Genomic DNA, 94,829 nt, shown 5'->3' with positions numbered 1-94,829 from the left:
GCCTTAAGGCATTTAAGAGATGTTCCGGCAGCGACCTACTTTCCCAGGGGTAGCCCCCAAGTATCATCGGCGCTGGAGGGCTTAACTTCCGAGTTCGAAATGGAGTCGGGTGTGACCCCTCCGCCATGGCCACCGAAACAAAATGTATAGTTAATAAGGGTAAGTTTTTTAATAGTTAGGTTAAGACTCACGGACTATTAGTACCGGTTAGCTGAACATGTCGCCATGCTTACACTTCCGGCCTATCTACCTGGTAGTCTTCCAGGGTCCTTCAGTCACATCCGAAGATATGAAGGGAGACCTTATCTTGAGGCTGGCTTCCCGCTTAGATGCTTTCAGCGGTTATCCGTACCGATCATAGCTACCCTGCTGTGCCGCTGGCGCGACAACAGGCCCACTAGAGGATCGTCCATCCCGGTCCTCTCGTACTAGGAACAGACCCTCTCAAGTCTCCTACGCCCACAGAAGATAGGGACCAAACTGTCTCACGACGTTTTAAACCCAGCTCGCGTACCACTTTAAACGGCGAACAGCCGTACCCTTGGGACCTGCTCCAGCCCCAGGATGTGATGAGCCGACATCGAGGTGCCAAACCGCGTCGTCGATGTGAACTCTTGGACGCGATCAGCCTGTTATCCCCGGCGTACCTTTTATCCGATGAGCGATGGCCCTTCCATGCGGAACCACCGGATCACTAAGACCAACTTTCGTTCCTGTTCGAGATGTCTCTCTCACAGTCAAGCTCCCTTATGCCTTTGCACTCAACGGCTGGTTTCCAATCAGCCTGAGGGAACCTTTGCACGCCTCCGTTACTCTTTAGGAGGCGACCGCCCCAGTCAAACTACCCGCCAGACAATGTCTCCCGCCTGGCTTCACAGGTCGGGATTAGAACTCTAGAATACAAAGGGTGGTATTTCAAGGATGGCTCCACAATCACTAGCGTGACTGCTTCAAAGCCTCCCACCTATCCTACACATCATAGCCCAAAGTCCAATGTCAAGCTGTAGTAAAGGTGCACAGGGTCTTTCCGTCTTTCTGCGGGTACTCGGCATCTTCACCGAGATTTCAATTTCACTGAGTCTCTAGCCGAGACAGTGCGGCGATCGTTACACCATTCGTGCAGGTCGGAACTTACCCGACAAGGAATTTCGCTACCTTAGGACCGTTATAGTTACGGCCGCCGTTTACCGGGGCTTCGGTTCAATGCTTCGGATTGCTCCTAACATCTCCCCTTAACCTTCCGGCACCGGGCAGGTGTCAGTCCCTATACGTCGTCTTGCGACTTCGCAGAGACCTGTGTTTTTAGTAAACAGTCGCCACCGCCATTTCGCTGCGACTTCCCCTGGCTCATAAAGTAAATTCAATCACCAAAAGAAGCACCCCTTCTCCCGAAGTTACGGGGTCATTTTGCCGAGTTCCTTAGCTAGAGTTATCTCAAGCGCCTTGGGATTCTCTCCCCACCCTCCTGTGTTGGTTTGCGGTACGGTCCACTAATTGATCTCGCTTAGAGGCTTTTCTTGGCAGCATGGGATTAGTCACTTCCGTCTATAAAGACTCGTCATCACCTCTTGGCCTTAACGAAGATCCGGATTTGCCTGAATCTTCAGCCTACTGGCTTGAACCGGGATGTCCAACACCCGGATGACCTACCCTCCTGCGTCCCCCCATCACTCAAACGATCAATCAGCAGGTACAGGAATATTAACCTGTTTCCCATCGACTACGCTTTTCAGCCTCGCCTTAGGGGCCGACTAACCCTGGGCAGATTAGCTTTACCCAGGAAACCTCGGGTTTACGGCGAACGGGTTTCTCACCCGTTTTATCGTTACTCATGCCAGCATAATCACTTCTCTTAAGTCCAACAGACCTTACGATCTGCCTTCTTCCCATTAGAGAACGCTCCCCTACCGCGCCATGTAAACATGGCACCCGTGGCTTCGGTAATGTGCTTGAGCCCCGGTACATTTTCAGCGCAGAACCACTAGACCAGTGAGCTATTACGCTTTCTTTAAAGGATGGCTGCTTCTAAGCCAACCTCCTGGCTGTCTGAGTAGTCCCACCTCTTTTCCCACTTAGCACATATTTAGGGACCTTAGCCGACGGTCTGGGCTGTTTCCCTTTCGACCACGGACCTTCTCACCCGTAGTCTGACTCCCGGACTTTAAACTTACGGCATTCGGAGTTTGATAGGGTTTGGTAACCTGGTGGGGCCCCTAGCCCTTTCAGTGCTCTACCTCCGCAAGTGAACATCCGAGGCTATACCTCAATATATTTCGGGGAGAACCAGCTATCACCGAGTTTGATTGGCCTTTCACCCCTATCCACAGGTCATCCAAAAAGTTTTCAACCTTTACTGGTTCGGGCCTCCACTTGGTTTTACCCAAGCTTCACCCTGCCCATGGATAGCTCACTCGGCTTCGGGTCTAATCCAAAGTACTTATCGCCCTGTTCAGACTCGCTTTCGCTACGGCTACACCTCCACGGCTTAACCTCGCACTTTAAATTAACTCACTGGCTCATTATGCAAAAGGCACGCTCTCACCCGTCCGAAAACAGGCTCGAACTGCTTGTAGGCAATTGGTTTCAGGTTCTAATTTCACTCCCCTAACAGGGGTTCTTTTCACCTTTCCCTCACGGTACTAGTTCGCTATCGGTCGCCAAGGAGTATTTAGCCTTGGAAGATGGTCCTCCCAGATTCCCACGGGGTTTCACGTGCCCCGTGGTACTCAGGTACCTCTTAGCGTCACTTTCGATTTCGAGTACAGGGCTTTCACCTTCTATGGCTTACCTATCCCAGATAATTCCTCTATCTACTAATGAATCACTATATTGAGGCCCTACAACCCCCCGCACTTACTTTATTACCGACATGCTTATATTATTAAACTCAACAGTCGGTCATAAAGTAAGTGCGGGGTTTGGGCTAATCCCCGTTCGCTCGCCGCTACTTAGGGAATCTCTCTTGATTTCTTCTCCTCCGGGTACTGAGATGTTTCACTTCCCCGGGTTCGCCTTCCCACTAAGTGGGAATACCTGAACATTACTTCAGGTGGGTTGCCCCATTCGGAAATCCACGGGTCAAAGCCTGTTTGACGGCTCACCGTGGCTTATCGCAGCCTTCCACGTCCTTCTTCGCCTCTTGGCACCAAGGCATCCACCAATTGCCCTTAATATCTTAACCTTTACTTACTTAAAAAAACTTACCCCTATTTAACTGTCAATGAACCTGCAGACCTTAAGCTTGAACCATGCGTTTAATCATGACCAAACACCTTACTATCTGCGTCAAGGAACTTCTATTAAAGCTCCATGTTTTGCATCATTACATATAATAAAAAACATGAAACTCTAATAACTACATAATCAATCTTCCAACGCCGTTTAACTGGTGGAGGTGAACGGGATCGAACCGATGACCTCCTGCGTGCAAGGCAGGCGCTCTCCCAGCTGAGCTACACCCCCATTTAGCCTACTTGGCCTGATGCGTGGTGGGCCTAGGTGGACTTGAACCACCGACCTCACGCTTATCAGGCGTGCGCTCTAACCGAAACTGAGCTATAGGCCCGATTGATTATATGTCACTGATCATTAAAAATGTTCCTTGATGTTAAATAGTGAGTCAGCCTTATTCTTTCCGTAAAGGAGGTGATCCAGCCGCAGGTTCCCCTACGGCTACCTTGTTACGACTTCACCCCAATTATCAGCCCTACCGTGGACGCCTGCCTCTCTTGCGAGTTAGCCCGGCGGCTTCGGGTAGAACCAACTTTCGTGGTGTGACGGGCGGTGTGTACAAGGCCCGGGAACGTATTCACCGCGGCATGCTGATCCGCGATTACTAGCGATTCCAACTTCATGCAGTCGAGTTGCAGACTGCAATCCGAACTGTGATGGGGTTTTTGGGATTAGCTCCACCTCGCAGTCTCGCTGCCCTCTGTCCCCACCATTGTAGTACGTGTGTAGCCCTGGACGTAAGGGCCATGATGACTTGACGTCGTCCCCACCTTCCCCCGAGTTAACCTCGGCAGTCTCCATAGAGTGCCCAGCTTTACCTGATGGCAACTAAGAATAGGGGTTGCGCTCGTTGCGGGACTTAACCCAACACCTCACGGCACGAGCTGACGACAGCCATGCAGCACCTGTCTCTGCGCTCCCCGAAGGGCACTTTCGTATCTCTACAAAATTCGCAGGATGTCAAGTCCAGGTAAGGTTCTTCGCGTTGCATCGAATTAAACCACATACTCCACCGCTTGTGCGGGCCCCCGTCAATTTCTTTGAGTTTCAACCTTGCGATCGTACTCCCCAGGCGGGATACTTAACGCGTTAGCTACGGCACCGAAATTCTATCCCAGCACCTAGTATCCATCGTTTACAGCGTGGACTACCAGGGTATCTAATCCTGTTTGCTACCCACGCTTTCGCACCTCAGCGTCAGTAAAGGCCCAGGTGGCCGCCTTCGCCACTGGTGTTCCTCCCGATATCTACGGATTTCACTCCTACACCGGGAATTCCGCCACCCTCTACCTCACTCAAGCACGGCAGTTTCAAATGCAATTCCCAGGTTGAGCCCGGGGATTTCACATCTGACTTGCCGCGCAGCCTACGCGCGCTTTACGCCCAGTAATTCCGAATAACGCTCGCACCCTCCGTATTACCGCGGCTGCTGGCACGGAGTTAGCCGGTGCTTCCTCTGAAGGTACCGTCAAACATACCACATATTACTTGGCATGCACTTCTTCCCTTCTGACAGAGGTTTACGATCCGAAAACCTTCTTCCCTCACACGGCGTTGCTGGGTCAGGGTTGCCCCCATTGCCCAATATTCCCCACTGCTGCCTCCCGTAGGAGTCTGGACCGTGTTCCAGTTCCAGTGTGGCTGATCATCCTCTCAGACCAGCTACTCATCGTCGCCTTGGTAGGCTCTTACCCCACCAACTAGCTAATGAGACGCGGACTCATCTCAAGGCAATGGCTTAAATCAGAGGCCATCCTTTACTACATATGTAATAAACAAATGCAGACCATCCGGTATTAGCTCCGCTTTCGCAAAGTTGTCCCGGTCCTTAAGGCAGATTATCCACGCGTTACTCACCCGTGCGCCGCTTTACTCAAGAGCCGAAGCTCTCTTTCTCGCTCGACTTGCATGTGTTAGGCACGCCGCCAGCGTTCATTCTGAGCCAGAATCAAACCCTCCAGTTAAAATAACTAGAAAGCTATATATACATAACTCTACAAAACTAATTTGGACCCGTAAGCTTCTTCCTATTTCAAAAAAAACCTACTGGATTATTTGGCTGACTCACTATTTAATTGTCAAGGAACATCCTCGCGGAAACAAATATAATTAATCGTCCCCAGCTACTTTGTCAATCTTTATTTTTCTTTTTTCTAAAAAACTGAAAAATTATATTGAACCCTCCAAAAAAACAAACCCGACCCTTCCGAGCCGGGAAGAGAGTATTTAAATGCTTGTTACAGACTTGTCAACAAAAAAAATATCTTTTTCAAAATAATTAATTTATCAATCAGGAATTGAGGTTAACCATTGCCCTGTAAGGATTTTTTCTGTATAAATAATAAGTGTGCCTGGACGGTGGTACTCGGTAAAAATATAAACTTGTGTGATAGGTCATAGATATTTTTAGATTTATAACCAGACTGTGACAGCTTGGCACGGGTACTGTACCAATTTAGAAAAGTGACAGTATCCTAAAGTTACTCGCTGGTTCGGTCCCGGGCCGCCCCGGTGAGGAGCTAACATGGTTCTAAAACCATCCATTCTAAAGGAATGATTATGCCTTTCATAAAGCCTAAAAAAAATAAACTTAGAAAAGAACTAACTCCAGAGGAATTTTTTGTAACCCAGGAAAACGGGACTGAGCCTCCATTCAATAATAGGTACTGGAATAATCATGAAGAAGGCATATATGTAGACATCGTCTCTGGAGAAGTTCTTTTCAGCTCCACTCATAAATTTGATTCTAACACAGGCTGGCCGAGTTTTACCATGCCTGTATCAGAGGAAAATGTTACCGAGCATGAGGACAACTCTCTTCGTTCCTTAAGGATTGAAGTGAGAAGCAGGCTTGCTGATTCGCATTTAGGCCACGTGTTTGACGATGGCTCGGGCAAATCAGGGCGTCGCTATTGTATCAATTCGGCAGCTTTGCGCTTTATACACAAATCTGAAATGGTTGAACAAGGGTATGGGGAATACATGTACCTCTTTCAGGATAAATCTGAGCAGACTTGATCATACATCAAACCAAAGCTCCTTTCATAAATCCTCTGACTGAGTTTACAAGATATATTCTTTTACAAAATTGCAATTCACTTACTGATATTATTTTTTCCTGAATAATACCTGATGAAAGAAGAAATTGTCTGTAAGTCCCTGGCAACAAGCCTGACTTAACTGGTGGAGTATAAAGTCTTTCACCAAAATCAAGCACAAGATTAGCTATTGTGGTCTCAGTCACTTCACCTTTTTCATTCCACAAAATTATATCGTGAGCTGATTTCTTCCTGGGTTCAGCTTTTTCATAAGCTTCTCTGCAAGTTGTTTTGTGGTATAAAAAGACGTTTGAGGAGCTGACTGCTTCTTTTGCAAGACTGACATTAATTACGTCAGGCAGACCCATTATTGGCTTTTGTTCAATTATAACATGGCCTGATTTACTCAGTTCAAGCCTTACCTTGCAAGCACTGATTAGACTTTCAACAAATTCGTGCAGAGTGCATTTGACCTTTAACATGTCAAAGTTGAATTTAAAGAAGTGCGCCGAGGTTTTGAGTCTGGCAAGATGTGCTCCGAGAAGGTGGTATCCTCCCTGAGGAGTCCAGAGAATTGACTCAAAAAGATTGAACTCTGGACGGATCCTGTAAAGAGCCTGACTTTTAATTTTACACTCCTGCCATTCAGAATGGGCGTCTGAATCCCAGACTATTCCACCTCCTACTCCATATTCAGCGGAGTTATTTTTTTTATCAACCAATACCGTTCTGATAGCAACATTAAACTGACACTGACGATCAGGTCCCATATATCCAATGCTTCCTGTATAAATTTTTCTAAGAGCAGTTTCAAGTCGAGCAATGATATCCATAGCAGCAGCTTTAGGGGCACCTGTAATGGAAGCCGGTGGAAAAAGTGCATTAAAAACAGCTGGAATGTTAGCTTTAGATTTGCAAGTCACCTCTGAGACCATCTGCCATACAGTAGGATACTTTTCCACTCCAAAGAGGGAGCTTGTTTCTACACTCCCGGGCTCTGCAATACGTCCAAAATCATTGCGAACCATATCAGTGATCATAACATTTTCGGCCATGTTCTTTGTGCATCTTTGCAGCTGTCTGGCAAGCATGTCATCTTCCCAGGCAACCAAACCACGAGGCGCGGTCCCCTTCATGGGTCTGGAAATAAGTTTTTCTTTATCCATTTGGAAAAACAACTCAGGAGAGAAACTGCAAACAGAAAAGTCAGGGTAGTCTAAATAGCAAGCGTATGGTGGGTCATGGGCAAGAGCAAGGTTAACAAAAAATTGCCATGGATCACAAGCAAACCTGGCATAAAGGCGCAGTGTATAGTTAATCTGGTATGATTCACCTGCCTCAATCAGATTTTTTATGGATTGTATGCGAGACTGGTAATTAGCGAAGTCAGTGTTAGTCCGCCATGCAGGGAAAGCCCCCTGCTGCCTGTCACAGACAAGCCTGTGCAGCGCTCTGACTGTGTCAAATATACCAAACCGCAAAAGAGGAAATTTATCACCAGTTTTTACCTTGAAGCAAGGATCAAAAGCTGGCGATGACTCATAGGATAGGAATCCCGCAGCATACTTACCTTTGTTTTGAACAAGATCATCAATCTCTAACAGGCAGTCAAAAACCTCTGCGGCACAATACGATTGTATAAAACCGACGGGATTCTCAAACAAAAGCCAGGTATTTTGAGGGTAAACTCTGATGACTGCCTGATGGTTTTGAATGGAATGTTTATGCATATCAATCCTTAAACACCAATATCAGGCAAGAAAATCAAAGTCTTGAATTAAAAGATAGAAAACAGATCTTGTTTTGCATTCAGTTAAGTATAACCAGTCCAAGATTCAAATACGCAGCAAAGCCGACCCACAGGGCGTAGGGAACAAATAGAAGTGATGCTTTTTTACTTACTGGATACGAGTATTTAATATATAAAACTATCAGAATCAATAGAATAAATATATTAAAAAAAGCTATAAGCGGGCTCTGCAAGCCAAAAAACAACATTGACCACATAGCATTAGTTACAAGTTGCAAACCCCATGTGAGCATAGCCTTATTTTTTATGCTTCTGGTCTTAATCCAGGTTAACCATCCAGATATGGCAATCATAACATACAAGGTGAGCCATACAGGAGTAAAAATCCATCCAGGGGGAGTCAAAGCAGGTTTTATTAATTCGTCGTACCATGGGCCGGGTCTGAAGAAAGCTCCAAACAGGGATGTTAAAAAAACCATACTTAGAAAGACCAGGAGTGCTTTCATTAGGATATTACCAGGGTTTAATTTTCATTAATATTAAAGCGACTTAAAAAATTATAACAGTTTAGACTTTTGGGTGTAGCACAGGACTGGATTTACCAAAAGTCTAAACTATTACTAATTCATAACTGTTATGACACATGGATAGTAAAGGGCTGCACTGTAGCTTCAACACCAAATCGCAGCCCATTCAAGATTTTTGGTTAACGATGAAGCTGACCCTTTAGAGCGGCAATACGCTTATCAAGAGGTGGATGGCTCATAAAGAGGGCTTTCCAGTCATAACCTTCAGATTTTCCATTTATTCCAAAAGATGACATTTGATCAGGCAAGGGCTCATGGATGGCTTTTTTCAACTTTTCCAGAGCAGATACCATTTTTTCAGTGCCAGCTAACCTTGCCCCGCCAGCATCAGCTCGAAATTCCCGCTGACGGCTAAACCACAGTACAATTGTGCTGGCCAGAATACCAAAAACTATTTGAGACACTAAACTGGCAACAAAAAAACCAATACCATGCCCTTCCTCATTTTTAAAGATTACACGATCAACAAAATGACCAACAATCCTGGAAATAAAAATTACAAAAGTATTCACAACACCCTGAATGAGAGTCAGGGTTATCATATCCCCATTTGCAACATGACTGACCTCATGTGCCAGCACAGCTTCAACCTCGTCTTGATTCATAGTTCTAAGCAGGCCGGTACTAACAGCAACAAGAGCCTTATTTTTGCTCATTCCTGTGGCAAATGCATTAGGTACTTCTGAATCAAAAATGCCTACTTCGGGCATACCTATATTTGCCCTTTGCGCTTGTTGTCTTACTGTCCTGATCAACCAGTTTTCGAGTTCGTTAGCGGGTTGTGTGATTACCCTGGTACCAGTAAGGCGCTTGGCCATCCACTTAGAGATAGCCAATGAAATGAAAGAACCTCCAAAACCAAGTACAGCAGCAAAAATGAGCAGGCTGGAATAATCTATGCCAACTCTCTGCTCATCCAGTATACCGGTGACTCCTAACAAATTGAGCACAACAAACAATACTGCTAAAATTGCTATGTTAGTTGCAAGAAACAAAAAAACTCTCTTCATCTTCAAATTCCTCCAGATATTTCTGTTTTATGTTTTTTTATATTTATTTTAATTGTCACGGTTTTTAACTTGTAATCTGCCAACAAAAAAGTATCATATTTACGTCTTTCAAGACATAAGAGAAAAACATCACATTGCCATATTCATGCAAGATCTTGAGCTGACAGCACTAAATACTCCTGAGATGTACAAATTCTTACAAATTCTGTTGAGCAGCTACAAATCAAGATGATAAAAAAAATGCAACATATAAGCTTTTAATTATTATGCAGGTAAAGCTGATTGTCAATATTTTTAGACGCTTGACTCTAACTTGCAAGCGTCTCACCCGGGCGGACCGGGACCGAACGTGTGAGTAACTAAAAAATCAACCTTAACACGAGATTGCTTCGCTTCGCTCGCAACAAGGATTGCCGCGCTCGAAGACTCGCTCGCAATGACAGCTGAGCTGTCAGGGATGTAGTTGCTGAAAACTTGTCACCCACGAGGGAGCCTAAGCGACCGAAGTAATCTGTATGGCAAAACCATAATACTTTGAATTTATTACTTATTTGGTTTTAGTTACTTAGAAGCTTCTTGTTTTTTTACCTCATATAGGATAACCTGTAAGCAGATTGATTGTAATACAACCTTACAGCTTGAAATCAAGTCTTTGCAATCCAAAAGCGTTGAGTGCTGTTATATAAAGCTCCATGCATACTAAGCTTAACACATTAAAGAAAGGAGATGAAATATGATCACCAGGGATGAGGCCGTTGAAATCCTCCATGAGCACCTGAAAGAGGATAATCTGATCAAGCATTCTATTGCCACAGAGGCAGTTATGCGTGAACTGGCCAAAAAACTCGGCCATAATGAGCATGAGTGGGGGCTGACTGGTTTACTGCACGACCTTGACTACACATTGACAGCAGATGAGCCTTCAATGCATGGAGAGAAAAGCGCACAAATGCTCTCAGGAAAACTGCCTGACTACAGTGTTTCAGCCATAAGGCTGCACGCAGCTGAAATGAACAACTCCGGCACACCGGCCACAGAATTTGACTATGCCCTACGTTGCGGCGAAACTGTAACTGGTTTGATCATGGCAGCTGGTTTGGTCCGCCCCAATGGTTTGCAGGACATGAAGCCCAAAAGTTTGAAGAAAAAAATGAAGGATAAGGCCTTTGCTGCCTCAGTGAATAGAGATACTATAAGGGAGCATGAAAACATTGGTCTGGATCTAAATGAATTTTTGAGTCTTTCCATCACAGCCATGCAATCTGTGTCCAAGGAACTTGGTTTCAACGATCAAGGCTGACACGCATAAACTTCATCAAGTATCTCTCGACCGCCGCCATCAAGTACTTTCCTGGCAAGCTCAACACCTATTTTATGAGCATCTTTGGGCTTGCCAGTCTTGGTGCGGCGTATTACGGTAACACCTTTTATGTCAGAAACAAGACCAGTAGCGTAGATTCGATTATTTTCCTGAATACACAGGCAGGCAATGGGAACCTGACATCCGCCTTCCAGTTCAGCCAGAAAAGCCCTTTCACAGGTTACACAATACCTGGTGCTGGAATGGTCCATAAATCCCAACAACTCATCCATTTCAGGTTTATTGGATTGGTACTCTATGCCAAGGGCACCCTGACCTACTGCAGGGAGAAAGTATGGCGGTGCAAGCTCACTTTCAAAGGTTGCATTAAAACCAAGCCTTTTCATGCCTGCCTCTGCAACAATAATGGCATCGTAAAGACCTTCTTTGAGCTTGTTGAGTCTGGTATCCAGATTGCCCCGCAACATTTCTATCTTAAGATCAGGCCTTAAATGAAGCAGCTGTGCCTGTCGTCTGAGGCTTGATGTACCTACAACTGCTCCATCAGGCATTGAACCGAGATCCTGATACTTTTCTGATAACAGCAGGTCGTATCTGGATTCTCGCTTTGGAATAATGCCAAGTTTTAAACCTTCAGGCAAAACAGCAGGTACATCTTTCATGCTGTGAACTGCAATATGCGCCCTGCCATCAAGAATGGCCTCCTCAATTTCCTTAACAAACAACCCTTTGCCACCAACTTTGGCCAAAGGAACGTCCAGAATCTTGTCACCAGTAGTTTTGATTTTGAGCAACTCGACATCCAGCCCAGGATATCGTCCCTGGAGACGTGAGGAAATATGCTCTGCCTGCCATAAAGCAAGCTTGCTGCCTCTTGTGGCAATGACGATCTTTTTCATATAATATCTGCTCTGATGGTAATAAATTTATTCCGTTTACTTATTTTACACTGACTGTAGAGATACTATTGAAAGCCTGCGACAAAGAAAGGTAAATTTAATATTTCTACAAGATTTCAAAGCCCCAAGTTCAAAGCCCCAAGTCCAAAGTCCAAAGTCCAAAGTCTAAAGTCTAAAAATCTAATGATCAATACCTTCAATCGTCAGCCTTCAGCCTTCAGCCTTCAGCTGTCAAGTTTAAACCTGAAATTAGGCATATTTATGCTGTATCACAAGGTATAAAAGCTTTCCTTGGCGGTAGTTCAAGTTTTTGCCCCTGATCGCTGACCCTGACAAAGGTTATATCGTTGGCAAAAACATATTTTTCCTGATTTGCTCCAGGTTCGTCAGAATAAACAGCAACGCTGTAAGTAGCTGATGTTACTCCCTGCCTGACAAATTCGATATTAAACCTCAGGATTGATCCAAGAGGCACCTGATGAGCAAACCTGATTTCATGCATGGCAACTGTCACCAGTTTACAACCGCGAAACTCTTTGCTTGCTGCCAGCCATGCAAACTCATCCACCCATTTAAGCATCATTCCACCAAACAAAAAACCATGATGATTCAAATGTTCAGGGCGGACAAGTGTATAGTTGTTCATTGAAAAGGCCTCACGCTTGGAAAAAACTTTTAAAAAACTACGCCACTTATAAAGTTGCTCTTGAAAAATAGAGCTCTCTTCACTTTTTTGGCAGAAAGGCTGAAAAATATTTGAAAAGAGTGGAGGTTGCAAGAATCCAATACTTACAAGCTTGCTTATTTTTCTAATGTCCCTGCTGTGTTGAGATAACACCCCTTAAGAAGACCAAAGCACCCGGCCAGCATCATATCTCCACCGGGGCACAAAAATTCACAATCAAAATCCTTTAATAATTTCCGCTTTGGTCCCAGCACAAAGGTTGGAGTGAAGTCAAGCCCTTGTGCAGAATCTAATACCAGGCACCCATGCCCATTATCGTCAAAGATATCCTTGTTGCTTAATTGCCCTTGCTTAAATAAAGATAACTGTTTCCAGAGCTTTTGTCCATTTAAAAGACCGGTGTGATGTTCCATTATACCATGTACCCGGTTTTGGAAGGCAAGAAAAGCTATTGCATGGCTGTTGCCAACGTTTACAACGCAAATCCCTCGTTGATGAGAAAGTTTTTCTACCTCCTTAACGAAAATGGCACCAAGAAATGCGGCTGAACCGGTATCCGCTACCCATCCGGCACCAATGGACTCTCTTAAACTTATCAGTCTGGTCATTTCATCAGGAGGTTTTGAAAAAATAAGCTTTTCTATATGACCGTCATGGTCCAGCAGAAACTTTTTCCAGATTTTGAATCTTCCGAGCCTGTTGCTGCTGTCAGGATGAAAACCATGATCCTGGGCGCATGCAAGGATCATTTCCGGATATTCCAGGCCGGACATGGCAAGATATGTTTCCCAGAAACCTGGATCATAGTCAGCAAGATAAACCGGGCAATATCCTTCGGGGCACTCTTCATGAATTTCAAGCCCTGTCCCTCTCACCCAATCGAGTCTGTCTGACAGGGAAAAAGCTGCTTCAGGGTGAATAGCACCTTTTAGTCCTGTATCGAGACATTGCTTCAAAGACCTGTAAAAGCCACCGCCCATATTTTGGCCATAAAAAAATATTTTTTTTCCAGCCTGATGCAATCTTTTTATTTTATCAGCGATACGCATCGCTGGTGAAGGCAGAACAAATTTCGGGCAATTTTCCAGCTCTATATCAGGTCTAAAATACAGTACATCCTGAGTTCCACTGCCTATATCTAAGCACAGGATACTCTTTTGCTCAAAGTTCAAAACATCCTCCAGTCAGACTAATTTCCAAGGATTATCTGCAGTGTCAGTTAAATTTCAGTATCTGCTTAGCGCTTTTAAGGAAAGCAGGGGACAGGCACTCCGGGACCCACTTGATCATCAATTTGTGCTCAAAATGACTCATTTTTGGGACAAGTGGGTCCCGGAAGAGCCAGTCCCCCTCCGGGCTGTATGCCTCCGGGCAGGAAGCCGTGCCACATCCAAAGCGCTAAACAGATACAAATTTCAAAGTCACTACTTGCGAATAACCTGAAAATTCGAGTACATGAACTACTTGCATGTTAGATCCCGGGTGGCGATGATAAAACTCTTCAAAAAAGACAAAAAGGGCAGGCCTAAACCTGCCCTTTTTGTCCCTGTCTTGTCCAGAGTTTATTGAGTGGAAATTTTAAGACTTGAATCCTCCATTTCCACAAGTACCTTTTGACCATCCAGCAACCTTCCGGAAATTATTTCCCTGGCCAGAGGAGTTTCAATTTTCTGCTGGAGGTATCGTCGGAGAGGGCGAGCACCATAAACCGGGTCGTAAGCTTCTCTCGCTATAAACTCCTTGGCCTCCTGAGACAAATCAAGCTCAATTTTACGCTCATCAAGCCGAGACTGGATATGAGCAACAAGAAGATCAATAATTTTTTCAATTTCTTCCAGTAACAAGGGTTTAAACATTACAATTTCGTCTATCCTGTTTAGAAATTCAGGTCTGAAATGAGACCTTACAGTGCCCATCACCTGATCCCGGGTTTCTTCTCTGAGTTGACCCTCCCTTGAAATGCCCTCCAGCAAAAACTGAGACCCAAGGTTTGAGGTCATAATAATAACAGTATTTTTAAAATCAATGGTTCGCCCCTGGCTGTCAGTCAATCGACCGTCATCCATAATCTGAAGCAAAACATTGAAGACATCCATGTGTGCTTTTTCAACCTCATCAAAAAGCACAACACTGTAAGGTTTTCTGCGCACCGCCTCTGTCAGCTGTCCGCCCTCATCATAACCGATGTAGCCTGGAGGAGCACCAATCAACCTGGCAACCGTATGTTTTTCCATATACTCAGACATATCAATGCGGATCATGTTTTCTTCGGTGTCAAACAGATTATGAGCCAGGGTTTTGGTCAATTCAGTCTTACCTACTCCAGTAGGACCAAGAAAAAGAAAAGAACCTATGGGCCGGTTGGGGTCCTTTAGTCCTGACCTTGCTCTAAGCACTGCGTCAGCAACGGCATCCACTGCTTCATCCTGGCCAATAACTCTTTCATGAAGAATATCGCCAAGCTTCAGCAGTTTTTCCCTCTCACCCTCCAGCAGCTTAGATAAAGGTATGCCCGTCCACTTGGAAACGATTTCCGCGATGTCATCCGGACCAACCTCTTCCTTGAGAAGAGTTTTACCATCTGTATGCCTTGTGAGATCTGCTTCCTTTTCAGCAAGTTCTTTTTCCAGCTGGTTAAGCTTGCCGTATCTGAGTTCTGCAGCACGATTCAAATCATAAGCCCTTTCAGCATTTTCAATTTCATACCTGGTTTTTTCAATGCTTTCTTTAAGCCCCCGCAAGGAGTTAATGGCACCTTTTTCCCGGTCCCACTGGGTTTTAAGGGCTGTCTGACTTTCTCTAAGCTCTGCAAGTTCTCTCGCCAGCTTTTCTAAGCGGTCTCTGGATGCGTCATCCTTTTCCTTTTTCAAAGCTTCCTGCTCAATTTCGAGCTGCATTATTTTTCTGTTTATTTCATCAAGCTCAGTGGGCAGGGAGTCAATTTCACTTCTAATCTTGGCAGCAGACTCATCAATCAAGTCTATTGCCTTATCCGGCAAAAACCTGTCAGAAATATATCTGTGAGACAGGACTGACGCAGACACTAATGAACTGTCGCTTATGCGCACCCCATGATGCACCTCAAAGCGCTCCTTGAGTCCTCTTAATATTGAAACTGTGTCCTCAACACTTGGTTCATCCACCATTACAGGCTGAAATCTTCGCTCTAAGGCAGGATCTTTCTCAATATATTTCCTGTATTCATCGATTGTGGTGGCACCAACACAATGCAATTCCCCCCTGGCCAGCATGGGTTTGAGAAGATTGCCTGCATCCATTGCGCCTTCTGCCTTGCCTGCACCGACAATGGTATGAATTTCGTCAATAAACAAAAGGATACGCCCTTCTGACTTTTGAATTTCTTTAAGAACAGCTTTAAGCCTTTCTTCAAACTCACCTCTGTACTTTGCCCCCGCAATCAGTGCGCCCATATCCAAGGCAAAAACTGTTTTATCTTTAAGCCCTTCAGGAACATCCTTGTTAAGAATTCTCTGGGCAAGCCCTTCAGCAATAGCTGTTTTTCCAACACCAGCTTCGCCAATCAAAACAGGATTGTTTTTGGTTCGCCTGGAAAGTATTCGCACACAGCGTCTTATTTCGCTGTCCCTGCCGATTACAGGATCAAGCTTACCCGCCCTTGCTTCTTCCACCAGGTCACGGCCGTATTTCTTCAATGCATCATAGGTATCCTCAGGATGCGCTGAGGTAACACGCTGGTTGCCCCGGACCTGATTCAATGAAGACAAAATTTTATTTTTATCCAGCTTTAATTCACTTATGACCTTTCCGGCACCAGTTGAAGGTGATTCATCCATAATAGTCAACAGGATATGCTCTACACTGACGTAATCGTCCTGCATGCTTCCTGCCAGATCTTGTGACTTGAGAAGCAGTCCGTTTAGTCTCTGTGTGATATATATCTGACCAGGCTGGGTTCCTGGACCACTGACCCTGGGAACTTTGCTAAGCTTCTCTTCAATGCTTTTAAGCACTTCAGCAGTGTTATACCCGGCATGCTGAAGAATCTTGGGAGCCAGCCCATTGTCCTGCTCCAGCAAAGCCTTGAACAGATGCTCAACATCAACCTGTTGATGACTGCTGCGCAGCGCAGTTTCCTGAGCCATGGACATGGCTTCTTGTGATTTTTGAGTAAATTTATTTAGATCCATAGTTATATCCTCCTTAAAATAACACATAACGCTCGGAATGTTAGCATCGGAACATATCTCTTTTTGTGGCTCCAGCCACATTTTGAAGAAGCGACTGGAGCCGCAGGAGAAAAACGTCCCCAGGTTGAGCCTGGGAACGAGGGGTGTAAGTTACTCGCAGGTTCGGTCCCGGCCCGCCAGGGCGAGAAGCTTATAAAACCAATAAAGTCTAACAACCCAAATCTTCAACCTCCAGCCTTCAACCTTCAGCCTTCAGCCTTCCACATTAAGCCTGAAAACGACAGCCGACCTCTAACTAAACAATACTTGATTAAGTGGGGTTGCGGAAAAAATCTGCCTTAAATCAGACTTCTCAGTTGAGTGATTTCTTTCTCCATGGACTCGATTCTTTCCAGCAAGTCCACAATAATAATGCCGCCAATAGTGGGTAACTCAAAATCACGGCATACACGCATAAGTTTTTGTACGCGAAATATCTCTTTTTCAGGAAAATGATAATTATCCTTGGAAGTACTGACTGTTTCCACCCACCCCATATCTACAAGTTCAGTCAATCTATATGGACAAACCCCGGTCTTTTGAACAAATTGCGACCAGTGAATTAAATTGGACTTAATCAGAGAAGAACTGACTTTTTTCTGTATACTGTAATCCTGCATATTATTCTCCTTCACCGGCTAAGATCTGGGCGAAAAAACGGAAGTGTCTTTCAGTTGCTGCCAGAGTTCTTTTTCATTATCAGGTACATTTTTGGGAACTTTAATCATAATCCGGACCAGTTGATCTCCTTTAGAAGCTCCTCTTCCCATACCCCGGCCTTTAATTCTTAATTTTTGACCACTGTTAATTCCATGTGGTATTTTCATTTCAATATTACCTTCAAGGGTGGGAACGAGGATATTAGCACCAAGCACTGCTTCCCAGGGTGAAAGAGGCAGGTCATATATGATATTGTTTCCATCTAACTTAAAGTGCTCATGAGGCAGAATATTTACCCGCAGGTACAAATCTCCGGACTGTCCTGACCCCATACCCGGAGAACCCTGTCCACTCAGTCTGATCTTGTTTCCGTCCTTGATGCCTGCAGGAATATTCACGTTAAGAGTCTTGTTTTGAACAGCAGGACGACCGTCAGCGCCAATAATCTGCTCTTGCAGAGTAATGCTTTTTGATCCGCCCTGATACGCTTCTTCCAGTGTAAGTTCCAACGCTGCCTCAGCATCCTGTCCTTTACGAGCAAAAGATCCTCCGGAAAATGGATCTCCCTGAAATCCCGATGTGGAGCGTTTAAACCGTTGCCCTCCACCAAAACCACCTCCAAAAATAGTTTCAAAGAAATCGCTGAAATCAAATCCTGCACCTCTTTGATCCCCTTGAAAATTAAAATGAACGTTATCATAGCCCGGTGGTGGCTGAAAATTCTGGCCGTGTTGCCAGTTGGGCCCAAGAGAATCGTAAAGTTTTCTTTTTTCCGGATCTTTCAACACCTCGTAGGCTTCGTTGATCTCCTTAAACTTATCTTCTGCCTTGGGATCGTTGGGATTTAAATCCGGATGATATTTCTTGGCCAGCTTCTTAAAAGCCTTGGACATCTCTTCTTTAGATGCCTTTTTGTCAACTCCCAGGATTTTGTAGTAATCCTTATATTCCATATAGCATGATCCCCCTTACAATTATTGTATCAGCTCAGCAATTCAGTTGTGACCCTGGATAAAATCCTGAACTAAATCTCACTACAGCGACATTTTGTGCTAATTACTGCCTCGGTCACCGGGGACAGTCGCTTTTGCCGATCTTAAAGCACAAAACAGATGGACTATCCAGCGGCAAAAGAGCCAGCCACCTTACAGCTTAAATAAGATGTCACTGCAGTGGTATCTAAGCAACCTGATCATTAATCAAACTTATTTTGAATTTATGGTTTCTGTCTGATACATCTTATGGTCAATTTTCTGACATTGTTAGTTAATTCAGATTCATTCTTAGTCAAGCAGTAGAGTAAATTTTCATTATGATAGCAGTGCAGCAAAATGCAAAAGGAACTTTATCAGATCCGGCGGTTGCTTTCATCTGAAAACTCAGATCTTCAATCGTGTCAGACTGATAAAGTAAATATCGGAAAAGATTACGCGTTTCCGAATAGTGTCAATATGAGCAGTTTGTGATGGCTATTTTTGGATTCAATCTGGTTTAGACAACCTGGAACAGGATCAGCTCCTGGCTTCTTGACTGTCCCCAGTCGGCTTTTCAAAAAAATGTAATACTCACATTTAGAGGCTTAAAATAACAACATAACGAGAGCCAGTCCAGTAAGCCCGGCAAATTGTGCAATCCTTGCCGGGTTTCGTCTCAGGCGCACTTTATTAAGCATAAAAATGGGCACTGTCTGCAAAAAAGATATAAACATCTGCCACCTGAAATCAAACCCCATAAAGGCGGAATAATGCACAAGCACTGGAACAGCCAAAGCAACTCCAAGGAGAAGAACTTCCAGGCTACCCGGCCATAACACCCTGACACGCCTTGTATTGAGAACTCTACCCAGGGTCCAGAGCATGGCTGCCCCGGAAACCAGCAACAATATTCCACGCATCCAGTCATCACCGGCAGACGCTACATTGATAGCCAATATAAAAGAATAAAGTCCAAAAAAAATAACTGCATGGGCTATCCCCATCTGTTTTATTCCACCTTTCCATGGATAATAGACCAGGCCGAACAGAACCACAAACAATATATAATATTTGAAAGGCGCAGGCATTTCAGGAGCCAACAAGGCACATCCCAGAAGAGATGCCCATATGAAGATAAAAAAGAGCCAGGATTTTTCAGCTGTCCAGAAGAGAACTTTTCTCAGAAACTGATTGGTCGGATCAAGACGTAGATTAAATCCCACCTGTTTATTTTGAGAGACAGTTCTGCGCTCGGCAAAGTAAATTGCTGCGTACAGGCAAAAATAGACAAAAAGTACGGTATAAAACTGCACCCATTCAGGTAAAGGTCTGACAGTCCAGGCAAGAATACCCATTCCAAGCATGAAGCAATATATTCCGCTGACTGTAAGCTGATGGCTGAAGCCAATTGCCATGAGGCGATGATGGATATGTGTACGATCCGGATTAACAGGACTTTGCCCTTTCATAATCCTTCGGACCATCACAAATAAGGTATCAGCAACTGGCAGACTGACAATGATTAGAGCTGTAACCGGCTGGTAACCCTTTTCGGCTGGACCGGCCTGTGTCAGAAACACAGCTGCAGCAGCCATTACAAAACCCAGCAACAGGCTTCCGCTGTCACCCATGAATAACTTGGCAGGATGAGTGTTGAACCTGAGAAAGCCCAAAATCACTCCCATGAGACAGACAAGAATGGCCATGTAGGCCCAATTGCCCTGGGCGTAGGCAAAAGGGATAAAAAAAAGGCAGGCTATAGCTGCCATGCCTGCTGCAAGGCCGTCCAGCCCGTCAGACAGGTTAAAGGAGTTGATCACTCCGGTCATGGCAAAAACAGTTAAAAGCGGACCAGCCCAACCCAGGATTATTGGTCCTGAACCAATAATATCTCCCAGATCGGTCAAATATACTCCACCCACAAGCATGAAGCAGACTACTGCTACTATTTGGAAAAAAAACTTTAATTTGGGCGATAAATCTTTTCCATCATCAGCAAGACCAGCACAAAAAATAATGCTCGCCCCAGCCAGCACAGCCCAAAGTTCCCTGCCCCATCCGGCAAAAACCACGACCCCGGAAAAAAAAGCAATAGCCATGGCCGCTCCACCCAGGCGGGACATGCATTGATCATGTACTTTTCTTGTGCAGGGTTGATCCACAAAACCCAGCCTGGCTGAAACACGCTCTGCTATGGGAGTAAGCAAAAGCGTGAAAAAGAGGGAGGTAAAAAAGGCAAGAGCCAGAATTGCGATTTCAGAAAATTCAGACTGCTGATACATATTTGTTCAGATACCAGTCCACAGTCTTTTCCATTCCACTCTCAAAGCTTTCATGGGCGTGCCATCCAAGTTCTGTCTCAATCTTGGAGGCATCAATGGCATATCGCAAATCATGGCCGGGCCTGTCTGCAACATATGTCAACTGTTCTTCATAACTGCTGCCATCATTTCTGGGACGTTTGATATCAAGATTGCGGCATATCAGCCGGGCAATACTGATATTTTGCCATTCATTCTTTCCACCAATATTATATGTTTCACCACTTTTGCCCTTTCTGAGAGCCAGTTCAAGCCCTCGGCAGTGATCTGTTACATAAAGCCAGTCTCGTACATTTTTTCCGTCTCCATATATTGGAATTGGTGCACCTTTCAGTGCATTGCGGATTATGGTGGGGATAAGCTTTTCATTATGCTGTCTGGGACCATAGTTATTGGAACAATTAGTAATAACAGTATTCATGCCATATGTATGAAAATAGCTGCGAACCAGCATATCTGATGCTGCCTTGCTTGCACTGTAGGGGCTGTTGGGGGCATAGGGTGTAGTTTCAGAAAAAAGACCGGTTTCTCCAAGACTGCCATAGACTTCATCTGTACTTACATGCAGAAATCTGCACTTTTCAAAGCCTGGTTTGCATTTAAAAGGTCCATCCATCCAGTACCTGAAAGCTGTGTCTAACAGAACAAAAGTACCGTAAACATTGCTTTGTATAAAAATTTCAGGACCGGAAATGGAATTATCCACATGGCTTTCTGCTGCGAGATGCATGACTGCGTCAATAGAAAATGACTCAAAAAGATAATTGACCAGTTCACTGTTGCCGATATCTCCATGGACGAAATTATACCTTTCATGCCCCTGGATATCGGCAAGGTTTTCAGAGTTGCCTGCGTAAGTAAGCTTGTCAAGATTCACAACACGGCAATCAGGATATGTATCCAGAAGATATATAATTAGATTGGAACCGATGAATCCGGCCCCGCCCGTTACCAGTATTGAATTCATTAATATTCTCCTTGTTTCGTTGGAGCAACAGAAGATCTAATCAAAAACATCAGCATTTTTTAACAATGGATTCTCAGCATCCTTGCCGGACACAACAATCTCTTGCTGTTTTAAGATCCAGTCAATGCCCAGGTCAGGATCATGGAACAGTATGCCTCGATCGTGTTCCCGGGAGTAATAGTTGTCTACCTTGTACTGAAAAAGAGCCTTCTGACTCAGAACTATAAATCCATGGGCAAAACCTTTGGGTATGAACAACTGGCACTTATTTTCCTGGGATAACTCAACAGCCACATGCTGACCAAAATATGGACTGCTCCGGCGAATATCCACCACCACATCCAGCACCCTGCCCTGCACCACTCTTACCAGCTTGCTTTGTGCCATGGGAGGCAGTTGGTAATGAAGCCCGCGCAGCACTCCTCGCATGGACAAAGATTCATTATCCTGAACAAAATTTACTCCAGGTATTTCCTGGTCAAAGATATCCTTTCGGAAACTTTCAAAAAAATACCCCCGCTCATCACCAAAAACCTTTGGTTCAACAATGATGACTTGGGGAATTTTTGTCGGTGTAAAAAGCATTCTTACTCCTGAATCATTTCGCTGTCTTTGATTAATTCTTGAATCACTCCGGGAATGGTATAGTCATCAGGCATAATATCTGATTTAAACCCAAAACCTTGCAGAGTTTTATCAGTTACCGGGCCGATGCAGACCAGTTTTATACCTTTATCAAGATTTTTGGCGATATGTTCCGGAGCAACTAATGAAAAAAAGTTTTCTACTGTGGAAGAACTGGTAAAAGTTATATAGTGAATCTCACCCTTTTCTAAAGATGAAACAATTTCGGAATCATCTTCCTGTGTCAGTCCGGTTTCATAGACCGGAACGATCTCCACATCCGCCCCGGCCTTCATCAGTTCCTGGGGTAAAACCTCGCGGGCCACTTTCGCTCTGGGTATAAGTACCTTCTGCCCCATAACCCCGAGCTGCAGCATACCCTGAACCACTGACTCAGCCACATACCTTTCCGGAACAAAATCTGCGTTAATGCCGCGCTGTTCAAGAGCTTCAGCAGTGGCAGGGCCAATGGCAGCCACCTTATTATTGCCCAGGGCCCGGGCATCAAGCCCTGCTTTAACAAGCTCCTGCCAGAAAAATCGAACCCCGTTAACTGAAGTAAAAACAACCCAATTGTACTGATGAAGTTTACTTATTGCATCATGCAATGGCAAATAGTCATCAAGAGGATTGATTTGAATGGTTGGAAATTCAAAGCAACAGGCTCCAAGATCAGAAAGCTGAGCCAGCAGAGAACTGGCCTGCTCACGAGCTCTGGTCACCACTACTCCCTTACCAAGCAGAGGCAGTTTTTCAAACCAGTTCAGTTCATCTCGCAAACAAACCACTTCACCAACTATAATTAAAGAAGGAGGCTTAAATCCTTGCCGGGCAGCCTCATCTGGAATATCCTGCAGAGTTGAAACTAAGGATTTGTGTTTACATGTAGTACCCCAGCGCACTAAGGCAACAGGCATATCAGGGCGCATTCCATGCTGTATGAGCATTTTGCTGATATGAGGAAGGTTCTTGACTCCCATAAAAAAAACCAGAGTGCTGGTTCCGGTTGCCAGGGAATGCCAGTTATGAGCGCTTTCAGGTTTGTCCGGATCTTCATGGCCGGTGATGAACGATACTGAAGAAGCGTACTTTCTGTGTGTCAGGGGTATTCCAGCATAAGCAGGAGCTGCAACCGCGGAAGTAACTCCTGGAATAACTTCAAACTCAGCTCCAGCTTCCAGCAACTCCTGAGCTTCTTCTGCGCCGCGACCAAAAATATAAGGATCACCACCTTTGAGCCTGGCCACAATTTTTCCATCAAGGGCCTTTTGCACAAGAAGTTCATTAATTTGAGCCTGAGGAAGTGTATGATCGCCGCCTTTCTTGCCAACATAAATAATTTCAGCATCTTCTCGGCAATTTTTTAAAAAAATCTTGTTGGCCAGATAATCATAAACCACCACATCTGCTTTTGACAGCACATCTCTGGCTTTTATGGTCAGAAGTCCGGGATCACCCGGACCAGCTCCAATAAGATAGACTTTGGACATTGTTTCCCCTTGTGAATACTCAATTCCTGTTGTTGCAGTTAGATTTATTGTAACTGGACAGTCAAAGGTTTTATTGTAATTAAATTTTTATATTATCTTCTAAATATTACCCCATATCAACAAGGCGTTGACGCAGAGACGAAAGCTTAGTTCTCTTCTCAGTAATCTCTAAGGATTTATTTTTCTCCTTTTGAACTATTTCTTCAGGAGCATTATTTAAAAAACCCGGGTTGGCCAGTTTTTTCTCAATCATGGTCAGTTCTTTATCTAACTTGCCCAGTTCTTTATCAAGTCTTTTAAGCTCACCCTCAATATCCACAACCCCCTTTAATGGAACAAACAGTTCATACCCTTTAACCACCGCTGATCCACATCCTTCAGGTTGATTAACTTCTTTGCCGGCCTGAATTTTTTCCAGACCAGCCAGAGCCTTGATAAGCCCTGAGTGCTCGTCCAGAAAAAGCTTGTCTTCTTTGTCTGCCTTCATGATTAAAGTAAGTTTGAGAGAGGGTGCAATATTCAGCTCTGATCTAATATTGCGCACCGCGCTGACCACCTGCTGCAAAAACGCCATCTCCTGTGCTGCCTTGGGAAAAATAAAAAAGGGCTGCTTTTCCGGATAAGCAACCTTACTTAAGTCCTGCTCTTTTCTACCCGGAAGAACAGACCATATTTCCTGAGTAACAAAGGGAATAATTGGATGAAACAGGATAAGGGTTTGAGAGAGTACATCTAAAAGGACTTCCTGAGCAATCTGTCTGGATTTTTCATCATCTCCATATAGATCCTGCTTGATGAGCTCAAGATACCAGTCGCAAAAGGAATGCCACATGAACTGGTAAAGTATCTGGGCAGCATCATTGAATCTATATTCATCAATGGCATCCTGAACCTGAGCCTTAACTTCTTCCAACTCATTCAGGATCCATTTATGGGCAAGCCCTTCAACATTTTCAGCATCAAGGTCCCGGGTCTGTTCATTCAGGTTCATGAGGCTGAAGCGTGCCGCGTTCCAGATTTTATTAATGAAATGACCGTAACCTTCCACACGGTCTTTGCTCATTTTTATATCGCGCCCCATGGCTGCAAAAGCTGTCAGTGTGAATCTGAAAGCGTCTGTTCCATACTCATCCATGACAACAAGAGGATCAATCACATTACCCTTGGACTTGCTCATTTTCTGTCCCTGAGCATCACGAACCAGAGCGTGAATATAGACATGATGAAAAGGTACATCCTTCATAAAATGGATGCCCATCATCATCATTCTGGCTACCCAGAAAAACAGGATGTCAAAACCTGTTACAAGCACAGAGGTCGGGTAAAATTTTTTAAGTTCACTAGTCTGTTCCGGCCACCCAAGTGTGGAAAAAGGCCAAAGGGCTGAGGAAAACCAGGTGTCCAGAACATCTTCATCCTGAACAAGCTTGGAACCTTTACATTTTGAGCAGGACTGGGGCTCTTCAACTGAAACAATCAACTCTTGACAATCCTGGCAAGTCCAGGCTGGAATACGATGCCCCCACCATATCTGGCGTGAAATACACCAGTCACGAATGTTATCCAGCCAGTCAAAGTATGTTTTCTCCCAGTGTGTTGGAAAAATCATTGTTTTTTGATCTGCCACAGCATTGCGGGCCTTGCGGGCCAGTGGTCCAACTTTGACAAACCATTGTCTGGAAACATAAGGCTCCACAACAGAGTTGCACCTGTAGCAATGCCCGACGCTGTGTTTATGCTTTTCAACACTTTCCAGAGCACCCTGGTCTTCAAGCACCTTGAGAATATTTTTACGACATTCAAGCCTGTCCTGCCCTGCAAATAATTCACCTGCCTCCTGTGTCATCCTGCCCATATCATCAATCACCTGAACCACTTGCAGATTATGTTTCTGCCCCAGATCAAAATCATTGGGATCGTGGGCTGGAGTCACTTTCAAGCAGCCTGTGCCAAACTTCATATCCACATACTCATCCCCGATAACCGGAATTCTGCGCTTTAGAATTGGCAGTATAACATACTTTCCAATAAGATGAGAGTAGCGATCGTCTTGAGGATTCACTGCCACTGCAGTATCTCCGAGCATTGTTTCAGGCCTCGTGGTTGCCACTACTACTGATCCTGTTCCATCCTCTAAGGGGTAGCGTAAATGATGAAGAGCACCCTCCACTTCACCATGTTCCACTTCCAGATCAGAAAGAGCAGTATGACACCTTACACACCAGTTGATTATATAGTTCCCCTGGTAGATCAGGCCCTGTTCGTAGAGTTGGACAAAAACCTGGCGCACAGCCTTGGAAAGCCCTTCATCCATGGTGAAACGCAGCCTGCTCCAGTCAACGGAAGCCCCGATCCTTCTGACCTGATTGAGAATCTTGTCCCCGTATTCTTCTTTCCATTCCCAAACCCTCTGGACAAATTTATCTCTTCCCAGGTCTTCTCTGGATTTTCCATCTGCTGCAAGAGACTTTTCCACAACATTTTGAGTGGCAATTCCAGCGTGATCAGTCCCGGGAACCCAGAGCACATCAAATCCCTGCTGACGTTTATGACGGCATAATATATCCTGCAAGGTAAGATTAAGGGCATGGCCCATATGCAGCGTTCCAGTTACGTTGGGCGGGGGAATCACTATGGAATAAGCTTTCTGGTCAGAATCAGGTTTTGGGGTGAAACTCTGGTTTTCATCCCAGAATCTGATCCACTTTTCTTCCACGTCCCTGGGTTCATATCCTTTTGCAAGTTCTTTTATGGCCATTTGTCCAACTCCGTAATTCATTCAAAAATTGCGTAATGCTCCAATTTCAACACCCTGGATCAATGAAGAAAAACTAATTATATCTAATACTCCTGGGCGTCAAATCGTATCTGATGCGACTATAAGTATTTTCCAGAAAACTGCCCGAAAATGAGGTTTTTAGGAGCAACATTTCTTATCTCAACTGAACAAAGCTATTCCCTTACTGGTTATTTTTTTGGGCATCTAAACATTGACAAATTTTTTTTAAATCCTTTTTTGATTCTACTTCCATTTTGGTATAAATTCTTTGAATATAAGTTTTTACGGTCGATTCTGCTATCCCTATTTCTTCTGCAACTTCACGGTAAAGCATTCCTTTGACAATCACCATCTCCAGAATCTGACACTCTCTCGGTGACAGCTTATCTGTTATCCATTCCGGAATACAGACAAACCTTTCACTGCCCTTCTCTGCCAACTGGATTTTTTGCTCGACATCCGCATCCTTGGAAGGTCCGAATATTATTTGAGAAGATGAACCGTGGATTACAGCTCCACTCTTCTTATGCCTTTGAATAAACATCAGTAGAAAAATCCCTGCAGCCAATGTAATATTTCCAAGGAAAGCTACAATAGTAATAATTTCAAAATGAGTTTGGCTGAGCATAAAGCCAATCAGTATGCCCAGGCACACTGTCGCGGAGTTTAATCCCACGGCCCTGGCTGGAGAAGTTTGACTTACTGCCAGGGCAAGAGCAAAGTAATCAGCAAATCCCATTGAAGACTGCATAAAATACAGACCGCTTACGAAAAATGTTTCAGTAAGACTGTAAAGAGCAGGCTGAGAAAGAATTGCAAAAGCTATGGCAAGATAAAGTAAACCATTAATATCCTTTGCAAAAAAATACCAGCCCAAAGTGATGGCCAGAATATAAAAGAAAATTTCACTGCCTGGTAAAGGCTCAGTTGCATAATATCCAGGCATAAGAAAACCATACATTATACCAGCCATGGTATACAGAACCAGCAACATAGGCTGATAAATGTACAAGTCTTTAAGAGAGTCCGACCGAACCCGCATTTCAGCAGAAAAGGAGAGAGAAAGAGCGATTGCTACTGCAAAATAAGACCAGACTCCTGAGGGTAGGTTAATGACAATCCCGGTCGCAATATTACCAGCAACTAAACCTGAAAAAACCTGAAATAGCTTGCCATTAGTATCACCAAGCATCCCCCCTATTCTCATTAAAACAGGAGCAGACCCTATTCCTGCCAGAATCATAAAAATGGCTGCATAATCACCGGAATAGAAAAAAAATACTGTAGACAGAGCACTCAAAACTATGCCTGAATCGGCAATAATCGTGATATCATAATCATACCGGACCAGAGAAAGAACATATAGTGCTACTATATGCGGAATTATAAAATATAATAGTGCATTCTCTATCCCAGAGTGACTTACTAAGGGGCCTTCCATGGCAAAGGACAAAAGCCAGCTAATAAATCCGGCAAAAATAACCCATACAGGAATTTTCATTATAATCGTTTATGAAGTGATAAAGGTTGGAAATCTAACTAATCTTGAGACTATAGTTGAGGCGTTCTGGACACAACCAGGTTTCTTCTGGATACAAACAAGTGGCCAGCTTTTTCTATTAAGCTATAAATGGATGTTTGGCAATATCCCATAATTTAAGTCGAGTTTATTGTTGTAACTTTAGATTTTTTTATCATGAAAAAAGAAGCTAAAACACACCTTTGCATTTCTATTTAGCTTTGTAAAATGCCAAGGTTTACACTAAAGACGACGAAATTTCCTAAAAAGTTTACAAGGCAGACGACTTTACAGAATTTCACTGGAGGCTTATTTATAAATTCATTAGAGTAAAATAAGCAACGTTTATGAAGAAACCACACAAATCTTATGATCGATCTTATGACTGAAAAGCAGAATTTTTTATTTAACAATCATGCATATGAATGACTACTATCATATTTTTTGGCAACAATTAATTTTGATATGGCGTACTTTATTTCCAATCTCATATGGTTCTTGAAAAAACAAAAAATCTACTTGCCTTGCCCTTAAATAAGTTGTAATTTTAAATAACATTGTATCTATTCACCATGCTGTGAGGACAGCCTGTATCCTTATTGGTTTCCTGTTGCTGCAAACTCCCGGCATGAGCCCGTAAGTCAAAGCCATTAATTGTTTCAAATATTCCAGAAGCATTCCCTGTCCATAGTTATGACTAACGGGCTCGAGACTTGTCAAACTAGCAGCAATGCCAAAAAAACAAGATGCAGGATTTATCTTAAAGTTGAATAGTGTTAAAAAACTTATTTAGTACCAGACCAGCATACTTCATGGACTGATTGTATCTGTTTAGCGCTTTGCATGTGGCATGGCTTCCTGCCCGGAGGCATACAGCCCGGAGGGGGACTGGCTCTTCCCGGACCCACTTGTCCCAAAAAATGAGATATTTTAAGTACAAAATGATGTTCAAGTGGGTCCCGGAGTGCCTGCCCCCTACTTTCTAAAAATGCTAAACTGATACGACTGATGATGGGGTGTCAATCCATGAATTCTAAATATTTACCAGTTAAATGAATTTATAAAGCTACAGAACAAGAACCAATGCTGTGCTTTGTAGCACTTGTAACTTAGAAAATTAATTTTACACAAAAGCTAATGGAATTCATTTTTTCCCAATGCAGTGACAAAGGTAAGGTCCGAGATCAAAACGAAGACTTCCATGGTCACGCTTCCAACCCATATATTGATGCACATATTTTTTGCGTCGCAGACGGAATGGGGGGATATGGAGCAGGAGATATTGCCAGTAAATCTGTGATCAATTCTGTTACTACTGAATTCAAAAATATAAAGCGTTTTACTGCCGGTGCTATCAAGGATTCCATTGCAAGCCTTTTTCATACTGCCCAGCAAGAATTGGCCAGCATAAGACAATCAAAAGGCAAGACTATGATGGGCACAACCCTGGCTATCCTTGTATTCTATGAAAGACTGGTTATAAGCGCCAATGTTGGGGACACAAGAATTTACTGCTTTGATGGACAAGAACTCAAGCAATTGAGTTATGATCACACTGTAGTTAATGAAATGCTGAACAACAAAACCATAACACCCGAACAGGCAATACTTCATCCTAAAAAACATATTTTAACCAAAGCTTTGACAGGCGAAGACAATCGCGTTGAACCTCATATAAATATTTTAACACACTTCGACCATAACATTTACCTGATATGTACAGATGGACTTTACAACATGGTTAATGATAACTTCTTGCGCATCAGACTCAAAGGATCATCAATTTTTGAAGCCAAGGACCAACTTTTGAAAGAAGTCTATGTCAATGGTGCTCGAGATAATGTAACCTTTCAAATAATTAAAGCTTTCGACAATGAAGCAACTATAGCCTGAATTTAATATTTAAGGCAAGTATAGCCCAGGAATGCCAGTCAAAACCCCTCACGCAAAAGTCAAAGCTGTAATAATTTTGAATTTATACATACTATATACAGTAAACAAATATTATTTTCATACATTAAAGTCAACGTGCGTAAGAAACTTATTCATTACCAATCTTAATTCATAGTTTTGCGTAAAGAATGCATCAATATTCATAGGGTAAAATTGATTTCAACTCTTTTTAGCTTTGGTACTGCGTTGCACATGCAATAGGCTTACATTTAATATTTATTTTTATATTGCTAATATTTATAGTAAATTTTTTCAGGAAAATATAAATATGTTTTCAACAATAACTGCAATTAAATTTTCTAAATGGAAAAATTTTCGTGTCAAGTTGATTAAGAACTTACAGATAATATTGACTAAATATCCAACACAATACGGAGCTGTCGCTGTAGAGTACGCCTTGGGTATGGTCCTGGCAGCAATGCTTTTTTCTGGAGTTTTTATTCTTTTCAAAGACCTGGCAATAAGAGTTTCCAATCATTTTATTACAATAGTATCATCATTTTCAACATTTTAACTTCTCAACATTAAAGGAGAATGGCATGAAAAACACCAGGCAGAAAAAAGAAAAAAAAATTGTTGGGCAAGAAAGCATGGAATTAAGACATAATGATGTTTCGTACGGAAATCAAACTGGAGCCACAGCTGTTGAATATGCGCTGGTAATTGCTGTTGTCCTTGCAGTTGTTATTGCTGCCGCTACCTTTATGGGAGATCCTTTGCAGGATTTTTTTGAAGCAGCTGTACAGCAAGTTCAGGGATGGATGGGAAGACAACCTTCTGCTAACTAACTTATGCTGGAATAATCACTGGGAGCATTGCTTTTTTCAAAATTTCGACATCTCTCATGATCTCAGTGAGAGCAGCTTACAGTACCAGTAATGCTCCCCAATTATTTTAATAAAATAACTTCCTAAAAAATGACTAACTGCAAACAAAATATAAAAAGTACCAAAAAGATGACATCTGAAAAAGGCATCGCAGCAGTAGAGTTCGCTCTGGCTCTCATGGGCCTCCTGCTTTTTTTTGCAATATTTATACAATTTTTTATTTTCTTTGCTGCAAATGAACGGGCAACATTTGCAGGGTTTGCAGCTTCCAGAGTATTTTCTGTACAAGGGATAGGACCTGCAGTAGAAACTTCAGAAAAAATTGATTCCGACTCTATAATGACTTTTGAAACAAACAGGGTAGCTGTTGCAAGACAGATACCTATGCCTTCTGGAATAAACAATTTCCTAACGCAAGGAAGAGGTTTCAGCATTGAAATTGAAATCCCTACGTTTAATGAACTTGATTATAAAAACCGTCTTGAGCAGGACGATAATGATTTTTAGGCGCATCATATAAAACAGAGAATCCACTATGCACTCTATCAGTAATCATAAAAGACACTCTAAATCAAAAGAGCAAGGATCAATTACTGTTTCTGTGGCTTTTTTGCTGCCGACAATGGTACTGATGATTGTGCTGATCATCAATATAAACCAGCTTGTTTTTACTAAAATAAAGCTTCAGAATACTGTAGATGCCTGCGCCCTTTCTGCTGCTGCAGTTCAAGCTACTGGGCTGAATGAAATTGCTGATCTGAATATTGAAATGGCAAAAGAGCATGAAAATCTTGTAAAAATCATGCGCAGTGGAACATGGTACGATTTTGGCCAAGCCGCAATTGCCCTAAGTTACTTCTTTAATGGAAAAACTGGGGTAATTGACAATATATTTGCTTATCAAAATCTTTTCAACGAATTATATGCAGCCATGGCCGAGCATGTAGCGCAAAATGTAAAAGAAATGAACATGCCATTAAGCACATTGTCAGCAGCACACAATACACAAGTTCTTACACACCTGTCGGCAGTGCAGCGACCAGTTTCATTCAGTTTTTATACAGCAAGCTATTCCCTTGGCTCTCCTGTTGCAAATCTGTTCTGGTCTGATCCTGGAGACCCAAGGTTTGCCGGAAACCATGATGGCAGTTTTTATTTGCTAGCCAAAAGGTCAGTTAGTTTTTCTACAACAACTGTAATCCGTGAACGGGTCCGAAAAGTTGGGCCAACATATGTGTTGTATGAACTTGAACTTCCAGCCCAGAACTTTCTTATCGCTGAAAGAATCTTTGGAGCCATGCCGACTCTCACAGCCAGAGCTATGGCCAGGCCTGCCGGTGGACATATTTACGATGGAAAACCCTATTACCAGGCATTGTTGATCAGGTAGGCAACCATGAACCGCATATTATCCACGAAGATCAGATTATCTACAAATAAATCAGATCAGTCAGGCTCCCAAAGAGGGCAAGCGGTAATGGAGTTAGCTCTAATCATGGGTTTTCTTGCATTTATTCTTCTTTCTATGATGATTATAGCTGAATTTACATCTAAAAACAATAAGGCACTGAGTGAAATTCGTTACCAAATGAGAGTATCAATGGCTCAAAATGCAGCAAGCCCGTTCTCTCATGCTTTTAAGGAAGAACATGTACATGTACAGGTTCCTGGAAGAATGAAGGATGTATTTAAGACGCCAACGATATCCCAAACCCAGAGAATAGACTACTATGAAGGATCTTATCATGGTGAAGGGATAAATTTTTATCGGACCCGGGGAAGATTTGTCAGACAGATTGAAATACAGGATTAAGGTGTAATAATGTCAAACACAAAAGCTTTACTCATTTCTCTTTTAGTTGCTGTTTTTGCTGTAATAATGCTCATGAACTATATAAGCAGCAGAGAAAGAGCTATTCTTGAGTTGGCTACCCCAGTTCAGGTTGTTGCTGCTTTGAGAGATATGCCTGAAGGAACCAGGGTAGAGCCCGGAATGATTGAGTTGGTGACAGTACCGCAAAAATATGTCCAGCCAGGAGCATTTAATGATATTCAAAGAGTGGTCAACAGAAGCGTCAATGTCCCTGTCTTAAGAGGAACTCAGGTCTTGGAGTCGATGTTTTTTGATGTAGAAATTGAGGGCATTGCCCCAAAAATTCCTACAGGGAAAAGAGCATTCAGTATTTTTGTCACAGATGTAACATCTGTTGGCCAGCTTATCCAGCCCGGTGATATGGTGGACATCATGGTGACAGTTGAGATCGGCTCATTCCAAGACGGACGGGCCGTAAGCGAAGAAGTCATTACCAAGACAGCATTGGAAAACATACTTGTTCTGGCAGTAGACCAGACATCAAGTGTGCGCAGAACCGGAACTGCATCAGGATCAAGCCAACAGGCTCCTGGGAGCGTTTTCAGTGCCGGAAACACCGCTGCAGGAAGTAGAAGCACCCAGATAAAGACTCTTAGCCTGTCTGTAAGCCCCAGAGAAGTTCAGATACTTAATCTTTCTCAGGAGATTGGTACATTGTCAGCATCTTTACGCTCGAGCTTTGATACCGGGCAGGTAGAAAATCTTCCTCCACTGTCAGCTCAGGATTTTCTTGGAATAGACAGGCCGATAATTCCGAGGTCCAGCCCTGCCTGGGTGGAAATCAGAGGTGCTGACTTTTTTTCCAGATTTTAACAAGTTCAGTTGGTCTTACCAGGGAGGTTTGAAATATGATGCAATTTATCACAAAAACATCCATATGCACTTTGCTTTGTGTATTTTATGCTCTTTCTGCCAGTGCCCAGTTGCCTGAAAGAATTGAAATGGTGGCAGGAGAAAGCAGAGTATTTAATACGGGTTATAATATTGATAGAATAGCCATAGGAGACCCTGATATCCTTGGAGGTGTCAAAACCAGCGACCAGGAATTGCTAATAAACGCTAAAAAACCAGGTCAAAGCAATTTTTTTATCTGGGGAACAGCAAATCAGCAAGCAGAAATTCAAATAACTGTACGCAGCAGGGAAATTGATGCTGCTGCCTCTGAAATCAGGGAGGTCATTCAGGACATTGAAGGAGTCAGCGTCAGGGTTGTTGGGAGCAGAGTGTTTGTTGAGGGTGAGGTTTTTACCCATAACTGCCTGAAAAGAATTGAAAGGGTAATTGAAGGTTTGCCCAATGTTGTAAACTTAGTAGAACTCAGCCCTGTAATGAAAGATATCGTTAAAGAGGAAATTGAAAAGGCCCTTGCAGCGCAGGGTATGCGCAACGTTGAGGTATCCGTCACCAAAAACACCTTCATGCTTACCGGACACGTAAGCAGTGATGACGAATCTGGCCGGGCTCAGAGGATTGCTCAGGCTTTCTCGCCGGAGATTGTCAATGCACTGGCTGTCAGAAAGCCTACGCCCAGGCCGCAGCCAGTGGCAGCATCTGCCCCAAAACAGAAAGAGCAGGCTCCCCCCCCTCCCCCTAGACCAATTCTTATCGAAATGTCTGTCAATATAATGGAAATAGAAAGAAATGCTCTGCGTGATTTCGGAATTCACTGGAATCCAGGTGGTACTCTTGGTGCTTCAGGAGTTTATTCTGGTGCCAGTGGTCAGTCACCAGGACTTGCAGGATCTCTTGCGGGGACATTGTCTAACCTTCTTCCTAAAACACGAAGAATAAACGAAACAGGCCAGGGTCGCTCCCTTATGCAACAAACTTTAATCACCAAGAGTGGAGATTCAGCAGATTTTTTTGCTGGTTCAGAAGTTCCAATTCCTGTCACTCAGCAGGGAGGTACCATGTCTGTTGAGTTCAAAAAAATTGGTGTCAATTTGAGCTTCAGCCCTACAATTGACTCTTATGACAACATCATAAGCTCAATAAGAGTTGAGTCCAGCAATGTAACCGGAGAAGGCCCCGGTGGTGCGCCGATAATAAGCTCAAATAATCTAAATACTGTATTAAGCGTTCAAAGTGGTAACAGCATTGCTTTGGGTGGTCTGATAGGCCAGAGAGACCTCCAGGCTTTTTCAGGTTCCCCGCCAGGTGGTAGCGCTTCGCTTGCTCAGGCCAATAGAGCTGAAAGAGCTGGAACTGATACCAGGGAAGTGGTAATCTTTGTGACTCCCAGAATACTGTCAGATACTCCAGTTGACACAGTAGAAGTCCAGAGGAGAGTAGAAAGAGACTTTATGCAACAGGACCTTGAAACTTTACGCCAGCAAGTTCAGTAAGATTGACTTGTTCTCCCCAAGGCATCGTTAAGGCATTTGAATGAGCGGACACCTAATATCCATATTCAGCTCGAAAGGAGGCACAGGTAAAAGCTTTATTGCTGCCAACCTCGCAGTAAATATGCACCTGGATACCAGAGAAAAGGTTTTGCTCATTGATTTTGGAAGACCTTTTTCCACGGACATCTCATTCTTTTTAAATCTGAATAATGTAAAAAACTTAAGCAAAATCCTGTCTATGGCAGACAAAATAACCCCTAACCTTCTTAAAGGGTATTCAACCAGTCACTCATCTGGCATACAGGTTTTAAGCTTCAACAGCGGATTTTCCTGTTTCCATGAGAGAGTTGATCCTGTAGCCATATCCAAAGTGATTTCAAGTCTCAAGACTGTTTATCAATATATTGTCATAGACACTGGCTCATACTTCGATGAAGCCATCGAAAGTTTTTTTGATCACTCAAGCGCCGTCCTTATCCCCATGGTTCCTGATTATCTTTCTTTAAGACAAACTCAGAATGACCTGAAGCTTCTGCAAAGCAAAAATTTTCCAAGAGAGTTGATCAAAGTAGTCTATAACAAACATGAAAAAAATAGCTTATTCGATCCTGACTCTTTGCCTACTCACATTGGTAGAAATGTAGAAGCAACAATACCTTTCGACTCAGAAGCTGCTTCTATACTTTTACAGGGCACCTACCCTGAAGTCCAGCCAAGACATCAGTTAACTCAGGCTCTGGACAAACTTGTTTACTTGCTCGTCCAGCACCTAAGAACTGTTAAGAAAGATAATACCAACTTACTTCCACCTGAGAAAGAAGAGGAAATTGATCTTGATGCTGTTAAAAGGTCGGTTCATGAAAAACTGCTTGAATCCATAGATTTTAAAAAACTCGATACAGAGGTTGGGCAGAATGACGAGAAAGCTGAAGATCTGAAAATGACTGTTTCACAAAAGATCTCTGAAATCCTTGACCTCGATTCTCCAGTGAAAGACCGGGCAACCAGGGCAATCATTGTTAAAGAAGTTATGCAAGAGGCTATGGGGCTTGGACCTTTAGAGGATATGCTTGTCGATTCAAGTATTTCAGAAATTATGGTTAATGCCTGGAACGATATTTATGTTGAAAAAAAAGGCAGGCTTCAGAGAATCAACAAGAAGTTTTTCTCAGAGCAGCATCTGTTGAATATAATAACCAGAATAACTGCTCCTCTGGGACGTAAGGTGGACACCAGCACACCCATGGTAGATGCCAGACTCAAAGATGGATCAAGAGTCAACGCTATCATTCCTCCCCTTGCAGTCAGAGGTTCTTGTCTGACCATAAGAAAATTCTCCGAGGATACCATCGGCATGCCCGAACTACTTAACTTTGGAACCCTGAACAATCAGATGGTAGAATTTTTAAAAGCATCAGTCCAGGCCAAGTTAAATATCCTCATCTCTGGCGGTACAGGATCAGGAAAAACAACACTGCTGAACATTCTCTCAAGTTTTATCCCGGAAGATGACAGAATTATTACCATTGAGGATGCTGCAGAACTGAGTCTGCGCCAACCTCATGTAGTCACCCTGGAAAGCCGGCCTCCAAACATTGAAGGAAAAGGAGAAGTAGTTATCAGGGATCTGGTGAAAAACAGCCTGCGCATGAGACCCGACAGGATAGTTGTGGGTGAATGCCGTGGAGCTGAAGCTCTTGACATGCTTCAAGCCATGAACACCGGCCATGATGGATCACTTACAACCATACACTCCAACTCATCTCGAGAGGCTATATCAAGGCTTGAAACCCTTGTACTTTATGCAGGCTTTGAGCTGCCCATCAAGGCCATCAAAGAACAGATCGTCGGGGCAATAGATATCATCGTCCAAATCAGCAGATTTAAGGATGGTTCCAGAAAAGTGATTCAGGTTTCAGAGGTAGACGGGATGCAGGGAGATGTAATTACTTTGGGAGATATCTTTATGTATAAGCAAAAAGGGGAAGAGGCAGGTCGAGTACTTGGAGAATTCTCTGCAACAGGATATGTTCCTAAATGTATTGAAAGATTTGAAGAAAGAGGACTTCATATCCCAAGAGAAGTTTTCTGGGCCAGCAACTAATTTTTGACGTTACTTTGAAGGATTCCTGATGAATACAGCAATAATTTTATCATTAATACTTTTTGTGTTGTTTTGGGGATCTTTATACTTTCTCCTGCGCACCAGGCCAAAAGATGAACAGCAAACTAATGAGTACACTGAGCGCCTCCATAGCGCCTTGTCTGAAATGTTTTATAATGTTTCCAAAACTCAGATTTACAGAACGGTAATTGGCTTGACAATAGCAGGCGCTTTGCTGGGTTTTTTTCTGCCTGGGAAGGTATCTGAAATTGAGTACAGAATGAGTATTGAAAGGGCTGTGGAATACAACCAGAATCAGATGTACTCTGAAGCAGTGCTGCAGCTTGAGAGACTGAGAGGGATTGATTCTCCACTGGTTCATAATGAACTTGGTGTTGCTTATCTTGGACTCAGAAACTACGCACAGGCTGAAAAAAAACTTATGCAGGCAATCAGGCTTATGCCCCACTATGGAAAGGCACACCAGAACATTGCTGAACTTTACACATTGATGGGCAGACATAACGATGCATCCTTTGCTGAAGCCAGAGCCAGAGAATCCGACAATTTTGTCATCTCTGAAGAAAGGCTCTACAACCTTTCAAGCAATATAACCGATCAGCTTGGAATTAGATTGTTTCTTGCAGCACTGCTTGGCTACGCAGCTTTTAACTTTCCAAAAGGAACAGTTGCATTTCTTCGCTGGAGAAGATCAAAAAAATTTGAATCTCAGCTGGCAGATGGCCTGGTAATGATTTCCAATGGCTTAAGGGCAGGTTTAAGCCTGGTCCAGGCTATTGAAATGCTTGCCAGAGAAGGAAAGCCCCCAGTCAGCCAGGAGTTCGAGCTGGTTTTAAGAGAGCACAAACTTGGAGCAACTATTGGCGACTCACTTAAAAACCTTGCCAGGAGAATGCCTGGTAATGATACAAGAATTATGGTTAATGCAGCACTGATTCTTCTGGAATCAGGAGGCAACCTTCCAGAAAGATTTGACAGCCTGGCCAGCACTATGCAGGAAAGAAAAAAAGTACAGCAAAAAATCAAAACCATGACAGCTGAAGGAGTTACTCAGGCATGGATACTCGCTGTCTTGCCTTTGATTATAGCTCTTCTATTAAATACAATGAATAACGAAGTATTCAGGCTGATGTATACCACCATTCCAGGGTGGATGGTAAGCACTCTTGTTGCACTTATGATTGGAACTGGAGTGTGGTGGATGATGAAAATTGTTAAGGTAAAGATATAGAGTTAAAACTTTTGAATGCTAATGATTTACTTACAACTAATTCATGCTGCGAAGCAAGCCAGAAGGTCAATACTAATTATATCTTTTTTTTTGTGCATAAATGTTCAGCCAGCAGATCCTTATAGAGTAGTTCACCATGCTAAAGATGTGAATATTGATGATTCATGGAATATATACGGCAATTATAAATATTTATTTGAAGTACTTACAGTCAATGGATTTAGAAACATATCACTATTTATAGAAACAATCGAAAACAATGCAGACTTGGAACTAACTTATAATGGAAGATTAGTAAACAATCTGCACAACTTCAATGAACAAAATTTGAAAAACAAATTAGAGTTATCACCCATTAACATCGGGGTTGACTTTCAAACCAGTGTAAAGTTTACAAATTTTGAGAAATTCTTTGCAGACTATTTAGACTTAAGCCTTCAATATCCGGCAGATCACATTTCTTATTCATTACAGTTTCCTGAAAAAATGGATTTCAAGTATAGAATAAGACATGAAGGTTATAAATTTGAAGAGATAGTAACAAGAGATTATTTCGCATGGGACGCTTCAGAAGTATACGATGTCAAGCTGATGATCAGCACTGTAAATAACTGGGATGATGTTTCCCGACATTACACATATCTCTATTCATCTCAATACTCAGGCTTGAATGCCTACGATATTTTGCTATCGGGCAAGGAAGTTTCAGCTTTAGGAATACATGAAAAAATCAGTCTGGTTATCAACTACCTTGCTGAAAATATAGAATATCGGCCGGCCACTTGTGGTGACAGGCAAATGGTTCCTTACCATTCAAACTTGGTAATTGAAAGAGGCTATGGAGATTGCAAAGATGTTGCCCTTTTAGGAACTGAACTTCTTATTTCCCTTGGCGTTGAAGCCTATGTAGTGCTTACGGGAAAAACAAGCACTGAGTGGGCCTATCAGCTTCCCGATCCATTTATCTTCAACCATGCTCAGATAGCAGCATCAATAGACGGAAGAATTTTCTTGTATGATGTTTTTGATGAAGACTCTTATGGTAAAGAAATCTGCCAGCAGCAAAACATTTTAATACTTGGCAAGAAATAGTAACCAGACACATTGAGTGGGATAATGAACAATTCAAGTTCGCTTTCATGGGAGGAGAACAAAGATGCAAACTAAACTCTTAAATAAATCAATCCTGTTTTTTACCTTATTTTTGTTTGTCTTCCAGACTATGTTGCCTCCTGTACTGCTTTCTTCCACGCAGGCACCAGCTAAAAATAAAGCGCTGGAAATTCTTATTGAAGATAAACTTTTTGATGAACATATGACTTTCCCAGAGAAATTTCTAATTTCTCAGCTTGTTCATTATGTGTTTAGCTCTATGCCTTTAAGAGAGGCATTAAGGGAAACAGCAGACCATCTGAATAAGATTATTGAAAAAGATCAATTCTGGTTTTCAATGCAAATATCAAACCCTGACATGGCAGATCTTGTTCAGGACGCCAATATTTCCAGAAAATTTCTAATTTCTGACACAAAAGACATGCAAAGCCATATACACTCTGAACAGGAAAGACTGGAAGCAATACTGGCAAAGGCTTACACAATCATTGAAAGAGATGGTGCTGTCCCAGATGGATTTCTGGAACAAATCAGAAGCCTTTCATATCTGTATGATCTTCAGGATGATCTCTGGGGCATAAAGATGCAGATGCTTTTCCATATCCAGGCAGTTTCTAAAAATCTATCAATGAACTACCTTTCCAGGAGTCCAGTCTATAATGAAAGAAAAAATAGTGTTGACCAGGCAGCTAACAAAATAAATGAACTGACTGGCCAGGCAACGTCATTACTGCAGCAGCTTTCAGTTCTTAGAGGTGGCTTTGAATACTCACAGGTTTACTACCATGGGGCCATCGCAGCTGAAATGAAAGAAGATCTGGCCAATACTAAAGAGCTGATCCAAGTCATCAGCAATAGATCTGATTTTTTAATGAACTCAGGTGGTTCTAATTCAATCCGCCATGCCAAACTTTTGCGCATGATCAATATTACTCTGGATGAGCGGCTTGCCATAGTAAATAATAAACTTGGATCAATTGGAGCTTTGGAAACCTTTGCAAACCCTTTGCATATACCATCAGAATCAGGAAAAAGCTCTACAACAGCTCCATTGGCAAACGAATACAGAGATATTGTTAAAAGGCTTTTAGGCAACACCAATATAAAGCTTAACAGTGCCCGCAAGATCAACCTTGCTCTTTCAGGCGTCAAGCAAAGTATTGCCCAGGAACTGGTTTTTTTTCAATCCCTTGCCAGTGAATCAGGAGATTTTTCACGGTTTGATCTTCAAGCTGTAAACTCCGCAAGCGCTGACTCAGAGGCAGAACTGAGAGACAGCCTTGCTATTATTGATTCAACACTTAACCGGATCATAAACCTTGGTAACAGGCTGAACTTGAATAATCCAGAATCAATAATGACCAGTGAACTTCAATCATCTCTGGCATTCAGACTTAATCGAGAAATTGAGACACTGGTTATGCAGGGCAGAGAGATCGATCAACTGGTAAAAGCTTATGATCTGAAACTGTACGCACTGCTCATTAACGCAAATCATGAACACCTGGATCGTCTGAACTCATTCAGTACGTTGGAAAAGGTAAATGTAGAAAAGTACAAAGCTCTTGATATTATTTCCGAGGCCATGCTCGATATTCAAAAGGCCATGAATTACGATGCAGAACTGGCAGAGCAACTGAAATCTCTGGGAATGAAAATAACTCTTCTTGGGCATGATTTTTTTCAAAAAAAGTCATCCAGGCTTGCTGACCTTCTTAATCAAAGCAGCATTACTTCAGAAAACCCTTACTTTGATTTTCTTGTTGGTGTCCAGGAGGAACTTCAGCACCGATCAGTCCTTCTAAATGAAATAGTTTCATTGGCCAATGATTTAGAACCGCTTTCAGTTGAGCCTGTACTTTGTCTTGACTGCCCAGGGCTTGAATTTATCTGGGAAGAAATGGCTATGCTGGACGATTCACTATCTGATGCCCTTTGGCAGATTGACAGTCTGACCGACATTGAATCTTTTTACACCAGCCAGGCAATAAACTCTGATGACAGGTTTACGCATGCCAGCAACATGTTCGCCATCATGCATAATCTTGGGGAGCAGCCTCATCTCTTCCTTAATCCTCAAAGCATTGATGTTGCCTTTACAGTTGGCTCAAAGGTAGTTGTTTTGAAAGGTGTGGGCGACCCTGATGATCTAATACTTGCAGGTCTGTCAACTGGTATAGATCACCTCTTGTATCCGCCCTATATAGGCCAGAGCAGATGGATACCGCAACGACTCATTAACGTTTGGGATAGACATGTTGTCCCTGCAGGTCAGTCTATTTCTAAGTCAGCATCAAATTTCCTGGAATCAGCTAGCGAGACCGCTGGAAAATATAGAGTGACCTTCAGACAAGGAGCACAACGAGCAGCTCAGAACATTAGAAACGTGGTTGATACTGTTGCTGACTTTGGATCCGCAACACTTACAGGTGTCAGAGACTGGGCATCAAACACATGGAAGGAAACTTCCTGGCTAAAGATAGCAACCTACTCAATTAGTGGCGTTGCATGTGGTGTAGCTGCTGTAAAAACTATGGGAACAGCCCTGATAGCCTGCAAAAAAATCCTTGCTGCTCTAAAATCTGACGCTTTGCTCTCTATAGGCAAAGGTTATATCCAAACTCTTTCACAATATGGAACAATATCTGATGAGTGGGCAAAAACTCTCAAAACTGGACTTACATGGGCTAAATTTTTACATGGTGGATACAAGAACGTTTTAGGAGCTAAAAACTGGGCTGGCATGTCCAACCTTCAAAAATATATGACATTTATGGGGCTTAAGCCTGGAAAAGCTGCTAACTTTTTCCACAGACTATCACACATTGAATGGAGTAAGGTTAAAGACAAGGTGCAATTGATTGCATCCTTAGGGCTGACCCTCAAAGAGTCCTTGGATGCTGCTTCTGGCACTTATGACTGGATGAAGGACCAATGGAACAATGCTACATTTTTCAGTGGGTTGCTACCAAGTTTTTCTAACCTCTTTTCATCTCTCAAACAACCGTTCATGATTTCACCTGGATTTGATAGAAATCCTTTTTTTCCATTTGGCAACCCCTTTGGTCCAATGGTCTTTGATACTGACTTCTCTGTTCTGAATGAATATTTTGAAGGCTTGAAACAGGGGCTTGGAGATTTCTCAGGCTGGCTTAAAGATAACCTTCCGGGACTTACAGGCCCCATCCCAAGCTTAAAGGATTATTTTTTTAAAGATATGCCATTTTATTACAACCCCCTTATGCCATTTAACAACCCTTTTTCACCTTTAAATAATCCTTTTTTGCAAAGCTTTACTCAGTCTATTCTGGACTCAGCTTCTGGAGTCCTGCTTCCTGCTGGAAGCTCTTCCGGTCAGGATGACTCGCCGGGATTTTCCCTGATCCCAGATACTAAGGAAGAACCTGCTGCTCATCAAGTAGACAGAGATCTCTATCAAATTGATCAAAGGCTTTATCAAATAGATCAGAATCTATATCGCATTGATCCCAGGCTTTTCCGAACAAGATAACAGATAATATCAATAACATGGTCAGGAGTAAGGCATGAAAAAAATCAATTCACTTTTATTTTTTTTACTTGTAGCGACTTTCATTACTGCCTGTGCGCCCAAGGCTCCGGAACCGGTTCGGGTGGAACCAGCGCCCGCTGAAGTCATCACAGTAAATCATCAAACCTTTACCCGGGAAATATCTAACTATTCCGGATCAGCCATTGTAATTTTTTATAACAACCAGTTCTGGCAATCCATGGACATGCTCAGAAGAATTGAATGGCTGGCATCGCAGTATGGTGGTCGGGCCAAATTTGCAAAATTTCACTGGCAGGTCCATGATGACCCTTCAAGATTTAAACTTGAAATGCTTCCAACTGTAATTCTTTTTCGCAATGGGTATGAAATTGACCGCATCAAGGGCATACCGCCTGAGGAAAGCGTCAGAAGAGACTGGAATGATGATATTGAACTCTGGTTTCTGGTCAACGCCTTACAGCTGACTACTGATCAATATTCCGGAAACTTTACCTACTTTTTCAACAATGACTATACCTTAAAGATTGGCAACTACTGATCCATCATATAGTTATCAAGTAAGCCAGGGAGGGCTGTGTTGAAAAAAGAACTGATGGTCGAGTTTAACAAAAAACTTTTTACTGCATTCCAGCTCAGGGGAATCAGGATAGGGGCTGTTCCAGATCTGAACAGCAGGCTTATCTCTGACTACCTGCTGGATCAGGGTAAAGTTGATGCCAGTGTTGTCAATTCCGTGCTGGAAGAGATTACTGGAATACAAAGTCTTGATCCAACCTTTGTTTCTTTTGATGCAAAATTCATAGAGCATATTACCACTTTGCTCCCCTGGAAAACAGCCAAGGAGGAAACGGCTTTTGCAGTTCGTCATGAAAATGAATTTCTTCATGTAGCCATGTCTTTGCCACAGGACAGTGCATCCATAAGCAGGCTTGAGGCTGTTACAGGCTGTAGGATTAAGCCATACAGCTGCAATACCCCGGCTATAACAAACTGCATTCAAAAATATTATGAGAATAAAACAGATGTTAAGGAACCTTTGGAGGAAGAATTTGGCCTGCTTTCTGATAAAGCACTCAAATCACTTAATCTGCTTTTGACCGGGTCCAGTGGCCCTTTGGCCATGATTAATGATGCTTATCTTATCCGTGTGTTGCAGTTCATGCTCAATACTCTTGTAATAAATGGTTCCAGTGATCTGCATATGGAGCCAAGAGAAATGGACTTCCGGGTAAGATTTCGTAAAGACGGAGTCATGCAGACGGCCTGGATACTCCCATCCATTTTCAAACAGGCCATTCTGCCCAGGCTAAAAATGCTGGCCAGGATGGATCTTGAGCAAAGCAACCTTCCTCAGGATGGAAGCATAAGCTTTGGTATTATCAAAAACAGGGTCGTTGATATTCGAACTTCATCCCTTCCATCTCTTTATGGTGAAAAAATTGTAATGAGGGTGCTGGAAAGAGATAAAAAGCAGCTTTCGTTGACTGATCTGGGTATGGAGAGCAGAGATGCTAAGTTGCTGAACGCAGCCATGAGGAAGCCTACTGGGCTGATTCTGGTTACAGGCCCAACAGGAAGCGGCAAATCTACCACCCTGTATGCTGTACTTAGTGCGCTCAATACGGATCATGTAAACATAGTTACTGCAGAAGATCCTGTTGAATACAAATTGGATGGACTAACACAGGTCAGCTGCACTTCAGATACCGGCCTGACCTTTAATGAAGCCCTTCGTTCATTTTTAAGGCAGGATCCAGATATTATTATGGTTGGTGAAATCCGTGACGTACCAACAGCTGACATTGCCCTGAAAGCGGCAATGACCGGTCACCTGGTATTAAGCACTCTGCATACAAATGATGCACCGGGAGCTGTCAGCAGATTGATTAACATGGGGATTCCGTCATATCTGGTAGCTTCCGCCCAAATGACCATAATTGCCCAGAGGCTCATGAGAAAGCTGTGCGAAAAGTGCAAGGAAGAGTATTTTCCGGAACAGGAAATATTAAAACCAATGGGACTGGACAAAAATAATTTGCAGTACTTCAAACCAGTAGGCTGCTCACAGTGTGCGGGAACTGGATATAATGGCAGGATTGGCATTTATGAGCTTATGCAGATAAATGACCAGTTAATCGAATTAATCTTGAACAATCAACCATCCAAAATCATTAAGGAAGCAGCTGTTGAAGATGGTATGGTGACTCTGAGAAAAGCTGCTCTGAACAAACTAAAATCCGGTCGCACAACCATTGAGGAAGTTATCAGAGTAACAATGGATTAAGTCTGACCAGGTCGAAAATTGAGTAGATTACTCATCAGCAGGGGATAAATATATGGACAGCTTACTGGTAAAATTTCTGGGGATAATTATCTTTTTTTCTTCAGTTTTTATCTTTCTGTACTTAAGCATTTCAAAGGCTAAGAAAAAGGGCAGCCCCCGGAAAGAAGAGCAGCTGTTTGAAACTGAAGAAACAAGGTTTATTTTTGCCTTCAGACCATTGTATCAGCTGTTGTTTCCTGTAATAGATAAACTGCCTTTTCCGAAGTATAAAAGCCTGATTAAAAAACATATTATTACTGCCGGACTGGAGGGACAGATTACTCCTGCTGATATTATCGGATTTCAGGCTACAACCATGATTATCTTTGGCTTTATAGGGTACACTTTCTTTTCAAACTGGGTGTTCATCTCAATTTTTATTATAGTGGGACTTGGCTTTCCATATATCTGGCTCTTTGAAAAGAAGAAAACAAGGCAGGAAGAAATAAAGCGCACCATGCCGGATATAGTTGATATGCTTTCTCTTTCTGTTGAGGCTGGGTTGGCCTTCAACGTGGCTGTGCAAAAAGTCTGTAATATTTTTAAGGAAGACAAGGATCCTTTTGTTGCAGAACTTTATCTTATGGATCAAAATATAAAATTAGGACGATCAAGACAGGAAGCATTGAAAATCATGGCGGAAAGAGTAGATATTATGGAAGTTGACTCTTTTACATCAACATTAATACAGGCTGAAAAAATGGGATCTCCCATATCTTCTGTGCTGAAATCTCAGGCAGAAAGGATGCGCTCAGAAAGGTTCATGAAGGCAGAAAGACTCGGAGCACAGGCATCTCAAAAACTTCTGGCTCCTATGATGGTCTTAATCTTTCCAACAATATTTATAATCATATTTGGACCATACATTATTCAATTTATTGTCAGCCCATAAAATCAAAACCGGGAGCATTACCCGTTTGTAAATGACAAAACCGGATCAAAGCCTGAAACTTTATGCTTGGCAAAGGGCTCTCCTGGCATTTATTTTTCATATTTATTTCTTGCTCAACAAAAAATAAGTGCCAGGGTGCCTGTCCCAAGCATCAAAATGGTTCTGTTTACAAACGGGTAATGCTCCCATCAAAACCTGTTCAACCAACAATAAGCAGCAATATGTCTCAGGAAATAATCATACTCAAGCAAGGAAAGTCAGAAAGAACTATCCATCTTGAAGATGGAAGTTATACAATAGGCAGGTCACCTTCATCTGATATAACTCTATCTGACAGTGCTGTTTCAAAAAAACATGCTGTACTGGAAATTAAAGGTTCTGAATTTATCATTAGAGACAATCAAAGTGCCAACGGTATTTTTTTCAGAGGCAAAAAAGTTATAGAAAAAAAATTCAATAACTCATTTGAATTTGAAATAAAACCTTATACACTCAAACTCAAAAGTGAAAATCAACCTGGTAGTATTAATAAAGAATCCAGATTCAGTGACATTATTGCAAAAAACTTCAAAGTCAGCATTATTATTTTCATGATGTTTTTTGTACTCTTAAGCACATTGGTTATTTACTCGCCCATGAAAAAAAGAGTCAACAGCATATACACCCAGGAAACATTAAAAAATGGAATACTGTTAAGCAGATACCTGGCAGAGATGAACCGGACATTCATTGAGTCTGGAGAGCACTCAAAAATCCGCATCTCTCCAGTCACAGTTGAAGACGGTGTGCTATACGCCTTTATTGTGGACAGCCATGGAAAAATAATTGCCCCCCGTGAAAGGCAGGGGGACTTTTTTAACTGGCCAGAGCTTGCCCAGGCTCTCAGAGGAGGGCAATTAATGATAGACCAGGTGTCCTCTGGAGAACGTATCATCTTCAACCCTGTTCATAGTCATGGACAGTTAAGTGGAGCAGCTATTATTGGTTTTTCACCTGGATCAGGAGATGTTCAGGGCTTGGGAGGTACTGTTTTTTTTATCCTTATTTTTTTAACAATTCTTGTGTTAGTTGCAAGCCAGGTTATTGTGAAAAGTTTTCATGACCCTTTAAAAAGATTTTATGAAGAAGCAGAGCTCGCCATCAAGGAAGGGAAAAGCAGTATAAATTATTTCGCTCCAAATCCTGAAATGGAAAATATCAAAGTAGCATTCAATCGAATTCTTCTCAGACAACCGGGTGGGCTCAAGGAGAAAGGCGTTGAGGAAAAACCCGAAATGTCCTCAGAGCAAAAAAGTGGGAACAATGACGTTAATTCTCAGTCAGTTAATATTTACGATTCTCTACAGAAAAACCGTGACGAAAACATGATTAATTCAAAAGATATAGAGCATCCATGGTGCATCATCAGCAGAGATGAATACTGTCTTAACCAGCTATCTGACAACTTTTCGAGCGAACTTCAGATAGACCATTGCAAGCCTGATACGCATATCATTGAAGCTTTTGACTCTGAGTTGATCCAGGCTGTATCAGAGTTGATTGAAAATCAAATGTCAGAACCAGTTGAAATAGAGTATCTGGGACAGAAGTTTACCGTGGAAAGATCTGACAAGCTTTCGGATCAAAATTCGGTACTAATTATTTTCAGGAAATTATCCTAATGAAAAATTCTAACAAAGACATTTATAACATATTGATTACAGTCCTTGAAGGTGTAGACAGGGGTAAAAAATTTACCCTTAATCCTGGTGGGGAGTATTCACTTGGCAGATCTGCTGAGTGCGATATTCGCCTTGATCAGTCCGACAAGACTATATCCAGGAAACACGCTCTGATTAAAGTTGAAGCCAAAAGTATACTTATTGAAAACTTAAGTTCTACCAACCCTGTTCAAGTCAAAGGTAAACCTGTATCCAAGGCAAGAATAGGTTCAGGCAAGCAGTTCCAGGTTGGCAACTCCCTATTTGTCCTTGAAGTACCCGGAAGGGACAAGATTTCAGGACGAAACAGCAATAAAAAGTTAATTATTCTCTCAGGGCTGCTTGTTTTATGTACCTTTATGATTTTTATCGGCCTCTCCGGAAAAAAAGAACAACCAGATGGCAGCTCTCCTTTAACAAGACCAGCAGAAGTTGAGGAGACCAGCCCTCCTGTGGTGTACGAAAGGCTGGAATCACTACCGGTACCAGAAGAGATTGAAGTATCTTCGGAAAATCAACTCAGATCAGACCAGCATTTCAGACAGGGAATGTTTTTTTATGATACCGGCAATACTTTAAGAGCTGTTAATGAATGGGAACAGGCCCTTAGCGTCAACCCAAACAATGCTGACGCAAGAGCATGGTTTCTAAGGGCTGAAAGAGAAATTGAAGATCAGGCCAGGAAACACTATCAAAATGCCATGCTTCACTACAAATATATGCGTTATACTCAAGCAGAACATGAATTCAGGATGGTACTCCAACTTTCAAGAAACAAATCCAGTGATCAATATATCAACTCTTTGAGGTATTTAAATGAACTCCAGTCCCGATAGCAGCAAGTTGAAACTGATTATCCATGAAGATGCTCAGACTTCTTACGAAAAAGAGTTTTCTCCTGACAAGGAAATAAATGTAGGCCGCAACGAGCTTTCTGACTTGATACTCAGAAGCCGAAGAGTTTCAAGAAACCATAGTAGAATTTTCTTTGATAAGGGTCAGTGGATAATAGAAGACCGCGGCAGCCAAAATGGAACCAAGCTTAATGGAAAAAAGATTGAATGTGAAAAGCTAAAAAATGGTGATAATGTTCAGATTGGAGATTACCAAATAGAGATAATTTGGAAACAGGACCAGGATGAAGAAGAGACGGTGGTCAGGGAAGATGACCGGACTGTTGTCCTGGAAGATGATCAGGACTTAGACAAAACTGTGGTCACTGGACCATTAATCACCCCTCAGCCTGCTGACAGTCGTATTGTAGACAGAATAATTGCCCCGATTAAAAAAAATAAAATTATTGCAGGAGTAGCCGCAGGAGTATTTTCACTATTTCTGATTATATTGATCATGCCTTCATCTAAAAACGATGAACAGGACTCTGAAGAGACAGTTTTGTCCAGAGAACAGGACAGAACAGAGACCATGCTTGACCTTGAGAGCCAGCATAGACTTTCAACATATTTGCAAAGCGGGAAGACCCAGTTTGATGCAGGAAACTTCAGCGAGGCATTGATCAGATTTCAGGCAGTTCTGGAGCTCGACCCGGAACATACTGAGGCACTTGAGCTTTTGACTCAGACTAGACAAAAAATTGTTGAAGCTGAAGAGGCACGCCGTTTAGCTCTGGAAGAAGAAAGAGAACGTATGGACAGGGTAAGAGCCATTTCCTCGAGAGCCAGGCAGGCCATGACTGCCAATAACTTGGAACATGCCCGGGAAATTATTGCTGAGGCAGTTTTTTTGGAACCTGAAGATCCTAACGTCATTAAACTGAAAGATGAAATCGAAAAGGCCATTCATGAACAGCAAATGACAAGAGAGGAGCAGGAGCAGCAAAGAGCTGAACAGGTTGCTCTGCTCAGGCAGCATTTTGAAGCTGGACAGAGATACTATGACCAGGAAAATTTCCTTGCAGCACTCCAGCAGTGGGAAAAAGTTATCGCCATGAACATTGAAAGTCCTGAAACGGCTCACATTAGACACGCAATACCCCAGCTGAGAAAATTGCTCGAGGAGGATATTGCTGAAGATTACAAAAAGGCTATGCAGCACTACGAAAAAGGAGATTTTACCAGTACTTTGGACTACCTTCAGAAAGTGGTTATTGTATCACCCGATTACAGGGAAGCTCAGCGGATAATGGCTGAAGTTTCTGTTCAAGTAGAATCTAAGGCCAGAAGGTTGTATCAGGAAGGGTTAGTTTATGAAGGATTGGGGCAGCGCTCCAGAGCCATTGAAAAGTGGAGAGAAGTACTTGAAGTAATGCCCTTTGAAGACAACGATTATTACCAGAGAGCTTTGGGAAAGCTTCGTTGAAATTTTAAAACCCATATCAGTATTTTTGTAAATTTGTAAAAATTTTCGGAACATAACGATTTAAGACGACACTTTTGCATTGTTGATTTATTCATATTCCAGGTTAAGCGGACTCAAAAACAGCCTTTTCCATGAAATGTTTCGGTCATGCTAAAAGTTCAAACTGCAAATTTAGAAATAAGAGAGTCAGATGAGCGACAGTCAGACATTGATTCATAACGCCTTGGGCGATAAGTACGAAATTAAAGAATTGATCCAGGCCGGTGGCATGGGAAAGATTTTTTTGGGCATTCATAAAGCTCTGGGCAAAAAAGTTGCCATAAAAATTATTCACCAGGAACTGGTAAAAAACGAACATTTTAAGGCCAGGTTCTACAGAGAGGCCAAATTGGCTGCCAGCCTTGATCATCCAGGAATAATCGACATTTATGACTTTGGAACCAACGATGAATTTGACTATATAATAATGCCTTTCATTGAGGGAGAAAACTTCCAGGCCCGCATCAAAAGAGAGGGTGCGTTTGAAACTAAGACAGCATTGGAATTAATGTTAGAAATAACTGAAGCCTTGGGTCATGCCCATCAGCGAAAGGTGATACATCGAGATATTAAACCCTCAAATATAATGTTTGACAGTCGGGGAAAGGTAGTAATCACTGACTTTGGTATTTCCAAAGACCTTGGTGACAATGATTTGACTGCTCCAAATACAGTTCTCGGTTCACCAAGATTTATGAGTCCTGAACAAATCAAGGGCGATCCAGTTGATGCAAGAAGTGATTTGTATAGCCTGGGCCTTGTTTTTTATGAAATGGTTACAGGCAAGCATCCTTTTCACGGCAAAGACACAAGTGCCATATATTATGCCCAGGCCCACGAAATACCAGCAAGGCCCGAAGCAACAACCCCGGATATTCCAAGGCAGCTTGGCAATATCATAATGCGGTTACTGGATAAAGTTCCTGAAAATAGATATCAGAGTTGTGAGGCTCTTCTTCATGATCTTCAGGACTTTCAGACAGGCAAGCTGCAGTCACCTGATCAGGATCAACATCCACTTCAAGACCTTGATGATGAGAAAACCATACTTGATGACCAGACAGTAATCGATTCTACAATACTTGAGGAAGATAGAACAATATTAGACTCGACAGGTATTTCTCAAAGCAGAGAGGAAAATCAGTCAGACAAAAAAGATCAAAAGCTTTCTCCAGCTAACTTAGTTGATGTCTTGATGAATAAAAAACTTTTATTCCTCAGTACGATACTTGTTGTTAGTCTGGTCATCGTGGCAATCCTTATTCCTTTAGGAAAACAGGAGGAAGAGCTTGCAACAGCGGAGATAACTCAAAAAACTGTTCCGGATGCACAGGTAGATCATGAGCTTTCTGAACAAGAACCTCCATTGGAGATTGCATCTTTGCCTGAACATTCACCTCAGTTTGATCCAGATCCAGTCAGCCCAGATCCAGCACCTGTACAGGAAAAATCACTTTTCGACATCATACTGAATATAGGAAATGAACAATCATCTGAAAGTTTTTCTGTCTGGACAGACAAAAGTTCATATCGAATTGGAGAGCCCATAAGTTTTTTCTTTGAAAGCACTGAACCTGGTTATTTAACAATTCTGACTCTTACCACCAAGGGGGAAGTTATACAGGTTTTTCCCAACTATTTTTCATCCAGTCAGTTCATACAGCCTGGGAGAAGGTACTCTGTTCCCAACGAACAAATGGGCTTTGATTTGCAGGTGACAGGCCCTGCAGGCACAGACAAGCTGGTAGCCCTCATTTCATCCAGACCTTTTGACCTGATGGGCTCATCATTCAGCCAGACAACCCCTTTTCTCGTGGTAGGACCAGAAGATTCCAAGAAGTCTACGCAACTGATTTCAAGGCTTGAAACCCTGCAGAATCTAAATATTGAACATACAACTACTACATACTTGATCCAGCAATGACAGCCATGTATGTCACAAACCTTTTTCATCAAGGAGGATCCATATGAAAAAAATATTTTTAATTACAATATTCATCATTTTTTTTGCCTTGCATGCTCAAAGCGTGGTTGCTTCAACTCCTAAAATACTAATCAATGTTGTTCAGGAAAGAGGAGACGAAACCAGTTCATCCCTGATTAAAGAAACCGAAATGCTCATAGCGAGAAACCTTCTCAGGCAGGACTTTGAAGTAATGACCTCCGATGATATCTCTCCAATGAGTGGACTTTCCAGACAGGAAGTAGAATCAGCCAGGTCTGGAGCAATGTCCGAACTTAGAAAAGCAGCAGTCCTGAACAACGCAGCGTTTGTTGTCAGCGCAAAAGTCAGAACTCAGGTCTCCCAGGAAGAAGTTTTGAATATGCAGATGAGCAGGGCTGCTACTTCAGCTTCATACAGAATCGTGAACGCTGCAACCGGAAGAACAATTGACATGGACAGCCTGTCATTTACAACTGCAAGCCGTTCTGGACAGGAAGCTTCCCATTCCAATTATCAGAAACTGTCTCAGGAAATAGCCCAAATTGCATCTCGAAAACTGCCCTCCAGCCTGACTGCACAGGATAGAAGCCAGTTGTCAACTTATAAATCATCTCTTACGCCGAGACCTGCCCCAAGACCTGCCCCAAGACCAGAGCCTTCAGCCCAGCAACCCGAACCAGCAGACACACAGCCCACTCAAGCTGCGGCTTTGCAGCCTCAATCAGCAGAGCAGCAGGAAGAAGCAGCTCAAGCTCAACCTGCTGGCACTAATGGTCCTGAACTGGTCATCTTGAATCCCCCAGCCACAAGAGGCTTTATTCCAGTTGCCAGACAAAGAGAACTGACCATCGAGGGAATGGCCATCGACTCTCGAGGCATAACTGAGGTCAGGATTAATGGTGAAAAGGTAGAGCATGATAACGATGGAAGATTTCAGCATTCTGTGGAACTTGGATCTGGGGAAAATAGATTTTTGATTATGGCAGTCAATACTGTCGGACGAATGTCAACAAAAGATCTGGCAGTAGACAGAGGAAGCGATACAAGCCCTCCTGAACTGGTCTTATTGCGTCCTGAGGTCACGAGAGGTTTTCAGATAGCCATGAGGCCTGAAATAAAAAGCACTATAATTGAAGGCATTGTCCGTGATGAAAGTGATATCCTTTTTGTCCGGGTAAATGACCAGGACGTTCCTTTTTCAGATACTGGCCACTTTATGCACGAACTCGCTCTGGACGACTCCACCAGCACTATTTCCATCCAGGCCGCTGACATTCATGGCAACATTACCAGAAAGGCTCTGGAAATAGCGAGAGGCGAATCAGGCTGGGCTGCTGCCTCTTCAGGCTCACTCGGTCCTGTATCACCCTCAGGCAAGCCTGTTTTCTGGGGGCTTGCCATTGGGGTTTCCAAATACACCAGTTCGTCCATCAGTCTTAGATACGCTGACCAGGACGCCCTCAAGCTGGAACGATTTTTCAAGGCCCATGAAGGCAAATCCTTTTCTGAAGTTCATTTTAAGACTCTTGTAAACGAGGATGTGACACGAAACGCAATAATTGAAGCCATTACAACTCATCTTGGTAAGGCAGCTCCCAATGATATTATTTTTATATTCATGGCCGGTCATGGTATTAAGCATCGCCAGTCAGGCTCATACTATTTCATGCCCTCTGACTCTGATTTCAACAATCTTTTATCTACTGGACTGAGAATGTCTGACTTTGAAGAATCCATCAGAATTCTCTCTCATAATGTTGATAAAATAATAGTCGCTATGGATACCTGTCATGCTGGAGCCCTGCAGGTGGGCATGCGCAATCTCGGAACAGGTGAAGATTTAGCTGGTGCCATAAGTGCAGCCAGTGGTACCTATATCCTGTCCGCTTCCAAGGCAGGAGAAGTATCACTGGAATCAGACAAGTTTCGCCTTGATCCAGACTTTACCGGGCATGGAGCATTTACCTATGCCCTTGTCAATGCCATGCGCGGCGAGGCAGATTATGACAGGGACGGATACGTTTCCTTAAACGAAGTTTTTCAGTTTGTTTCCAGGCAAGTTCCAAGATTGACCAACGGCCAGCAGCACCCCTACTTCAGGATGCAGGGAACTGACCTGCCTCTGGTCAGACTTCAATAACCTTAAGCACTTTCAGGTATAAATCATGAGATTAAAATTTCAAGTAACACTGTTTGCGTTATTAATGTTTGCAATGGCTCTCACTGGATGCCAGGCCCATCACTCAGGACAATATTCATCACCTCCGCCACAATTGCAGGACCAGGAGCAAAGGGTTGACTGGAGCAGAATACCCCCGCCTCCTGCTGACAGAGAGCTGGTGGCTATTGCCGGTTTTGAAAACAAAAGCACCTATTCCGCTGACCGATTGTGGGACACCTCCGGCCAGTTTCTTGCCTCACACCTGCTCAGAGCAGGCTATTTCAGGGTTGTGGAATGGGAAGAGATGAAACGTCTTTTTGACTGGGATACTTTAAGTCAGGTGGATATCATCAGAAGTCCTGAAAACATGCAGAGAGCCAGAAGAATTCTACTCTGTGAGTATTTTATTTCCGGAGCCATTACAAGATTCAACGTTCATACCCATTCCCAGGTCAGTGCTACATCCCGAGCAAGAACTGTAGATACAACCGTCAGGGTGGACCTTCTCCTCCAGAATGCCCAGACAGGAGAATATCTTTCCACAGGTCAGGGAGAACATACCATACGTCAGACTTTTTCCGGAGGACCTGCCGGCGGACAGGTTGGTTCATGGGACAGCAGCGCTGGAGACGATGCTCTGGACATGGCCATAGGCCAGGCCCTGGTAGAGCTTATCTCAACTTATAACAGACACAGCAGGCCGACAACTCCGTCACAACCGGAAGCGCCGAAACAGCCGGAAATAAGGCAGGATGGCAGTGGCGTTATATTGAATTAATTTTAGAAAAATGGTAAGGTAAGATTATGTTTTTCAAAAAGGCTGGTACGCTGATTACACTCTTTTCCTGGGTTTGCTTAACCATGGCAACATCAGGTCATGCACAATCCAGAGAGGATCAGGAATTCTGGGAAGTAAATCCCCAGTATGAAAAGTACTCCCCCAATGTGATCGCTGTTTTACCTATGGATAACTTTTCATTGGAGCCTGAGCTTGAAGATGTTTTGTACAGCGAAGTTTACCAGAGGCTGCAAGCCAAGGGTTACCGCAGAGTTTCAGTTGAAGCTGTACAAGATGTAATGGATGACCTGGGCATCCAGACCCCTGGACAACTGCAGGGAATAAGTCTTGAGCGTCTATGCAGCAAACTCAATACTGAGGCGGTACTCCTGGGGCAAGTGGATCAGTCTGCTTCGATTCATCAGGGCGTATATGATGCAGTTGTAGTTTCCTGTTCATTAAGACTGACTCATTGCCAGACAGGTCAACTTCTGTGGCGCAGTGAACAATGGCGTACTGCTCACAGACAATGGCAGATAGACCCTTTTAACGCTATCATCAACCTGATGGCCCACTCTTCAGCTTCCAGATCTGATAGAATAGCCTGGCTGGTACAGGAAATGCTCAAAACTCTGCCCCCTGGAAAAATTACTATCCAGGAGGACAACCTGCTTCAAAGAGCTATTCAGGTTCAAAGCGCAACAGACTAAAGATATCTTTTAATTTTTTAACCCATTTAGGAGGAATTATGACAAGAATTATGCCCTGGATCAAACAGTTTCGCAGTGCAGGTGAAAAATCGCTGATTATCTTCATGTGCCTCTCACTTGTATTGTCTACCCTGGCACCCGCTCTTATGGCCGCTGAAACTTCAGCGCAGACCAACATGAGACATACTGCTCCCAAGTACTTTGTACCTGAACACCGGATTCAGCTTGAGGCACAGGTGTCTGACCCCAGTGGAATTGAACTGGTTCGCTGCTACTTTAAATCAGCCGGGGAAGCTGACTTTGTCTTTGTACCCATGACCAATACCAGAAGAAATAACTTCGCAGGCGTTCTTCCTGCTCCTTCCAGATCAACAGAGCAGATTGAATACCTGTTTCTGGCAGTCAATGCCAACAATGAGGTTGTCAAGTCACAAACATTTGTCATCAATCAGGAAGATAAGGATAAGGCTCCTGCCTGGCAGGACATCCCAGCTGACAGTGAAATCCACGTCAGTATGGAGCTGGACCAGGTACCAGCAGATGTCCCTGGTTTTACCGACAATATTGCCATGAACGCTGTTGAATCTGGCGCAAGATTCGGTGTAGTAGCAGGTGGACTTTACCAGCTCACTTCATCAACCAGTGGGTCTGCAGCCGCAGCAACTACTGCTGGTACAGTTAGTGCCAGTGCTGCAGGCATTGGAACAGCTGGTGCAGTAGCCCTTGGTGTTGGCGCTGCTGCTGCAGTAGGAGGCGCAGCCGCAGCTGGAGGCAGCTCTGGTGGTGGCGGCTCTTCGCCATCCCCAGATCCAGTTGATCCTCAAACTTGGAGCTCATGGCATGTGCCCTCTAACCCTGTAGCTGGCCAGGATGTTACTGTTTATGTAAGGGTTAACTCACTAGGTGTTAAAGTTGACTACAGCTGGCAGGGAACAGATGGATGGTCTGGCAGTGGAACGGAAATTTCTGACAATAGTGGTCAAATCAGCTTTGTTATTGAAGGAGCTGATCCCGGAGTAACTGATACTGTAACGGTTTCAGTACCAGCTTGGGGTCCTTCATACACAAAGACCTGGACATATACCTTTATTCCAGGATAATCTCAAAATATTTAATTATTTTTACTGGGTGCCGCCTGATTACACTTCACCTTGAACGGCAGCACCCGGTAAAATATAAAATAAAAATAATCATAACTGCTCACCATGCTGCAAATGCACACATTTTGGACCGGATCCCCATCGTAATTGCTAAGCTTGGCTCGAAAATTAATCATTATCTATAAATCAGAATAATATGAAAAAACCATTATTTTTTTCACAATCAAACTGACTTAGAGATAGCAAGCACAAATGATTGGTATTTTTTTCAGAAAAATAAAGACTAGCACTTTAATCTTAATAGTTTGTTTGAATTTCCCAGCCCATGCCCAGGACATTTACGACCTTGAAAGAATCGTCAACCGGGCCATTGAAGCCAATTGGGGAATGATTGACGCTCGGGATGATATTCACAGATCAAACTTACGCCTTGAGTCTGCAGAGTCTGACTTTGAACTTAAAATTTATCCTGGAGCCGGAATAGGTGTATCAGGAGGAGATGATTCATCAACAGATACTGATTTGAATCTTGAAATCAGTCTGGAAAGAAAGACTCAGGTCGGTACAAGAGTAGACATTACTCCATCTGTGCAAAGAATTGACAATGAATACCGTTCCAGAGCTAACCTGCGTATCATTCAGCCCTTGCTAAGAGGGGCAGGACGTGATTACACTATGTCAGGTGTCTATAGCGCTCGCTATGGTACAAGAAGCGCTTTGAGAGCCCAGCAGCAAAGGGAAATTGAAACAGTACTTGGAGCTGTGCGTAACGGATATGAGGTAGTTCGTCAGCGCGAACTTCTCCGCTTACGGCAAGAATCATATCAAAGGCTAAGTGATCTGGCTGAGGCCACTGCCATCAAAGAGCGTATGGGCCTTGTCAACTCCATGGATCTGTTCAGAGTTAGAATACAGCTTAACCAGGCTGAAGATGAACTTATTAGAAGCCAGGAGTCATATATTGACGCTCTGGATGCATTAAAAATTTTTTTAGCATTGCCGCTTGAAAGAGATATATCTGTTACCCTGCCATTGGAAGTTGACAGAATTTATCCTGATGAGCAGGAAATGATTGATACTGCCATGGACAATCGTATAGAGATTGAGCAAGTCAGAGATGCCCTGGCTGAATCAAGAAGACTGAGTGATGTTGCAAGAAAAGACACTCTCCCAGAACTGGACGTGATCTTATCTTTCAGCCAGGCAGGTGACTCTTCATCCAGATTTCCCGGTTCCATGCCCGACAGCACTTCATGGGGTATCAGCCTGGGATCCAGCACAGACTTACGGAGAACTTCTCAAAAAGCTGCATATGAAGAAAGCCTCATAAGTTTGCAACAGGCAGCAAGAAGACAAAGTTTCACAAGAGATGACATTACCGCTCAAGTCAAAAGGGAACTTCGAAACCTTGAAAGGCTTGACAAAGCCATTGACAATCAGGAAGAGCAGATCCATCAATCCAGAGGTCAGCTCGAACTTTCCAGAATAAAATTTCAACACGGCATGGCAGACAACTTTGATCTCATTGACGCAGAAATCTCACTGAGGCGCTCCCAAACACAGCTTGCCTCAGCTGTAATCGACTATATCGTAGGACAATACAGACTTAGAGCAGCCATCGGTACCTTAGTACAAAGATAATCAGTTATTTTATAAAGGTTAGAACTGAAAATATTGACGATCAGTCACATTTTATGAAACAATTCATAGTCAAAAACAAGATAATTATCTCAATCAGCGCAACCATCCTTTTTCTGCTGCTAATCTATACAAGCTTTTCTGATTCATCCACCCCGTCCAGCCAAATACTTACTACCCCTGCCATCAAAACTGACATGGTGGTGGAAGTCCGCACTGTAGGAGAACTTGATGCTGCTAATTCTATAGTCCTAAGCTCTTCGGTTCGCGGTGATCGGGGCAAAATTATCTATCTTGTGGAAGATGGAAAGCATGTTGAGGAAAGTGATGTTCTGGTCAGACTTGATCCTTCTGTTTTTGAAGAAGAAGTTATCAAGCTCAGGTCAAGGGTTATTGAACTTGATACTCTGGTTGATGCCCAGGACCAACTCCTTCAATGGGAGAAAAACCAGGTGGAGCGTGAAATAACAAGGGCTGAAAGTGATTTGCAGATTGCAAGGCTTGAACTTCGCAGACTGGAAAAAGGTGAAGGTCCCAGAGAACTGGCCAGACTTGAGGCTGAAGCAAACCGGGCCAGAGACGACTATGATCAAAAACTGAGTTTTAATGAATCATTAGAGGAGCTCAGCGAGAGAGGGTTTGCCAATCCCACTGAACAGGCCCAGATCAAAAAGATGATTGATGAATCACGACAGGCCTATACAATGGTTGCCATGCAACTTGAAAGCTACAGGGACCACCTGTTGCCTGTCCAACTTGAAAAGGCCAGGGCTGCCATAACTGCAGCTGAAGTTAATCTTGAGCAGACAAAAGTTGGAGGTGGATACAAGATTGGACAGGCCATGGCTGCCTTAGAGAGGTCTGAGCAGGAGTTACAAACTGCGAGACAAAGCCTGAATACAGCCCAGCAGGAACTGAGTGCGACTGTTATTCGAGCACCAGGTCCTGGAATGGTTGTTCTGGCTGAGCAGATCAGAGGCAACACCAATAGAAAACCAAGAGTGGGTGATCAGGTCTGGCAGAATCAGCCTCTGGTTTATCTGCCCGATATCTCTCGGATGATAGTAAATACCCAGGTTCGAGAAACTGACCTGCACAAGATTGATGTTGGCAAGTTAGCTCTGGCAAGGGTTGATGCTTATCCTGAGCTTAACCTGACGGGGCGTGTTGAATCCATCGGTGTACTGGCTGATCAAGGTGCAGATGGCCGTCAAAGAGGTAAATTTTTCAGGGTGACCATCAGTTTAGATCAGTCAGACCCCAGGTTAAGGCCAGGTATGACAGCCAGAGTCAATATTATTTGTCAGGAAGAATCTGACGTGTTGGTAATTCCTTCATTCGCCCTATTCAGGGAAGGTGACCAGAACTTTGCTTATGTACAGTCAGGGAGAGGATTTGAACGAAGAGAGATAGCAGTCGGAGCAAGAAGCGAAGAGCTTGTGGAAATCCAGAAAGGACTTGAGCCAGGAGAGCATGTTGCTCTGAGCAGACCTCCTCATGACAGAGTTTTAAGAACAAGGTATTTTTAAACTTTTTGAGACTGCAAAGTGCTTTTTTGTAACATTTTTTTAATATACCTCGATTTTCATACAGTATCAATACTGTGAATATTTACCAGCCGGTAATAATCCTTCCAGACATTCAGGTTTGGCAAAAGTCTGGCAACCAACGCGGCAGTTCTCTCAGCACCCCGCTCGCAATATTGTGCAAATTAATGCTTATTTCTTTCAATTTCTAAGGCTGCATATCATTCAAAATCATCCTGCTATGAATAGAATCAAAAACTCACTTCCTGAGTCGTTGCCCTTAATCAAAACAGCAAACCTGTGTAAAAGCTATACCTCTGGTAACGAAACTGTCCATCCATTATATAACGTTAATATGGAGATTCTTCATGGTGAATTTATAGCAATAATGGGTCCGTCAGGGACCGGCAAATCCACCCTGCTGCATATACTTGGCTGCCTTGACCGTCCTGACAGTGGATCTTACCATCTGAACGGTAAAAACATATTACAGCTTGATGATATCGAGCTATCTTTACTGCGGGCATCTAAAATTGGTTTTGTGTTTCAGGCCTATAATCTGATATCTCAATGCACACTTATTGATAATGTGGCCATGCCTTTTTTATATCATCCTGCCCCTCCAGAAAACATTTATGATCTGGCACGAACAGCTTTGAAAAAAGTCGGACTGGCTGAACGCGAAACTCACCGCCCCAACCAGTTATCAGGTGGGGAAATGCAAAGAGCAGCCATAGCCAGGGCGTTAATTATCAAGCCCCTTGTTGTCCTGGCAGACGAGCCTACGGGAAATCTGGATAATGAGAATACCAAGTCTATTCTCAACCTCTTTCATGAAATGCATTGGCAAGGCACCACCCTCATTGTGGTCACCCATGATGATGAAGTTGCGGAAGCAGCTGACAGAGTATGCTTTATAAAAAATGGATCATTAAGTGGATAAATCAATTTTTTTTTCATTCGCCAGAAAACAGGTATGGCTGCAGGCCTGGCAAGCATTGACACTGCACAGAATGCGCAGTCTTTTAAGCACTCTGGGCATTGTTTTCGCTGTGATGGCAGTTGTCACTATGCTCGCAATAGCCGAAGGGGCCAAAAGGCAAACCCTGGAACAAATTGGACGTCTTGGAACAAATACAATTCTTATCAGAAATTCCGAAACATCTATTTTTGAGGGCGATATCCCATCAATGGCTCCCAATCTGGGATACAATGATATCATTCAATTATCTCAGCTTCCTGGTTTAGAATCCATATCAGCTGTCAGAGAATCTTCAACGGTCATCAGTGAATTAGGACGATCAGGCTCAGCAACAAACCTTTCAGTTAATCCCGCTTACATAGATTCAAGAGGACTCAATCTTGCGAGAGGTAGATTTATCTCTGACTTAGACGTGGAAAACCGTCATGAAGTATGCGTTCTTGGGGCAGAGTTAGTCAGGCGAATCGGGCATGGGGCGGAAATAGGCTCAACTATTCACTTAGATGGTACGCCCTGTCGTATTATCGGTATATTACGTTCAAGGGGCAGTATAGATCAGGACGCACTGCCGCTAACTCTTAGAGATTTTGACAATACTGTAATCACTCCTTTAAGCAGTGACGCAGGATCAATGTCGTCTTTTGCCGTAACTGAAAGTTTGTCGGAAGTATTACTCAAAGTTTCAGATGTAAGCCATATCGAACAAACAACCTCAGCTATTAGAAGGGTACTTTTGTGGAACCGGGACGGTCTGGAAAACTTCGAGATTATTATACCACTTGAGCTTTTGTCTCAGGCCAGACAGGCCCAGCGCCTGTTTAATATTGTTCTCGGCAGCATTGCAGGTATTTCTATGATTGTGGGAGGTATAGGAATTATGAATATTATGCTGGCCAACGTATCTGAAAGAACAAGAGAGATAGGCATCCGGAGAGCTATTGGCGCTAACACTAAACATATTGTCACCCAATTTCTGGGAGAATCCATCCTGCTGACAGTAATGGGAGGAATACTTGGCATTTTACTGGGATCAGTAACTGCCTTGTCTGTCAGTTCTTTTATTCAGTGGCAGACATATATAAGCCCCTGGTCTCTGCTCCTGGCTATGCTCATGTCCATAGGGGTAGGCATTGCCTCGGGCATTTACCCGGCTGTCAAGGCAGCCAGAATGGATCCGGTAGATGCTCTGAGACATATTTAAGAGAATGGACTAATGCGGGCTGTGCCCACACCCCACTTCTAAGTAACTACATTTTTATGTCAATTATTTCAAGCTGTTATGTTTTTCAGCTTGTTACGATTTTTCCTTAAGATTCACTTACAATTACCAAAAAAGTTCCGTCAAAGATGGGAACTTTGCGCTTGGCACAGGGACTGTCCCTCGCTATGTAAATTTTTTCATTAAAACCGATTTTTGCCAAAAACCAATGCAGTATCAAACTTTTTAACGTTTCCTCGCGGGGACTGTCCCAAAGTCCATAGAGGAGACTCATTTTCAGTTACTCGCAGGTTCGGTCCCGGGCCGCCCGGGTGAGGAGCTTACAAGTAACTACAATCGTTTTGCCAATAAAATCAGATGTTTACATTTTTCACAGACTCATTTTCAGTTACTCGCAGGTTCGGTCCCGGGCCGCCCGGGTGAGGAGCTTACAAGTAACTACAATCGTTTTGCCAATAAAATCAGATGTTTACATTTTTCACATTTATACGGTTTTTGCTCATGATTGATGCACATTTGCCAGAAAAGTTCCGTCAAAGATGAGAGCTTTACGCCTGGCACAGGGACTGTCCCTCGCTGTGTAAATTTTACCATTAAAGCAAATTTCTTCCAGGAACCAATGCAGTATCCTTCTTATTTATAGTACCTCGCGGGGACTGTCCCAATTTTCAGAAAAGTGACAGATTCGTAAAGTTACTCACACGTTCGGTCCTGGTCCGCCCAGGTGAAGAGCTTCTAAACAGAAACAGTTAAGTTGAGGCGTTGACTGATTTTTCAGACTGAATGCTGAAGGCTGAAGAAGCAGTATCTTGGGCATTATTTCTCATATCAAAGAAAGTAACTTCTCAAAAACTCCGGCAATCGTAACCCAAGAAAAGACCTGGATTCCGGCTTTCGCCGGAATGACGAAAGAGAACAGATCATAGCATTGCGATGTCATACCGGCGGAAGCCGGTATCCAGGAATACTGCCCGGAGTTTTTGAAAAGTTACCAAAGAAAAAATTTTTTTGTTTTTTGCTAAAGGATTGAGGCGGTAAGTTACTAAAGAAAACAAAGCGGGAAAAAACAGCATAGGACATTTGAGTATAAATTTATATTTATTTACATAAAACTTAATCGAACCATGATAACCAGGTCAGGCAGGGCGTGAAGCTGTGTTTCTCGCGTTGAGATTATCTTCAGGTAGAGGGTAGAGATATTTATGCACGAATCTGTCAGGAAGAACCGACCATACTTTTACCATGAGCAGTATAATCAGCACTGAAAAAATCAGTCTGATCAAAAGAATGCCGGAAAGATGTGCTCCCAGGAGCATCATTAGCAAAGTGTCTTCTATAAGGCTGTGGGCAATGCCCATTAAGGTGAGTGAAAAGAATATATCCTGTTTTTTGATCTTTTCTGTACGGGCTTCCTTTATGATCAGCGCTCCACCATAAGCAAGTCCCATGGTCAGGCCTACAATAGTAATGGATGCAGCTTCTTTGCCTATACCCATAAGCCTGAAAAGAGGTCCAAGAAGCCAGATAAACAATTCAGTAGCCCTGATATGGTCTAAAAAACGAATGACAGCCATCAAAATCAGAATAATTACAAAAACGACTCCCAGGTTTTTAAGCTGGGAAAAGATCCAGAAAAGTAATCCATCGGGCTGGGGGTTGGGCCGCCAGACCACGGTATTAGTTGCCTGCAGCCAACCACCCCACTCATAAATAAAGTTAAGTATTATACCCAGTATCAATGCACAGCCTATCCTGAACAGGCCCTGAAAAATCAATCTTGTACCTGCCCTTTGTGCAATGCGCAGCTCAATTGGCAGGGCATGCGCCATAAGTATGGCTGTTGATAATATTGTAACCTGAGCCACGGTGAGTTCAAAGCTTTCAGGCAGAGAGACAAAGACAATCATGGCGCTGTATATATTATTAACCATGGCCGTAGCCCACACCAGCCCCATAATACCGGGCAGCCCCATAAGGTGCATCAGAGGTTCCAGGGCAGATGCCAGGTAAGGAAGCAAACCAAGCTCAGCAATTAACTTTACAGCGATAATGATGGGCACCATTATCTTCAAAAGTTCAATCCAGGCTGTAAATGACTCTTTAATTACGCTGTATATAGCTTTTGCAAAAGACTTCATGCTGAGTATGTTTAATTTTGGGGGTCCAGGGTCAATAGTCCAATGTCCAAGGTATAAGGTCCAAGGTCCAAGGTCTAAGGTCCAAGGTCCACCGTTTAAAGTCTAAAGTCTAAAATCATGGGGCTAATGTATAAAGTATAAAGTCCGGGGCATAGTCAAAAAAATCTTATTCGTATCTGTTTAGCGCTTTTAAGGAAAGCAGGGGACAGGCACTCCGGGACCCATTTGAGCATCAATTTGTGCTCAAAGTGACTCATTTTTGGAACAAGTGGGTCCCGGAAGAGCCAGTCCCCGTGCCACATCCAAAGCGCTAAACAGATACTCCTATTCAAGGTTTTCAGCTTTCAACCCTCAACCTCCAGCCTTCAGCCTCCAACCTTCAACCTCCAGTCTTCAGTCTTCAGCCTTCAACCTTTAACCTTCAACCTTCAACCTTCAGCCTTCAACCTTCAACCTCCAGCCTTCAACCTTCAGTCTTCAACCTTCAGCCTTCAGCCTTCTCCCATAATCCTTCTCCCTCCACTCTTCAAAAAATCTGTCTTAACAGATCTTCTTCAGTGCTCGGTCCTGTCTGAGCCTGCTCTCCTGTACTTGATGAGACACTTCTGCGGGTTGGTTCAGTGCCTGCGATAAATGGCAGAAAATAACTGCCTTCAGCACCGGAGTCAGCCAGAAGACCAGTTTCCGAATCTATCCTGACCATGGTCACCCCTGCTGGACGAGAAAAGTCCTGCACAGGATAGTCTTCTTCCACCTGCTGACGGTAGTTTACCCATATAGGAGAGGCAGCTCTGGCACCAGTTTCAAACCTTCCCATGGGCGTCAATTGATCAAAGCCAACATAGACCCCGGTAATAAGATAAGGAGAGTACCCAATATACCAGGCATCGTTTTGATCATTGGTGGTACCTGTCTTGCCTGCCACCGGTCTGTTAAGCACCCTGGCTCTCCAGCCAGTTCCATCACGAACCACTTCCTGAAGAATATTTGTAATAATATAAGCGTTTTCAGGAGTTGTTGCCTGCACAGGATGATCTTCATTACGGTAAAGCTCATTTCCCCATGAGTCTGCTACCCTGTTGACAAACCTTAAGGGCATGTATGATCCATCTCTGGCAAAGGCTGAATAGGCCTGACATAAATTCAAAAGAGACATGGGCACGGACCCAAGACTGATGGAAAGATCTCTTGGAAATTCTTCATCAATGCCAAAGTCCCTGAAGCGCGAAACCATCTCATTAATGCCCATCTGCTGAGCAATGCGGATCGTCACAAGATTTCTTGACTTCACAAGGGCAGTACGCAGCAAGGTTGGCCCATAAAAAACACCTTCAAAATTCTTGGGTCTCCAGCTGGTCATTGTGGTGAAATCGTCATATACAATGGGAGCGTCAAGCACAGTTGAGGCTGGAGTAAAACCATTATCCATGGCAACGGAATACACAAAAGGCTTGAAAGCCGAGCCTGGCTGTCTTTTGGCTTGCGTAGCGCGGTTAAAATGACTGCGGTTAAAATCATAGCCGCCCGCTATAGCCAGAACTTCTCCAGTCCTGGGATCAGCTGAAACAAGTGCTCCTTCAACAACTGGCTCCTGTTCCAGAGCGAGTTCCAGAATTTCCGGCTCATCATCTTCAGTCAGCTTAATAGAAGCCCATACAATATCCCCTTTTTTCAGCACTCTTGTGGCATCACGAACAGCTCGCACCTCTTCCGGAGCTCTGGACGGATCTAAAGTTCTGCACCACGACATGGTGGATACATCCATCCAGCCTTTATATGGTCCAAACCGGACACTGGCCCCTGATTCCTGCACATCCTCCACTAGAGCCTGCAACCATCTCTTTCCCTGTAACTGATCATCACTGATATCCTGACTCAGGAAATTATCGTACTGGTCAGGCTCAATATTATCCAAAGGGCCTCGCCACCCCCTTCTTTTGGTGGATTCGCGAAGCCCCTGCCTTAATGCAGATTGCGCTGCATCAAGATGCTTGATAGCAGCCCCGGTATTTACAAGAAGCCCGCCCTCATAAACCTTGTCTTCACCAAACTTACGAATCAATTGCCTTCTAACCTCTTCAAGATAATAGGGACCGTGTCTCCAGGATGGATCCGGCATGGACTCGTATTCCAAGGGCTCTGTCATTGCTTCCTCAAACTCTTCTGAGGTGATCCAGCCCAGATCTCTGAGGCGATTCAGAACATAAACCTGTCTGTGCCTTGCCCCCTGAGGATTGCGATAAGGATTAAGTCTGGACGGGGCCTTGGGCAATGCAGCGATCAATGCGGACTGGGCAAGAGTCAAGTCCCTGGCATTTTTTCCAAAGTAAATCCTGGCTGCAGCTTCTACACCATAAGCCCTGGCACCGAGAAAAATCTGGTTGAGGTAAATGGTCAGTATTTCATCTTTTGTGAGATGATTTTCCAAGCGGTATGCAAGAATAGCCTCTTTTATTTTTCTGGTATAGCTTCTCTCAGGAGTCAGTAAAAGTGACTTTATTACCTGCTGGGTGATGGTACTCCCACCCTGGACAATTTCACCTGCCTGAAAATTTTGAATTGCTGCTCTGACAATCCCCAGAAACTCCACGCCTTCATGTTCATAAAATCCGGCATCTTCAGCAGCCAGGAAAGACTTGACTACCCATGGAGACACTTGATTCAGAGACACAAGAAAACGCATCTCACGATAAAAATATCCAAGCACTTCATCGTCTCTCGTCAAAACAGTTGTGACAAGAGGAGGATTGTAGTCAGAAATATCTTTATAATCCGGTAGATCCTGAGCAGCCCATTTGTAGACACCATATCCAGCGCCAACTGCGGCAATGCTGAGAAAAATAAATATAATCAGAATAATCTTTAAAAATTTCATAATTGTTCTGGGTTCCGGGTTCTAAGTTCTAAGTTATAAGTTATAATTTGATTTGCTGCTTTCCAGATTACTGACCATGGTCAGATATTTTTTTCTTAAATCTTCTGGATCAACTCCAAACAATCGAATAAGTTGCTGAACGGATTTTTGTTCATTCTGTGCAAGACACCCGGGATCTTCCAGAACAAACAGTTTGTCATTGTAAAACCAGAAAGGGTAAATCCTGCAGTAAACTGGCCTTAAATCGTGGGGCAGGGAGCATCCATTATTACCAAGAAAAACGCACGAGTAATCTTCAGTATTGTTTAGACGAAAGTGAGAATTGTCAAGGCTGAAAATGGATAACAGTTTTTTTCTCGGCCAGGGCAGAAGCTTGCCTAATCTATGGATAAAATCTGCCTGGTTTGGTTCTTCAATATAAAAATCATGAGATGCCGAATAAGCACTTATGGTCTGAATTTCGTGATTTGACAAGGGAAAACAGTATTTTTCCGCACCAGGATTGATCCGACAACACGTTGGATTGACCTGACTGCACCTGACACAGACGTAGTCTGAAGTTGCAGGAGGGGTGATACTTACCATGAAAATAATGCGGGCTTTACCCAAAAGCCAACAGAAACAAGGATCGTCAAGTTGGGGGCATAACTGGACTTTTCAGACTGAAGGCTGAATGTGAAAGGTGGAAGATTCAGGTTCTTGGACATTATTGCTCTTGTCAGTATAAAAATAATTTTTTGCTGCCCCGGAAAAGCCCTGCTGTGCAGGAAATCCCTCGAATTTGCTTGCGGACTAACAGGATTGAAGCGGTTAGTAACTTACAGCCGGTGTTGCAGGCATAATCCACGTTAGACTTTGGACATCAGACCTTAGACCTTGGACCTTAGACCTTGGACCTTAGAACTTGGACCTTGGACCTTGGACTTTAGTAACTTACCGTTTCAACCCTGTAGAAAAAAACAAGAAATTGATTTAACCTTGAAAGAGCAATGATGCCCAAGATCCTTATTCTTCAGCCTTCAGCCTTCAGCCTTCAGCCTTCAGCCTTCAGCCTTCAGTCTTCAGTCTGAAAAGTAAGGTTATCGTTCAAACTCAACTATTCTTGTTTAAACTGGGTTGTGGGCACAGCCCGCATTAGACTTTAGCCTTTAGACTGTAGACCTTAGAAACCACCCGCCCCTGCTGATCTATGCATGCGATACAGAAAACTTGTATTTTCCCTTACCAAGGAGATCATGAAGATGTATAATGCCCATAATTTTCTTCTGTTGATCCACTATTGGCAGCACAGTTACTGTGTTTTCTTCCATAATATCAAGAACTACACCGGCATTAACCCCGGAATCAACACTTAAAGGTGAGGGATTCATAAATCTGGATACAGGTTCGGTGGGAACAATCCTGTCAGCACAAACCATACGACGAACATCACCATCTGTAATAACCCCATGAAGAATATTTTGATCATCAACGATAAACACTACTCCGAATCCAGCCTGGTTCAGGACAGCCAGAGCATTCTGCAAACTGGTAGTATGATCTGCAACAGGCAGGTTCTGAGTGTGCATCAGCTCCAGAATATTTTTGCCAAGTCTTTGCCCCAGAAAACCCCCTGGATGATATCTTTGAAAATCTGCCGGCTCAAAATGTTTACAGCGCATAAGGCAGATGGCCAGAGCATCTCCAACGGCGAGAGCTGCAGTAGTGCTTGCAGTGGGTGCCAGCCCCAGCATGCAGGCCTCTCTTGGAACCTTAACTTTAATGGTAATGTCAGACAATAGGGCCATGGAAGATTGAGAATCCGAGGTAATGGCAATTATACTCACCCCGAGAGCCTTAAAACTGGGAATAATTGAATTAAGTTCGTCGGTTTCTCCACTGTTGGAGATGGCCAGTATCAGGTCATGGCAGGTAATCATGCCCATATCGCCGTGAGCGCTTTCCACAGGATGCAGGTAAAAGGAAGGGGTGCCTGTGCTGCTCAGGGTTGCGGCAATCTTGCGGCCAATAAGCCCTGACTTGCCAATACCTGTGATAACGATTCTTCCTGAACACGCTGCCATTTTTGATAATGCAGTGCTGAAATTATGGTCAAGGTCCTCTTTGACCGCCTTTATGCCTTCTATCTCAATATCCAGCACGGTTCGAGCAAGATCCAGATACTCATGCGAGTCAAAGGGCACGGCTACACTTCCAGACACATTTTTCCGCAATGGCTGCCGGGTGGAACGGGATAATCTTCGTTAAAACAGGCCAGACAAAAACCCTGATTGTTATTGATGGCTTTCAGCAAACCGTCGATGGACAGATAATGGAGACTGTCCAGCCCAATATAACGGGCAATATCATTCACTTCATGGTTGGCGGCTATGAGTTCTCCTTTGGATGAAAAATCAATACCATAAAAACATGGAAAGCGGATGGGCGGACAACTTACACGCATATGAATTTCTCTGGCACCCAGTTCTCTAAGCTTTTTCACCCTGGTCTTAATTGTAGTGCCTCTGACTATGGAATCTTCAACAATAAGAAGCTTTCTGTTTCTGATCATACTTCTCGCTGGATTAAGCTTCACTCTGACTCCAAAGTCACGCATATCCTGAGACGGCTGAATAAAGGTCCTGCCCACATAATGATTTCTGATCATGGCCATTTCAAAGGGTAAACCAGACTCCTGAGCATACCCTACTCCGGCATACATGCCCGAGTCAGGAAAAGGCATGACAAAATCAGCATCAACCGGGGCTTCCCTGGCCAGTGTCATACCCATTCTTTTTCTGGACTGATAAACCTCCTGACCAAATACTATGGAATCAGGTCTTGCGAAATAAATAAGTTCAAAGGCACAGGCAGCATTCTTTTGATTTTCTGCATAAAATACACTTCTGAGCTTGCCCTGCTCGATAATAACCATTTCACCTGGATTTACACAGCGCAGGTATTCCGCTTCGAGCAAATCAAAGGCACACGTTTCCGAAGCAAGAACATATGAATCCCCCACCCTGCCGATGGAAAGAGGACGAAAGCCATGTGGATCACGAACAGCAATGAGCTTGTCATTGGCCAGAATCAAAAGTGTATAAGCTCCTTTTATTCTTTTCATAGCCTTGATAAGGGCTTCTTCAAAGGAATTTCCGTTCATATACCTGGAAATGAGGTGGACAATTATCTCACTGTCCATGGTGGTCTGAAAGATAGCTCCCTGATCCTCAAGTTCCTGGCGCAGCTCATATGTATTGACCAGGTTGCCGTTATGCCCCACGGCAATGGACATATTCTTGAATCTGACCAGAAATGGCTGTGCATTTCTGATAAGTGAAGCTCCAGTGGTGGAATATCTGATGTGGCCGAGAGAAATATCACCTTTGAGCTGGTGACCAAGGTGATGCTCGCTGAATACGTCCGCCACTAAGCCCATTCCCTTCTGCTCCCTGATCTTACTGCCGTCCCAGGTAACTATTCCAGCGCTTTCCTGACCCCGGTGCTGCAGGGCGTAGAGCCCGAAGTATGCCATACGGGCGGCTTCAGAATGTCCATATATACCAAATAATCCGCAATATTCTTTTTTCATGATATAACTACTTCGTAATATAGTATTCCTGCATGCTTTTGACATTTAAACCCAGGTTCGCCTTTTCCTTGATGGCAAGAACCAGCGCCTTGGCTGCAGCAATGGTAGTGGTGTATGGAATCCTGTACAATACAGCAGCCTGCCTGAGAGATGACGAATCACTTACAGTTTTTTTGCCTGAAGATGTATTGATGACCAGACTGATTTCTTTATTTTTAATGCTGTCAATAACATTGGGACGCCCTTCAAAGACTTTGTTTACCACCTTGCAGGGAATATTATGCTCTTTCAAAAGAGCAGCAGTGCCCCTTGTGGCCATTATTTCAAAGCCCAGCTCATGAAAAGCAGCTGCCGGTTCAACACAGTGAGGCTTGTCGTACTCATTGACTGAAATAAAGACACATCCCTTTTCAGGGAGCATCTGGCCAGCTCCGAGCTGACTTTTCATAAAGGCCAGACCAAGGTTGTCATCAATCCCCATGACTTCTCCTGTTGAGCGCATTTCCGGCCCCAGGAGCACATCCACTCCAGGATATTTGTTAAACGGCAATACTGCTTCCTTAACAGAATAGTATCCCTGTTTACGCATGGACCATGGATCAAGGTCTTTCAGTTTACGCCCCATCATGACCTGCGTGGCCATTTTGGCCAGAGGAACTCCAGTAGCTTTGCTCACAAATGGCGATGTTCTGGAAGCTCTGGGATTGACTTCAAGTATATATACATGTCCATCCTTGACTGCAAACTGGATATTCAGCAAGCCTATTACATTCAATTCCCGGGCCAGCTTCTTGGTCTGCTCTTCAATTTCCTGAACAATTTCTGCATCAATGGAGTGCGGAGGCAAAACACAGGCTGAATCTCCCGAATGCACCCCTGCCTCCTCTATGTGCTCCATGATGCCGGCAACATATGTTTCCTGTCCATCACTCAAGGCATCCACATCAACTTCCACGGCATGCTCAAGAAATTTATCAATTAATATGGGATGATCAGGAGAAACCATGACTACATTTTTAAAATAGGCCTGCAGCTGCTCCTGGTCATAAACTATTTCCATAGCCCGCCCTCCCAGGACATATGACGGCCGGACCACTATGGGATAACCGATTTGCGAGGCAATGGCTGCTGCGCCTTCAATGGATTTGGCTGTGCCATTGGCCGGCTGAAGCAGGTTAAGCTTTTTGATCAATGCCTGAAAACGCTCCCGGTCTTCAGCCCGGTCTATACTGTCCGGAGATGTGCCAATAATGGGCACCCCTGCCTTCATTAGCGGGACAGCAAGATTAAGAGGTGTCTGTCCGCCAAATTGTACAATCACCCCGTCAGGCTGTTCAAAATCAATAATATTCATGACATCTTCAAATGTCAGGGGCTCAAAGTACAGAAAATCCGAAGTATCGTAATCCGTACTTACAGTTTCAGGATTGGAATTGACCATTATGGAACCTACTCCCATTTCCTTCAGGGAATAGGCTGCGTGTACGCAACAATAATCAAATTCAATGCCCTGCCCTATCCTGTTAGGGCCTCCTCCCAGGATCAGAACCTTTTTACGATTGTCCGGGGATACTTCACTGTTTTTTTCATAAGTCGAGTAAAAGTAAGGTGTATAAGCTTCAAATTCTGCGGCGCATGTATCAACCAGATAATATGTTGGTGCAATATTAAACTTTTTGCGAATTTTGCGCACTTCTTCCTCTGATTTTTTCCAGATCAGCCCCAGTTGACGATCTGAAAAACCCATTTCCTTGGCCTTGATTATCGCTGGCTTGAGACCAGAATTACTGATGGACAGCTTCTCTTTGCGACTCAATTCCAGCAGTTGTTTCTCAAAATCAACAATCTCTTCCATTTGTTGAATAAACCATGGGTCTATACCCGTCAGTCTGTATATTTCATCAGTGCCCAAACCAAGCAAGATGGCCTGACGAAGGGCATACATCCTTTGTGAGTTGGGAACCCTGAGAGCTGTTCTTATATCTTCTTCAGACGGCAAAGCCTCATTGAAACCCGAAGCAAACCCCAGTTGCCCGGTCTCTAAGGATCGCAGTCCCTTCTGAAATGCTTCCTTGAAAGTCCTTCCAATGGCCATGGTTTCTCCCACACTTTTCATGGCAGTGCCCAGTACATCTTTTGCTCCGGGAAATTTCTCAAAAGTAAATCTGGGTATCTTGATGACGCAATAGTCAATGGTGGGTTCAAAGGAAGCCATGGTTTCCTTGGTGATATCATTGGGAATCTCATCCAGTGTATAGCCAACAGCAAGCTTGGCTGCAATCTTGGCTATGGGAAACCCGGTAGCTTTGGATGCAAGCGCTGAAGATCTTGATACCCTGGGGTTCATTTCAATGACCACCATGTCGCCATTATCCGGGTTGATGGCAAATTGAACATTGGATCCACCGGTTTCCACGCCGATTTCACGCATAATATCAATGGAAGCGTTACGCATGAGCTGATATTCATGATCAGTCAGAGTCTGGGCTGGAGCAACTGTAATGGAGTCTCCTGTATGGACTCCCATGGGATCCACATTCTCAATGGAACATATTATTACACAATTATCATTCTTGTCCCGCATGACCTCAAGCTCAAACTCCTTCCAGCCAAGAACAGACTCTTCCAGCATGACCTCGCTTTTCAGACTTGCCTCTAAACCCTGATAACAGATAGCTTCGAGATCCTCCATATTATAGGCAATTCCGCCTCCAGTTCCACCGAGAGTATAAGCTGGACGAATTATTATTGGAAAAGAAATGCGCTGGGCAAGGTCTCTGACCTGATCCATATTACGTGCTATTGCGCTTTTGGGGACTTTGAGGCCTATATTGGACATGGCCTGCCTGAATTCCTGTCGCGACTCTGCCTTTTGAATGGCTGGCAAAGACGCTCCAATCAGTTCCACCCCGTATTTGTCAAGAGTACCATCCTCAGCCAGAGCAACTGCTGTATTCAGGCCTGTTTGACCGCCCAGAGTAGGCAGCAGGGCATCAGGACGCTCACGCTCAATAATTCTGGCCACAGTCTCCGGTTCAATTGGCTCGATATAAGTCTTGTCAGCAAGTTCAGGGTCTGTCATGATAGTTGCCGGATTGGAGTTGACCAGGATGACTTCATAACCCTCTTCTTTCAAAGCCTTCAGGGCCTGAGTGCCTGAGTAGTCGAACTCGCAAGCCTGGCCGATAACAATAGGTCCGGATCCGATAAGCATAATCTTTTGAATATCTGTTCTTTTGGGCATGTCTGATCTTTTTAGGATATAAGGTTAATTATAAATATTTACGTCATGGTAACGTATCAGCTGACAAAGTCAGTTTTCTTAAAGTTTGAGCAGCACAAACCAATGGTTTGCAACAGATGACACCAGCAAATTTGTATATCTACCGGTAATGGCTGGCAAGGTCAATATTTTTACATGGGTGGACTTTCAAGAGGCGCTTACAAGTAACTGGAATCGTTTTGCTAATAAAATCAAACGGTTAGAATTTTCATATTTTTACGATTTTTGCTTATGATTGATGCACATTTGCCTGAAAAATTCCGTCAAAGATGAGAGCTTTGCGCCTGGCACAGGGACTGTCCCTCGCTGTGTAAATTTTATCATTAAAGCAAATTTCTTCCAGGAACCAATGCAGTATCGTTCTTTATTATAGTACCTCGCGGGGACTGTCCCAATTTCCAGAAAAGTGACAGACTCGTAAAGTTACTCACAAGTTCGGTCCCGGTCCGCCCGGGTGAGGAGCTTACAAGTAACTTCAAAAAAACTGGACCCCGGATCAAGTCCGGGGTGACGGTTAAAGCAAACTACTACTCTTTGTCGTCATTCCGGCGAAAGCCGGAATCCAGGTTTTTTCTTATTCCCAGGCTCCAGCCTGGGAATACCTCTTTTTTTGTGGCTCTAACCACATCTTGAAGAAGCGGCTGGAGCCGCAAGAGCAAAACGTTCCCAGGCTGGAGCCTGGGGACGAGGGGTAAGTACGGGTCTGTTCTTCAATGTGGAGGCGGCTTCCAGCCGCCTAATCTTTAATAGCCTGCAGGATGCAGACTCCACTTTAAAGGCAGTTACTCGTAACCTCGGTCCCGGTACACCCAGGTGAGGAGCTTACAAGCCAAACCAGCAATAAATCACAAAGTATTACAAAAACGTCATTTTATCTCCCAGCTTTTGGCCATTTTTTACAAATTTGACAATTAACCATGGTCTAAGATAATCAAAGTCTACAATTTACACGTACATTGACTCAAGGATCCCTCATGCGAGTAGCCCTTTTACAGATCAATCCAACCATATGTGATCTCCAGAATAATGCCCTGCTCATCCTGAAAGCCGCCAGCCGGGCATTTGCTCTGAAAGCAGATATGTGTATCACTCCTGAACTTGCCATTACCGGTTATCCCCCCAGGGATCTTCTTTTCAGATCAGATCTAATTGATGAGTCTCATCAAGCATTGAAATGGCTGGCTTCCAAGCTCCACGACTGCCCTCCTGTCCTGGTTGGCACACCCTGGCGCCATCACAAAAAAGAAGCATTGCTTAATGGTGCCTGCCTGCTCTGGCAAGGTAAAATTGCAGGTTTTTTCGGCAAAAGCCTTTTGCCCAATTATGATGTTTTTGATGAGCAACGCTACTTTTTACCAAGTGAGCATCCCGGTTCTTTTGACTATCATGGACTTAAAATCGGGGTCACCATTTGCGAAGACATCTGGAATGATGATGATTTCTGGGAAAATAAAAGGTACCGGACCAACCCGGTTCAACACCTTTCTGACCAGGGTGCGGACATAATTGTCAATCTTTCCGCCTCTCCCTTTTCTCTTGGCAAACAGGCTCTTAGAAAAGGTATGCTCAGCTCTCTTGCTGTGAAATACAGGTTGCCCTTTCTTTTCTGCAATCAGGCAGGATGTAATGACGACCTTGTCTTCGACGGCAGAAGCATGGCTGTAGACCATAATGGACGCATGATTGCTGCTGCAAAGGAATTTGATGAAGACCTGCTCATAGTTGATCTAAACAATTATGACAGCAACAGGGTTCAACACCACGACTTCACAAAGGAATCCGAAGCCTGGCAGGCTGTTGTAGCGGGTATCAGGGATTATACCTGCAAGAACAACTTTGCCGGCATTGTTCTGGGCCTGTCAGGCGGGATTGACTCTGCGCTGGCAGCAGTGGCTGCAGCCAGGGCTATTGGCCCCGATAAAGTAACCGGGGTCATGATGCCTTCACCTTATTCCAGCACAGGCAGTGTAGAAGATTCTATAGAGCTGGCCCGTAATATCGGTATCAAAACATTAGAAATCCCCATCAGCAATCTGATGCAATCCTTTGACCATGCTTTGGCGCCTGTCTTTCACAGCCTGGAACCTGACATTACTGAAGAAAATATTCAGTCCAGAATCAGAGGAAACCTGCTCATGGCCATCTCCAATAAAATGGGATGGTTAGTACTGGCTACAGGCAACAAATCCGAACTGGCCGTAGGCTACTGCACGATTTACGGAGATATGTCCGGAGGGCTGGCACCTCTTGCAGATATCCCCAAAACTCTGGTTTATTCCATTGCCCGCTGGATTAACAGTCATGAGCAAAACATCATTCCAGAGCAAATCATAACAAAACCGCCTTCTGCAGAGCTCAAACCTGACCAGACAGATCAGGACAGCCTGCCTGATTATGAAACTTTGGATCAAATCCTGCATCTGCACGTCCAGTGTAATTTTCACCTTGAACAGATAATCGCTCGCGGCTATTCCCCGGCAGTTGTCAAAAAAGTAATAAACATGGTGCGCAAGGCTGAATTCAAGCGCCGCCAGAGTCCTCCAGGTTTGAAAATAACTGATCGGGCCTTTGGAACAGGCTGGCGCATGCCTGTCACCGCAAGCTGCACCAAAGTTACAAAAATGTAAACCCTGCTGATTATTGACCGGCCATATGTGGAGGAAAAATATGTGTCGACTGTTTTCTTTAACCAGTGTTGAACCGGTCTCTCCCATGAAGGCCATACAGGCGCTGGACATGATGAAAGAGGGCCATGACGGGTCCGGCATAGGTCTTTTTTTATCAGACCTTGAAGGGCCGTTTGCCAAGTATAAGGACCTGCCCATTCTTTCCGGAATATTCACCCAGTCAGGTTTGAGACGATTGGAAGACTATATGTCATCCCAGGGATTTCTGCCCAGGCATCTCGTGACCTTAGAGGCAGGAGTTGCTCCCCCGCCTGGTACTCCCAAAAGAGAGATATACCTGATTCAGGTTTATGAACCTCCAGAAAGCTGGTCTGATCTTACGCCTGAGCAGCAGGAAAAGGAACTGACCAGAACCAGACTCACCCTGCGCCACATGGGTCAACAAAACGAAGATATGGTCATCTTCAGCTTCTGGCCGGATGTGGTCATGATCAAGGAAGTGGGCGATCCCATGGAGATTGGAACCTATCTCGGCCTTGACCGCGAAGATATATACGCCCGGCGTATTCTTGCTCAGGGCCGCCAGAACACCAATTACGGCATCAATCTTTATGCCTGCCATCCATTTTTCATCCAGGGTGTTGCCAGCATGACCAATGGTGAAAATACAGCCTTCATTCCCATTAAAGAATATCTCAGCACCCAGGGAGTTCTGGGGTATGAAGGTTATCAGTCTGATTCAGAAGTATTTACCCATATTCTGCACTTCACACTCAAAGAGCTTAAACTTGGCATTGAAGCATACAAACACATCATCACTCCGCTGCAGGACCATGACATGGCCAGACACCCTCAGAAGGATTTTCTGGAAAAACTCAAACAGTCCTGCCGCAGACTCATCATAGATGGACCCAATTGTGTTATTGGCTGTCTGCCTGACAAAACCATGTTTATGGTTCAGGACAGAAAAAAACTCCGGCCCGGAATTGTAGGCGGAAAACCCGGATTATATGCTTTTTCCTCAGAATCCTGCGGTTTGGACGCAGTCATTTCTGACAGGGATAAATCAAAGGACTTTCAACCCATGCACTTAGATACAGTTATTGTTCAACCCGATTGCAGGGAGGTGAAAATATGCAGGCAAACGCAGCCATTACCCCTTCAACGCTAAGCCGGCGTGAACTGCCGTGGCAGATTAAATGGGACATAAGCACCTGCACCCTGTGCGGACGCTGTACTTCCATCTGCCCTGTAAAGGCCATTGAATTTGGAACCTTCCGCAAAAGACAAATCAATATTCCAGGCTTTGGATCTACACAAAAGCCTGAGTCAACCCCTGACGTATATTATGGAATCAGACAGAAAACAGATCCGGTTTTTGCCTGCGTGGGCTGCAGCATGTGCAACCTTGTCTGCCCCAACAACGCCATAAGCCCTGTCCATTCAGAACATACTGATTCCCTCAAGTTTCACCGAGACTCGGCCGGATTGCCGAGAACCAGAGGTGGAAGGCGCAATTCTGCCGACAGTGTACTGGATCAGATCAAATTCATCCGCATATCCATGCTTACTGATCCAGCATTAGATGCCGGCAGGCATGAATTTGAACTCAAAACCCTCATCGGCAGAATCCTGTCACCTGCCAAAGCCCTGGAGGCCACCCTGGAAAATGGATGGAGCCCGCCTGTACGTGAAATTTACCCCCTGCTCATCGGAGGTATGAGTTTTGGGGCACTTTCACCTAATATGTGGGAAGGTCTGCAGATGGGTGTGGCGTACCTTAATGAAGAACTTAAAATGCCTGTCCGCATGTGTACAGGCGAAGGCGGCTGCCCGCCCAGGCTGCTCAGATCCAGATTCATTAAATATGTTATTCTGCAGATAGCCAGTGGTTACTTCGGCTGGGATGAAATTATTCATGCCATTCCTGAAATGAAGGAAGACCCTTGTGCTGTCGAGATAAAATACGGTCAGGGAGCCAAGCCCGGTGACGGCGGTCTCCTGCAATGGCACAAGGTCAATCAGCTCATTGCAGCCATTCGCGGAGTCCCTCCGGGAGTCAGTCTGCCCAGCCCCCCTACACATCAGACCAAATATTCCATAGAAGAGGCTGTGGCCAAGATGATCCAGTCCATGAGCATGGCCTGGGGTTTCAGGGTACCGGTATATCCCAAGATATCTGCTTCCAGCACCTCTCTTGCTGTACTGAACAACCTGACCAGAAACCCATATGCCTCGGCACTGGCCATTGATGGAGAAGATGGAGGAACCGGAGCCGCATATAATGTTTCCATGAACCATATGGGGCACCCCATAGCCTCTAATTTGCGGGACTGTTATCTCAACCTGGTCAAACTGGGCATGCAAAATGAAATTCCCCTTATTGCAGGAGGCGGCACTGGGAAAAACGGCAACCTTGCGGCTAACTCTGCTGCACTGTTCATGCTGGGAGCCAGTGCAGTGCAGATCGGCAAATACATCATGCAGGCTGCTGCCGGTTGTCTTGGTACCGAAGGTGATCGCTGCAATATATGCAATATTGGCAGATGTCCCAAGGGCATTACTTCCCAGGATCCTCGTCTGTATCGACGTCTTGACCCGGAACAGGTAGCTCAGCGGGTGGTTGATGTTTATACTGGTTTTGATACAGAACTCAAAAAGATAGTGGCACCCTTAGGACGCTCCACTTCCCTGCCCATTGGCATGTCCGATGCTCTCGGTATCGCGGACAGGGCGGCCGCGGATAGATTACAGATCAAATATGCTGTCTGATAAAGGAAAACATATATGAACAATAAAGACACTATGGAACTCCATGGAAAAGATCAGACATCCCGGGTATCATCCCGGGTTCTTGAAGAAAGGATTCAGCAGGCTGTTCACAATGGAGTAAAACACTTAAAAATAAATGCATTTGGCCAGCACGGTCTTGGAGGCAGAATTTTTGAGGCCTGCAAACAAGAGATAAAAGTCGACATCACTGGTGCGCCTGGTCAGCGAACAGGCGCCATGGGCACCCGGGGTACAACCATAGAGGTTCACGGTCCGGTTTCCGATGATGTAGGCTGGCTCAATGCCGGAGCTGAGATCATTGTCCATGGATACGCCACCAATGGAGCCTGTAATGCCATGGCCCAGGGCAAGGTTTATATAGCAGGCTGTATCGGTTCGCGAGGCATGACCATGACCAAGTATAACCCCAGGTTTGACCCTCCGGAGTTGTGGGTGCTTGGTTCCACTGGAGACTATTTTGCGGAATTCATGGCTGGTGGTGTGGCTGTTATTTGCGGACATAACCCTCAAGATACTGAGAATGTTCTGGGGTACCGGCCCTGTGTGGGCATGGTGGGAGGAAAAATCTTTTTTCGCGGCCCTATCCAGGGTTACAGCACAACAGATGCCCGTCTTACCCCCATAACACAAGATGAATGGGACTGGCTGAAGTCAAACCTGGGCAGTTTTCTGGACAAAATCAGCAAGCCGGGACTACTGGATAAACTAACACATAGAGAAGAGTGGCAATGCCTTGTTGCCAGAACTCCCATGGAAAAGGTGGGCAGTGCAAGGCGATCCATGTCCGAATTTCGCAAAAATGTGTGGGACAAGGAACTGGGACAGGGTGGTATGATCGGGGAACTGACCGATCTGGACAGAAGTCCTGTTCCCTTAGTTACCACCGGGGACCTGCGCAGATATGTTCCTGTCTGGGAACACCGAAAATACATGTCTCCCTGTCAGGCAGCCTGTCCTTCAGGAATACCTGTGCAGGAACGCTGGCGACTTATCCGGGAAGGCAAGGTGGACGAGGCCAATGATGTAGCTCTTGCCTTTACTCCTTTTCCAGCTTCCATTTGCGGTTATCTCTGCCCTAACCTGTGCATGCAGGGCTGCACCAAGAATATTGGCAGGCTTCAGCCCGTAGACATAACCATACTTGGTCGAAAAGGCATTGATTCCAAGCCTCCAGAGCTGCCTCCTTTAAGTGGCAAAAAAATCGCGGTTATAGGCGGTGGGCCTGCCGGCATATCTGTAGCATGGCAGCTCCGTCTTCAGGGGCATGAAGCTGTCATCTATGATCTCGAAGAAGAACTGGGGGGTAAAATGAGTTCAGCAATCCCTGAACACCGCCTGCCTCCTGAAGTATTGGGTGCGGAACTCAAAAGAGTGCGCCAGGTTCTTTCCCATATTCAGCTGCAGCACAATCTGAGTGCTCAAGAGTTTGAACAGCTGCAAAAGGATTATGAATTCGTGGTCATAGCTGCAGGCACTCAACAACCCAGAACGATTCCAGTCCCTGGATCTGAAAGAATCATCCCTGCTTTAACCTTCCTTAAAAATGCCAGAAAAAACTCTCAGGATGTTGGTAAAAAAGTGGTCATAATCGGAGCAGGCAATGTTGGCTGTGACGCAGCCACAGAAGCGCATAGACTTGGCGCTGAAGAAATCACCCTGATTGACATCCAGGAACCGGCTTCTTTTGGTAAGGAAAGAAAAGAGGCTGAAGCAGTGGGCGCGAGTTTTAGATATCCTTGTTTCACTAAGGAAGTTACCTCAGAAGGCGTGGTTCTGACCACAGGAGAAGTCATACCTGCCGACACTGTCATTATTTCCATAGGGGATGTGCCCCAATTGGATTTTCTAAGTACTGGCATTGCCGTAGATAGAGGCTTTATCCTGGTTAATGAGATCAATCAGACCTCCAACCCCAAAGTTTTTGCCATAGGCGACATTGTCAAGCCAGGCCTGTTAACCGACGCCATTGGAGCAGGCCGCCGGGCATCTTCCGCCATAGACGCCATCATCAAGGGAGAACTGCCGGACAAGCAGCTTTCCTGGCTTAAAAACTATTCCATTGAGTACAGCGAGACAGCAGACAGAATTGATTATTCCCGCATGACCTTAGAATATTATGATCCGCGTACTACTGAGTATGATGGCCTGAGTAGCTGCGCCACTCAATGCTCATCCTGCGGAGCGTGTATGGACTGCAACCTTTGCGATGCAGTCTGCCCCACCGGGGCCATCCAGCGCGTTGAAAAGGACGGCAGCTTTCAAAGACAGGCAAACCCGGATAGATGCATTGGCTGTGGATTCTGTGCTGGATGCTGCCCGTGCGGAGTCTGGGCCCTTGTGGAAAACTTTCCCATGGGTTAGACATTTACTGCAAATTCCTGGTCAGCATGGTGTTTCATTTAAAAATAAAAAATAACTGCCCACGGAGTATACCAAGACACGAAGGTCATTAAACATTGCCAGACAGCGCATATGCCGTGATTTTCAGTATGTTCCGTGGGCAAACTCTCATAGCCCAGTGCCCCCTCCTCCGCCCTCTGACTTCTGCCCTCTGCCCTCTGACTTCTGCCCTCCGACCTCTGATCTCTGACCTCTGATCTCTGATCTCTGACCTCTGATCCCCGACCTCTGAGACTTTTCTTTTGCCTTCAAAGATATAAACTGTTAGTAACTTACTCCTGTAACCCCTGAAACCCTGTCATAAAAAACAAGAAATAGTGATAACTATCTGTCATTAAAATTGTGGAGCCGGCATCTTGCCGACTGTCAAAGTAATTAATAAAAATAATCACCATGTTTAAAAAAATTTTACACCCAGTATCATTAAGTGAACAGACCTCTTCTTTAAAAAAACGCTGTGTTTTTATCGATAAATTCGGCGGTCGTGAACTTATTCTGCTCCATGTGCTAAACCCTGGAATCAGTAACGAACTCCATGCTCGTTCCAAGCTGGACAGCATTGTCAATGATTTGCAGAAATCCAACATCAATGCTCGATACAAAATCACATCCGGCAGTACTGCTTCTGAAGTTGTGGCCGCTTCCCTGAACGAAAAAGCAGACGTCATTTATATGCCTGCCAGTACTAAAAACATCCTGGTATCAACCCTATTGGGCAGTGTCACTGATGATGTCATCAGATTGTCGGATATACCAATCTTCGTTCACAAACAAAGACCTGCACTAAAAGCCCATGAATCAGTTCAACAGGTTCTCTTTGCCACTGATTTTGCAGAAGCAGCCCAGAGAGCCTGGCCCCATGTTTCTCGACTTGGTCGCTTTATTCCTGAATTAATTATTCTTCATGTAGGGCAAAGAGCTTCCGACCCTCTGACAGAACAACTGCGCAGGGAAAGAGTAGAAGAAAAGCTTGATGAGCTTAAAGCAAAATTTCAGAGCGACTATGAAAACATCAGACACTTTTCCCGTATCGGTTCTCCATCAAAACACATCATTGCTGCTGCTGAACAGGAAAAAAGCGATCTGGTAATCCTTGGTCGAATCAATGAGCCCTTCCCTTCCAGGATTTTGGGCTCAACATGCGCCAGAGTCACCTCTGGGGTAAAAAGCTCGGTACTGTTGATTCCATGAAAAAAAGTATTATATTTTTATTGTCGGTGTCAGACCTTAACCAGAGAATAAAGGATGTGGGTTATTTATCGATTTTTTTGTATCCGACACAATAATTAAAGTGGAACAAAAGATCGCGCAGTTGTAATATTGCCACGTTTTGCCTCAAACGCAAAGAATGTTGTGGCTTTGTGTTGCCAGTTTAATTATGTTGACAGTGTTCCGTCTGTTTTTCAGAGCTCATTGCAGCTAATTGGGGCAATTGTGCGATAGACTTATGGAAGATTTTTAACGTTAAAAACTCAACGAAAAATCTTAATCCTATAAAAGGTCGAAGTCTCGGAGAAAGTATTTTTTTACATATAGCCAAAGAGAAATGAGTAACAATTTTGTAATCTCGATTACCCTTATGGTATAGACACTCCATGCCTATGATATCTTGGCTATTCGGCCAAGTCTTTTGTAGTTTTCTCCTGCTTTTCTTTACTGGCTTTCATTCGATATGTCTCATTTTATTATATTTGGCTTTTAATTTGCTTATTTCTGATATACAGGGTTTCTAATGATTTTTAACGTTTAGCATGGCTATCTTACTCATTTATTTACAACAGCTATTAAATCAAACAGGTAGCAAATCAAAGCATATATCTTTCAATAAAGGTTTTATGATAAACTTAAAATCACATAAAATAATTTGCCAGCAATTTCCTATAAAGGAGACAGGCCTCACCATTATTGAAATGGTAATAGCAATAGCTATTATATCTATTATTGCTTCCGTTGGAATTCCGCGTTTACAAGGAATGTTTCATTCAAACAGGGTTGCCGCGCTTGCCAATGAATTTATAGGTAATCTTAACCTTGCTCGTAGCGAGGCTGTAAGAAGAAGCGAGAGGGTTGTGCTATGCGTAAGTGTTGACGGACAAACCTGCGCTACAGAGGGTTCCTGGGATCAAGGATGGATTATTTTTGTAGACCCTAAAGCAAACAATACTGTTGAGCAGGACGATCAACTTCTTCGCATTCGTGGTCCTCTTGACAACAATGTAAAAATGGTGGGCAACACAAACGTTCAAAGAAGTATTACCTTTTTAGCAAACGGAGCTGTGGCTGGTATTGGTACAGGAACTATTACTTTATGTAGTCATAAACAAGGTATAGAATTAAGGTTAATCAGAACAGGTCGTATGCGATCTGAAAGAACTACCTGCTCGTGAATAACAGCTTGGAGTAGATAGTCACCCCTAAGCAGGTTTGTCATAACTCTTTCTTAAGATGTTAGAATCTTAAAAGTTGCCATATTTTGTTAGGTTATTGATAGGTATACCATCAGGAATGATCATTACGCGTTATTTTAAAACTAGCTGGGGAGGACCCAATGTCAGCTAGTCAAGAACTGCATAATTTGCACAAAGTAATTGTTCTTTAGTGTCGGTAAAAGTTATCAGTTATTTTTTTGGCATATGAAATAAATACATATAATTTCAGGCGGTTATGCTTTCTATGTGTCTGAATGACTGTAAACATCGCATGAAAAAGACCAGTCAATCCAAAGGGATGCACGATAATTTTTGACAGTCCAGTAACCGTTGTCTAAACGTTTAATAATTCCAATAATACTTAGGACTACAACATTAGATTCACAAAGCCTCTCATCTATGCTATGATCAATTTTAACATTAAATTTGAGCCAATGATGCCTAATCAAAAAGCAAATCGAAATTATGGTTTTTCCCTTGTGGAGATCCTTATCTCACTTGCAATTCTGGCAATTGGACTATTGGCAATTGCAGGTTTGCAAATAACAAGCTTAAGAAGCAATAATAGTGCATATCTATATTCACAAGCTACTTTTGCTTCATATGACATTATGGATAGAATGAGAGCTAATAGAAACCATGCACTGGCAGAATTTTACAACCTTGAGCTAGATTTTTTAGAAAACGATGATATTATCAATATCACAGAAAATTTTCTTAATAATCCTGAAATCCCTCAAGTTATCTATGATGATATACTGTATTGGATAACCAATCTTTCAAATAACCTACCACAACTAAGAAAAGTGTCTATTGGCCTGAATGCAGATATTGCCACTGTTGTTATAAAATGGAACGAGTCAAGATCAGAAATTGAAGAAGAACAAGATTTGACAGAATTCAGAACACAATCTCAATTATAATTATATATTTTATGTATTAATCGGGTAGTCTAAGTTTCTCTTGCAGCATCTGGATATATTAATTTTTTCGTGAAATCGTCTTTCAAGTATCACTCATGCCAAATTTGTAAAACAGATAAACCATTTTTTTAAGTTCTAAATTTATAAAATTTCATTTTAACAAATTAATATATTTATTTTTTTTCAAGATTTACATCATTTTTGCAAGTGATTCATGCACATTTACCAAAATAATTCCGTCAAAGATAGTTACTTTACGCCTGGCTCAGGGACTGTCCCTCGCTTTGTTAATTTTTTCATAAAGGCATATTTCTTCAAGGAACCAATGCAGTATAAATCTTCATTATAGTACCTCGCGGGGACTATCCCAATTTCCCAATATGGGAATGATTTTCAATGTGAAGACGGTTTTCTGTCGCCTGTTTTTTAATTGCCTGCAGGATGCAGACTCCGCTTATCAGGGCTGTTATTCTAATGCTCGATCCCGGTTTCCCCGGTGAAACGCTTGAAAATTGCTGGTAATTTTTTTAACACCCAAAAGCTTATAAAAATGTTAGCAAAAGTTAACTGCCTTACAATCTAAATTACTTCCGCCGGTAAATTATATGCTCAAATTTGTTGGATACAATAAAACTTTCCAAGCAGGACTCACTATTATTGAACTGCTTGTTGGGATGGTAATAAGTTTGGTAATTATTACAGGTGTATATCAAGTCTTCACTACATCAACAGCAAATTACAGGATGCAGGAAGGACTTTCCCGCATTCAAGAAAATGGAAGATTTGCCCTGGATATTCTTTCTTTCAATATAAGACAGGCAGGCTATCGAGGCTGTGCTTCCCATGGACCTCTTACCAATACTTTAAAAAACCCAGATGAGTGGAGCTATAAATTCGATGCCTCAGGCATTGAAGGATTCAATAATGTTGGATCTTCTGTAAGTGACCTTGGCGGCATTCCGACAGTACCCAATTCTGATGTCATTGTTGTAAGAACCCTCATTGGCGACAGTGTTAAAATTACTAAAAACAATAATTCTGCTCAGCTTTTTGCCAGTGTAACTTCTCAGGAAGAAAAAGCCTGCTCTGATGGAACAGATCGAGTGAGCGGCATTTGTCAAGGTGATATATTGCTTGTTTCTGACTGTGAGAAATCGAGAGTTTTTCAGGCAGGGAATATTCAAGTTGCTTCTGGTTCGCTAAATATCACCCATCCCGCAAGCGGAGATCCGGGCAATGCCATTTCATCATGGGGAGGAGCCAATGCTCCTGCAAGCGAACGATTTGGTCCTGGTGCAGAAATAATGAAATACTCAACTATCGTATACTATATTCGTTACAATCCTGCAGGCACTCCATCACTTTATCGCAGGGTTGGAACAGATAACTCTGAAGAGCTTGTTGAAGGAGTGGAAACGATGCAAATTATGTATGGAGTTGATAATGATAACGATCGAAATATTGATGAATATATTACAGCAGATCAGGTAAACGACTGGTCTGATGTTTACAGCGTAAGAATAGCTCTACTTATGAGATCGCCTAATCCTATTCGTACTACAGACAACAATTCAGCTACCAAGTACCAAGTTCTTGATGAGGAATTCGGACCATTCAATGATGAAAACATCAGAAGAATAGTCACAACCACTGTTGGCTTAAGGAATAGATTGCCTTAATCAAGTATTGACCCGCAAAATGTTGGAAGGAAATCTTTCTCTGCAAAAAATAACCTTCATAAGTCTTTGTTTTTTTATGACTTCTGACTTTTAAGGTTACAATGTAGAGTGATAAGACAAGCCTTAGAAAGGCTGGCAGCGTATTAAAATTGAGTGCAGGCATTGCTCTATATTATAGCTTTTTGGATGTATCATAATTTTGGGGGCAAAAGAGACTGACTTTGGGCGGCTAACTAATGGAAAATTTTTTCAGTATCAATAGTGAGCATAATCAATGAATAAATTCGACATAAATTTATCAGTATCTGAAAAAAACTCTGAATGCGGAACTGTCTTAGTTATCGGCATCATTATCTTAATGGTGCTTACTCTTTTGTCCGTTGTATCCATGAGGGTTACAACCCTTGAAGAAAGAATGGCAAGCGGATTAAGAGATCGTGACCTGGCTTTCCAGGCTGCAGAAGCAGCGCTGCGTGAAGGAGAGAGCCTTCTTGAGGTTGTCTCCTTGCCAGAGTTTGACAACTCTAACGGATTATTTCAGCCTGATCCTGAATTATGGCAAATTGATAATGCTGTATGGAATACTGATGCGCGTATTTTTACAACAAGCCTCCAAGGTCTCTCTGCTAAGCCTCACTATATAATTGAGGAACTCCCTCCAGTACCTGGTGAAACTGATAGTCTTGCAGCAGATGAACCTATACCGGATACTGGGATGTATAGAATTACAGCAAAAGCATCCGGTGGTCGAAAAAGCACTGTAATAATATTACAAACAACTTATAAAAGGTAATCCAGCCAAAAATTTTATTTTTTTCCTCTTAATTAGCTAATCACTTCAGTGTCTGACACTGATATGTAAGCAAAAAGTTGAGTTGCAAGTTATATAAAAAGATAACAGCAGTTAGCTATTTTTTATGAAAGCATTATCCACCCTTTCACAAGTTGTTAGGGAAAGTCCATAAAACTGGAATTAATGATCATTTTAATTTGTTTTAACAACGGAATACAAATAGCAAGAAGTTTAATTATGAAAGAATATCTATTGAAAGAAAAACTATCCCCAAGAATGTTTTCCTTACTCATAATCTTCATTCTTTTGATCCTATATTTTGCAAACATTGCAATTGCTATGAATATTTCCCAGGTCCCACTCCTTGTCAGACAATCAGTCACACCCCAAGTCATGTTGACCATGTCTAATGACCATCAGCTATATTTTGAGGCTTACCCTGATTATGCAGACCTCACAGGCGATGGAGCAGCAGAACGAACTTACAACCATGATATAAATTACTACGGCTATTTTGATTCTTACAAATGCTATAACTATGATAACAGCAAAGGCCTTTTTGTTCCTGAGTCTAAAACCTCTGATAAGTATTGCAATGATAACTGGAGCGGCAATTTTCTTAATTATATTTCCATGGCCAGAATCGATATCATTCGCAAAATTCTATATGGCGGATACAGATCACTTGATGCACCGGATGAAACTGTGCTTGAGCGGACCTACCTTCCCAATGACGCCCACAGTTGGGTACGGTACTATGATGGAGATGATATAAACAAACTCACCCCTTTTTCTTTGCCTTCTGCAACTGAAACAACGAGTAGCACTTCACTGTCAGTTCCTGCTGGTTCTCGTAATGACAGCGGAGATCGGAAAACATTCAGCACGGGATGGAATTCAGCAGAAGATGCTCAAGTCGGAGATCAGGTAATCATAAGAAGTCAAGGTTCACCGGACACTGTTTGGATGGAAGGCGTTATTATATCTTTCAGTACTGGCAGTGGAGAGATTAGTGTTCAGGTAACCAATAGCAGTGGGATAGACAATAACTCATATAATGACTGGAAAATCATAAACGAGTCCCGGCAAGGAATAAGCTTCTGTAATACTACGGTATCGAGCACCACATGGTCTCAAAATGTCACCGATCCTCCGCTCATTCGTGTGGCCAGCGGAAACTACAGTCTCTGGACAGCCAATGAACGCTGGCAATGTCGCTGGAGCGACGAAAAGGATCGTACCGGACACAATGAAATGCGGGTTGGAGGTATAAATTTCAGCAATGGAAATGCTTATAGCTTTACCGGGATTCCTGCAAACTCTGATAATCCTGATAAGAGTGATGTTGGCTTAGGCATAAATGACTATAATGCAAGGGTTGAAGTCTGTGTAGATGGTTTAATTGGCGCAGAGCGCTGCAAGCAATACCCCGATGGAAACTACAAACCCATTGGCTTGCTCCAGCATTACGGGGATGACGGTAGATTGCACTTTGGACTTTTGACTGGCAGCTATTCCAGAAACAAGTCTGGTGGTGTTCTAAGAAAAAATACTTCCAAATTAGAAGATGAAGTAAATATCTCGACTGATGGCACTTTCAAAGAAGCAGCTCAAGGAAGTATCATTGGATCGCTTAATCTGATGCGCATTTATGGATATAGCCATAATGATGGAACTTATGAATCAAGCTCAGGCGACCACTGCCCTTTTGGTCTGAAAACCTTCACAGACGGCAGATGTACAAACTGGGGCAATCCCATGTCTGAAATGTTTCTTGAAACTCTACGTTACTTTTCCAGTACTAATGAGCCCTACCCTGATTTCAAAGTGTCAGGTGATGACAAAATACCTGATTTAACAAGTGCTGACTGGGATGATCCTCTATGTACAGAAACTTGGTGTGCCCCTCTTAGCATCATTGCCATAAATGCCAGTATACCATCTTATGATCATGATCAGTTTGGCGGCTTGAGCGATATTGGTGCAAGCTCCATAAGTCAACTCACAGATGTTGTGGGACAGGGGGAAGGGATTCACAACCAATCGTGGTTTGTAGGTGAATTTGGAACCGGCACAAACGACCGACTTTGTACTCCAAAAAGCATTGCCAACCTTGGACAAACTCAGGGTCTATGCCCTGAGGCACCAAGCCAGCAGGGCACTTTTCATATTGCAGGGCTTTCTCATTATGCATATACGCAAAGCCTGAGGTCCGATTTGGTCGATTCCCAAGGGAATACTGTTGATATTCAGGCCAAAACCTATGCTGTAGAAATGGCTCCAGCTGTACCAACCATCAACATTCCTCTTCCAAACCAGACCGAAACTGCAGTCCAGATTCTTCCTGCCTGCGAAAACATCGATGATAATGGCAGATGCGGCCTTGTAGACTTTAAGATAGTTGATCAGGATATTGCTGCCGGGACTGGTAAGTTTCTGATTAACTGGGAAGCAGCTGAATGGGGTGGTGATTATGATATGGATATGAACGGAATTTTGTCCTACCAAATTTCCAGCGCTGAAATTACCGTAACCACTGAGGTCTTTGCTCAATCATCTACCAGAGAATTAGCTTTTGGATATATTATAAGCGGCACCACGCAGGATGGATACCACGCCCACTCCGGCATTAATGGCTACAGTTATACGGATCCAACAGGCGTTCTTTCCTGCAACAACTGTAATATGGGAGATCCTGCAACTGCTGTTACCTATGATCTCGGGTCATCTACAGGTGATCTTTTGCAGACACCTCTTTATTATGCCGCCAAATGGGGCGGATACAACAAAAAGAAAAGCTTTCCTTCTGATCAATCTTCCTGGGATTCCCAAGGTGACGGCTTGCCTGATAACTACTACTTTGCCATTGATCCAGCTAAATTAGCTCAGGACCTGGAAGATGTATTCATTGATGTTGTTGAAACAACCGGATCTGCTGCATCAGTTGTGGCCAACTCATCCAGGATTGATTCAGACACATACATTTATCAGGCGAGGTTTAAAACTGATGATTGGTCAGGAGAGTTAATTGCTTATCCTATTCGTATGGATGGCAGTATTGATGAACCTGAGTGGGAAGCTGGCAGCTTGATCTCATACCCTGGTAGAAAAATATATACGTATAACCCAGAAGCTCAAGATCAAGGCATTGAGTTTCTATGGTCAGAACTAAATGAAGATCAAAAAATCGCCATTGGCAGTAGTGATGTATTAGACTATATTCGTGGAAATCAAAGCTATGAAGAGCAGAATAACGGCACTTTTCGGAACAGAAATTCTCTGTTAGGAGACATTGTAAATTCGAACCCTGCATTTGTCAGGACAGCTAACTTCGGTTATAATATTGAGTCTATTCCTGAAGGTTTTACTGAAGATGAACATATAGAAGGTGCATATAATCAGTTTCTAAGCAGCGTTAGAGACAGGACCCCCATGATATATGTTGGTGCCAATGATGGAATGCTACATGCTTTCAGGGCATCGGATGGTCATGAAATGTTTGCATTTATCCCCAATGAAGTAATTCCCAACCTTTTGGAATTGACCGATCCAGGCTATAGTCACTTATATTTTGTTGATGGCCCGCCCAGAGTGGGAGATGCATATATTGAAGTAAACCCTAGCATAGGCAAGCAGTGGCGAACAGTACTTGTAGGCTCAACCGGGGCTGGTGGTAAGTCTGTTTTTGCTTTGGATATAACAGATCCGGATGATTTTTCTGAACAAAATGTGCTTTGGGAGTTCGCGCATGAAGACTTGGGATACACAATTGGGCAGCCAACCATTGCAAGATTGAAAACAAATCATTGGGTTGCCATTTTCGGTAATGGATATAACAGTAAAGATGGATCTGCAAAACTTTTCATATTAGACCTTGAAAGCGGAGAAAAGCTCAAAAAAATTGAAACTTCTGCAGGAGATCTAAATAATCCAAACGGGCTGTCATCTCCAATTCCTGTAGATAAAGATAACGATCGAATTACAGATTATGTTTATGCCGGGGATCTGCACGGAAATATGTGGAGATTTGACTTTACAGGTAATAATATTAATAACTGGAAAGTAGATTTCAATGGTGATCCTCTATATACTGCTCTTAATCAAGACGGGCAGCCTCAACCTATTACAGCAAGACCATCTGTAGGAAGGCACCCGGATGGGGGGGTAATGGTTTATTTTGGTACAGGAAAATTTTTTGAAACTGGCGACAATATTTTAAATATTGATCAACATTCAACCTTTTACGCTCTGCGTGACACTGGCAGTTCCATAACAAGTGTTGACCGAAATGATGAAAAAGGAAATCTCCAGGAACAAGCAATAATTGCTGAGTTATTTGAAAGCGATTTAGGTGTTTCTCTGCGAATGAGCACTAATGAAGACGTAAACTACACAGATGACTCCGATGAAAATGAAAACCCTATAAGACATGGTTGGTACATGGATTTAATTTCCCCTGTTTACGGTAAACAAGGTGAGATGGTTGTTCACTCTGCCATTATACAAAAGGGGCGTTTAATTTTCGTTACTATGATTCCTTCAGATATCCCTTGTGATTTTGGTGGCTCAAGCTGGCTTATGGAGCTTGACGCCCTGACCGGTGCCAGACTTGACTACCCTCCTTTTGATTTAAACTCAGACAGAATGTTTACTGTTGAAGATATGCTAACTGTCACCATTAACAATATTGAAATGACAATTCCCCCCAGCGCAATAAAACCAAATGGTGGTGGGGGTATACTCACACCCCCAACAATAATTGATACACCCATCTTTGAAATAAAATACTTAAGCAGCTCAAGCGGGGATGTTGAAACTATAGTCAATAACCCCGGAGATGCAGCATCAGCAGGACGACAATCTTGGCGACAACTCAGATAAGGTATAAAATATGACTAAAACAAAGACGGGATTCACTTTGATTGAAGTTTTGATAGTAGTTGCACTGCTTGGAATCTTGGCATCCATTGCTATACCAGCTTTCACAAACCATATTACAAAGGCACGAAGAGCAGACGCACAAGTAGCACTACTGGAAGCCGCCCAAAAAATGGAGCGCTTTTTTACCAACAACAATACTTATGTCGGGGCAACTATTGGTGATGGTGCCAATGACTTGATACATGAGACCTCTGAAAGAGGTTACTACTTACTTAGCTTTCCGGAACGTCCAGATAATGAAGACAACCCCTGGGCAAGGGGTTTTATCGTAAGGGCTGATGCCCAGAATGAGCAGGCAGGCGATTCTGATTGTCAATTCTTCACAATCGATCATTTGGGGAGAAGATCCTCCGGTCCGTCCTCCAACTGCTGGTGATCTATTGTAACATTCTTTTTATATTAATGTTCAGGTCACAAGTATTCCATTTGAACTAAACCTGTAATTTTTACTGTATTGTAAGCGCTTCACCCAGGCGGCCCGTGACCAACCTGCAAGTAACTTGAGATGCCCCAACACAAAATTGCTTTGCTCGAAGCACGGGTTACCACGCTCCCCTGGTTGAATGGCTATCATGCATTAAAGATACTTTGCATAATCAAGCACATTGGCATTCAAGCGCAATTTGTATTCATACTGGTACAACTCACGTCCCCTGGCATGAAAAGGAAGATATACTACCCTGAATTCTTTTGCTTTTATACCAATCTTTCCTAAATCCCCTGCAAGACTGGGGTTTTTGAAATTTGCTATTATAAGCTTCAGCAATCCCTGTACCTCCATGCCGGATAAAGTTACCGGGTAAGGTTCAAGCTTGGGAAAGGCTTTTTTTTCCTGCACAACTGGCTGGGACAAGGTTAGTCTGGTAGCAAATCCAAGTAACTCTTTTGGCCTTATTTTAAAGGCTGGTGTCCAAAAATAGAATGGCTGGTTTTCAAACTCTTTTCTGTTCACTCTGGGCAGGTTTGCCGTTTTAATAAGATCAGCAAATGTGCTCAGCTCAATTTTAGACACTTCAGAATCAATCCTGTAAAACGGTAAATACACAACATTGTCATTTTCATCTGCTTCAATACAAGCATAACTTACTCCCTGAAAATTCCTGCCATTATGCACCCACATGGATTCACAATTGTGGCAGGCAAAACCAATGCTGTCTCTACGTCCATCAAGGTCCCATCCACATGAAGGACATAGAGCAGGGACAAAACCAACACTCCAGTTTGGCTGGTCCATACTGTATTTTTCAAGATCAAACAACTCGATCCTGGTTGCTTTGCGGTTAAGTATTGCATCTATAAGTATATTATTTTCGATATAGTACGGTGCATAGATCATGCTGATATTATCGCCAATAAAGCTGTTAAGATGTTGCGGCCCTTTGCTTCTGGAATTAAACCTTCTAATCATTCCCTGCAGGACATTGCGCAGAGAAATATCCGGCTTCAAAAACCTGGCATTTATCCCTGATGACATAAATTTCAAACGCTGGGTCTGAGTTCTCAAACCAAGGGATATGGGAAAATCTTGAGCATTGGTTGCCATATTGCTTACATCCACTATTTTGTGATCAATGCTGTTCCTGGAGACTGCAAAATGACACCCCCGAAACCTCCAATACGGAAAGTATATGAGATCCTTGTCCGGGGGGGCTGAATCAGGAAGAATATACCTGAAATAATCTCTGCTGGTTAAAATAGATCTTACTCGACAATAATCACAACAGAAAAGCTTGTCCGTATCCTTGAATACTGCAGGTGCACCGCATTGAGGGCACTGATGATCAATCAAAAATCCACTCACAACTTGCTCACATAAAGTAATAGTTTATTTCTTTTTAAGCCCCTCACCCGGGCGGTCCGGGACCGAGCCTGCGGATAACTAAAAAATCAGCCTTAACACGAGATTGCTTCGCTTCGCTCGCAACAAGGATTGCCGCGCTCGCCCCAGTTGAATGGCTGCGCCTACACTGCGTGTATTCAACG

General features: G+C 43.4%; 61 protein-coding genes, 2 tRNA genes and 3 rRNA genes. 39 read left to right on the top strand and 27 right to left on the bottom strand.

Annotated elements, in window-relative coordinates:
* Positions 1-22: 22 nt before the first annotated feature.
* The 5 genes from rrf to LZ23_RS03585 all read right to left on the bottom strand — a co-directional run bounded on the left by rrf (position 23) and on the right by LZ23_RS03585 (position 5,195).
* Positions 23-137 (bottom strand): 5S ribosomal RNA (rrf, locus tag LZ23_RS03605).
* Between the two features lie 39 nt (positions 138-176).
* Positions 177-3,181 (bottom strand): 23S ribosomal RNA (locus tag LZ23_RS03600).
* Positions 3,182-3,386: 205 nt separating this feature from the next.
* Positions 3,387-3,462 (bottom strand) — tRNA-Ala (locus tag LZ23_RS03595).
* 24 nt (positions 3,463-3,486) lie between these two features.
* Positions 3,487-3,565, bottom strand: a tRNA-Ile gene (locus LZ23_RS03590).
* A gap of 73 nt (positions 3,566-3,638) precedes the next feature.
* A 16S ribosomal RNA gene (locus LZ23_RS03585) occupies positions 3,639-5,195 on the bottom strand.
* Together the 16S, 23S and 5S rRNA genes with 2 tRNA genes alongside form the textbook arrangement of a ribosomal RNA operon.
* Positions 5,196-5,790: 595 nt before the next feature.
* Between LZ23_RS03585 and msrB the strand changes: the two genes are divergently transcribed.
* The gene (gene msrB, locus LZ23_RS03580) at positions 5,791-6,249 is read left to right on the top strand and encodes a peptide-methionine (R)-S-oxide reductase MsrB (protein WP_332308257.1); all 459 of its coding nucleotides are present in this window, start codon (positions 5,791-5,793) and stop codon (positions 6,247-6,249) included.
* A 7-nt stretch (positions 6,250-6,256) separates the two neighbouring features.
* Here the strand turns inward: msrB and pabB are convergent, their stop codons facing one another.
* The 3 genes from pabB to htpX form a co-directional block, all read right to left on the bottom strand.
* On the bottom strand, positions 6,257-7,999 hold the full coding sequence (gene pabB, locus LZ23_RS03575) for an aminodeoxychorismate synthase component I (RefSeq protein ID WP_045211646.1): 1,743 nt from the start codon (positions 7,997-7,999) through the stop codon (positions 6,257-6,259).
* Between the two features lie 79 nt (positions 8,000-8,078).
* On the bottom strand, positions 8,079-8,525 hold the full coding sequence (locus tag LZ23_RS03570) for a TspO/MBR family protein (RefSeq protein ID WP_045211645.1): 447 nt from the start codon (positions 8,523-8,525) through the stop codon (positions 8,079-8,081).
* Between the two features lie 200 nt (positions 8,526-8,725).
* Positions 8,726-9,616 carry a protease HtpX gene (gene htpX, locus LZ23_RS03565; protein WP_045211643.1) on the bottom strand — a complete coding sequence of 297 codons (891 nt, stop codon included), beginning with the start codon at positions 9,614-9,616 and terminating at the stop codon, positions 8,726-8,728.
* 733 nt (positions 9,617-10,349) lie between these two features.
* Here htpX and LZ23_RS03560 point away from each other — a divergent pair.
* Positions 10,350-10,916 carry an HDIG domain-containing metalloprotein gene (locus LZ23_RS03560; protein WP_045211642.1) on the top strand — a complete coding sequence of 189 codons (567 nt, stop codon included), beginning with the start codon at positions 10,350-10,352 and terminating at the stop codon, positions 10,914-10,916.
* Here the strand turns inward: LZ23_RS03560 and hemC are convergent.
* From hemC to LZ23_RS03490, 12 genes are all read right to left on the bottom strand, one after another.
* Complete coding sequence (gene hemC, locus LZ23_RS03555; protein WP_045211640.1) at positions 10,907-11,836, bottom strand: hydroxymethylbilane synthase; 930 nt, start codon at positions 11,834-11,836, stop codon at positions 10,907-10,909. The genes LZ23_RS03560 and hemC overlap by 10 nt on opposite strands.
* A gap of 259 nt (positions 11,837-12,095) precedes the next feature.
* Positions 12,096-12,482 (bottom strand): acyl-CoA thioesterase, encoded by a 387-nt coding sequence (locus LZ23_RS03550; RefSeq protein ID WP_045211668.1) that lies wholly within the window; start codon positions 12,480-12,482, stop codon positions 12,096-12,098.
* A 155-nt stretch (positions 12,483-12,637) separates the two neighbouring features.
* Positions 12,638-13,693 carry a DUF1786 domain-containing protein gene (locus tag LZ23_RS03545; RefSeq protein ID WP_157493093.1) on the bottom strand — a complete coding sequence of 352 codons (1,056 nt, stop codon included), beginning with the start codon at positions 13,691-13,693 and terminating at the stop codon, positions 12,638-12,640.
* A gap of 390 nt (positions 13,694-14,083) precedes the next feature.
* Positions 14,084-16,690 (bottom strand): ATP-dependent chaperone ClpB, encoded by a 2,607-nt coding sequence (gene clpB / locus LZ23_RS03535; RefSeq protein WP_045211634.1) that lies wholly within the window; start codon positions 16,688-16,690, stop codon positions 14,084-14,086.
* Between the two features lie 338 nt (positions 16,691-17,028).
* The gene (locus LZ23_RS03525) at positions 17,029-17,349 is read right to left on the bottom strand and encodes a chaperone modulator CbpM (protein WP_045211631.1); all 321 of its coding nucleotides are present in this window, start codon (positions 17,347-17,349) and stop codon (positions 17,029-17,031) included.
* 18 nt (positions 17,350-17,367) lie between these two features.
* Entirely contained in the window at positions 17,368-18,342 is a 975-nt protein-coding gene (locus LZ23_RS03520) for a DnaJ C-terminal domain-containing protein (RefSeq protein WP_045211629.1), read from the bottom strand.
* A 626-nt stretch (positions 18,343-18,968) separates the two neighbouring features.
* Positions 18,969-20,645 carry a glycosyltransferase family 4 protein gene (locus LZ23_RS22255; protein ID WP_052507082.1) on the bottom strand — a complete coding sequence of 559 codons (1,677 nt, stop codon included), beginning with the start codon at positions 20,643-20,645 and terminating at the stop codon, positions 18,969-18,971.
* Positions 20,629-21,651 carry a dTDP-glucose 4,6-dehydratase gene (gene rfbB, locus LZ23_RS03510; RefSeq protein WP_045211628.1) on the bottom strand — a complete coding sequence of 341 codons (1,023 nt, stop codon included), beginning with the start codon at positions 21,649-21,651 and terminating at the stop codon, positions 20,629-20,631. Before rfbB ends, LZ23_RS22255 begins: the two co-directional genes overlap by 17 nt.
* A gap of 36 nt (positions 21,652-21,687) precedes the next feature.
* On the bottom strand, positions 21,688-22,236 hold the full coding sequence (gene rfbC / locus LZ23_RS03505; RefSeq protein ID WP_045211626.1) for a dTDP-4-dehydrorhamnose 3,5-epimerase: 549 nt from the start codon (positions 22,234-22,236) through the stop codon (positions 21,688-21,690).
* Positions 22,237-22,238: 2 nt separating this feature from the next.
* The gene (cobA, locus tag LZ23_RS03500; protein WP_045211624.1) at positions 22,239-23,765 is read right to left on the bottom strand and encodes a uroporphyrinogen-III C-methyltransferase; all 1,527 of its coding nucleotides are present in this window, start codon (positions 23,763-23,765) and stop codon (positions 22,239-22,241) included.
* A gap of 106 nt (positions 23,766-23,871) precedes the next feature.
* The gene (locus LZ23_RS03495; RefSeq protein ID WP_045211622.1) at positions 23,872-26,523 is read right to left on the bottom strand and encodes a valine--tRNA ligase; all 2,652 of its coding nucleotides are present in this window, start codon (positions 26,521-26,523) and stop codon (positions 23,872-23,874) included.
* A gap of 202 nt (positions 26,524-26,725) precedes the next feature.
* Positions 26,726-28,045: a LuxR C-terminal-related transcriptional regulator gene (locus LZ23_RS03490; protein ID WP_084590877.1), complete on the bottom strand. Its 1,320-nt coding sequence runs from the start codon at positions 28,043-28,045 to the stop codon at positions 26,726-26,728.
* Between the two features lie 1,155 nt (positions 28,046-29,200).
* Here LZ23_RS03490 and LZ23_RS03480 point away from each other — a divergent pair.
* The 26 genes from LZ23_RS03480 (at position 29,201) to LZ23_RS03350 (ending at position 62,376) form a co-directional block, all read left to right on the top strand.
* Positions 29,201-29,956, top strand: coding sequence for a PP2C family protein-serine/threonine phosphatase (locus LZ23_RS03480; RefSeq protein WP_045211617.1), 756 nt, complete (start codon positions 29,201-29,203; stop codon positions 29,954-29,956).
* Positions 29,957-30,555: 599 nt separating this feature from the next.
* Positions 30,556-30,804 carry a Flp family type IVb pilin gene (locus LZ23_RS03470; RefSeq protein WP_045211614.1) on the top strand — a complete coding sequence of 83 codons (249 nt, stop codon included), beginning with the start codon at positions 30,556-30,558 and terminating at the stop codon, positions 30,802-30,804.
* Positions 30,805-30,972: 168 nt separating this feature from the next.
* The gene (locus tag LZ23_RS03465; RefSeq protein ID WP_045211612.1) at positions 30,973-31,350 is read left to right on the top strand and encodes a hypothetical protein; all 378 of its coding nucleotides are present in this window, start codon (positions 30,973-30,975) and stop codon (positions 31,348-31,350) included.
* A 28-nt stretch (positions 31,351-31,378) separates the two neighbouring features.
* A complete protein-coding gene (locus LZ23_RS03460; RefSeq protein ID WP_045211611.1) occupies positions 31,379-32,233 on the top strand; it encodes a Tad domain-containing protein in 855 nt (284 codons plus the stop codon).
* A 6-nt stretch (positions 32,234-32,239) separates the two neighbouring features.
* Positions 32,240-32,656 (top strand): hypothetical protein, encoded by a 417-nt coding sequence (locus LZ23_RS03455; protein WP_157493092.1) that lies wholly within the window; start codon positions 32,240-32,242, stop codon positions 32,654-32,656.
* Positions 32,657-32,665: 9 nt separating this feature from the next.
* On the top strand, positions 32,666-33,529 hold the full coding sequence (gene cpaB / locus LZ23_RS03450; protein WP_045211608.1) for a Flp pilus assembly protein CpaB: 864 nt from the start codon (positions 32,666-32,668) through the stop codon (positions 33,527-33,529).
* A gap of 35 nt (positions 33,530-33,564) precedes the next feature.
* Entirely contained in the window at positions 33,565-35,061 is a 1,497-nt protein-coding gene (locus LZ23_RS03445; RefSeq protein WP_045211607.1) for a secretin GspD/PilQ domain-containing protein, read from the top strand.
* 40 nt (positions 35,062-35,101) lie between these two features.
* Positions 35,102-37,165 carry an ATPase, T2SS/T4P/T4SS family gene (locus LZ23_RS03440; protein WP_084590876.1) on the top strand — a complete coding sequence of 688 codons (2,064 nt, stop codon included), beginning with the start codon at positions 35,102-35,104 and terminating at the stop codon, positions 37,163-37,165.
* A gap of 28 nt (positions 37,166-37,193) precedes the next feature.
* Positions 37,194-38,417 (top strand): type II secretion system F family protein, encoded by a 1,224-nt coding sequence (locus LZ23_RS22250; protein WP_052507081.1) that lies wholly within the window; start codon positions 37,194-37,196, stop codon positions 38,415-38,417.
* 21 nt (positions 38,418-38,438) lie between these two features.
* Positions 38,439-39,509 (top strand): transglutaminase-like domain-containing protein, encoded by a 1,071-nt coding sequence (locus LZ23_RS03430; RefSeq protein WP_045211605.1) that lies wholly within the window; start codon positions 38,439-38,441, stop codon positions 39,507-39,509.
* A gap of 64 nt (positions 39,510-39,573) precedes the next feature.
* Positions 39,574-43,041, top strand: a complete 3,468-nt coding sequence (locus LZ23_RS03425; protein WP_045211603.1) for a hypothetical protein — start codon at positions 39,574-39,576, stop codon at positions 43,039-43,041.
* A gap of 34 nt (positions 43,042-43,075) precedes the next feature.
* Complete coding sequence (locus LZ23_RS03420) at positions 43,076-43,600, top strand: thioredoxin family protein (protein WP_045211602.1); 525 nt, start codon at positions 43,076-43,078, stop codon at positions 43,598-43,600.
* 39 nt (positions 43,601-43,639) lie between these two features.
* Entirely contained in the window at positions 43,640-45,346 is a 1,707-nt protein-coding gene (locus tag LZ23_RS03415; protein ID WP_052507080.1) for a GspE/PulE family protein, read from the top strand.
* A 52-nt stretch (positions 45,347-45,398) separates the two neighbouring features.
* A complete protein-coding gene (locus LZ23_RS03410) occupies positions 45,399-46,277 on the top strand; it encodes a type II secretion system F family protein (protein WP_045211600.1) in 879 nt (292 codons plus the stop codon).
* A 221-nt stretch (positions 46,278-46,498) separates the two neighbouring features.
* Positions 46,499-47,938 carry an FHA domain-containing protein gene (locus tag LZ23_RS22245; RefSeq protein WP_052507079.1) on the top strand — a complete coding sequence of 480 codons (1,440 nt, stop codon included), beginning with the start codon at positions 46,499-46,501 and terminating at the stop codon, positions 47,936-47,938.
* On the top strand, positions 47,938-48,813 hold the full coding sequence (locus tag LZ23_RS03400) for an FHA domain-containing protein (protein ID WP_045211599.1): 876 nt from the start codon (positions 47,938-47,940) through the stop codon (positions 48,811-48,813). Before LZ23_RS22245 ends, LZ23_RS03400 begins: the two co-directional genes overlap by 1 nt.
* Positions 48,794-50,296 carry an FHA domain-containing protein gene (locus LZ23_RS03395; RefSeq protein WP_045211597.1) on the top strand — a complete coding sequence of 501 codons (1,503 nt, stop codon included), beginning with the start codon at positions 48,794-48,796 and terminating at the stop codon, positions 50,294-50,296. The genes LZ23_RS03400 and LZ23_RS03395 overlap by 20 nt, the downstream gene beginning before the upstream one ends.
* Before the next feature lie 190 nt (positions 50,297-50,486).
* A complete protein-coding gene (locus LZ23_RS22240) occupies positions 50,487-52,259 on the top strand; it encodes a serine/threonine-protein kinase (protein ID WP_052507078.1) in 1,773 nt (590 codons plus the stop codon).
* Positions 52,260-52,302: 43 nt separating this feature from the next.
* The gene (locus LZ23_RS03385; protein ID WP_045211596.1) at positions 52,303-54,420 is read left to right on the top strand and encodes a caspase family protein; all 2,118 of its coding nucleotides are present in this window, start codon (positions 52,303-52,305) and stop codon (positions 54,418-54,420) included.
* A gap of 25 nt (positions 54,421-54,445) precedes the next feature.
* On the top strand, positions 54,446-55,219 hold the full coding sequence (locus tag LZ23_RS03380; protein ID WP_045211595.1) for a CsgG/HfaB family protein: 774 nt from the start codon (positions 54,446-54,448) through the stop codon (positions 55,217-55,219).
* A gap of 26 nt (positions 55,220-55,245) precedes the next feature.
* A complete protein-coding gene (locus LZ23_RS03375; protein WP_045211594.1) occupies positions 55,246-55,929 on the top strand; it encodes a GNA1162 family protein in 684 nt (227 codons plus the stop codon).
* Positions 55,930-55,967: 38 nt separating this feature from the next.
* A complete protein-coding gene (locus LZ23_RS03370) occupies positions 55,968-57,029 on the top strand; it encodes a hypothetical protein (RefSeq protein WP_045211593.1) in 1,062 nt (353 codons plus the stop codon).
* Positions 57,030-57,281: 252 nt separating this feature from the next.
* The gene (locus LZ23_RS03365; RefSeq protein ID WP_045211592.1) at positions 57,282-58,670 is read left to right on the top strand and encodes a TolC family protein; all 1,389 of its coding nucleotides are present in this window, start codon (positions 57,282-57,284) and stop codon (positions 58,668-58,670) included.
* A gap of 53 nt (positions 58,671-58,723) precedes the next feature.
* Entirely contained in the window at positions 58,724-60,196 is a 1,473-nt protein-coding gene (locus tag LZ23_RS03360; protein ID WP_045211591.1) for an efflux RND transporter periplasmic adaptor subunit, read from the top strand.
* Between the two features lie 238 nt (positions 60,197-60,434).
* Entirely contained in the window at positions 60,435-61,136 is a 702-nt protein-coding gene (locus tag LZ23_RS03355; protein WP_052507083.1) for an ABC transporter ATP-binding protein, read from the top strand.
* Positions 61,129-62,376, top strand: a complete 1,248-nt coding sequence (locus LZ23_RS03350; RefSeq protein ID WP_045211589.1) for an ABC transporter permease — start codon at positions 61,129-61,131, stop codon at positions 62,374-62,376. Before LZ23_RS03355 ends, LZ23_RS03350 begins: the two co-directional genes overlap by 8 nt.
* A 1,154-nt stretch (positions 62,377-63,530) precedes the next feature.
* Here LZ23_RS03350 and LZ23_RS03345 read toward each other — a convergent pair.
* The 6 genes from LZ23_RS03345 to carB form a co-directional block, all read right to left on the bottom strand.
* Complete coding sequence (locus LZ23_RS03345) at positions 63,531-64,532, bottom strand: hypothetical protein (RefSeq protein ID WP_045211587.1); 1,002 nt, start codon at positions 64,530-64,532, stop codon at positions 63,531-63,533.
* Positions 64,533-65,058: 526 nt separating this feature from the next.
* On the bottom strand, positions 65,059-67,407 hold the full coding sequence (locus LZ23_RS03340) for a penicillin-binding protein 1A (RefSeq protein WP_045211586.1): 2,349 nt from the start codon (positions 67,405-67,407) through the stop codon (positions 65,059-65,061).
* 33 nt (positions 67,408-67,440) lie between these two features.
* Complete coding sequence (locus tag LZ23_RS03335) at positions 67,441-67,992, bottom strand: YkgJ family cysteine cluster protein (RefSeq protein WP_052507077.1); 552 nt, start codon at positions 67,990-67,992, stop codon at positions 67,441-67,443.
* 602 nt (positions 67,993-68,594) lie between these two features.
* Entirely contained in the window at positions 68,595-69,608 is a 1,014-nt protein-coding gene (locus tag LZ23_RS03330) for a KpsF/GutQ family sugar-phosphate isomerase (protein WP_232300389.1), read from the bottom strand.
* Entirely contained in the window at positions 69,593-70,978 is a 1,386-nt protein-coding gene (gene purF, locus LZ23_RS03325; RefSeq protein ID WP_045211582.1) for an amidophosphoribosyltransferase, read from the bottom strand. The genes LZ23_RS03330 and purF overlap by 16 nt, the downstream gene beginning before the upstream one ends.
* A gap of 7 nt (positions 70,979-70,985) precedes the next feature.
* Positions 70,986-74,222 (bottom strand): carbamoyl-phosphate synthase large subunit, encoded by a 3,237-nt coding sequence (gene carB, locus LZ23_RS03320; protein ID WP_045211580.1) that lies wholly within the window; start codon positions 74,220-74,222, stop codon positions 70,986-70,988.
* Between the two features lie 1,013 nt (positions 74,223-75,235).
* Here carB and LZ23_RS03315 point away from each other — a divergent pair.
* From LZ23_RS03315 to LZ23_RS03265, 11 genes are all read left to right on the top strand, one after another.
* Entirely contained in the window at positions 75,236-76,888 is a 1,653-nt protein-coding gene (locus LZ23_RS03315; RefSeq protein ID WP_045211579.1) for an NAD+ synthase, read from the top strand.
* 40 nt (positions 76,889-76,928) lie between these two features.
* Positions 76,929-78,059 carry a class II glutamine amidotransferase domain-containing protein gene (locus LZ23_RS03310; RefSeq protein ID WP_045211577.1) on the top strand — a complete coding sequence of 377 codons (1,131 nt, stop codon included), beginning with the start codon at positions 76,929-76,931 and terminating at the stop codon, positions 78,057-78,059.
* Positions 78,023-79,660, top strand: a complete 1,638-nt coding sequence (locus LZ23_RS03305) for a glutamate synthase-related protein (protein WP_045211576.1) — start codon at positions 78,023-78,025, stop codon at positions 79,658-79,660. The genes LZ23_RS03310 and LZ23_RS03305 overlap by 37 nt, the downstream gene beginning before the upstream one ends.
* Positions 79,661-79,675: 15 nt before the next feature.
* Complete coding sequence (locus LZ23_RS03300; RefSeq protein ID WP_045211574.1) at positions 79,676-82,042, top strand: FAD-dependent oxidoreductase; 2,367 nt, start codon at positions 79,676-79,678, stop codon at positions 82,040-82,042.
* A 432-nt stretch (positions 82,043-82,474) separates the two neighbouring features.
* A complete protein-coding gene (locus LZ23_RS03295; RefSeq protein WP_045211572.1) occupies positions 82,475-83,272 on the top strand; it encodes a universal stress protein in 798 nt (265 codons plus the stop codon).
* A 560-nt stretch (positions 83,273-83,832) separates the two neighbouring features.
* Positions 83,833-84,468, top strand: coding sequence for a GspH/FimT family protein (locus LZ23_RS03290; RefSeq protein WP_052507076.1), 636 nt, complete (start codon positions 83,833-83,835; stop codon positions 84,466-84,468).
* A gap of 476 nt (positions 84,469-84,944) precedes the next feature.
* Positions 84,945-85,433 (top strand): type IV pilus modification protein PilV, encoded by a 489-nt coding sequence (gene pilV, locus LZ23_RS03285; protein WP_198145886.1) that lies wholly within the window; start codon positions 84,945-84,947, stop codon positions 85,431-85,433.
* 605 nt (positions 85,434-86,038) lie between these two features.
* Entirely contained in the window at positions 86,039-87,112 is a 1,074-nt protein-coding gene (locus tag LZ23_RS03280) for a PilW family protein (protein WP_045211571.1), read from the top strand.
* A gap of 274 nt (positions 87,113-87,386) precedes the next feature.
* Positions 87,387-87,905, top strand: a complete 519-nt coding sequence (locus tag LZ23_RS03275; protein WP_045211569.1) for a pilus assembly PilX family protein — start codon at positions 87,387-87,389, stop codon at positions 87,903-87,905.
* A 237-nt stretch (positions 87,906-88,142) separates the two neighbouring features.
* Complete coding sequence (locus LZ23_RS03270) at positions 88,143-92,786, top strand: pilus assembly protein (RefSeq protein ID WP_198145885.1); 4,644 nt, start codon at positions 88,143-88,145, stop codon at positions 92,784-92,786.
* 10 nt (positions 92,787-92,796) lie between these two features.
* Complete coding sequence (locus LZ23_RS03265; RefSeq protein WP_045211567.1) at positions 92,797-93,222, top strand: type IV pilin protein; 426 nt, start codon at positions 92,797-92,799, stop codon at positions 93,220-93,222.
* Positions 93,223-93,423: 201 nt separating this feature from the next.
* Here LZ23_RS03265 and LZ23_RS03260 read toward each other — a convergent pair whose 3' ends face one another.
* Positions 93,424-94,635 (bottom strand): hypothetical protein, encoded by a 1,212-nt coding sequence (locus tag LZ23_RS03260; protein ID WP_157493091.1) that lies wholly within the window; start codon positions 94,633-94,635, stop codon positions 93,424-93,426.
* Positions 94,636-94,829 lie beyond the last annotated feature (194 nt).

This window comes from Desulfonatronovibrio magnus, from assembly GCF_000934755.1.
GTDB classification, from domain to species: Bacteria; Desulfobacterota; Desulfovibrionia; order Desulfovibrionales; family Desulfonatronovibrionaceae; genus Desulfonatronovibrio; species Desulfonatronovibrio magnus.
This window is presented reverse-complemented; position numbering and strand designations above follow the sequence as displayed.

Coding starts and splice junctions, on each gene's coding strand:
- LZ23_RS03310 (WP_045211577.1), top strand. CDS start 76,929: ATGTGTCGACTGTTTTCTTTAACCAGTGTTGAACCGGTCTCTCCCATG.
- LZ23_RS03420 (WP_045211602.1), top strand. CDS start 43,076: ATGAAAAAAATCAATTCACTTTTATTTTTTTTACTTGTAGCGACTTTC.
- LZ23_RS03460 (WP_045211611.1), top strand. CDS start 31,379: ATGCACTCTATCAGTAATCATAAAAGACACTCTAAATCAAAAGAGCAA.
- LZ23_RS03550 (WP_045211668.1), bottom strand. CDS start 12,482: ATGAACAACTATACACTTGTCCGCCCTGAACATTTGAATCATCATGGT.
- hemC (WP_045211640.1), bottom strand. CDS start 11,836: ATGAAAAAGATCGTCATTGCCACAAGAGGCAGCAAGCTTGCTTTATGG.
- LZ23_RS03275 (WP_045211569.1), top strand. CDS start 87,387: ATGAATAAATTCGACATAAATTTATCAGTATCTGAAAAAAACTCTGAA.
- cobA (WP_045211624.1), bottom strand. CDS start 23,765: ATGTCCAAAGTCTATCTTATTGGAGCTGGTCCGGGTGATCCCGGACTT.
- LZ23_RS22240 (WP_052507078.1), top strand. CDS start 50,487: ATGAGCGACAGTCAGACATTGATTCATAACGCCTTGGGCGATAAGTAC.
- pabB (WP_045211646.1), bottom strand. CDS start 7,999: ATGCATAAACATTCCATTCAAAACCATCAGGCAGTCATCAGAGTTTAC.
- LZ23_RS03430 (WP_045211605.1), top strand. CDS start 38,439: ATGATTTACTTACAACTAATTCATGCTGCGAAGCAAGCCAGAAGGTCA.
- LZ23_RS03560 (WP_045211642.1), top strand. CDS start 10,350: ATGATCACCAGGGATGAGGCCGTTGAAATCCTCCATGAGCACCTGAAA.
- LZ23_RS03315 (WP_045211579.1), top strand. CDS start 75,236: ATGCGAGTAGCCCTTTTACAGATCAATCCAACCATATGTGATCTCCAG.
- LZ23_RS03375 (WP_045211594.1), top strand. CDS start 55,246: ATGTTTTTCAAAAAGGCTGGTACGCTGATTACACTCTTTTCCTGGGTT.
- msrB (WP_332308257.1), top strand. CDS start 5,791: ATGCCTTTCATAAAGCCTAAAAAAAATAAACTTAGAAAAGAACTAACT.
- LZ23_RS03270 (WP_198145885.1), top strand. CDS start 88,143: ATGAAAGAATATCTATTGAAAGAAAAACTATCCCCAAGAATGTTTTCC.
- LZ23_RS03385 (WP_045211596.1), top strand. CDS start 52,303: ATGAAAAAAATATTTTTAATTACAATATTCATCATTTTTTTTGCCTTG.
- LZ23_RS03455 (WP_157493092.1), top strand. CDS start 32,240: ATGAACCGCATATTATCCACGAAGATCAGATTATCTACAAATAAATCA.
- LZ23_RS03370 (WP_045211593.1), top strand. CDS start 55,968: ATGACAAGAATTATGCCCTGGATCAAACAGTTTCGCAGTGCAGGTGAA.
- LZ23_RS22250 (WP_052507081.1), top strand. CDS start 37,194: ATGAATACAGCAATAATTTTATCATTAATACTTTTTGTGTTGTTTTGG.
- LZ23_RS03335 (WP_052507077.1), bottom strand. CDS start 67,992: ATGGTAAGTATCACCCCTCCTGCAACTTCAGACTACGTCTGTGTCAGG.
- LZ23_RS03525 (WP_045211631.1), bottom strand. CDS start 17,349: ATGCAGGATTACAGTATACAGAAAAAAGTCAGTTCTTCTCTGATTAAG.
- LZ23_RS03365 (WP_045211592.1), top strand. CDS start 57,282: ATGATTGGTATTTTTTTCAGAAAAATAAAGACTAGCACTTTAATCTTA.
- LZ23_RS03445 (WP_045211607.1), top strand. CDS start 33,565: ATGATGCAATTTATCACAAAAACATCCATATGCACTTTGCTTTGTGTA.
- LZ23_RS03425 (WP_045211603.1), top strand. CDS start 39,574: ATGCAAACTAAACTCTTAAATAAATCAATCCTGTTTTTTACCTTATTT.
- LZ23_RS03480 (WP_045211617.1), top strand. CDS start 29,201: ATGGAATTCATTTTTTCCCAATGCAGTGACAAAGGTAAGGTCCGAGAT.
- LZ23_RS03520 (WP_045211629.1), bottom strand. CDS start 18,342: ATGGAATATAAGGATTACTACAAAATCCTGGGAGTTGACAAAAAGGCA.
- LZ23_RS03395 (WP_045211597.1), top strand. CDS start 48,794: ATGAACTCCAGTCCCGATAGCAGCAAGTTGAAACTGATTATCCATGAA.
- LZ23_RS03410 (WP_045211600.1), top strand. CDS start 45,399: ATGGACAGCTTACTGGTAAAATTTCTGGGGATAATTATCTTTTTTTCT.
- carB (WP_045211580.1), bottom strand. CDS start 74,222: ATGCCCAAAAGAACAGATATTCAAAAGATTATGCTTATCGGATCCGGA.
- LZ23_RS03360 (WP_045211591.1), top strand. CDS start 58,724: ATGAAACAATTCATAGTCAAAAACAAGATAATTATCTCAATCAGCGCA.
- pilV (WP_198145886.1), top strand. CDS start 84,945: ATGATGCCTAATCAAAAAGCAAATCGAAATTATGGTTTTTCCCTTGTG.
- LZ23_RS03380 (WP_045211595.1), top strand. CDS start 54,446: ATGAGATTAAAATTTCAAGTAACACTGTTTGCGTTATTAATGTTTGCA.
- htpX (WP_045211643.1), bottom strand. CDS start 9,616: ATGAAGAGAGTTTTTTTGTTTCTTGCAACTAACATAGCAATTTTAGCA.
- LZ23_RS03305 (WP_045211576.1), top strand. CDS start 78,023: ATGCAGGCAAACGCAGCCATTACCCCTTCAACGCTAAGCCGGCGTGAA.
- LZ23_RS22255 (WP_052507082.1), bottom strand. CDS start 20,645: ATGTATCAGCAGTCTGAATTTTCTGAAATCGCAATTCTGGCTCTTGCC.
- LZ23_RS03490 (WP_084590877.1), bottom strand. CDS start 28,045: ATGAAAATTCCTGTATGGGTTATTTTTGCCGGATTTATTAGCTGGCTT.
- cpaB (WP_045211608.1), top strand. CDS start 32,666: ATGTCAAACACAAAAGCTTTACTCATTTCTCTTTTAGTTGCTGTTTTT.
- LZ23_RS03440 (WP_084590876.1), top strand. CDS start 35,102: ATGAGCGGACACCTAATATCCATATTCAGCTCGAAAGGAGGCACAGGT.
- LZ23_RS03355 (WP_052507083.1), top strand. CDS start 60,435: ATGAATAGAATCAAAAACTCACTTCCTGAGTCGTTGCCCTTAATCAAA.
- LZ23_RS03570 (WP_045211645.1), bottom strand. CDS start 8,525: ATGAAAGCACTCCTGGTCTTTCTAAGTATGGTTTTTTTAACATCCCTG.
- LZ23_RS03290 (WP_052507076.1), top strand. CDS start 83,833: ATGGCTATCTTACTCATTTATTTACAACAGCTATTAAATCAAACAGGT.
- LZ23_RS03345 (WP_045211587.1), bottom strand. CDS start 64,532: ATGAAGTCTTTTGCAAAAGCTATATACAGCGTAATTAAAGAGTCATTT.
- LZ23_RS03465 (WP_045211612.1), top strand. CDS start 30,973: ATGACATCTGAAAAAGGCATCGCAGCAGTAGAGTTCGCTCTGGCTCTC.
- LZ23_RS03265 (WP_045211567.1), top strand. CDS start 92,797: ATGACTAAAACAAAGACGGGATTCACTTTGATTGAAGTTTTGATAGTA.
- LZ23_RS22245 (WP_052507079.1), top strand. CDS start 46,499: ATGTCTCAGGAAATAATCATACTCAAGCAAGGAAAGTCAGAAAGAACT.
- LZ23_RS03400 (WP_045211599.1), top strand. CDS start 47,938: ATGAAAAATTCTAACAAAGACATTTATAACATATTGATTACAGTCCTT.
- LZ23_RS03300 (WP_045211574.1), top strand. CDS start 79,676: ATGAACAATAAAGACACTATGGAACTCCATGGAAAAGATCAGACATCC.
- LZ23_RS03280 (WP_045211571.1), top strand. CDS start 86,039: ATGCTCAAATTTGTTGGATACAATAAAACTTTCCAAGCAGGACTCACT.
- rfbB (WP_045211628.1), bottom strand. CDS start 21,651: ATGAATTCAATACTGGTAACGGGCGGGGCCGGATTCATCGGTTCCAAT.
- clpB (WP_045211634.1), bottom strand. CDS start 16,690: ATGGATCTAAATAAATTTACTCAAAAATCACAAGAAGCCATGTCCATG.
- LZ23_RS03470 (WP_045211614.1), top strand. CDS start 30,556: ATGAAAAACACCAGGCAGAAAAAAGAAAAAAAAATTGTTGGGCAAGAA.
- rfbC (WP_045211626.1), bottom strand. CDS start 22,236: ATGCTTTTTACACCGACAAAAATTCCCCAAGTCATCATTGTTGAACCA.
- LZ23_RS03495 (WP_045211622.1), bottom strand. CDS start 26,523: ATGGCCATAAAAGAACTTGCAAAAGGATATGAACCCAGGGACGTGGAA.
- LZ23_RS03295 (WP_045211572.1), top strand. CDS start 82,475: ATGTTTAAAAAAATTTTACACCCAGTATCATTAAGTGAACAGACCTCT.
- purF (WP_045211582.1), bottom strand. CDS start 70,978: ATGAAAAAAGAATATTGCGGATTATTTGGTATATATGGACATTCTGAA.
- LZ23_RS03340 (WP_045211586.1), bottom strand. CDS start 67,407: ATGAAATTTTTAAAGATTATTCTGATTATATTTATTTTTCTCAGCATT.